The sequence below is a fragment of the Pseudomonas sp. MF09156 genome (assembly GCF_059862305.1).
The window spans coordinates 283,530-385,952 of record NZ_JCBCUR010000005.1; the positions used below are offsets into that span (position 1 = coordinate 283,530).

A 102,423-nucleotide genomic window follows, 5' to 3' on the forward strand; every position below is an offset into this window, starting at 1 on the left:
GCAAATGCAATATGCATGCTTGTGTAGGAACTGGCTTGCCTGCGATGGTATCGCCTCGGTCCCCCTGATACACCGCAGTGCCTGCATCGCAGGCAAGCCAGCTCCCACACAAGCCAGCGTGCCCCAGGGAGTTTGGCTTACAGCGCGATAGGTTTACGCCCGGCAAACGAGTGCGCCAGGGTGCCGCCGTCCACCAACTCCAGCTCACCACCCAACGGCACGCCGTGGGCGATGCGCGAGGTGATCAGGCCTTTGTTGGTCAGCAGTTGCGCGATGTAATGCGCCGTGGCTTCCCCTTCCACCGTAGGGTTGGTGGCCAGGATCACTTCGGTAAAGGTGCCCTGCTGTTCAATGCGCGCCACCAATTGCGGGATACCAATGGCTTCAGGCCCCAGGCCGTCAAGCGGCGACAGGTGGCCCTTGAGCACGAAGTAGCGCCCGCGGTAGCCGGTCTGCTCCACCGCATACACGTCCATCGGCCCTTCGACCACGCACAGCAGGGTGTCGTCGCGACGGGGGTCGGCGCATTGCGGGCACAGTTCTTCTTCGGTAAGGGTGCGGCACTGACGGCAATGGCCCACGCCTTCCATGGCCTGGCTCAAGGCCTGGGCCAGCCGCGAGCCACCGCTGCGGTCACGCTCCAGCAGTTGCAGCGCCATACGCTGGGCGGTTTTCTGGCCCACGCCCGGCAAGGTGCGCAGGGCGTCGATCAGTTGACGAATCAGAGGGCTGAAGCTCATGGGGCAAAGGTCCGACAAAACAACGAGACGCGGTTTATACCCGCGCCTCGGATAAGCGTCAAATACGCACGACCAACTTGCCGAAATTGCGCCCTTCCAACAGGCCGATAAAGGCCTCGGGCGCCTGCTCAAGGCCCTCGACCACGTCTTCGCGAAACTTGACCTTGCCGTCCCGCACCCACGGCGCCATGGCGCTGATGAATTCCGGGTGGCGGTCGCCATAGTCGTCGAACACGATAAAGCCCTGGATGCGCACGCGCTTGGTCAACAGGGTGCGTTGCAACGCTGGCAGCCGGTCAGGGCCGGTGGGGGCCTCATGGGCGTTGTAGCCGGCAATCAGGCCACACAGGGGGATCCGCGCCTTGGGATTGAGCAGGGGCAGTACGGCGTCGAAAACCTTGCCGCCGACGTTCTCGTAATAAATGTCCACCCCTTTGAAACAGGCCTGGGCCAGCTCATCGGCAAAATCTGCGCCTTTGTGATCGATGCAGGCGTCAAAACCCAACTCTTCCACCACGTAGCGGCATTTGTCTGCGCCGCCCGCGATGCCAACCACCCGCAGGCCCTTGAGCTTGGCCACCTGGCCAACCACCGAGCCCACTGCACCGGAGGCCGCCGCCACCACCAGGGTTTCCCCGGCCTTGGGTTGGCCGATATCCATCAGGCCCATGTAGGCCGTCATGCCGGGCATGCCCAGCACACCCAGGGCCATGGACGGGCTTGGCAAGCCGTTGGGCACCGGTATCAAATTGCGGCCGTCACTGATGCTATGGCTTTGCCAGCCGGTGGTGCCGACCACCAGGTCACCCACCTCGAACTTGGGGTTGCGCGACTGTTCGATGCGGCTGACAGCGCCGCCAGTCATCACCTCGCCGATTTCTACCGGGGCTGCGTAGGACGGCGCGTCACTCATACGTCCACGCATGTAGGGGTCCAGGGACAGGAACAGGGTCTTGAGCAGGACCTGGCCGTCTGCCAGGTCGGGCAGCGCCACGCGCTCCAGGCGGAAGTTTTCCGGCACGGGCGCACCCTGCGGGCGGGATACCAGGACGATGCGCTGGTTAAGGGTCATGGCTTGGGTCATCAGCGAGGCTCCTTTATATCGGTGATTGAATTCAGCGGTATAGGGTGCAGACAGCTGTTGCAGGGCTGACGTTCGATTGTGCCCGAGACAAACAAAAATGCCAGGCGCGATGCCTGGCATTTTCAGTCTTGCGCTGGCCGGTCAGAACGGCAGCTTCATGCCCGGCGGCAGTTGCATGCCCGCGGTCACGCCGGACATTTTGTCCTGGCTGTTGGCTTCGATCTTGCGCACGGCGTCGTTGACGGCCGCGGCGAACAGGGCTTCGAGCATTTCCAGGTCGTCTTCGCCAACGCCCGGCAATACGCTTGGGTCAATGCTCACGCGCTTGATGTCGTGACGACCGGTCATCACCACGCTGACCATATCGCCACCGGCTTTACCGGTGACTTCGGCGTTGGCCAGTTCTTCCTGCATCTTGGCCATCTTTTCCTGCATCTGCTGCGCCTGCTTCATCAGGCCGGCCATGCCACCTTTCATCATGGGAATCACCTCAAAAGTACGTGGATCAATACGGCGCCGAGCCTCGGGGCACGGCGCCTGCAATTATCAGCCCGCTGCAGCCTGGGCTTCGACAGGTTCAATAGTATCGTGTCGCACCACTGCGCCAAACTGCTCCATCATCTGCTGGATCAGCGGGTCGGCCTGGATCGACTCCTCGGCCTCGCGCTGGCGGTTGAGCCGGCGACGGGTGGCGGCCTGGGCCGGAGTTTCCTGCTCGGGCTTGATCAGCTCGATGGTCACCGTCAGGGTGCGTTCGTGGAACTGGTTCAGGGCATCGTTGAGCCGGCGCTGCTGGGTCGCGTTGAACAGGGCGCTGTGGGCCGGGTCCAGGTGCAACAGCCAGTGATCGCCATCGACAGCGATCAGCGTGCAGTTGGCGGCGATGCTGCCGGTCATGCCGGAAATCGGCAATTTCGGGAACAGCTCCAGCCATTGCAGGGCCAGGCCAGTGGCCGGCATGGCGGCAGGCTCCGCCTCGGGCTCGGGCGCAGGCTCGGCGGTGTGCTCGCTGGCCAGGTCGTCCAGGTAGCTGTAGGCCGAATCCATGTCCGGCTCGATGTAATCTTCGTCCAGCGGCGGTTCGTCATCCAGGTCGATGCCTGGGGTAGCGGCGTCCACTTCGGCAATAGTCGGCTCGGGCACGGGTGCCGAGACCCATTCCGGCGCGTCGGGTACCACGCTGTCGGGGGTTGGCGTCGGCATCGGCGTCAGTTCAGGCTGCTCGCCGGTGGTTTCGAGGACAGGCTCGACGGCAGGAGCCAGCTCGACCACGGCCTCTGCCAGCTCATTCCAGGGCAGATCGACTATCGGCGCGGGCTCGGGCTCGACCATCGGCTGCGGTGCCACTACAGGCGCCACAGGCTCCACCGCGACCATGGCTGGAGCAGCGGCCACAGGTTGCGGCGCGCTTACTGGCGCAACGACTGCCGCGCCAGCCACTGGTTTGGCGGAATCAACTGTGGCCTGGCTGATCCCCACTGGCTTTAGTGGCTGTCTCGGCGCGTCGGCGGTATCCGCGGGGCGAAACGCCAGCATGCGCAGCATGACCATTTCGAAACCGCCGCGCGGGTCTGGTGCCAACGGCAGGTCGCGGCGCCCGATCAGGCCCATCTGGTAGTAGAACTGCACATCTTCGGCCGGCAGCGCCTGGGCCAGTGCCAATACGCGGTCGCGGTCGCCGTGGCCGTTGTCGACCCCCTCAGGCAGGGCCTGGGCGATAGCGACGCGGTGCAGCACATTGAGAATTTCCGAGAGCACGCCATTCCAGTCCGGCCCCTGCTCCGACAGATGGCGCACGGCTTCGAGCAGCGCCTTGGCGTCGCCTTCGATCAGCGCATGCAGCACGTCGAACACTTGGCCGTGATCGAGGGTGCCGAGCATGGCGCGCACGTCGGCGGCCATTACCTTGCCTTCACCGAAGGCAATCGCCTGGTCGGTCAGGCTCATGGCATCGCGCATCGAGCCATCGGCGGCGCGGCCCAGCAGCCACAGCGCATCGTCTTCGAACGGCACGTTCTCCACACCCAATACGTGGGTCAAATGCTCGACCACCCGCTCAGGGGTCATGTTCTTCAGGGAGAACTGCAGGCACCGCGACAAAATCGTTGCAGGAAGTTTCTGCGGATCGGTGGTGGCCAGGATGAACTTAACGTAGGGCGGCGGCTCCTCCAGGGTCTTCAACAGGGCGTTGAAGGAGTGGCTGGAGAGCATGTGCACTTCGTCGATCAGGTAGACCTTGAAGCGCCCGCGGCTGGGGGCGTACTGCACGTTGTCCAGCAGTTCGCGGGTGTCCTCGACCTTGGTGCGGCTCGCGGCGTCGATTTCGATCAGGTCGACAAAGCGCCCTTCGTCGATCTCCCGGCACACCGAGCAGGTGCCGCAGGGCGTCGAGGTGATGCCGGTCTCACAGTTCAGGCACTTGGCAATGATCCGCGCAATGGTGGTCTTGCCCACCCCGCGCGTGCCGGTGAACAGGTAGGCGTGGTGCAGCCGTTGGCTGTCCAAGGCATTGATCAGAGCCTTGAGCACATGGGTCTGGCCGACCATTTCGCGGAACGAGCGCGGACGCCATTTACGTGCAAGAACCTGATAACTCATCGAAAACCGTCGCAACTGGGAAGCGGAAGCCGGTAATGCTAGCGGAGCAGGGGGGAAATTGCATCCGGCACGCTCGCCTAATCTGACTAAGCTGGTAGTGGCACGCCCTGCAAAGGGCTGATCCCGGAGAGTTTATGCGCGTAGTCCTGGGCGCTTTATGGATGATCACCACACTGAGCCTGGCGGCGCCCGCCCCGTTGCGCTTCGCCATTTCCGACAGCTGGGCCATGCCCATGGTGCAGATCGAGGGGGCCCAGCCGACCCAGGGCATTTTGTATGACTTGATGCTCAGCCTGGCAACCCAGGTCGGCCACCCGGCGCAGTTCCAGGTACTGGCCCGGGCCCGTATCGCTCCAGCCATGGAGCACGGCGAGATTGATGTGCGCTGCTACGTCGCACAAGCGTGGCTGAATAATCTGTCCGGGGACTACATATGGAGCATTCCGTTATGGGTGCAGCGCAATGTCCTGGCCAGCGCCCATGTGCCGCCGCTGTCGGTGAATGTGGCGCAGCTGGCGGCACAGAATATCGGCACGGTGCTCAACTACAGCTACCCGACCCTCGAACCGCTGTTTGCCAAGGGCCAGCTCAAGCGCGACGACGCCCGCAGCGAAGAGCAAGTGCTGCAAAAGCTGGTGGCGGGACGCTTCAAGTACGCGGTCACCAACGAATGGACCCTGGAACGCTTCAATCAGCAGTTACCGGCAGGTCGCAAGCTGCACGTGGTGGCCGTGATTGAAGAGCAGAGCCTGGGCTGCTACGTGCGCAACGACCCAGCCCTACCCGTGCAGCGGATTTTGCGCACACTGCTGCGTATGAAAATGTCCGGGGAGATTGACGCAATCATCCTGCTCTATACCGGCGACGCTGGGCGCCTGCCTCAATCCCCGCCAGCGCCATAGTTGAGCAGATCAAACCCCGCCGCCCAGGCCGGCACCTCGGCTGCCGGCATCGGTTGGGCGAAGTAATAGCCCTGCGCCACTTCACAGCCCATGCGCAGCAGCAACTGGCCATGCTCGAGGGTTTCCAGGCCCTCGGCGATCACTTCGCGACCAAATGCCCGGGCCAGGCCGATCACCGCCTGGGTCAGCGCGAGGTCATCCTTGTCATGCAGGATGTCGCGCACAAACGACTTGTCGATCTTGATGGTCTGGGTGGGCAGGCGCTTGAGGTAGCTGAGGGACGAATAGCCCGTGCCGAAATCGTCCAGGGAAAACCGCACTCCCAGCGCCTGGCATGCCGCCAGGTGCTCGGTGACGCGCTGGATATGATCGATGGCTACCGATTCGGCGATCTCCAGGTCGAGCATGTGCGGCGCAACGTCAGGATGCTGGGCCAGCAGCTGTTGCAAGCGCTCGACAAAATCCGCGCGCTGGAAGTGTCGCGCCGCGATATTCACGCTGACCGGCCAGCAGTGCCCGGCATCTTGCCACTGGCGTATCTGCGCCAGCACCTGGTCCATCACCCACTCGCCGACATCGACGATCAGGTCGGTCTGCTCGATCAACGACAGGAAATCCTTGGGCGACACCAGCCCGCGAATCGGGTGCTGCCAGCGCAGCAATGCCTCAAAACCCACGACCTGGCCGTGGCGCAGGTTGATCTTGGGATGGAAGTGCAGGCACAACTCCCCCGCTGCCAGGGCCTGGCGAATCTGCTGCACGGTCTGGTGGGTGGCCTTGACCTCCTGCTCCAGGGACACATCAAACAGCTGGTAGCGGTTACGGCCACTTTGCTTGGCCACGTACATCGCCTGGTCGGCATGGCGCAGCAGGGTGTCGGCATCCTCGTCATCCAACGGGAACAGCGTGACGCCAATGCTGGCAAACACGTTGATCTGCGCGCCGAGGATCGAGTACGGCTCGGAAATGGCCGTGAGGATGCGCCGCAAAGCGCGGTTCAACTCCTCGGCATCGCGCACGTAGCGCAGGATCAGCACAAACTCGTCACCGGCAAGCCTTGCGACCACATCTTCGCCACGGATGATGTCGCGCAGGCGGCTGGCGACCTCCACCAGCAACAGGTCGCCAGAGGCATGGCCGTAGCCGTCGTTGACCGCCTTGAAGCCGTCCAGGTCGAGCATGCACACCGCCAGGGGGATGTGCTCGCTGCGGGAAAACTCCAAGGATTGCACGAGCAGTTCAGACAGATAGGCACGGTTGGGCAGCCCGGTCAGCACATCATGGCCGACCCGCCATTGCAGGGTCTGCAACAACTGGCGCTTTTCGCTGACATCAAAACGAATCGACACGTACTTCTGCACCTTGCCGGTCCGCTCATCGACCAGCGGCACCATGGTGCTGTCGACCCAGTACAGCGAGCCGTCCTTGGCACGGTTACAGATTTCCCCGCGCCAGACCTTACCCTCGGTGATGGTGCGCCACATCCCCTGGAAAAACCCGGCAGGATGCAACCCGGAACTGAGGATCCGGTGGTTGCGCCCCAGCAACTCGTCGCGGCTGTAGCCGGACATGCCGCAGAATTGGTCGTTTACATAGGTGATGCGGCCGGTGAGGTCTGTCTCGGAGAAAATGGCGGCGGCATCCACGGCCCTGCGGTATTTCTCATCCATGAATGAGGCTCTAGGTGGCTAGCGGTTGAACCGCTCGACCAGGGCACGCAACCCGGAAGAGATGCTTTCAAGTTCCCGGCCCCGGGTGACTGCAGCGTTGGCATTGCCCGCTGTCTTTTGTACCGTGGCCGCGACGTTATTGATCTGTTGTGAAACATCCTCTGCGACGTGGGATTGTTCCTGCGAGGCAGCAGCCATTTGCTGACTCATGCCGGTAATGCGCTCTACTGCCTGGCGAATACCTAGCAATGCCTGTTGCGCCTGCAATACCTGCTGCACGCCCTGCTCGGCCTCATGGATACCGGTGCTGGCAATTTCCACTGCTTCATCGGCGCCCGCGCGTAGATTCTGGATGATGCCCTGGATCTGCTCGGTCGACTCCCGGGTCTTGCCCGCCAGCGCCCGCACTTCATCGGCCACCACCGCAAAACCACGGCCCTGTTCACCAGCCCGCGCCGCCTCGATGGCAGCATTCAGGGCCAGCAGGTTGGTCTGGTCGGCAATCGCCTGGATCATGCTCGCCGCCACGCGGATTTCCTGGGTCTGGCCGGCCAGGTGGCCCACCGCCTGGTTGATCTGGGTAACGGTGGCCGCCAGCAGTTGGATCGCGTCGCGTGTGGTTCCGACCACCTGGCTGCCATGCCCGGCCAGGTCGTTGGCGGTACGGGCTTCGCTGGCGGTCTGCTGTACATGTGTCGCCACTTCGGCGATGGAGGCGGCCATTTCGGTCATGGCCGCGGCGGTCATATCGGTTTCGGCGCGCTGTTCCAGCAGTGCCGACTCGGTATTGCCCGACAACACGCTGGAATCGGTAGCCGCCTCGGCCATCTGTGTGGCCAGGTCGCTGAGCCGCGTGAGGGCGGTTTTCAAGCGCGCCTCTTCGCTGATCAGGATCATCTCCAATTGCGCGGCCGGACCTAGCGCATCGCTGTAGGTCATGGCGCTGATCGGGTCGGAAAAGGTGTTGGGAGTGTGCTCGACAATCTGCTTGAGCTGCTGCCCCAGACGCAGGTGCGCCCAGGCGCCCAGACCGAGAAACAGCAGCGCAGTCGTTGCCTGAGCCCAGCCGCTGGGCAGCCATTGCACCGCGCCGCCAGCCGCCACCGCCGCCAGGGCGGGCACGGCCAGGGCATTGCCGAACTGGCCCAGGCGTTGCAGCGGCGAAACCGCCGAACGCCCGGCACGCAAGCGCGCGTAGAGCGCTTCGGCACGCCGCACCTGTTCGCGCGTCGGCTTGACCCGCACCGACTCATAGCCCACCAACCGGCCGTCTTCGAGGATGGGGGTCACATAGGCGCTGACCCAATAAAAGTTGCCATTTTTGCAGCGATTCTTGACCACGCCCATCCAGCTCTGGCCGGCCTTGAGGTAGCGCCACATCAGTTCGAAGACCGCCGGCGGCATATCCGGGTGGCGTACCAGGTTGTGGGTACTGCCGATCAGCTCGGCTTGGGTGAAGCCGCTCATGGCAGCAAACTCGGCGTTGCAGTAGGTAATGTGGCTATTGATGTCCGTCGCGGAAATGAGCCGTTGCTGCTCCCCGAAAGTCTGTTCAACTGTGGTGACCGGCAAATTGACGCGCACTTTAAAGCTCCATGGACAGCATTCGATCTACCGGCCCGGGATCGGGTAGATCCGGCAGGTAGAGGGGTATTTCCAGACGGGTAAACCGTCAATCGGCTGGCTGGCGCCATTGGGCGGCCAAACCAGGTTTTGCCCAGCACCTGAGCTTCGGTTTAGCGAAGATCAACTAGGCTTTAATTCGAGCGTCTGGTGTGAAAGGCGGGGGCTGCGGGGGCGCGCAAGAGCGAGCCTGGCGCTGCGGCCAAGCAACTGTTTTGCAACTACCTTTATGAAAGAGAGGAGAAAGCAATGATTTCCCGTTTCATAAAGGTGCCCTGTGAAACGACACCGCCAAATACTTGTCCTAAACGCCGATTCTACGAATTACATCACATTTTGCAAGAAAAGGTGATGGTGCGTGCCGTTGTCTAATGCCAATATTTATCGTTAAGTTCTTGATTCTAAATGGGAATTGAGCGATGCAAATTTCAAGTTTGGGTCCAGCCATCAGACGTTATCGAAAGGTAGCGGGGCTTACTCAGGCTGAACTAGGTGAGAAAACCGGTTTTGACCCTAAAACCATCAGCCGCTTCGAAACCGGCACCTATACACCCAGCGTTGACGCTCTCTTCTTGTTTGCAGAGGCTCTGGGAGTGAAGCTGAAAGTCTTTTTTGCCGATCTGGGCGATGAGGACGAACAGCGCGCTTATCTGTTCGGTGTCATTCATAAAGCCACCCCGAAGGATCTGGGAAAGCTGATAGCGGCGGTAGACCAGGCCTTGTCCAAGCCTTAGAGCTCGTACGACATAAAAAAGAGCAGGTCGCTGATGCTGCCTGCTCTTTGCTCTTTGCCTACTGACATGATCCGACCGGACAGCGCCTCTCCTGGCAGGCGCTGGGCCACGCCTTTTGCCAATATGCTCGCGCAGCCCAAGCGGACTCGGCATCCTTTCGCGCAATTACTTCAAAATGCAAGGGACTACCATGAGCTACCTCCGCCTGCTGGCGGTGGCTGGCACATAGAACCTGCCTGCACGATCGGCATCTTCCTGCTGGCGGCGAAGAAGCTTCTTCAACCGCAATAAAGGCTGATAGCCAGACACGAAAACGCCGCGAAAAAACGCGGTGTACAGACGGCTTCGACCGCTGCGCAATAACGCACGGCAAAGTGATAATTTTTGATCAGAGGGAGAGTTGTTACGAAGGGAGCGTTATGGAGGCAACCCCACCAGCCACACCCCGGCACACAATGTTCCCGCTGTGGCTGCTGCCTTCCGGCTCTGACCAGGTTCACGGGTAATCGTTGCGGGGGGACCGATGGGGTCACCATAACGACGCTGGCCTCTCGGCAAGCCGCGCCATTGTACCGATCTCATCGGAAGTTACAACCGTTGGTGCAGGATTAAAAAGCCAAGGGGCTCAAGTACTTGCCATAGCCCTCAAGAACACCCTCTATGTGGTGTGCGAGCGGGCTTGCCCGCGATGGCGGTGGTCAGTACCTGTGCAAGCTGGCACTCCGTCATCGCCGGCAAGCCCGCTTCCACATTGGATCATTGGGCTTTCAACACCTCATCCGCCCGGCCGCCCTCCTCCTGGATCACCAGGTGGATGAAATGCAGCTTGGCAATCACCGCCGGTGGCAGCACGAAGGGATAGAAATCCGGTTGCCCCATGCTGCGGGACAGTTCGTTGAGCATGCCGGCCAGTTCGATCCAGGCGTTGACGAACGACAGGAACGCCGCCCCGCCAGGGTGTTGCGGATCGTAGAGCGTGGCGAGGGGAAACGGCTGGTAGTCCAGGTCCATCTCCCGCGCGCTCATGCCAAAGCCCAGGGCGGTATCGACCGCGTCCATCATGTGCAGGTAGTGGGCCCAGGTTTCCGCCCAGTCTTCCCAAGGGTGCATGGTGGCGTAGGCGCTGACGCAGGTTTGCTGCCAGTCCGGGCGCGGGCCGTTCTGGTAGTGCTGCTCGAGAGCATCGGCATAGCTGGCACGCTCATCACCAAACACCTGGCGGAACGGCTCGAGCCAGTGGCTGCCGGCGACCAGGCGATCCCAGTAATAGTGACCGACTTCATGCCGGAAATGACCGAGCAAGGTGCGGTACGGTTCACGCATCTGCACGCGAATTTTCTCACGGTGTTCGTCGTCAGCTTCCTTGATATCCAAGGTGATCAAGCCGTTGGCGTGGCCGGTGGTGGGGGCCTTGCCTTGCAGGTCGATACCGACGAAGTCAAAGGCCAGGCCATTGGCTTCATCGACGGACTTGGGGACCACCTGCAACCCCAGGCTGATCAGTTGCGCCACCAGCCGGCGCTTGGCGGTTTCGACTTTGCGCCAGCGCTCGGGGTTTTCTGCAATCGACAGGTCGGGGATGGTGCGATTAAGGCTACACGCCACGCACAGCGGTGCGGTGCTGTAGGCCGGGATCAGCCAGTTGCAGGCAGCAGGCGTGTCGAGGTTGGCGCAGCGGCGCGAGGCGCCCGCGTCAAGATTATCGTCCTGCAGCCAGGTATTGACGACCGGCCCAGGTTGCAGGGACGACAGCCGGCTTTGCTCGGGCAGATAGCCCAGCAGCGCCGAACAGGACAGGCATTGGCTGTTGCGAAAGAACAGGGATTGACCGCAACGGCACTGCCACACCTTGCTATTGCGCGAAGTCCCGGCCATGAACGGTGCGGCGATGCGCGAACTGAGCTGTTCGAAGAAGCGGTACATGGCGATCTCTCCAGGGGCGTGCCCAAGACTAGATCATTTACCACGCAAGATCGTTCCCACACTCTGCGTGGGAACGATCGTCATCATCAGATGGAGATGTTGTGGCGGGTCAGAAAGGCGACAAAAGCCTCTTCATCCATGACTTTCAACCCCAGCTCACTGGCCTTGGCCAACTTCGACCCGGCGCCTGGCCCCGCGACCACGCAATAGGTTTTCGCCGACACCGAACCGGCGACCTTGGCGCCCAGGCTTTCGAGTTTTTCCTTGGCCACGTCGCGGCTCATCAACTCCAGCGAGCCGGTCAGCACCCAGGTATGGCCCGCTTCGGGCAAGCCCTCGAGGACTTTCTTCTCGCTCTGCCAGTGCATGCCAAAGTCCTTGAGCTGCTGCTCGATGGCTTGCGCACGCCGGGCATTGTCCGGATTATCAAAAAACTCGCGCACGGCCTTGGCCTGTTTCTCTGGGAGTGCCTGGCGCATATCCAGCCAATCGGCCTGGATAACGCCCTCCAGGGAGCCGAACTTGTCCGCCAGCTTCTGCGCAGCCCCCGGCCCCACGGAAGGCACGTGCAGCTTGTCGAGAAAGCCGCCCAGGGTGGTGCTGGCCGCGAACTCGGCGCTCAGTTCGCCCTGGTCCTGCAATTGCAGGCCGCACTCATCCGGCGACAGTAACGCGCCAATCACCTGCTGGTTATGGCTGTCTTCAAAGAAGCTGTGGATCTCGTGCGCCACCTCCAGGCCAACATCCGGCAAGTACGTCAACACTTCCGGCAAGGCTTGCTGCACGCGCTCCAGGGACGCCAGGGAGCGCGCCAGCACCTTGGCGGTTTCCTCGCCGACATCGGGAATGCCCAGGGCGTAGATAAACCGTGCCAGGGTTGGGGTCTTGCTGTTTTCGATGGCCGCGATCAGCTTCTTGCTGGAAACATCAGCGAAGCCTTCCAGGTCGATGATCTGTTCGTACTTGAGCTTGTACAGGTCAGCCGGCGAACCGATGAGCTTTTCATCGACCAGTTGCTCGATGGTCTTGTCGCCCAGGCCGTCGATATCCATGGCCCGTCGCGAGACAAAATGGATAATCGCCTGCTTGAGCTGCGCACCACAGGCCAGCCGCCCGACACAGCGATACACCGCGCCTTCGCTGACGGTTTCCTTGCCCTTGCTGCGCTTGACCAACTGCGTGCGTTCCACATGGGAACCACACACCGGGCAGGTTTGCGGGATCTGTACGGCGCGGGCATTTTCCGGGCGGCGCTCGGCAACCACCGACACGACCTGTGGGATTACGTCACCGGCACGGCGGATGATCACGGTGTCGCCGATCATCAAGCCCAGGCGCGCCACTTCGTCCATGTTGTGCAACGTCGCATTGGACACAGTGACGCCCGCCACCTTGACTGGCTTCAAGCGTGCTACCGGGGTCACGGCGCCGGTGCGGCCGACCTGGAACTCAACGTCCAGCAATTCAGTGAGTTCTTCCAGTGCCGGAAACTTATGGGCGATGGCCCAGCGCGGCTCGCGGGCGCGAAAGCCTAGTTCACGCTGGTAGGCAATGCTGTTGACCTTGAACACCACCCCGTCGATTTCATAGGGCAGGCTGCTACGCCGCTCACCGATATCGCGGTAGTACTCCAGGCAATCCTCAATACCCTTGGCCAGCTTCAACTCGTGGCTGATGGGCATGCCCCATTTCTGCAACTGCTGCAGGTTGCCGATATGAGTGTCGCTGATATCCGTGGTCACGCCGTAGCAGCAAAACTCCAGGGGGCGACTGGCAGTGATCTTCGAATCGAGTTGGCGCAGGCTGCCGGCGGCGGCGTTGCGCGGGTTGGCGAAGGTCTTGCCGCCGACTTCCAGTTGCGTGGCGTTCAAACGCTCGAAACCGGCCTTGGACATGAACACTTCGCCACGCACTTCCAGGGTCGCCGGCCAGCCCGTGCCATGCAGTTTCAGCGGGATATTGCGCACGGTGCGCACATTGACGCTGATGTCTTCGCCCGTGGTGCCGTCGCCACGGGTCGCGCCGCGTACCAACTCGCCATCCTGGTACAGCAGGCTGACCGCCAGGCCATCGAGCTTGGGTTCGCAGCTGTATTCCACCGCCGCGCCACCGCCAAACAGATCGCCCACCGGCAGGTCGAGGCCCTCGGTGACCCGACGATCAAATTCCAGCATGGTGGTTTCATCAAACGCGTTGCCCAGGCTGAGCATGGGGATCTCATGGCGCACCTGGGTAAACGCCGACAACGCCGCACTACCCACCCGTTGCGTTGGTGAATCACGGGTCACCAGGTCGGGGTGCTCGGACTCCAGGGCCTTGAGCTCATGGAACAACCGGTCGTACTCGGCGTCCGGGATGCTCGGCTCGTCGAGTACGTGATAACGGTAGTTGTGCTGATCCAGTTCAGCGCGCAGTTCGAGGATGCGGGTGTGGGCGGCGGTCATGGGTGTTCTCTCATAAAGCAAAAGAGCAGCCGAAGCTGCTCAATATGTTAGTGCGCTTAATTCTACTGACAACGCTGAAGACCAATCCTCAGCGTTTCTGTGTCAGGGCGCGACGCTCGAACTCGACGATGCGCTGACGGTAGTGTTCGATGGTCTGGGCGGTCAGTACGCTGCGCTGGTCGTCCTTGAGCTCACCGTTAAGTTCCTGGGACAGCTTGCGGGCGGCGGCCACCATGACGTCGAACGCCTGTTTCGGGTGGCGCGGGCCTGGCAGGCCGAGGAAGAAGCTCACCGCCGGGGTGCTGAACAGGTCGATATCGTCCAAATCGAAGGTGCCCGGCTTGACCGCGTTGGCCATGGAGAACAGCACTTCACCGTTGCCCGCCATGCTTTCGTGACGGTGGAAAATATCCATCTCGCCAAAACGCAGGCCGCTTTCCAGGATGTTCTGCAACAGCGCCGGGCCCTTGAAGCCGGCCGCGTCGCGGCAGATCACGCTGATCACCAGCACTTCTTCAGCCGCCGGCTGATCCTTGGAGGACTCACGCGGTGCGCTCTTGGCCGGGGTTTCATCCGGAAAATCACCGTCACGGCTACTGAAGCTCGGGCCTTCGTCGACGTCGAGGTTCAGGTCGCCCTGATGCGGCTCGGCCACGACAGCACTGCCACGCTTGCCGCGCTTGGACGACGGCTCGCGGGGCTCGCGCACCGGCGCGCTCATCGACGGCAGGTCGTGTTCGTCCAGTTGCGGTTCTTTATGGGTATCCAGGACACGGGGAGGCCCCAGCAGCTCGGCGGCGCCATCGTCGTCGGGCAGATTGGACAGGTTTCGGTCCAGGCGGAATTTCAGCTTGCCCTTGCCGCCGCGCATACGGCGCCAGCCATCAAAAAGAATACCGGCTATTACAATAATGCCGATGACGATCAGCCACTCGCGCAGACCGATTTCCATGTAATCCCTTGCCTCTATAAAAAATGCTGAAAAATAAGGGGTTTAGCACCGTGCAAACCGCTTTAAAACGTGGCGCCAACTCTATGTTCTGACTGACGTTTTGCCCACGCATACGAAAAATTGACATTAAACTAGCACGACCAAAGATAACTTTACACAGTTGGCGCAAAATGTGTCGGCTAACGCAGGAATCAGGCTACAAATCATAAGCTTCAAGCCGACACTCTTGCCCCTTGAAGCTAGCAACTTGCCGCTAACTTTCCACCATCGCCATCGCCTCTTCCACATCCACCGCCACCAGTCGCGAACAGCCCGGTTCATGCATGGTCACCCCCATCAATTGATCAGCCATTTCCATGGCGATCTTGTTGTGGGTGATATAGATGAACTGCACCGTCTGGGACATCTCTTTAACCAGGCGGGCATACCGTCCAACGTTAGCGTCATCCAGCGGCGCGTCAACTTCGTCGAGCATGCAGAACGGCGCCGGGTTCAACTTGAAGATGGCAAACACCAGGGCCAATGCGGTCAGGGCCTTCTCGCCGCCGGACAACAAATGGATGGTGCTGTTCTTCTTGCCCGGAGGCCGCGCCATGATCGTTACCCCTGTATCGAGTAGATCTTCGCCCGTCAGTTCCAAGTAAGCGCTGCCACCACCGAAAACTTTTGGGAATAAGGCCTGTAAACCGCTATTAATCTGATCAAAGGTATCTTTGAAGCGGTTTCGGGTCTCTTTGTCGATCTTGCGAATGACGTTTTCCAAAGTGTCGAGGGCTTCCACCAGATCGGCGTCCTGGGCATCCAGATAACGTTTGCGCTCGGACTGCTGCTGATATTCGTCGATGGCCGCGAGGTTGATCGCCCCGAGTCGTTGAATACGTGCGCCAATGCGCTCAAGTTCTTCCTCGGCGTCCTTCTCGTTGGCCTGGGCGGTCAGGGTATTGAGTACGCCGTGCAGGTCGTAGCCATCTTCCAGCAACTGGTCTTGCAGGGTTTTGCGGCGCACCGTGAGGGCTTGCCACTCCATACGCTGCTGTTCGAGCTGGCCGCGGATCAATTGCGATTGCTGCTCGGCCTGGGTCCGGCGCTTTTCTGCGTCGCGCAGTTCGCGGTCGGCGTCTTCCAGGGCGATTTGTGCGGTCTTGAGTTCTTCGTCGACGCTCATGCGTTTATCGAGCAACTCTTCGAGCTTCAAGCGCAGCTCTTCCAGCGGCGCCTCGCCCTCCTCCAGGTTGAGGCTCAGTTGCTCGCGCTTTTCCGTCAGGCGTTCGGACTGCATCTCCAGGCGCTCCAGGGCCTGGCGCGTGGAATCGTGCTGGGCGCGCAAGGAGCCCAGGCGCACGGCCAACTGGTGGGCGTGATCCTTGTGCTGGCGCGCTTCCTGGCGTACCCGGTCGAGGCGCTCGCGCAGGCTGTCACGCTGGGCCAGCAACAGTTCGCGCTGCTCGGTATCGAGGGCCATGCTGTCGAGGGCCTCCTGCAATTGCAGGCGTGCCTCACCGACTTGTTCGTGTTCGAGGGCGCGCTGTTCGCCCATTTCGGCCACTTCTTCGTCGAGCCGGGTGCGGCGCAGGGTCAGCTGTTCGGCCTTGGCCTTGCTGGCCGAGAGTTGGGCTTTCAATTCGCCCTGCTGGCGCGCTTCGTCCTGCAACAGGCGGCGCAAGTGTTCGCGGCCGGTCTCTTGCTGGCGCTGAGTGGCGCGCAGGGTTTGCAGTTGGGTTTCCAGGGACTCAAGGGTGGCTTCGCGCTCTTCACGCTCGGCACTCAGGTTAACGATTTCCTGGCCACGGGCCAATACGCCACTTTCGGCTTCACTGGCGCGGCGCACCCGCAAAAAGTGCCGGCCTACCCAGTAGCCGTCGCGGCTGATCAGGCTTTCGCCAGAGATCAATTGGCCACGCAGCGCCAGGGCCTGTTCCAGCGAGTCCACCGGTTTGACCTGGCCCAGCCACGGCGCCAGATCAATCTGCGCCTCGACTTTATCCAACAGGCTGCCGGGCACGCGGGTGCCATCGGCTGCCGGGCTGAGCAGGCGCAAGTCACCTTGTGTGAAGCCCGCCAGGTCAAAGCCGCCAAAATCGTCCACCAGCACCGCTTGCAGGTCCGCACCGAGCACGGTTTCCACAGCCAATTCCCAACCAGCTTCAACCTTCAAGCCTTCGGCCAGGCGCGGGCGCTCGGCCAGGTGCTGGTCGCGCAGCCATTCGGCGGTGCCGATGCCTGGGTCCAATGCGGCCTGCTGCAAGGCTTCAAGGGAGGCCAGGCGCCCGTTAAGGCGCTGTAAATCGCCCTGGGCCTGCTGCTGCGCCTGGGTCGCCTGCTGCAGCTCCTGACGCAATTGCTCCAGGCGTTCCACTTGTTGTTCTTCGCTGGCCTCCAGCTCTTCCAGGGTCATTTCGCTTTCGGCCAACTGCTCGCTCAGCGCCATGATCGCCGCGTCTTCCGGAGCGGAGGCGAGCAACGCGCGCTCCTCCAGGACCCGGCGCTGACGCTCGGCCAGGCGTTCCATACTGGTTTCCAGTTGCTGGATGCGCGACTGCTGCACCTCAGCCTGGCGCCGTGGCTCGGCGGAGCGCAGGTTGAACGCGTCCCACTGCTCCTGCCAGCCGTGCATGGTGGTTTCCGATTCTTCCAGGGCGGCGGCGGCTTCTTCGGCGGCGGCGCTGGTGATTTCCTGCTCGGGGGTGAGCATGTCCAGCTCTTCGCCGAGGGTCAGCAGCAAGGTGCGGTCGTGGCCCAGGTGGGACTCGGTTTCCAGCCGCGCCCGCTCCGCTTCCTTGAGGTCATCCTGCAACTGGCGCAGGCGCTGCTGGCCGTGCTGGATGCTCTGCTCGACCCGCGCAATGTCGCCGCCCACCGAATAGAAGCGGCCCTGCACCAGATTGAAGCGCTCGGACAGATCATGGTGACCGTCACGCAGGCGCTCGATGCTGGCGTCGGCATTGCGCTGCTCGGCCACCAGGGCTTCGAAGCTGATTTCCTGGGTGCCGATGATCGCTTCGCGCTGGCCCACCTGGTCATTCAAGGCCTGCCAGCGCAGGGCTGAGAGTTGTGCCTTGAGCTGGCGCTCTTCGCCTTTGTATTCCTGGTATTTCTCGGCGGCCTGGGCCTGGCGGTGCAGGCGCTCCAACTGGCGCTCCAGCTCTTCACGCAGGTCGGTCAGGCGCGCCAGGTTTTCGTGGGTGCGGCGGATGCGGTTCTCGGTCTCGCGCCGGCGCTCCTTGTACTTGGAGATGCCGGCCGCTTCCTCGATAAAGTTGCGCAAGTCCTCGGGCTTGGCTTCGATCAGCTTGGAGATCATGCCCTGCTCGATGATCGAGTAGCTGCGCGGGCCCAGGCCGGTGCCGAGGAAGATGTCGGTGATGTCGCGGCGCCGGCACTTGGTGCCATTGAGGAAGTAACTGTTCTGGCTGTCGCGCGTCACTTTGCGGCGGATGGAAATTTCTGCGTAGGCCGCGTATTCGCCCACCAGGGTGCCGTCGGAGTTGTCGAACACCAGTTCGATGCTGGCCTGGCTCACCGGCTTGCGGCTGGTGGAGCCATTGAAGATGACGTCGGTCATCGACTCGCCACGCAGGTTTTTTGCCGAGCTCTCGCCCATCACCCAGCGCACGGCGTCGATAATGTTCGACTTGCCGCAACCATTGGGCCCGACCACTGCCGCCATGTTACTGGGGAAGTTCACCGTAGTCGGGTCGACGAAGGATTTGAACCCCGCCAGTTTGATGCACTTGAGCCGCACGCTTAGGCGTCCGCCAGGGCTGCGATAACCAGGGTGCAACTGCGCTGGCCATAGGCCGACAACACTTGGCGAATCTGCGGCAAGTCACGGGCCAGTACGGCAGCGAGCAGTTGCTCGAACAGCGCCAGGTACTCGCTCATGGACGCCTTGCGTTGATCCAGGGCCAGGTAATAGGCGCGATTCATCGCCGGCTGCAGGTTCTCGACGGTTTCCTGCAGGTACGGATTGTTGGCAAAGGGATACGCGGCGCGCATGACATTGAAGCATTCCTCGACAAAGGCGCGGATGTCCTGGCGTTCGAAATTGCTCACCAGTCGTTGCTGGATCTGCACGAACGGCGCCATGTCGACCTGGGTCTGCCAGCCTTCGGCAACCGCGTTGCCCAGCAGGATGTACAGCTCGCTCATCAGCGTGCACAGGCTCTGCACCTTGTGTGCGGTGAGCTCGGTGACGTGGGCGCCACGGCGCGGCAGGATGGCGATCAGGTGCCGCCGCTCGAGGATCAGCAAGGCTTCGCGCACGGAGCCACGGCTGACATTGAGTGCCAGCGTGACTTTCTGTTCCTGGATCCGCTCCCCAGGCTTGAGATCGCCGCGAATGATGCGTTCGGCGAGGTGGTGAGCGATTTGCTCGGCGAGACTATCCGGCGCCTTGAACGTCATGTTTTCCCTTCAAAATCGTCTATCGGTACAAGGGCGGCAGTGTAGCGCAATCACTGGGCCAGCAACGCCGAATTTGGCATGAAATAAGCAGACGATAAAGCCCAGGCGCCCCTGAAAACGGCGGTTACAGGGATCTGAACCATAATCAAAGGTGTTGCAATCGCATTTTCTTGACCTTCTGGTCAGAAAATCGTTGACCGAAAAGTCAGACATGACTAGATTCGGCGCAAAGCGGTTAACAACAATAATGAGTCTGCGAGGCCTTCCGTGATCCAGTTTTTACTAAACCAGGAGCTCCGTAGCGAGCACGCCCTGGACCCGAACCTGACTGTGCTCAACTACCTGCGTGAGCACCTGGGCAAATCCGGAACCAAGGAAGGCTGCGCCAGCGGCGACTGTGGTGCCTGCACCGTGGTGGTCGGCGAGTTGCATACCGACGAGCAAGGTGCCGAGCAGATTCGCTATCGCAGCCTCAATTCGTGCCTGACGTTTGTCTCGTCCCTGCACGGCAAGCAACTGATCAGCGTGGAAGACCTCAAGCACCAGGGCCAACTGCACAGCGTGCAACAGGCGATGGTCGAGTGCCATGGCTCGCAGTGCGGTTTCTGCACGCCGGGCTTTGTGATGTCACTGTTCGCCCTGCAAAAAAACAGCGACGCCCCGGACAGCGCCAAGGCCCACGAAGCCCTGGCCGGCAACCTGTGCCGCTGCACCGGCTACCGGCCGATCCTGGCCGCCGCCGAACAGGCCTGTTGCAACAAGCCCCAGGACCAGTTCGATAGTCGCCAGGCGCAGACCATCGCCCGCCTCAAGGCCATCGCCCCGACGCAAACCGGCGAACTGAACAGCGGCGACAAACGCTGCCTGGTGCCCCTGACCGTCGCCGACCTGGCCGACCTCTACGACGCCTACCCACAGGCCCGGCTGCTGGCCGGCGGCACCGACCTGGCGCTGGAAGTGACCCAGTTCCACCGCACGCTGCCAGTGATGATCTATGTGGGCAACATCGAGGCCATGAAGCGCATCGAGACCTTTGACGACCGCCTGGAAATCGGCGCCGCCACCGCCCTCTCCGACTGCTACAGCGCGCTGCACCATGAATACCCGGACTTCGGCGACCTGCTGCACCGCTTCGCCTCCCTGCAAATCCGCAACCAGGGCACCCTCGGCGGCAATATCGGCAACGCCTCGCCCATCGGTGATTCGCCGCCGCTGCTGATCGCCCTCGGCGCGCAGATCGTGCTGTGCAAGGGCAGCGTGCGCCGCACCCTGGCCCTGGAAGACTACTTTATCGACTACCGCGTCACTGCCCGCCAGGACAGCGAGTTCATCGAAAAAATCATCGTACCCAAGGGCCACGCGCTATTTCGTGCCTACAAGGTTTCCAAGCGCCTGGACGATGACATCTCGGCGGTGTGCGCGGCGTTCAACCTGAAAATCGACAACGGGGTGATCAGCGATGCCCGCGTGGCCTTCGGCGGCATGGCCGCCACGCCCAAACGCGCGCAACACTGCGAGACGGTGCTGATCGGCGCCACCTGGAACAGTGCCACCGTGGAGAAAGCCTGCGCGGCCCTGGCCGAGGATTTCACCCCGCTGTCGGACTTTCGCGCGAGCAAGGAATACCGCCTGCTCAGCGCCCAGAACCTGCTGCGCAAATACTTCATCGAACTGCAAACGCCGCACATCGAGACTCGGGTGACCGCTTATGTCTAACCATCACGCCGTGGTAAAAACCCAAGCCGAAATGGCCGCGCTATTTGCCCAGGACCTGACGTCCGGGGTCGGGCGCAGCGTCAAGCATGACAGCGCCGCCAAGCACGTGTCGGGCGAAGCGCAGTACATCGATGACCGCCTGGAATTCCCCAACCAGTTGCACCTGTATGCGCGCATGTCCGACCGCGCCCATGCCCGGATCCTCAGCATCGACACCGCGCCCTGCTACGCCTTCGAGGGGGTGCGCATCGTCATCACCCACGAAGACGTACCGGGCCTCAAAGACATCGGCCCGCTGATGCCCGGCGACCCGTTGCTGGCCATCGACACCGTGCAGTTCGTCGGCCAGGTGGTGCTGGCCGTCGCCGCCCGCGACCTGGAGACCGCACGCAAGGCCGCCATGGCGGCGGTGATCGAATACGAAGACCTGGAGCCGGTGCTGGATGTGGTCGAGGCCTTTCGCAACAAACATTTCGTGCTGGACAGCCACACCCACCAGCGCGGGGATTCGGCGGGCGCCCTGGCGAGCGCGAAACACCGTATCCAGGGGACCCTGCATATCGGCGGCCAGGAACACTTCTATCTGGAGACCCAGATTTCCTCGGTGATGCCCACCGAAGACGGCGGCATGATCGTTTACTGCTCCACCCAGAACCCCACCGAAGTGCAGAAACTGGTGGCCGAAGTGCTGGACGTGTCGATGAACAAAATCGTCGTGGATATGCGCCGCATGGGCGGTGGTTTTGGTGGCAAGGAAACCCAGGCGGCCAGCCCGGCATGCCTGTGTGCAGTGGTCGCGCGCCTGACCGGCCAGCCGACCAAAATGCGCCTGCCACGGGTCGAAGACATGCTGATGACCGGCAAGCGCCACCCGTTCTATATCGAATACGACGTGGGCTTTGACGACAACGGCCGCCTGCACGGGATCAATCTGGACCTGGCGGGTAACTGCGGCTGTTCGCCAGACCTGTCTAACTCGATTGTCGACCGCGCGATGTTCCACTCCGACAACTCCTATTACCTGGGCGACGCCACCGTCAACGGCCATCGCTGCAAGACCAACACCGCCTCCAACACCGCCTACCGTGGCTTCGGCGGCCCGCAAGGCATGGTCGCCATCGAGGAAGTGATGGACGCCATCGCCCGCCACCTGGCGCTGGACCCGCTGGCGGTGCGCAAGGCCAATTACTATGGCAAGACCGAGCGCAACATCACCCACTACTACCAGACTGTCGAGCACAACATGCTCGAAGAGATGACCGCCGAGCTTGAGGCCAGCAGCCAATACGCCGAGCGCCGCGAAGCGATCCGCCTGTACAACGCCCACAGCCCGATCCTGAAAAAAGGCCTGGCGCTGACCCCGGTCAAGTTCGGTATTTCGTTTACCGCCAGCTTCCTCAACCAGGCCGGCGCCTTGATCCATATCTACACCGACGGCAGCATCCACTTGAACCACGGCGGCACCGAGATGGGCCAGGGCTTGAACATCAAAGTCGCACAAGTGGTGGCCGAGATTTTCCAGGTGGAAATCGACCGGGTGCAGATCACCGCGACCAACACCGACAAAGTGCCCAACACCTCGCCGACCGCCGCCTCCAGTGGTGCCGACCTCAACGGCAAGGCCGCGCAGAATGCCGCCGAGACCATCAAGCAGCGCCTGGTGGAATTTGCCGCGCGCAAATACGACGTCAGCGAGGCCGATGTTGAGTTCCACAACGGCCATGTGCGGGTGCGTGAGCTGATCCTGACGTTCGAGGAGCTGATCCAGCAGGCGTATTTCGCCCAGGTGTCGCTGTCCAGTACCGGGTTCTACAAAACCCCGAAAATCTTCTACGACCGCAGCCAGGCACGGGGTCGGCCGTTCTACTACTTCGCCTTCGGCGCGGCCTGCTGCGAAGTGATCGTCGACACCCTGACCGGCGAGTACAAGATGCTGCGCACCGACATCCTCCACGATGTGGGCGCCTCGCTGAACCCGGCCATCGATATCGGCCAGGTGGAAGGTGGCTTTATCCAGGGCATGGGCTGGCTGACCATGGAAGAGCTGGTGTGGAACAACAAGGGCAAATTGATGACCAATGGCCCGGCCAGCTACAAGATCCCGGCGGTAGCAGACATGCCCCTGGATTTGCGGGTCAAGCTGGTAGAAAACCGCAAGAACCCGGAAGACACGGTGTTCCACTCCAAGGCCGTGGGTGAGCCGCCATTCATGCTCGGGATTGCCTCGTGGTGCGCGATCAAGGATGCGGTGGCGAGCCTGGGTGACTATCGCCATCAACCCAAGATCGATGCACCGGCGACCCCGGAGCGGGTGTTGTGGGGGTGTGAGCAGATGCGCCAGTTGCAGGTGGCGACGGTGGTTGAGGCAGAGACCGAGATGGCTTCGCTCTAGACCCAGGTGCTGCCATCGCAGGCAAGCCCGCTCCCACATCTGGATTGCATTCCCCTGTGGGAACGGGCTTGCCCGCGAAGACGGCCGAACTGACAACAGAAATGTTGAGGTAGACATGAACAACTGGATCAGCGCCCTCGCCGACCTGCAACACCAGGGTGAACCCTGCGTGCTGGTGACCATCATCGAAGAACTCGGCTCCACGCCGCGCAACGCCGGTTCCAAGATGGTGATCAGTGCCGCCCGGACCTTCGACACCATCGGCGGCGGCCACCTGGAATACAAAGCGATGCAGATCGCCCGCGAGATGCTCGCCAGCGGTCAGCACAACACCCATCTGGAGCGCTTCAGCCTGGGGGCCAGCCTCGGCCAGTGCTGCGGTGGCGTGACTGTGCTGCTGTTTGAGCCCATGGGCCAGGTGCAGGCGCAGATTGCCGTATTCGGCGCCGGCCATGTCGGCCGCGCGCTGGTGCCACTGCTGGCCAGCCTGCCGTGCCGGGTGCGCTGGATCGACTCGCGGGAACAGGAATTCCCGGAGCATATCCCCCAGGGCGTGCGTAAAATCGTCAGCGAAGAGCCGGTCGATGAAATTGCCGACCTGCCGGCGGGCAGTTACTGCATCGTCATGACCCACAATCACGCGCTGGACCTGGAACTCACCGCCGCCCTGCTCAAGCGCAATGACTTTGCCTACTTCGGCCTGATCGGCTCGCAGACCAAACGCGTCAAGTTTGAACACCGCCTGCGTGAACGCGGCTTCGAGGCCGCGCAGTTACAACGCATGCGCTGCCCCATGGGCCTCACCGAGGTGAAGGGCAAATTGCCGGTGGAAATCGCCATTTCCATCGCCGGCGAGATCATCGCCACCTATAACGCCAACTTCGGCCAGCACACCGCGAGTGCCGAACCCATTGCCAAACTGCTGCCGGCCTCGCGCCGCAGCCAAGCTATCAATTGAGACGACCATGCCTTTGACTCGCAAAGCCTACCGCGCCGCCATCCTGCACAGCCTCGCCGACCCTGCCGTGGTTGGGATCGACGCCTCCTACGAGTATTTCGAAGACGGCCTGCTGGTGATCGACAACGGCCAGATCAGCGCCCTGGGGCATGCCAGCGACTTGCTGCCGACGCTGGCGGCCGATATCGAAATCACCCATTACCAGGACGCGCTGATCACCCCCGGCCTGATCGACACCCATATCCACCTGCCGCAAACCGGCATGGTCGGGGCCTACGGCGAACAACTGCTGGATTGGCTCAACACCTATACCTTCCCTTGCGAAAGCCAGTTCGCCGACAAGGCCCACGCCGAAGAAGTGGCGGATATCTTTATCAAGGAACTGCTGCGCAACGGCACCACCACCGCCCTGGTGTTCGGCAGCGTGCACCCGCAATCGGTCAACTCATTCTTTGAAGCCGCCGAGAAACTCGACCTGCGCATGATCGCCGGCAAGGTGATGATGGACCGCAATGCGCCGGACTACCTGACCGACACCGCCGAGTCCGGCTACCAGGAGAGCAAGGCGCTGATCGAGCGCTGGCACGGCAAGGGCCGTTTGCACTACGCCGTGACCCCGCGCTTCGCGCCTACCAGCACACCGGAACAGTTGACCCTCGCCGGGCAATTGCTGGGGGAATACCCGGACCTGTACATGCAGACGCACATCAGTGAAAACCTGCAGGAAGTGCAATGGGTCAAGGAGCTGTTCCCGGAGCGCAATGGCTACCTGGACGTGTACGACCACTACAAGCTGCTGGGGGAACGTTCGGTATTTGCCCATGGCGTGCACCTGTGCGACGACGAATGCGCGCGACTGGCGCAAGCGGGTTCAGCAGTGGCGTTCTGCCCGACGTCGAACTTTTTCCTCGGCAGCGGCCTGTTCAACCTGCCGATGGCCGAGAAGCATCAGCTCAATGTGGGCCTGGGCACGGACGTGGGGGGTGGCACCAGTTTCTCGCTGCTGCAGACCCTGAACGAGGCCTACAAGGTCATGCAATTGCAGGGCGCGCGGTTGAGTCCGTTCAAATCGCTGTACCTGGCGACCCTGGGCGGTGCCAAAGCGCTGCGCCTGGAAGACAAGATCGGCACCTTGCAGCCGGGCACCGATGCCGATTTCCTGGTCCTGGACTACAACGCCACGCCACTGCTCAGCTATCGCCTGAAGCAGGCCAAGAACATTGCCGAGACGTTGTTTGTATTGATGACACTGGGGGATGATCGGGCGGTGATGCAGACGTATGCGGCGGGCAATCTGGTACACCAACGCTGACCCAAAGAACACCACAAAACCCTGTAGGAGCTGACTTGCCAGCGATAGCATCACCGCGGTGAACAGATACACCGCGGTGCCTGCATCGCTGGCAAGCCAGCGCCTACACAGTTTGATCGGGTTTACAGCTTGATCGAGGAGCGGCCCGGCTTCTTGGTCTGCAGCAAATGCGAGAACACCGCATGCAAATCATCCGACGCGCTTTCCTCATCGAGGTTGAGCTTGCTGTCGATATGATCCATGTGATGCATCATCAGGTTCACCGCCAGCCCCACGTCCCGGGCTTCGATGGCATCGATCAACTGGGTGTGCTCGTCGTAGGAACAGTGTGAGCGGTTGCCACTTTCATACTGGGCGATGATCAGCGAAGTCTGGGACACCAGGCTGCGTTGGAAGCTGATCAGCGGGGCGTTTTTTGCCGCCTCGGCCAGCTTGAGGTGGAACTCGCCAGAGAGCCGGATACCCGCGCCACGATCGCCACGGGAGAAGCTGTCGCGCTCGTCATTGACCATCTGCCGCAACTCGGCCAACTCTTCGGTGGAGGCATGCTGCACCGCCAGTTCGGTGATAGCCCGCTCGACCAGGCGCCGGGCGAGGAATACCTGGCGGGCTTCCTCGACACTTGGGCTGGCCACGACCGCACCCCGATTGGGGCGCAACAACACCACGCCTTCATGGGCCAGGCGCGACAAGGCGCGGCGGATGATGGTGCGGCTGACGCCAAAGATCTCGCCCAGTGCTTCTTCACTCAATTTGGTACCGGGCGCCAGGCGTTGTTCGAGGATGGCCTCGAAGATATGCGCGTAGACGATATCGTCCTGGGTTCCACTGCGACCGGCCTTACCGGCTCGCGGCTGTTTCTTGAGGGGCTGCAACTGTTCGTTCATGGGCACTCGGGTCGGGAGAACGGCGGCGAATTGACGTTGACTGTAATAAGGGTATAGCGGGTCGCTGGCAAGTATCGCGTAAAAACAGCGCACATTGTACACAACCCGTTGCGCCAACACACTGTACGGCTGTTTGCGCGGCCGGCTGTATTGCAACAGTCAGTTACGTTTGAGTTTAGGCTTGATTCCACGATTTCCCAGGTACAAGGAACACCGCCCCATGACCGACGCGACCCAGGCGCCCCTGCGCCCACTGGCCGACACTTCGCCCTCGGCCATTGTCGCCGGCTTCATCGCCATGATGACCGGCTACACCAGTTCGCTGGTGCTGATGTTCCAGGCCGGCCAGGCTGCCGGCCTGACCACCGGGCAAATCTCCTCGTGGATCTGGGCGATCTCCATCGGCATGGCGGTGTGCAGCATCGGCCTGTCCCTGCGCTACCGCACGCCCATCACCATTGCCTGGTCGACCCCCGGTGCGGCGCTGCTGATTACCAGCCTGGGCGGGGTCAGCTATGGCGAGGCCATTGGCGCCTACATCACCTGCGCGGTGCTGGTGACGATCTGCGGCCTCACCGGCAGCTTTGAGAAACTGGTGAGGAAGATTCCCGCCTCGCTGGCCGCCGCGCTGCTGGCCGGGATTCTGTTCAAGATCGGCAGCGAGATTTTCGTCGCCGCGCAGCACCGCACCGCCCTGGTACTGGGCATGTTCTTTACCTACCTGATCATCAAGCGCCTGTCGCCCCGGTATGCGGTGCTGGCGGCGCTGCTGATCGGCACCGCCTTGTCCGGGCTGATGGGGCTCCTGGATTTCAGCGGGTTCAGCCTGGAAGTGGCGACGCCGGTGTGGACCACGCCGCACTTCTCCCTGGCGGCGACCATCAGCATCGGTATTCCGCTGTTCGTGGTGGCGATGACTTCGCAGAACATGCCGGGGGTCGCGGTGTTGCGCGCCGATGGCTACGATGTACCGGCCTCGCCACTGATCACCGCCACCGGCCTGGCCTCGCTGGTGCTGGCACCGTTCGGCTCCCACGGCATCAACCTGGCAGCCATCAGTGCGGCCATCTGCACCGGGCCTCACGCCCATGAAGATCGCAACAAGCGCTACACCGCCGCGGTGTGGTGCGGGATTTTCTACGGTATCGCCGGGGTATTTGGCGCAACCTTGGCGGCCTTGTTCGCCGCATTGCCCAAGGAGCTGGTGCTGTCGATCGCGGCATTGGCGTTGTTTGGCTCGATCATCAATGGCCTGAGCATCGCCATGAATGAGCCCAAGGAGCGGGAAGCCGCGCTGATTACCTTTATGGTCACGGCGTCGGGGCTGACGCTGTTTTCCATCGGTTCGGCATTCTGGGGGATTGTGGCGGGGGTGTTGACGCTGGTGATTCTGAACTGGCGCAAAGCCTGACTTTAATACCCTGAAACGAAAAAGCGACCCGGGAGGGTCGCTTTTTCATGACATCAGACAGCCGGGTTGATCGGCTTTTCTGGGTGCCAGGCGTCCAGCAGTTCGCTGACTTCAACGCGGGTCAGCTCTGGGCGAGCCTTGAGCCACGCTTCGACAGCTGCACGCTGCTCAGGGGTAACCGAACCACGGGTGGCTTTGCAGACCAGACCGAAGTCGTCGCCGCCCACGTAGTCCAGACCATTGCCATCCATCGCTTCGGTCAGGAAGGCGTCGAGGAAAGCGTCAACCGCTTTGTCGTCCAAACCTTCTTTGAAATCCAGGTTCAGTTCGAAACCCAGCTCTTGAAATTCATCAACGCACAGTTTTTTGCGCAGACGCCGGGAACGGTTAGTCGCCATTGGAACAATCCTCTTAAGTATTAACGGCCGGCACTCTACCAGTTTAAGGCGCTGATTGCCCGGCAATCCAAGACGGGTGGCACGATAGCGCGAAAAAAAACCGTGATTTGCAGCTATCGTTGAGGCACAAGTAGCTCCACCTTGGGGCATAATGCCGACACTTTCATGACCACTGGGGGATTTTCTTACATAGCCCCCGCTATATTCACCCTCCTATGCAGTAGGGTCTTACTTCTTATGATCAAATCCTTGCGTCCATTGTTACTCGCCAGTTTCCTTTTGCCCCTGGCCCTCTCTGTCACCGCCGCCCCGATCAATACCACCTTGCCACCTAAAGTCCAGGAAGCCCTGCAGAAAGCCAAGCTGCAGAACAATGCACTGTCCCTGGTGATGATTCCGCTCAATGGCCCCGGCACTGCCACGGTGTTCAACGCTGACGTCTCGGTCAACCCGGCGTCGACCATGAAGCTGGTCACCACCTACGCTGCCCTGGAAATGCTCGGCCCCAATCATCAATGGAAAACCGAGTTCTACACCGACGGCACCCTCAGCGGCGGCGTCCTGCGGGGCAACCTGTACCTCAAGGGCGGCGGCGACCCCAAGCTGAACATGGAAAAACTCTGGCTGCTGATGCGCGACCTGCGTGCCAATGGCGTACAGCAAGTCACCGGTGACCTGGTGCTGGACCGTGGCTTCTTTATCCAGCCGCAATTGCCGGAATTCAACGACGACGGCAACGATGCCAACAAACCGTTCCTGGTCAAGCCGGACGCCCTGCTGGTCAACCTCAAGGCCCTGCGTTTCGTGACCCGCAACGATTCAGGACGGGTGTTGGTGTCGGTGGAACCACCGATTGCCAGCATCCAGATCGACAATCAGGTCAAGGCCACCAACGCCAAGCAGTGCACCGGTGACGTGCGCTACAACCCGGTCACAGCCGCCGATGGCAGTGTCACCGTGACCGTCAGCGGCCAGTTGGGCGATGGCTGCAGCTCGCAGACATATCTGTCGCTGCTCGACCATGCCACCTACACCGCTGGTGCCGTGCGCGCGATCTGGAAAGAACTCGGCGGCACGATCCAGGGCCGCGACGTGCTGGCCCCAGTGCCGAAAACCGCCAAGGTCCTGGCCCGGGCGTTCTCCCCGGACCTGGCCGAGATCATCCGCGACATCAATAAATACAGTAACAACACCATGGCCCAGCAACTGTTCCTCAGCCTCGGCGCGCAATACCGCAACGATGCCGATGGCGACGATGCCAAGGCTGCGCAGCGTGTGGTGCGCCAGTGGCTGGCGAAAAAAGGCATCACCGCGCCGCACCTGGTGATGGAAAACGGCTCCGGCCTGTCCCGTGCCGAACGGGTCAGTGCCCGGGAAATGGCAACCATGTTGCAGGCTGCCTGGAGAAGCCCGTACGCGGCAGAGTTCATCAGCTCGATGCCGATTGCCGGCAGTGACGGCACCATGCGCAAGCGCCTGAAGACCACGGCCCTGCGTGGCGAAGCCCACGTCAAGACCGGCACCCTGAACACCGTGCGCGCCATTGCCGGCTTCAGCCGTGATAACAATGGCAATACTTGGGCGGTGGTGGCGATTCTCAACGATCCGAAGCCTTGGGGTGCTTCATCGGTGCTCGACCAAGTGCTGCTAGACCTGTATCGCCAGCCGAAGCTGGCAGCAGCGGCACCAGGTCTATAGATGGGGACTCAATGTGGGAGCGGGCTTGTGTGGGAGCGGGCTTGCCCGCGATAGCTGTGGGTCAGTCAGCACATTTGGCACCTGATACACCGCCATCGCGGGCAAGCCCGCTCCCACACAAGCCTGCTCCCACATTCGGTATACGGTACTCAGGCAGGCAAGCGCTGCGCCTCGACCCGATCCCGGCCCGCCTGCTTGGCCGCATACACCGCCGAATCCGCACGCAGCAACAAGCTATCCACGCCCTCATCGACCCGCCAACTGGCCACGCCGAAACTGGCCGTTACCGTGCCGACGCCGTCCATTGGTGTACTGCGCAGCACTTCCCACAACTCAACGGCCAGGCTGTAGGCCTGAACGCCATCGGTGTTCGGACACAACACCATGAACTCCTCACCGCCCAGGCGACAGAACACATCGCTGCGGCGCACACGCAGGCGGATACGCCGGCACAGCTCCTGCAGCACGCCATCCCCCGCCGCGTGCCCATGCTGGTCATTGATACGTTTGAAGTGATCGATATCCAGCATGATCACTGCCAGTGCTCCCGACGTGCGCCGCACCCGGCTCATCTCGGCCTTCAGCCGGTCCTGGAAATAGCGACGATTATGGATACCCGTCAACGAGTCGGTGATGGACAACGCCCGCAACTCTTCCTCTACCCGCTTGAGATCGGAGATATCCGACACATAGCCATGCCATAGCGTACCGCCGCCAGGTAACTCTTCCGGCGTCGCCTCGCCGCGAATCCAACGCAGGCCCCGACCTGGCAGTTGCACCCGGTACTCTTCACGCCAGTGGCTCAATTGCAGCGCTGACAGGCGGATGGAGGCGCGGATGCGCTCGGCGTCCTGAGGATGAATTCGCTCGAAGACTTGCTTGGCATCCTGTTGCAGCAACCCCGGATCGATTTCGTAGATATCGCGAATACCGTCGCTGGCGTAGATAAACCGCCAATTGTCGTTAGGCTCCAGGGTGAACTGGAAGATCCCGCCCGGCACATGGGCGCTGAGTTTTTTCAGCAACCGATCCCTCGCCGCCAGGGCCTCATAGGCGCGTTTCTGTTCGGTGACATCCAGGCAGATCGCCAGGTGCCCGACCCACAAACCATGTTCATCAAGCAAGGCTGTGGCCAGCATATTCACGGTCAACTGGCTGCCGTCCTGGCGCACCAGCGTCCACTCCCGGGCCTCATGCAGGCTGTCGGCGCCCTCCACCAGCATCGCCTGGCCGGGCATGATCCGCTTGCCGAGAGCATGGCTCAGTTGCATGGCACGGGTTTCCAGCTCCACCGCCAGGTGCAGGCTTTCGAGGGTCATGTGGCCCAGCACCTGGTCAGCCGGATAACCCAGCATTTGCTCGGCGCCGGCATTGAAGGTGCTGATCACGCCCCGCAAATCGGTGGCAATGATCGCCACCTGGGTCGCGGCGTTGAGCACACTGCGCAACTGGCCGTGGGCACCGCGCAACTCGTACTCGCGCTGGTGCAATTGCCCGGTGCGTTGCTGCACCAGCCGCACCGCCCGTTGACGCTGGCTGACCAGCACATAGAGCAAGGCACTGAGTAACAGGCTGAGCAAACAGCCCATGGTCAGGATACTGGCGACGGAGGAATGATTGGCCTGGGCGAATACCTGGCTGGGGCGCAGGCTCAGGGCGTAGACATGATCCCCAAGGGTCAGCCGGCGGATCGCTTCCAGGCCACTATCGCCCAGGGCATTGTCCGACGCATACAACACCCGCTGCTGGGTATCGGAAGTATCCACAATCTGCATCACCAGGTTGTCCCGCGCAGGTTTGGGCAGACCGTCGGCGACCAATTGGCGCATGCTGATCACCGCCATGACGAAACCGTAGGGTTCGTTGTAGGGCATTTGCGCGGTGGGCGCTCGAGTGACGGGCGCCACCAGCAACACCCCCATGGCATACGCCGGCTCGACGCCCACCAGCGACATCGGTTGGGACACGGCGATGGTGCCGGAGCGGTACGCCCGCTCGACCGTCGATCGGCGCAGTGGCTGCGCCAGCAAGTCAAACCCCAAGGGTGAGCCGAGCAGGCTTTGGGTCTGGCTGTACAACACCGGCACATATTCGTCGCGCTCGCCCGCCGTCACCAAAGTCCCGGCTTCGTTCAGCTCGCGAATGGAGAACGACATGCCACGCTGGAGTGACACTTGCTGTTCAAAAGCCTGGCGCTGATCGCGAAATATCCGTGGCGCCCAGGCGTAGGCACGCGCGCGCAACAGCAGCGGCTGGGCGAACCCATCGAACTCTTCGCGGGAAACATCATGGGAGTTGACGAAAAAACGCCGCAGGCTGCCCAGGCGCTGTTCCTGGTCTTCAAAACGCTCTTCCAGGCGGCTATAGCGTTCGTTGACCAACAACTGAAAACGCTGGCGGACCTCCTGGTGATGCAGGTCGGCCGTGGCCAGCGCCAGTACGCCGGTAAGCGCCACACCCACCAGCAAGACCACCAAAGCCACCAGCCAAGCCGACGCCTGTTCGCTGATAAATCCCAGTATTTTCGGGCGGACGGCTTGCAACGGCATAGGCAAAACTCGCAACACCAGCGTGCAGGGGCGCCACTTTGGCTAAGAGAATAGTTATAGCCATCGAGCCCACTTTTGACCAGCGCAAAAAAGCCGCGAGCCCGGAAAAATCCAGGCTCGCGGCTTCAAGGTCGATCAGCGTGCGGTGATTTTCCAGGCGCGGTGGATTTTCGGGTTACGGGCGAAATCCGGATCGATGGTTTTGTCGCTGATTTCCTCGACGGCATAGCGCTCGCCCAGGTTGTCTTCCAACTGGAACTTGCGGAAGTTGTTGGAGAAATACAGCACCCCGCCCGGCGCCAGGCGGGCCATGGCCAGGTCCAGCAACTGCACGTGGTCACGCTGGACGTCAAACACGCCCTCCATGCGCTTGGAGTTGGAGAAGGTCGGCGGATCGATGAAGATCAGGTCGAACTCATCACGACTGGCTTCCAGCCACGCCATCACATCACCCTGCTCCAGGCGGTTCTTGTCGGAGAAGCCATTGAGGGACAGGTTGCGACGTGCCCAGTCCAGGTAGGTTTTCGACAAATCGACGCTGGTGGTGCTGCGCGCACCGCCTTTGGCCGCGTGCACACTGGCAGTGGCGGTGTAGCAATACAGATTGAGGAAGCGCTTGCCGGCGGCTTCTTTCTGGATGCGCATGCGCATCGGGCGGTGGTCGAGGAACAGACCGGTGTCCAGGTAATCGGTCAGGTTGACCAGCAACTTCACCCCTCCTTCGCTGACTTCCGTGAACTTGCCCTGGGCACTCTGGCGCTCGTACTGCTTGGTGCCGCTCTGGCGCTCGCGGCGCTTGACCACCACACGGCTCTTGTCGATGTTCAGCGCCTGGGGAATTGCGGCCAGGGCATCGAACATGCGCGCCGAGGCTTTTTCCGGGTCGATGGATTTGGGTGCCACGTATTCCTGGACGTGCACCCAGTCGTGGTACAGATCGATAGCCATGGAGTATTCCGGCATATCGGCGTCGTACACACGGTAGCAATCCACACCCTCGCGCTTGGCCCACTTGCCTAGCAACTTGAGGTTCTTTTGCAGGCGGTTGGCAAACATCTGCCCGCCTTCGCTCAAGCGCGCCTGCTCGACCACCGGAGCCGGTGCCGGCGCGGGTTTGATCGGGTTACCGTTCTTATTGTACTGGCGCTCTTGCGGCTCGGTCGGGGCCTGGTCGTAAGCGGCTTGCTCACGTTCGGCCTGGCGCTGTTCCGGGGTGCGGCGCTCGCCGGTGACGAACTGGTCCGGGTTGACCTTGATCAGCAGCAGCTTGCACGGCAAGGCGCCGTTCCAGAACGAGTACTGCTTGTGGCTGCGGATACCCATGCGCTTGCCCAGGTCCGGGGCGCCGGTGAACACCGCCGCTTCCCAGCCCATGCACGCCTGGCGCAGACGCTCGCCAAGGTTCTGGTAGAGGTACAACAGGCTGGCTTCATCACCCAGGCGCTCGCCGTACGGCGGGTTGCAGATGACCAGGCCTTTCTGGTTCTGGTCCGGGCGCGGTTCGAAGGTGCCGACTTCACCCTGGTAGATCTTGATCCAGTGGCTCAGGCCGGCGCGCTCGATGTTGTTGCGCGCGGGCTGGATCAGACGCGGATCGGCTTCGTAGCCACGGATCCACAGTGGTGGCTTGTTCATGCCGATAGCCGCACGCTCGCTGGCCTCGGTGTGCAGTTTTTTCCACAAGGCCGGCACGTGGCCGAGCCAGGCGGTGAAGCCCCACTGTTCGCGATTGAGGTTGGGGGCCATGTCGGCGGCGATCATCGCGCCTTCGACCAGGAAAGTGCCGACGCCGCACATCGGGTCAGTCAACGCGCCGTTTTCAGCGGCAATGCGCGGCCAGCCCGCACGAATCAGAATTGCCGCCGCGAGGTTTTCCTTCAACGGTGCCGCACCCTGCTGCAAGCGGTAACCGCGCTGGTGCAGGCTATGGCCGGACAGGTCAAGGGAGAGGATCGCTTCGCCACGGTCCAGGCGCAGGTGAATGCGCAGGTCGGGGTTGATCTTGTCGATGGACGGACGTTCGCCGGTCGGGGTACGCAGCTTGTCGACAATCGCATCCTTGACCTTCAGCGCGCCGAAGTGAGTGTTGTCGATACCCGAGCCATGGCCGCTGAATTCCACCGCGAGGGTGCCATCAGGGACCATATGGTCTTGCCATTCGATATCCAGCACGCCGTGGTACAGGTCTTCGGCATCCTTCATCGGGAAGCGCTTGAGCACCAGCAACACACGGTTGGCCAGGCGCGACCAGAGGCACAGGCGGTAGGCGGTTTCCATGTCGGCCATGCCGCGCACGGCCGAGGTGTGCTCGCGCGCATCTTCAAGGCCAAGCCCGACGGCTTCCTCGATCAGCAGGCCTTCGAGGCCCTTGGGGCAAGTGAGGAAGAGTTCGTAACGGTCCGACATGGGCATTCCAGGCTTTTCAGCAATAAGTGAACGGGCGACGCATCGCGCGTTCGGTTTTCAATCAAGCGCTTTTCTTGAAGAGCGCTCGCGTGGCACGAATGTGTGCCGTTCCACCCCGGTCTCCTGGCCTATTGGCCTTGATTGCCGGGGCAGAGAGATAATTTGTGCAACAAAATGAAATATTCTGACCCTTCGTCGAATAATAACCGACTGCAAGCGGCGGGTATTCTCACTAAAGGATTAAACCCATCCTCTATACAGGGCACATCATAGCTGGCTTTGCCCTGTAAATGGGGCGAAAAGCCATCCCAGCTTATGGCTATAGCATCGTTATCGTTACGTGCTTATGACAAAACGATCATTGAATCCATGTGACCTATTGGTTAGAACTCAACACAGGTTAGCGCCGCAACGACGCTGACACAGAGGCTCGCCACGCCGGCAGCGAGCCACACCAACGGCAGAAAAACTCTGCCCGGCCTCGGATGAGGTCGAAGGATATCAAGACAGTCAACAAGTGAGGGAAACACCCTATGAGAAGACTTAAGCGTGATCCGTTGGAAAGAGCATTTTTACGCGGATATCAGTATGGCGTTCATGGCAAATCCCGTGAGCTTTGCCCCTTTACTCTACCGTCGGTACGCCAAGCCTGGATTAACGGCTGGCGCGAAGGACGCGGCGACAATTGGGACGGTATGACCGGCACTGCGGGGATCCACAGACTCAACGAACTTCACGCCGTCGGCTAATCAGGGCACTTAATTCCGACAACCACCTTGAAGAATGTAACGACTTAACCACGCACGCCCCATCCGGGCGGCGGGCTTCGGCCCAGGGGCTCCTTCTAGGAGCCCTTTTTTATGGGCCGGCTCCTACAGGGGCTCAGGATTTGGGGAGCGCCGCGATAGCGTCGACCGATTGGCGAATCAGCGCTGGCCCCTTGTAGATAAACCCGGAATACAACTGCACCAGGCTGGCCCCTGCGGCGATTTTCTCGGCAGCGTGCTTGCCTTCGGTGATCCCGCCCACGGCGATGATCGGCAAACGGCCGGCCAGTTCGGCCGCCAGCACCTTGACGATATGGGTGCTCTGGTCACGCACTGGCGCACCGGAAAGGCCACCGGCTTCGTCACCGTAGGCCAGGCCTTCAACGCCGACACGGCTGAGGGTGGTGTTGGTCGCAATCACCGCGTCCATCCCCGAATCCACCAGAGCCTGGGCCACCAGCACGGTTTCTTCGTCGCTCATGTCCGGGGCGATCTTGATTGCCAACGGCACGCGCTTGCCGTGGCGTACCGCCAGGTCTTCCTGGCGCTGGCGCAGGGCTTCGAGCAGTTGCTTGAGGGAATCGCCAAACTGCAGGCTGCGCAGGCCCGGGGTGTTGGGCGAACTGACGTTGACTGTCACATAGCTGGCGTGGGCGTAGACCTTGTCCAGGCAAGTCAGGTAGTCATCCACCGCACGCTCCACCGGGGTATCGAAGTTCTTGCCGATATTGATCCCGAGGATGCCCTTGTACTTGGCGGCCTGTACCCGGGACAACAGGTGGTCAACCCCCAGGTTGTTGAAGCCCATGCGGTTGATGATCGCCTCGGCTTCCGGCAGGCGGAAAATGCGCGGCTTGGGATTGCCCGGCTGCGGGCGCGGTGTGACGGTGCCGATCTCGACAAAACCGAACCCCAACTGCGCGAAGCCATCGATGGCCGCGCCATTCTTGTCCAGGCCAGCCGCCAGGCCCACCGGGTTGGGAAAATCGAGCCCCATCACCGACACCGGCATCTTCGCCGGCGCCTTGCACACCAGGCCATTGAGCCCCAGGCGGCCACCCGCGCCGATCAGGTCCAGGGACAGATCGTGGGAAGTTTCCGGGGAGAGTTTGAACAACAGCTGGCGGGCCAGGGTATACATGGGCGGGCTTGACTCGGATGGCGGCAAAAGGTGGCGGCGATTATAGCCGGGGTGGCGGGTCCGTGCGAGGCATGGCACACCGCCGGTCGATCATCCATTGCGATGGGCCATCAACTCTTCATAGCGGCTCCAGATCTTCTGCGCGTAGCGCAAGCGCAACGCGTCACGCTCGGCCCCCGCCCCAGGCCCGACGTTATAGGCGCCCACGGCAGTCCAGTTGTAGCCAAACTGCTTGATGAAGCCGGCCAGGATCGAGGCCCCCACCTCGACCGACAGACAGGGCTCATCCAACAGGCGCTGCTCGGTAATGCCCTGCTTGAGCAGGCGAGGCAGATGGATGCTGTTGATTTGCATCAGGCCAATATCATAGGTGCCGTTGTTATTGCTGTAGTTCATGGCCTCGGCGCGGTAGCCGGACTCCACAGCGGCAATCGCCTGCAACAGTTCCGGCTCGATATCGTATTGACGAGCGGCCTCGGCCCAGCAGTAAGCCCGGGCTTCGCCTGCCCCGCCCAGGCAAAGCAACAACAGTCCCAGCCGGCAGGCGCGTTTCATGCCCGCTCGCCATACCATCCACAGGCAGGGCACGCACGGGGCGCTTTGCCCGCCGCCTGCGCCGGGCCAGGCGGCTCGATCACCCGCACCCGGCCATTGAAGCGATAACCGCGGCCATACACGGTCGCGATCAACGCCCGGTCGCCCTCCAACTGCTTGCGCAGCGCGTAGATGCAACGGGTCAGGGATTCTTCGGCGATATCGGTATGGGGCCAGACCTGCTCCAGCAGGTGGTCCTTGCTGACCAGCACGCCGGGCGTGGCCAGCAACAGGCGCAACACGTGACATTCCTTGGGTGGTAACTGAATGTCGCGACCTTCAGTGGTCAACCTGCCATCCGCCTGCAACCTCCAATGACCAAAGGCGAGGGACGCCGCCATCAAGCCCTCAACTGCAACAACCATTCAAACCTCTGTACCTGTCTGCGGACATTCACGGCGCCCTGATTTTCCATAGCGCACCGTCTGGGAGATAGGGCGACTATAGAAACCCGCGGCCAGTTTCACGTTAGGAAAAAGCCCGCTGCTTCGAAGTTTTCCGGGAGTGTTGCGTAGGAACTTTCGAAGTCTGTACAAACCCCGCTACGGCTCGGCGATCCGCGCAAATGCACGCCGCACACGCTCGTATTGCTCGGCACTCAAGGGCGTTGAAGTGACGGAATGCGCGGGTGTGTCCAGCTCAGCCACCAGTTTTTTGATCAGCCTCAACTGCTGCTCACTGCCTTTGACCAGCAGGCTGTTGGTCTCTGGGTAGGCGATTACCACCGCGCCGGTGCCGGCCTTGCGCCCCAGCGTGGCGAGCTGTTTCTCGAGCAGCGTGGCGACACCCGGCACGGTGATGGTCTGCGAGCCCATGTCATACCGACGGTCCGAGACGTCGGCATTCTGCACCTGGACTACGCCCACTTCAGGCGGGGCCTCGCGTCGCGCCGGGCGCGGACGATCCATCAACTGGGCCAGGCGCAGGACGTGGTCGACGTAATTGGCGGGCCCCGACACATAAAACAATCGGGCGCCGGCCTTGCGCAGGGGGTAACGCGCCTCTTCGAGCCCCGCGCGGCGCATGACCTGGCGCAATCGGTCGACGGTCATGTAGCGCAGGGTCACCCCGGAACTCTTGGCCTCGCTGGCGTCGTAGAGATGCAGCACCTGGCCGTCGCTGTACCAGATCAGATCGTGCTGCAACGCCACGCTCTCCAGGACCGCTTGTGCATGGGCAAAATCAAAATGCCCGGTAATGCGCTTGCCCGCCGCCAGTTTGCTGACCACGATGGGCTGGCCCAGGGGCACCGCAAGCCGTCTGAAGAAGCCTTGTAGGCTTTCGTCCCACATCAGATAGGACTCGCCCATGGCCGGTAAGGCATTGAGCATCAACAGACCGCCCAGCAGCCAGCGCTGTAAAAAGCCACGACAGGTCGTTGCGTTAGATCGATCAAGGAGCACGCCGGGTTTCCTGGACGGTGTTGCGTGAAAGAGCGCCATAGTGAAAGCCCACCCGGGTGCAATCTTGATGAAAACCTGATCAACCACCACTCGCCCGGGCGCCGTGGCATGTGCCTTGCTTTGCCCTACCCAGCGCAGCCCGCGCCAACGCCGGAACGGGCTCACAGACAAAGGCGTCGTTACCTGCCGCGGCTTGCATGCCGCCTGGCATGACGACGCCTTTTTTCATACAGAAGGTAGGTGTAGATGAGTGATCAGCTCGGCAACAGCCAGGCCAACAACCCTCTGGCCTGGGTCAACGGCAGCGATGCCCCGGAAAAGAGCAGCCTCGACCTGGGCTTCATGGCCTTGAGCGATTGCGCCTCGCTGGTGGTCACGGCGACCCAGGGGTTTGCCCAGCCCTACGGCCTGACGCTAAACCTCAGGCGCCAGTCATCCTGGGCCGGCCTGCGGGACAAGCTGGTCAGCGGCGAACTCGACGCCGCCCACAGCCTGTACGGCCTGATCTATGCGGTGCACCTGGGCATCGGCGGCGTTGCGCCGACCGACATGGCGGTGCTGATGGGCCTGAACCAGAACGGCCAGGGCATCAACCTGTCCCAGGGCCTGCAACAACAGGGCGTGACCAGTCCTGAGGCACTGGCGCGCAAGGTGCACCAAAGCCGGACAAAACTGACCTTCGCCCAGACGTTTCCTGCCGGCACCCACGCCATGTGGTTGTATTACTGGCTGGCTAGCCAGGGCATTCATCCATTGCGGGATGTGGACAGTGTGGTAGTGCCGCCGCCGCAGATGGTCGCGCACCTGCAAGCCGGGCGGATCGACGGCCTGTGTGTCGGCGAACCCTGGTGCGCCAGCGCGGCGCAACAGCACCAGGGTTTTACCCTCGCCACCAGCCAGGCGATCTGGCCGGACCACCCGGAGAAAGTCCTGGGCTGCACCCAGGCGTTTGTCGAGCAGTACCCCAACACCGCCCGGGTGCTGGTGATGGCGGTCCTGGAAGCCAGCCGCTTTATCGACGACAGCATCGAAAACCGACGTTCCACCGCGCAACTGCTGAGCGCCCGGGAATACCTGGACGCCCCGCTCGACTGCATCGAGCCACGGCTGCTGGGCGCCTATGCCGACGGCCTGGGCAACCACTGGCAGGACGCGCACGCGCTGCGCTTCCATGGCGAGGGCGAGGTCAACCTGCCGTACCTGTCCGATGGCATGTGGTTCATGACCCAGTTCCGCCGCTGGGGCCTTTTGCGGGAAGACCCCGATTACCTCGCCGTGGCCCGCCAGGTGCAACAACTGGATCTCTATCGCCAGGCCGCAAGCGCCGTGGGCGTGGCGGCCATGGACACGCAGATGCGCAGCAGCCAATTGATCGACGGCAAGGTCTGGGACGGATCGGACCCGGCCGGTTATGCCCGCAGTTTCCGCCTGCATGCCCTGGCCGACGATGTCGTCCGCCAGGCATTGCGCTGATGGGAGGCCACCCATGTTGCGAATCCTGCTGATCAATGACACCCCGCGCAAAGTCGGGCGCCTCAAGAGCGCGCTGACCGAGGCCGGCTTTGAGGTAATCGACGAGTCCGGCCTGACCATCGACCTGCCGGCGCGCGTCGAAACGGTGCGCCCGGACGTGATTCTGATCGATACCGAATCACCCGGGCGCGATGTGATGGAGCAAGTGGTGCTGGTCAGCCGCGACCAGCCGCGGCCCATCGTGATGTTTACCGACGAACATGATCCCGGGGTAATGCGCCAGGCGATCAAGTCCGGGGTCAGCGCCTACATCGTCGAAGGCATCCAGGCCCAGCGCCTGCAACCGATCCTTGATGTCGCCATGGCGCGCTTCGAGAGCGACCAGGCCTTGCGCGCGCAACTACTGGCCCGCGACCAGCAACTGGCGGAACGCAAGCGCATCGAGCTGGCCAAGGGCTTGCTGATGAAAATGAAGGACTGCAATGAGGAACAGGCCTACACCCTGATGCGCCGCCAGGCCATGAGCCGCCAGCAGAAGTTGATCCAGGTGGCGGAGCAGATTATTGCCATGAGTGAATTGCTAGGCTGAGCCACACAACCGCAATCGCCCAAGGTGGGAACGGGCCTGCCCGCGAGGGCAATGTCACGGTTGGCGCAAGACTTGCTAACTAAACACCACAGGTAGCCAACGGCGGTTGCCCCTCCACGACAAAGACGTCGCACATCCGGTTTGCCCAGGCGAACCCGGTGGCGGCGTTTTTTCGTTTGGATGGGGCGGCCTTCGCTGGCCGTTCCATCACCAGGCCTTCTACAAGATCCCCAATCTGAGGTGCGTGATGAAATCAAGCTTCTGGAAATCCGGGCACACCCCGACCTTGTTTGCCGCGTTCCTGTATTTCGACCTGAGTTTCATGGTCTGGTACCTATTGGGCCCGCTGGCGGTGCAGATCGCCGCCGACCTGCAACTGACCACCCAGCAACGCGGGCTGATGGTCGCCACGCCGATCCTGGCAGGGGCGATCCTGCGCTTCTTGATGGGCATGCTCGCGGACAAGCTGTCGCCCAAGACTGCCGGCCTGATCGGCCAGGTGATCGTGATTGTGGCGCTGTTCTGTGCCTGGAAACTGGGGATCCACAGTTATGAACAGGCGTTGCTGCTAGGGCTGTTCCTCGGCATGGCCGGGGCCTCGTTTGCCGTCGCCCTGCCGCTGGCCTCCCAGTGGTACCCCGCCGAACACCAGGGCAAGGCCATGGGCATCGCCGGGGCCGGCAACTCCGGCACGGTGTTCGCCGCGCTACTGGCACCGCTGATCGCCGCCGCATTTGGCTGGACCAACGTGTTCGGCTTTGCCCTGATCCCGCTGATCCTGACTTTGATCGTGTTCGCCTGGCTGGCGCGCAATGCGCCTGAGCGACCCAAAGCCAAATCCATGGCCGACTATTTCAAGGCCCTGGGCGACCGCGACAGTTGGTGGTTCATGTTCTTCTACAGCGTGACCTTCGGTGGTTTCATCGGCCTGGCCAGCGCCCTGCCCGGCTACTTCAACGACCAATACGGCCTGAGCCCGGTCACCGCTGGTTACTACACCGCCGCATGCGTGTTCGGCGGCAGCCTGATGCGGCCCCTGGGCGGCGCCCTGGCTGACCGTTTCGGCGGGATCCGCACCCTGCTGGGCATGTACGGCGTGGCGGCCGTGTGCATCGCCGCAGTGGGCTTCAACCTACCGAGTTCCTACGCGGCACTGGCACTTTTCGTGTGCACCATGCTCGGCCTGGGCGCCGGTAACGGTGCGGTATTCCAACTGGTGCCCCAGCGCTTTCGCCGCGAGATTGGCGTGATGACCGGGCTGATCGGCATGGCCGGCGGTATCGGCGGTTTCGCCCTGGCAGCGGGCATGGGCGCGATCAAGCAAAGCACCGGCAGCTACCAGTTGGCACTGTGGCTATTTGCCAGCCTGGGCGTGCTGGCGTGGTTCGGCCTGTATGGCGTGAAGCGCCGCTGGAGGACCACCTGGGGTTCGGCGGCCGTCACCGCCGCGCGGGTCTGATGAGCCTGCAATTGAGCGTGGCCCAGGCCAGCGCCATCGGGCCACGCGCGGAAAACCAGGACGCCCTGCGCCTGGTCACGCCGGCTCCGGAACTGGCCGCCAGCAAAGGCTATCTGTGTGCTATCGCCGATGGCGTCAGCCAATGCGCCGACGGCGGCCTGGCCGCGCGCTCGACCTTGCAGGCCCTGGCCCTGGATTACTACGCCACGCCACAGACCTGGGGCGTGGCCCAGGCCCTGGAGCGGCTGTTGCTGGCACAGAATCGCTGGCTGCAGGCCAATGGCGGCGGCCAACCGTTGCTGACCACCCTTAGCGCCCTGGTGTTTCGCGGCCAGCGCTTTACCCTGGCCCATGTTGGTGATTGCCGGGTGTATCGCTGGTTTGACGGTGAGTTGCAGCGCATCACTCAAGAGCATGTCTGGGAGCAACCCGGCATGCAGCATGTGCTCAAGCGCGCCCTGGGCCTGGACCAGCATCTGGTGGTGGATTTTCTCGACGGTGAACTGCGCCAGGGCGAATGTTTCCTGCTGCTCAGCGATGGTGTGTGGGCGACCCTCGCCGACCACAGCATCCGCGCGATCCTGCGCGAACAGGCCGACCTGGACGTGGCGGTCAATACGCTGGTCAACGCCGCGCACCTGGCAGGTAGCCAGGACAACGCCAGTGCCCTGCTGGTGCGCATCGACCGGCTCGGCGCCGCGACCCTGGGTGATGCGCTGGTGCAGTTGCAACAGTGGCCATTGCCGCCACTGTTGAAGGCCGGGCAATCCTTCGAAGGCTGGCAGGTGGAATGCCTGCGGGCACACAGTCGCCAGTCGTTGCTGTACCGGGTGCGCGATGCCCAGCAGCAACCCTGGCTGCTCAAGACCCTGCCCCCTGACCACGATGATGACCACGATGCCGCCCAGGCCCTGCTCGCGGAGGAATGGTTTCTGCGCAGGGTGGCCGGGCGGGCATTTCCTGAAGTCCATCCGGGCGGCGGGCGTCAGCATTTGTACTACGTGATGCGTGAATACAGCGGGCAAACCCTGGCGCAGCTGTTCCAGCGGCAAGGCCCGTTGCCACTGGCGCAGTGGCAATCCATTGCCGAACGCTTGCTGCGGGCAGTGGGCATGCTGCATCGCCGGCAAATCCTGCACCGCGACATCAAGCCGGAAAACCTGCTGCTGGGCGACGACGGCGAACTGCGGGTGCTGGATTTTGGCCTGGCCTATTGCCCTGGGTTGTCCGAAGACCGCGCTCACCTGTTGCCGGGCACGCCCAGCTTTATCGCGCCCGAAGCCTTCAGCGGCGAACGTCCGACCCCGCAGCAGGATTTGTACAGCGCCGGTGTGAGCCTGTATTACCTGCTCACCGGGCATTATCCCTACGGTGAGATCGAAGCTTTCCAGCGGCCCCGGTTCAACACGCCGGTCAACGCCAGCCGCTACCGGCCGGACCTGCCCGATTGGTTGCAGCAAAGCCTGGAACGCTCGGTTGCCGCGCAAGCAGATCAGCGTTACGAAACCGCCGAGCAATGGCTGCTGGTACTGGAACAGGCCGACCGCCGCGAACTGAGCCTGCGCCCGCGGCCGCTGCTGGAACGCGAACCGCTGAAGGTCTGGCAAACCCTGGCGTTGGTGTCGCTGCTGATCAATCTGCTGTTGCTGTATCTGTTATCCCTGTAGGAGCCAGCTTGCCGGCGCAAAACCCACAATCACCGTATTCATCCAGGTACCTCGCGTTATCGTTAACGTCCTTCGCCGGCAAGCCGGCTCCTACAGGAGGTCGACGCGCCAGTTGTGGGCATCGCGCCTTTAAATGGTGCGAAACAGCCTTGTGGCAGCCGCCAGAACCTCAGTAAATCCGGCTTTTCACGACTTGGCACAACCGCTGCATTAGCTCCTGCAACACCCCCACATACAGCCCACCCTTCAACGACGAAGGTGGGGCTCTCCCGAGAGAACGGGACCAGGACAAAGGCGTCCTCGCTAGGCAACTAGCGGGACGCCTTTTTTGTTTGCGCGTGATTTGTCGAGCCACTGCGGAGAACGACATGAAGAAACTCAAACTGGTGATGATCGGCAACGGCATGGCCGGGGTTCGCACCCTTGAAGAACTGCTGAAACTGAGCACCGAGCTGTACGACATCACGGTGTTTGGTGCCGAGCCCCACACCAACTACAACCGCATCCTGCTCTCGCCGGTGCTGGCCGGCGAGCAGACGTTCGAAGAGATCGTGCTCAACGACCTGGACTGGTACCTGCAAAACAACATCAAGCTGCTGCTCAACCGCAAGGTGGTGCAGATCGACCGGGTCAAGCGCAAAGTCATCGCCGAAGACGGCACCGAGGCCGAGTACGATCGCCTGCTGATCGCCACCGGTTCGACCCCGTTTATCCTGCCGATCCCCGGCAACACCTTGCAGGGCGTGATTGGCTACCGCGACATCGCCGATACCCAGGCCATGATCGACACCGCCAAAACCCACAAGCACGCAGTGGTCATCGGCGGCGGCCTGCTGGGCCTGGAAGCCGCCAATGGCCTGATGCTGCGCGGCATGCACGTGACCGTGGTGCATATCGGCGAATGGCTGCTGGAGCGCCAGCTGGACAAGACCAGCGGCCAGTTGCTGCAAACCGAACTGGAAAGCCGGGGCCTGGTGTTTCGCCTGTGCGAACAGACCCAGGCCCTGCATGACGCCGGCAATGGCCGCGTGGGCTCGGTGCAGTTCAAAAATGGCGAAGTGATTCCGGCCGACCTGGTGGTGATGGCCGCCGGTATCCGCCCCAACACCGAACTGGCGGAACGGTCCGGCATCCCGTGCAACCGTGGGATCCTGGTCAACGACACGCTGCAAACCTACGACCCGCGCATCTATGCCATCGGCGAGTGCGCCAGCCATCGTGGGATTGCCTACGGCCTGGTGGCACCGCTGTTCGAACAGGCCAAGGTGTGTGCCAACCATCTGGCGCAGTTGGGCTTCGCCACCTACAAAGGCTCGGTGACCTCGACCAAGCTCAAAGTCACCGGCATCGACCTGTTTTCTGCTGGCGACTTCATGGGCGGCGAAGGCACCGAGACAATCACCCTTTCCGACCCCATTGGCGGCGTCTATAAGAAGCTGGTGATCAAGGACGACATACTGGTCGGCGCCTGCCTGTACGGCGATACCGCCGACGGCGGTTGGTATTTCCGGCAGATCCGTGAGAACCATGGCATTGGCGAGATCCGCGATCACCTGATGTTCGGCGAAAACGCCTTGGGCGATGTAGGCCACCAAGGCCAGGACAAAGCCATGAGCATGGCCGACAGCGCCGAAGTCTGCGGCTGTAACGGGGTGTGCAAGGGCACCATCGTCAAGGCGATCCAGGAACAGGGCCTGTTCAGCGTCGATGAGGTAAAAAAACACACCAAGGCCGCCAGTTCCTGCGGCTCCTGCGCCGGGCTGGTGGAGCAGATCCTGATCAATACCGTGGGCGGCGCCGCCGACGTCAAGCCCAAAAGCGAAAAAGCCATCTGCGGTTGCAGCGACCTCAACCACGGGCAAATCCGCCAGGCCATCCGCGACCAGCACCTGCTGACCATCGCCGACACCATGGGCTACCTCAACTGGCGCACGCCCAACGGCTGCGCCACCTGCCGCCCGGCCTTGAACTACTACCTGATCTCCACCTGGCCAGGCGAAGCCAAGGACGACCCGCAATCGCGCCTGATCAACGAACGGGCCCACGCCAATATTCAGAAAGACGGCACCTACTCGGTAGTCCCACGGATGTGGGGCGGTGTGACCAATCCTGCCGAGCTGCGGCGGATTGCCGATGTGGCCGACAAGTACAACGTGCCAATGGTCAAGGTCACTGGCGGCCAGCGCATCGACTTGCTGGGCATCAAGAAACAGGACCTGCCCGGGGTCTGGAAAGACCTCGATATGCCGTCCGGGCATGCCTACGGCAAATCCATCCGCACCGTGAAGACCTGTGTCGGCAGCGAGTTCTGCCGTTTCGGCACGCAGAACTCCACGCAACTGGGCATTGAGCTTGAGCATGACCTGTTCAATATGTGGTCGCCCCACAAGGTCAAGCTGGCGGTCTCCGGGTGCCCGCGCAACTGCTCGGAAGCCGGGATCAAGGACGTGGGAATAATCGGCGTCGACTCGGGGTGGGAGATGTATATCGGTGGCAATGGCGGGATCAAGACCGAGGTCGCGGAATTTTTCGTCAAGCTCAAGACCGCCGAGGAAGTGCGTGAGTACAACGGCGCTTTCCTACAACTGTACCGCGAAGAAGCCTTCTACCTGGAGCGCACCGTGCATTACCTGCAACGGGTCGGCATGGACCACATCAGGAAGGCCGTGCTGGAAGACCCGGCGCGGCGCCAGGCCCTCAATGAGCGCCTGAAATTTTCCCTGTCGTTTGAACAGGACCCGTGGAAAGAGCGCCTGGAGCAGCCATTGCTGAAAAAGGAATTCGACACCATCGCCGTCAAACAGTTGGAGGTAGTGCTATGAACTGGCTGGATATCTGCGCCCTCGAAGAAATCAACGCCCTGGGCTCGCGCATCATCAGCGGCCCGAAAGGGGAAATCGCGATTTTTCGTACCAGTGACGATGAAGTGTTCGCCCTCGACGACCGCTGCCCGCACAAGGGCGGGCCGCTGTCCCAGGGGCTGATCTATGGCAAACGCGTGGCCTGCCCGCTGCACAACTGGCAGATCGACCTGGCATCCGGCGAAGCCCAGGCCCCGGATATCGGCTGCGCCCACCATCACCACGCCCGGGTGGAAAACGGCCGGGTGATGCTGGCCCTGCGGGACGCCGGTTGATGAACCGCCAGGTCACCGCATCGACCTGCTGCTACTGCGGGGTCGGCTGCGGCGTGCTGATCGAACATGATGGCACGCAGATCCTCGGGGTCAGCGGCGATCCGGCGCACCCGGCCAACTTCGGCAAACTGTGCAGCAAGGGGTCCACCCTGCACCTGACCGGCGACCGGTCGGCTCGGGCGCTGTACCCGGAACTGCGCCTGGGCAAGGGCCTGGCCCGCAGCCGCACCGACTGGGACACGGCCCTGGAACACGCGGCCAATGTGTTCGCCGATACCATCACCGAGCATGGCCCCGACAGCGTGGCGTTCTATATCTCCGGGCAACTGTTGACCGAGGACTACTACAGCTTCAACAAACTCGCGCGAGCCCTGGTGGGCACCAACAATATCGACAGCAATTCCAGGCTGTGCATGTCCTCGGCGGTGGTCGGCTACAAGCGCAGCCTGGGTGCCGATGCGCCACCGTGCAGCTATGAGGATCTGGAGGCCAGCGATTGCGTGATGATCGTCGGCAGTAACATGGCCTACGCCCACCCGGTACTGTTTCGCCGGCTGGAAGAAGCCAAGGCGCGCCGACCGGACATGAAGGTGCTGGTCATCGATCCCCGACGCACCGACACCTGCGACCTGGCGGATATGCACTTGACGATCCTGCCGGGGACTGATGTAGCGTTGTTCCATGGGATTTTGCATCTGTTGCTGTGGGAAGAATGGATCGACCGCGACTTTATCCAGGCCCATACCGAGGGTTTGGTCGAGCTGAAACGGCTGGTGCATGACTACACGCCGCAGATGGTCACGCAATTGTGCGGGATCAGCGTCGAACAACTGCGCCAGTGTGCAGAGTGGGTCGGCACCTCGCCGAGTTTCCTGTCTTTGTGGTGCATGGGGTTGAACCAGTCCACTGCCGGCAGCGCGAAAAACAGTGCATTGATCAACCTGCACCTGGCCACCGGCACCCTTGGCCGCCCAGGTTGCGGGCCCTTTTCCCTGACCGGCCAACCGAATGCCATGGGCGGGCGGGAAACCGGCAGCCTGTCGAACCTGCTACCGGGCCATCGCGACGCCGGCAACGCCGAGCACCGCGCCCAAGTCGCCGCTTATTGGGGGGTTGAGCAACTGCCATCCAGCACCGGCTTGACCGCCATCGAACTGTTCGAGCAGGTGCAGGCCGGCAAGATCAAGGCATTGTGGATCGCCTGTACCAACCCGGCGCAATCAATGCCGGACCAGAACAGCGTGCGTCTGGCCTTGGCCGCGTGCCCGTTCGTGGTATTGCAAGAGGCCTTTCGCACTACCGAAACCGCGGCCTTTGCCGACCTGTTGCTGCCGGCAGCCAGTTGGGGCGAGAAGGACGGCACGGTGACCAATTCCGAGCGGCGCATTTCCCACGTCCGCCAGGCCATCACCCCACCGGGCGAAGCGCGACCGGACTGGGCAATCACCGTGGATTTCGCCCAGCGCCTGGAACGCCGCTTGCGCCCGCAGAAAACCGGCCTGTTCACCTTCGAAAACCCCGCGCAGGTGTTTGATGAATACAAACAGCTGACTCGTGGCCAAGACCTGGACCTGTCAGGCCTCAGCCACGCGCTGCTCGACCGGATCGGCCCGCAGCAATGGCCGTTTCCCGCAGAGGCCCAGGCCGGCACGGCACGCTTGTACACCGACGGTATCTTCCCAACCGCCAATGGGCGGGCGCGGTTTGTCGCCGACCCTTATCGCGCCGCCAAGGAGCAGCGTGATGCGCGCTTTCCCCTGACCCTGATCACCGGCCGCCTGCGTGACCAATGGCACGGCATGAGCCGTACCGGCACGGCGGCGCAACTTTTCGGGCACGTCAGCGAAGCGTTGCTCAGCCTGCATCCGGACGAATTGCGTCGGCATCGTTTCAAGGAAGGCGACCTGGTCAACCTCAAGAGCCGTCGTGGCAATGTGATCGTGGCGGTGAGCAGTGATGACAGCGTGCGCCCCGGCCAGGCGTTCCTGCCGATGCATTGGGGCGATCGCTTCCTCAAGGGCGGCGTCAACGCCCTGACCCAGCCGGCGTTCGATCCACTGTCGAAACAACCGGAACTCAAGCACTGCGGCGTGCGCCTGGAAGCCGTGCAATTGCCCTGGCACTTGTTCGCGCTGATCGAGGGCGATGTGCAGCAACACTTCGAAGCCTTGCGCCCCCTGTGCGAGGGTTTTGCCTATGTCAGCCTGAGCCTGGCCGGGCGCGAACGGCCTGCCCTGCTGGTACGCGCGGCACATAGCGAGGCGCCGGACCTGCAACTGCTCAAGGCCATCGACCAACTGCTGGGCCTGAATGACGGCCCGGTCATGGCCTATGACGACCCGCGGCGCTCCATCGGCAAACGGGTAAAAATCGAGAAAGGCCGGATTACCGCGATCCGCCTGGCCGGCGAAACCCTAGCCCGCCACTGGCTGCAAAGCCTGTGGCTGGAAGGCCGGGCCGACGAGCAATTGCGCCGTTGGCTGCTGGCACCGCTGAGTGCGCCGCCCGGTGGTGAAATGACCAGCAACAGAACCCTCTGCAACTGCAAGAACGTCAGTGAAAGCGCGATATGCGCCGGCATCGGCCGTGGTTTGGATCTGGATGGGCTGAAACAAGCGTTGGGCTGCGGTACGCAATGTGGCTCCTGCGTGCCCGAAATCAAACGGCTATTGGCGAGCACCTCGCAGCCAATCGCTATCAGTGTGTGAGGGCAATACCTATGAACGCAAAAGTCTGGCTGGTGGGCGCAGGCCCAGGTGATCCGGAGTTGTTGACCCTCAAGGCGGTACGGGCCCTGCACGAGGCCGATGTGGTACTGATTGATGACTTGGTCAACCCTGCGGTACTTGAGCATTGCCCCGGTACGCGGGTGATAACCGTCGGCAAGCGCGGGGGATGTCGTTCTACGCCCCAGGATTTCATTCACCGCTTGATGCTGCGTTATGCACGCCAGGGCAAATGTGTGGTGCGCCTGAAAGGCGGCGATCCGTGCATTTTTGGGCGCGGCGGCGAAGAGGCGAGTTGGCTGAGGGATCGAGGCGTGAGCGTGGAGTTGGTCAATGGCATCACGGCGGGGCTGGCGGGTGCCACAAACTGCGATATACCGCTGACGTTGCGGGGAATCAGTCGCGGCGTAACGCTTGTCACCGCCCATACCCAGGACGACAGCCGCCTCAATTGGCGGGCATTGGCCGAGGGTGGCACGACACTGGTGGTGTACATGGGTGTGGCGAAGCTTTCAGAGATTGCCCGGCAATTGCTCGAAGGGGGCATGGCCCCTGATATGCCGGTGGCGATGATCGAGAACGCCTCGCTGCCCCAGCAGCGTGAGTGCCGCAGCTCCCTGGCGCACATGCAGGAGGATGCCAAGGCGTTTGCCTTGAAGAGCCCGGCGATCCTGGTGATCGGAGCTGTGGCGGGCAACGTGGTAGAGGTCGCCTTGCAGGCCAGCGCCTGAGGCAAATGGCAGGCGAAAAAAAGCCCGGCCTAAGCCGGGCTTTTTTCTACCACTCAGTAATTACTGAGCTTGAGCCTCAACCGACGCTTCTACACGACGGTTAACAGCACGACCAGCTTCAGTTGCGTTGTCAGCAACTGGGCGGGATTCGCCGTAACCTACCGCGGTGATGCGGTTGGCTTCAACGCCATCATTGGCCAGGACTTTCTTAACAGCGTCAGCACGACGCTGGGACAGCTTCTGGTTGTAGGCGTCTGGACCGACGGAGTCAGTGTGACCAGCAACTTCTACGTTGGTAGCTGGGTACTGCTTCATGAAGTCGGCCAGGTTTTTCACGTCGCCGTAGCTGTTAGGCTTAACAACGGCCTTGTCGAAGTCGAACTTCACGTCCAGCTCAACACGAACAACCTGAGCAACCGGAGCTTCTGGCTCTGGAACTGGCTCTGGAGCTGGTGCTGGGGTAGGAGCTGGAGCAACTGCGCCAGCGTTACCGCCGAAGTTTACGCCCAGGCCAACCAGTGCGGAGTAGTCCCACTTGCCGTTGTCCAGACCGTAGTCAGCTTCAACACCGGCACGAGCGTACAGGTTGTTGGTGAAGTAGTACTTAACGCCGGTACCAACGGTAGCGAAAGTAGTCTGATCGCGACCAGTGTGGCCATCAGCACGTACGTTGCCACGGCTCTGGTGACCGAAACCACCTTCTACGTATGGACGCAGGGAGTCGACGCCAGCTTGACCGAAGTGGTACTGAGCAACGAGGCTGCCGGTATCACCTTTGATCTTCTGGTTGCCAGTACCGTCAGTCGAACGGGTGTGGTTGGTCTTGTCGTAGGACAGGTTCAAGGACAGGTCGTCGGTCAGGAAGTAACCGATGCGAGCGCCAGGATTGAAGCCGTCTTCGATGTGCTTGACGCTATCGTTGTACTGCTTCTTGTAGAACAGCTCGCCTTCAACTGCGCCTTGGCCTTGTGCCAGAACGCCGAAAGAAGTAGCGGCAATAAGAGAACCAATGGCCAAGCCCAAGGTGTTTTTCAGTTTCATCCGTTAAATCCCCATCTGGTGATTGTAAAGCAGTCCCACATACCGGGGGACAACTCGGCGACAAGTCTAACAGAACTTGCCTACACGTAAGAGATATTTGCACCGAACTAAGTTTCAGTACTGTCCGCAAATTTCTCACGCAATTTATCAAGAGCACGTTTGTAACGCATTTTTGTAGCACTCAAACCCATATGCATAATGTCAGCAATTTCCTGAAATTCCAGTTCTGCGACAAATCGTAGCACCAGAATTTCGCGGTCAATTGGATTCACATGCACCAACCAGCGATCAAGCCCGCCCTTCTCCTCGGGTGCCGGCGTCTTTTCTTCAGACGCCTCCTCAAGGGGGTCCAGGCTCAATGCGTCCATCAAGCGACGCTTTCGCCGTTCCTTACGATACTGCGTGATGCACTCGTTGTACGTGATGCTGTAGAGCCAGGTTTTGAACTTCGATTTACCCTCGAAGTTCTTCAGGCCATACAACACCTTGAGCATCACTTCCTGACAGACATCATCCGCATCACGATCGTTCCCTAAATATCTTGAACAAACGTTGAACAGAGTGCGTTGATACCTGCGCATCAATTCTTCGTACGCGCGTGTTACGTGAAACAGCTCCGTGTGCGAGCGCGCGACCAACTCCTCATCAGAGAGCTCACGGGGGTCATAGCGCGTGGACAGCGTTTGGGCTTTATTCAAAACAAGTCGTGCCGACAGTCAGGTCAATGTCCGCCACAGCCTGGATACCCAGGTTTGCGGCGGCGTACATTAGCAGGGTTTACCGGGTTAGCGGCTATTGACCTGCTGTTCCAGCAGAACCCGATTGGACAGCGACACTAGTTCGCCATCATCGGTCAGCACCGTGGTTTTCACCGTACCGATCTCTTCAATCTGCCCTTCGACCTCGCCAACACGCACGTGTTGCCCAACCTGATACAACTCACGCACATAGATTCCCGCAAGAATCTGACCGGCAATTCCCCGGCTTCCCAACCCCATGGCCAGTGCAACGGCCAGACCAACGGTAATCAAAACGATCACGATCACATGGTTGAGCAGGTCAGTCTTGACCTCCAACTGGCTGATCGCCACCGAAATACTGATGATGATTACCAGCCCCTGGGCGATTCGCCCCAGGCCGCTGGCATAGTCCAGGCCCACTCCTTCGGCAGCGCCGCGTACCAGCCCATTGGCCAGTTGCGCCAGCAAAACCCCCACCAGCAACACCAACGCGCCGCCGAATACCTTCGGCAAATACAGCGCCAGCATGTCGAGCGTAGCTGAAACTCGCTCAAGTCCAAGTGATTGCGCCGCAGAAACCAGAAAAATCAGCAAAACAAACCAATAGACGATCTTGCCGATCAGTGTCGAGATCGGCACTTGCAGCCCGGCACGCCCCAGCAGCTTGGTCAATCCGGTGCCGGCCATCAGGCGATCGAGGCCCAGCTTGGCGAGCAATTTTGAGAGCAGGGTGTCGAGCAACTTGGCCACGACAAAACCCAGCAGCACCAACACCAGCGCACCAAACAGGTTGGGAATGAAATTCGCCACCTTGGTCCACAACGCAGTCATTGCAGTGACCAGACTCTGCGTCCAGAGATCAAGTTCCATATTCAATCAGCCTTATCAGCAGTGCGAGCAATAGGTTTACGACGAGAAACAGGTGATACGTGGGCCGAACCATTGTTCAGGGCCATCATCAATGCCGGCACCCAGCGGCCGAGCAGACCAAACAGATCGCCCGCACCTACCTGGCGGTTGGCAGTTTTCAGTACGCGGCCCAGGCAAGCGTCGTCGTCACGGTTGGACGGCGAAGCATTAAGCATGTCACGCAGAGACTGTTCAAACGGATCGTGCATAGGGACCTCTCGCAAGTGAGTTAAAAGACGAGGGCAAAATTCGTCGGGTCACATGACCTCTCCCGCCGTTCAGGTCACGTTCAGGTCAAACCCAGCGTAAACGTCGAAACAACCACCACTGCCCAAGGGCCACCGAGACCATCAACAGGCACGCTAGCGCGAAACCATATGGGCTCTCGGAGAACGGAATTCCGCCCACGTTGATCCCCAGCAACCCTGTCAGAAAACTCATCGGCAAAAAGATCCCGGTGATGATCCCGAAGCGGTACATGGTGCGGTTCATGCGCACGCTCAAACGCCGATCCTCGGCCTCCAGCACCAGCCCCACGCGCTCCCGGCTCAGTTCCAGCTCTTCCAGGTAACGGGTCAGGCTGTTATTCAATTCATTCCAATAGTCAGCATCGTCATCGGCAAACCATGGCAGTTTTATGCGTGTCAGTTGCGCGAAAATATCGCGCTGCGGCGCCAAAAAACGCTTGAGCGCGGCGGCACGCCGACGGATCTGCAGGACACTGCCATGCTCCGGGGTATACCGTTCGTCGGTATCGAGTTTTTCTTCTTCGATATCGACGATTTCAGACAGGTCACTGACCAGATCCTGCACTTTATGGGTCAGGTACTGCGCCATGTAGAGGATCAGCTCGGAAGCAGTCCTGGGGCCTTTACCATCCGCCAACTGCACCAGCAACTCGTCGGTGGCGCGCAATGGCCGCAGACGCAGGGAGATGACCCGGTCAGCCGAAGCAAAGATACGCACCGACACCATATCTTCCGGCTCGGCTCCTGGGTTGAGGTTGATCCCGCGCAGAAACAGCAGCAATTCGTCGTCCGGCAACGGCAGCAGACGCGGGCGGGTGTTCTCCTCCAGCAGCAGGTCACAGGCAAACTCGCTCAGGCCACTGGATTTGCGCAACCAGGTCTGGGTCTGGGGATGACTGCGATCCCAATGCAGCCACAGGCTTTCCTGAGGCTGCAGTTGCAGCTCGTCAAGCTCAGTCCGGGCAATTGAACGCGCACCGCCTTTACCGTCCAGCACCAGGGCATGCACCAGCCCCCACTGCGCGTTTTCTTCCTCGAACATCCTCACCCCTGTCGGCTGCTGCGGTTATTCAGGCATTTTCAAAGGGCTTGGCGAAACAATCACGCCATTATTATCGGCATAGACATATTCGCCTGGACGCAATGTCACGCCGGCAAAGGTCACGGCCCCGCCCACGTCACCCACACCCTGACGATGACTCTTTTTAGGGTGGCTGGCCAGGGCCTGCACGCCCAGGTCGGTCTGCGCCAGTACGTCAACGTCACGCACACAACCGTAGATCACCAAGCCCTCCCAACCATTCTTTGCGGCTCGATCAGCGATCATGTCGCCCAGCAAGGCGCAACGCAGCGAACCACCACCATCGACCACCAGCACTTTGCCAGTGCCGTCCAGCTCGGCCTGTTCCTTGACCCGGGAGTTGTCCTCAAAACACTTGACGGTCACGATCTGCCCACCGAAGGAGTCCCGGCCCCCAAAGTTGGCGAACATCGGCTCCAGCACCTGCACCAGGTCCGGGTAGGCGTCACACAGGTCGGGGGTAACGTAATGGTTCATCGAGAAACTCCTGTCGGTGAAAGAAGGTGTCGAACATCCACAGCCACATCAAGAAAACGCATCGCAACGGGCATTCTTTAAGACCTGCCGCTGCAAGGGCGACAATGATCAGACCCACCAGACTGTAACGCAATAGCCACTACGCGACTGAATATGACCAAAATAGCTCGGTGCGTCATATCTTAGCCGTAAGCCACTTCAAGCGAAACGCCCTCTTTAGAGCCTTTTCTCAGACAGTCGCAGGCACCGGCGCCTGTGCATCCACCGGAGGTGTCAGGGGATCTTTCAGCCAGCGCTGCACCAGTGGCCATACTTCGGCCTGCGCCGCTTTGCTGACCAGCATCTCGACATGCCCGAAATCACCGCTGAACCCATGCTTGCGCCCCAGGCACAGATACTGGCGATGCTCGCTGCCCACCTGCTCAAACAGCTTGCGGCAGGCCCAGTCCGGGTCCTGATGATCGCCAGCGGCACTCACGGCCAGTAGCGGCACATCGACCTCGGCCAGGCCTTTCCACCAGTCGCGCTCGGCATCGCCGAAACGCCCGAACAAGCCGTGCCAGCGCATGCTTTCCAGGGCCAGACCGATAGGCTCGTCTTCCGGACCACGCTTGAGGCGCGAGCCGGAGAGCTGGGCAAAGCGCTTGAGGATCAAGCGTCCACCCCACTCCACCGGCGGAATCTTCAACGGCCAGTAAGTGCGGCTGACCTGGCAGCCAAACAACGCCACCGACGCCACCGCCGGCGCGCCCAGATAGTGGCCGCCCAAGGCTGCCGCCAGAGTCGTGCCACCCAACGAATGGCCGATCCAGTGCGGGATCTGCGCACTTTGCTCACGCACAAAGGCGGCAATGGCTGGCAAATCGTAACGAGCATAGTCGGCGACACGATTCTTGGCGTAGTCCTGGTTGCGCCGGGAAAGCCCGTGGCCGCGCATTTCCGGGATCCATACATCAAAGCCCTGGCGCGCCAGGTACGCCCCCAGGCCGATACCTTTGGGCGAATACCAGAAGCGCCGGTTGGAAAAGCTGCCATGCACCAGCACCACCGGTATGCCACGGCTTTGCGCGACATCGGCCAGGCCCAGGCGTGTCACCGCCAGCTCTACGGTGCTGTCGGGGCTGTTGCCAGGCTTGAGGCGATAGACATCTTCACTCAGGTCGCCACGACGCTCAGCGCTGATCAAGGCGACGGGAAACAGGTTGCTGCTGCTTTGCATAATGTTCTTGCACAAAAAAGGGCGGCGTCCGGTAGGAGTTCCGCCCTGTACAGAATGAGAAATGCCGGCCAGCCGCACTGGCTGGCCGGCAAATGGCAATTACGCCGAGGCTTGACCTTCAGCCAGGAAGAACCAGGTTTCCAGCACGGAATCGGGGTTCAGCGAGACGCTTTCGATGCCCTGTTCCATCAGCCATTTGGCCAGGTCCGGGTGATCGGAAGGGCCTTGGCCGCAGATGCCGATGTACTTGCCGGCCTTGTTACAGGCCTGGATGGCGTTGGCCAGCAGCTTCTTGACCGCAGGGTTACGCTCGTCAAACAGGTGCGCGATGATCCCGGAGTCACGGTCCAGGCCCAGGGTCAACTGGGTCAGGTCGTTGGACCCGATGGAGAATCCATCGAAGAACTCCAGGAACTCTTCGGCGAGGATGGCGTTGGACGGCAGCTCGCACATCATGATCACGCGCAGGTCGTTTTCGCCGCGGGTCAGACCGTTCTCGGCCAGCAGGTCAACGACCTGGCTCGCCTCGCCCAGGGTACGCACGAAGGGCACCATGATCTCGACGTTGGTCAGGCCCATCTCGTTGCGCACACGCTTGAGGGCGCGGCACTCAAGCTCAAAGCAGTCACGGAATGCTTCGCTGATGTAACGCGAGGCGCCACGGAAGCCCAGCATCGGGTTTTCTTCTTCCGGTTCGTAGAGCTTGCCGCCGATCAGGTTCGCGTATTCGTTGGACTTGAAGTCGGACAGGCGCACGATGACTTTCTTCGGCCAGAAGGCCGCCGCCAGGGTGCTGATGCCTTCCACCAACTTCTCGACGTAGAAGCCCACCGGGTCGTTGTAGCCGGCGATGCGCTTGTCGACGCTGTCCTTGATTTCCACCGGCAGGCCGTCGTAGTTCAACAGGGCCTTGGGGTGCACGCCGATCATGCGGTTGATGATGAACTCCAGGCGGGCCAGGCCCACACCGGCGTTCGGCAACTGCGCAAAGTCGAAGGCGCGGTCGGGGTTGCCGACGTTCATCATGATCTTGAACGGCAGGTCCGGCATGGCGTCGATGGAGTTTTGCTTGATATCGAAGCCCAGCTCACCTTCAAAGATGAAGCCGGTATCGCCTTCGGCGCAGGACACGGTGACGCCCTGGCCATCCTTGAGCAGTTGGGTGGCGTTGCCACAACCCACCACTGCCGGGATCCCCAGCTCACGGGCGATGATCGCCGCGTGGCAGGTACGCCCGCCACGGTTGGTGACGATGGCGCTCGCGCGCTTCATCACGGGTTCCCAGTCCGGGTCGGTCATGTCGGAAACCAGCACGTCACCTGGCTGGACCTTGTCCATCTCGGACACGTCCTTGATGATCCGCACCTTGCCCGCACCGATGCGCTGGCCGATGGCACGGCCCTCTACCAGCACGGTGCCGGTTTCTTTCAACAGGTAGCGTTCCATGACATTGGCCGAGGTGCGGCTCTTCACGGTTTCCGGACGGGCCTGGACGATGTACAGCTTGCCGTCGTCGCCGTCCTTGGCCCATTCGATGTCCATCGGGCACTTGTAGTGCTTCTCGATGATCATCGCCTGCTTGGCCAATTCGCTGACTTCGGCATCGCTGAGGCAAAAGCGCGCACGCTCAGCCTTGTCGACATCAACGGTTTTCACCGAGCGACCGGCCTTGGCCTCGTCGCCGTAGATCATCTTGATGGCCTTGCTGCCCAGGTTGCGGCGCAGGATCGCCGGGCGACCGGCCTCAAGGGTGTGCTTGTGCACGTAGAACTCGTCCGGGTTGACCGCGCCTTGTACGACGGTTTCGCCCAGGCCGTAGGCGCCGGTGATGAACACCACGTCACGGAAGCCCGATTCGGTATCCAGGGTGAACATCACGCCGGCAGTACCGGTTTCCGAACGCACCATGCGCTGTACGCCGGCAGACAACGCTACCAACTTGTGGTCGAAACCCTGGTGTACACGGTAGGAAATGGCGCGGTCGTTGAACAGCGAGGCAAATACTTCCTTGGCTGCCCGGATAACGTTTTCCACGCCACGGATATTCAGGAAGGTTTCCTGTTGGCCGGCGAACGAGGCGTCGGGCAAGTCTTCGGCGGTGGCCGAGGAGCGCACGGCGACGGCCATGTCCGGGTTGCCGGCCGACAAGGTGGCGAAGGCTGTGCGGATTTCGGCGTTGAGCTTCTCGGGGAACTCGGCTTCCATGATCCACTGGCGGATCTGTGCGCCGGTCTTGGCCAGGGCGTTGACGTCATCGACGTCCAGCGCGTCCAGGGCAGCGTGGATCTGATCGTTGAGGCCGCTCAGTTCGAGGAAATCGCGGTATGCCTGGGCCGTGGTGGCGAAACCACCGGGCACCGAGACACCAGCGCCCGCAAGATTACTGATCATCTCGCCGAGGGATGCGTTCTTGCCCCCCACATGCTCTACATCATGGACGCCGAGCTTATCGAGGGAAACTACGTACTCTACCAAGGTGATCTCTCCACTAACTGTGTTGGAAAAGCTCAGGGCGCCGGCGGCTCAGTAGGAGCATTTACCGGCGTTTGTGGCCTGGACCTGGAAAATAAGTGAGAATGCGGCCCACTGTGGGACGGCAAAATCGCGCCTATCATATCCAAGATTCGTCATCAGCTTAAGGCCCAAGGCTCAAATGAAACGATCTGCTTTCTTTATCTCCGATGGCACCGGCATTACCGCCGAAACCCTGGGTCAGAGCCTGCTGGCGCAGTTCGAAAGCATTACCTTTGCCAAATTTACCCGGCCTTATATCGATAACGTGGATAAAGCGCGGGCCATGGTACAACAAATCAATCTGGCCGCCGAAAAAGACGGTGTGCGCCCGATCATTTTCGACACCATCGTCAATCAGGACATCCGTGAGATCCTCGCGACCTCCAATGGTTTCATGATCGACATCTTCTCGACCTTCCTCGCGCCCCTGGAACAGGAGTTGAGCGAACACTCCTCGTACTCCGTGGGCAAGTCCCATTCCATTGGCCATAACTCCAACTACATGGAGCGGATTGAGGCGGTGAACTTCGCCCTGGACAACGACGATGGCGCCCGCACCCATTACTACGACAAGGCCGACCTGATCCTGGTCGGCGTGTCGCGCTGCGGCAAGACCCCGACCTGCCTGTATATGGCCATGCAATTCGGCATCCGCGCGGCCAACTACCCGCTGACCGAGGACGACATGGAGCGCCTGCAACTGCCGGCGGTGCTGCGCACCCATCAGCACAAGCTGTTCGGCCTGACCATCGACCCGGACCGCCTGACAGCGATCCGTAATGAACGCAAGCCCAACAGCCGCTATTCGAGCTATGCCCAGTGCGAGTTCGAGGTGCGGGAAGTGGAAAATCTATTCCGTCGGGAGAACATTGCGCACATCAATTCCACGCATTTTTCGGTGGAAGAGATTTCGGCGAAGATCCTTGTGGAAAAGGGCGTCGAGCGGCGCTTCAAGTAATTTGCATTGCTTGAGCCAGCTCCCACATTTGATCGGGTTCACACGTCAAATGCGGGAGCTGCGGTGCGACTTGCCTGCGATCAACGATAACCCAGCCTCACAGATGAAACCGGTCCCCACCCTGCCCCAGCGCCGTGGCCAGCGCATCAAACCCTGCCCTTAGCAGCTGATCATCCCCAGACGTATTGCAGATACTCGCCCGAATAAACTGCGGCACGGCCGTCTGCCCCACGGCGAAGGCCTCGGCCGTCGCGATCAGGTAATTGTTCTGCTTGAGCTCAGCCTCGATTTCCGACGCACGCCATGGCTCCGGGACTTCAATCCAGAAGTGCGGGCTATTGGGGTGCGTCCGGTATTCCAGGCCGCTCAGCAGGTCCTCGACCAACGCCTTGCGCCGGCTGATTTCGTGGATCTGCTGACGCAACAGATGCGCTGCCGTGCCGTTTTCAATCCACTGCGTGGCCAGTTCCAGGGTCACAGGGGTGGCCATCCAACAGGTTGAGCGCAGCGCTGCGGAAATACGGCTGACCAACGCCGGCGGCGCATGCACATACCCCACGCGCAAGCCCGCCGATACCGCCTTGCTCAGGCTGCTGATCAGAATCGTGCGCTCCGGGGCAAAATGACTCAGGGGCGGCGGGCGGTCCTCCACCAACACACCATGGGCCTCGTCCTCCAGGATCAGCAGGTTGTGCTCACGGCAGACCCTGGCCAGCGCCTCGCGGCGGGCAACCGACAAGACCGCTGTCGTCGGATTCTGGATGGTCGGCGTGCAGTACAGGGCAGAAACCCGGTGATTACGACACACCTCCTCCAGGGCCGTCGGCAGCACACCCTCCTCGTCCATTTCCAGGCCGATCAGGCGGATGCCAAGCATCCGTGCGGCAGTGATCAGACCGGGATAGGTCAACTGCTCGGTGACGACCGTATCGCCCGCGCGCACCAACGCCATCAACGCGCACAACAAACCATGCTGGCCGCCGTTGACACAGATGACCTGCTCGGGAATCGGATGAAAATCACGCTGCACCAACCATTGCGCACCCGCCGCGCGGTAGCGGGGCAAGCCGGCGTCCGGGGTGTAGGCACTGATGTCCTGCAGGAACTTGGCATTGGTGGCCAGGGTTTCAAAGCTCTGGGCCAGGAACGTGGTCTCCTGCCCCGGGATGTGCATATTGCGGCTCATATCGAAGTACTGGCGCGGTTCCTCGCTGACGTTGCGAAAGCCTTCGTCGCGCTGGCGCTCCATCCCACGCTTGCGCACGAATGTGCCGTCGCCCACCCGCGCCACCACCAGGCCCAGGCGTTCCAGTTCGCCGTAGGCGCGGCTGATCGTACCGATGGTCACCCCCAGGTTGTCGGAAAGCACCCGATGAGGCGGCAGTTTGCGCCCTGGTTCGATCAAGCCCTCGAGGATGCCCCGCTCCATCACATCAGACAGGCGTTTGTACTTCACGCCCTGCCCACTGGACAGTCCCTCTCGCATAATTGACACCATGTCAATATTTGTTTTGACAGCCATCATTCGCCCTAATAGTGTGCTTTTACGGGTTCAATCACCGGGTGAAACCTCTAATTACAAGTCCAATATAGAGTTCAATTCCGGCTCAGGGAAGCAATAAACGATGCCAATGTCCGCTGTTCTCGAAAATTCCGAAAAAACCAAATCCCCCAAACAATGGCTGGCTGGCCTGATCACCAGTGTGATGTTCCTGATTGTCTGCCTGAGCTGGGGCACCACCTGGCTGGGGATCAAGATCGCCGTGGAAAGCGTGCCGCCCCTGACGTCGGCGGGCCTGCGCTTTTTGATCGCCTTCCCGCTATTCCTGTGTTTTGCCTTCCTGCGTCGCGAGCCGATCCTGTTTCCACGGGAAAGCCGCTGGTTCTTTGTGTTCGTGACCCTTTGCTATTTCAGCGTGCCCTACTACCTGCTCAACTATGGCGAGATGCACGTCTCGTCCGGCCTCACCGCCCTGCTGTTCAGTTGCATGCCGGTGTTCATCCTGATCTTCTCCGCGCTGTTCCTGCGCGAGCGCATCTACTTTTCCCAGGTCGTGGGGATCGGCATCGGTTTCGCCAGCCTGTACATGATCATCAAGAGCCAGGGGCTGCACCTTGACCATGCCGAGTTCTTTGGCGTCCTGGCCATTCTGAGCGCCGCGATCATGCATGCCTTGTGCTATGTCATTACCAAGCAAAAAGGCAGCGCCATCAGTGTGATCACCTACAACACCCTACCCATCGGGATTGCCGGGCTGATGCTGTTCGTCGCCGGGCTGTGGTTTGAATCACCGACCTTCGAGGCCATTACCCTGCGTTCCTGGAGCGCCCTGTTCTACCTGGGCCTGGTGGCCTCAGTTGGTGGGTTTATCGTGTACTTCATGCTGCTCAAGCGCCTGAGCCCGATCATCCTGTCGTTCGTCTTCATTATTTTCCCGGTGTTCGCCGTGATCATCGGCGCCTGGTACGAAGGCCTGGAACTGTCCCGGGACCTGATGCTGTATTCGGCGATCCTGCTGGCAGGCTTTGCCATCACCAAGTTGCCGATCGAAAAGCTGCTGGCAAAACCCAATTGACCCTTTCCCCACCACGCGAGAGAAACATGGACGTCCTCCGCCAAACCGCCCTGGCACAGATCTACGCCCACGCCAGCAGCACCTACCCCGAAGAGTGCTGCGGCTTTGTCTTCGCCGACGGCAGTGTGTACCTGGGCAGCAATATCCAGAACGAGTTACACCGCAAGAACCCCGAGGCCTACCCCCGCAGCGCGGCCAACGGCTACACCTTCTCGGTGACCGACACGCTGCTGATGAACAAGGCCTTTCGCACGGATAACCCGGTGGTGGTGATCTACCACTCCCACCCGGATGTCGGTGCCTATTTCAGCGACGAGGATCAGGACAAGGCCCTCTACATGGGGGAACCGATCTACCCCGTCAGCTACCTGGTGGTGGATGTTCGCCAGGGCAAGGCCCTTGGGTCGAAGCTGTTTGCCTGGGATGGCACGCACTTCGCCCTCACCCCCTTCAACGACCTGCAAACGGAGTTGTACATGAACGCTGTCTCTTTCCCCGACATCCTGGCCCGTGTGGCCAAGTTGCCAGAATCGACCCTCGAGGGTGCCGGATCGACATTGCGCGAAGTCATTGAAGGCCTCTGTGCCCGCTACCCGCAGCTACGGGCACACCTGTTCCACGAAAACAACGGTCGACTCAAGGAACATTTCCTGTTCACGGCTGGGGAAGAACTGATCGATCCCGACGAGCCGCTGCCCGAGAAGGCCAGGATCGAAGTGCTGCTCGCCACCTCCGGCGGCATGGACATCGAGTCCCTGAGCAACGAGGAAGTGCAGCGCTATGTGCGCCATATCACCCTGCCCGGCGTCGGCCGCGAAGGGCAACTGAACCTGAAGAAAGCCAAGGTGCTGATCATCGGTACCGGTGGCCTGGGCTCGCCCATCAGCCTGTACCTGGCCGCAGCCGGCGTCGGCACCCTGGGGCTGGTGGACTTCGATGTGGTGGAAAGCAGCAACCTGCAACGCCAGGTCGTGCACGGCAACAGCACCCTGGGCCTGCCCAAGGTCGAATCCGCCAAGCGCCGGCTGCAGGACCTCAACGCGCATATCCGGATCAACACCTACGACACCGCGCTGAATGCCGACAACGCCCTGGAACTGGTCGGCGCCTACGACCTGGTGATCGACGGTACTGACAACTTCGAGACCCGCTACCAGGTCAATGATGCCTGCGTACAGTTGGGCAAGCCGTTGGTGTACGGCGCGATCTACCGCTTCGACGGCCAGATCAGCGTGTTCAACTATCAAGGCGGGCCCTGCTACCGCTGCCTGTACCCCCACGCGCCACCCGCGGAACTGGCGCCCAATTGCAGCGCCGGTGGGGTGATCGGTGTATTGCCCGGTGTGGTCGGGATGATCCAGGCCACCGAGGCGATCAAGCTGTTGATCGGCCTCGGCGAATCCTTGTCCGGCCGGTTGATGCGCTTTGATGCCCTGGCCATGAAATTCAGTGAACTGCGTTTCAAGCGCCGCGCCGACTGCCCGTGCTGTTCCGACTTGCGTGAAGAACACCAACCCGCCGCCGCCGTGTGTGCCGATACCCTCCGCAGCACCCAGGGCCTGGCAGAAGAGCACTACATCAAGCCCCAGGTGCTCAAGCAACTGCTGGAGCAGCGCCGCAGCGCCGATATCCTGCTGGATGTACGCGACGCCAGCGAGCTGGAGGTCTGCCAACTGCCCGGTGTGGTGCACATCCCCCTGGCCCAGCTCGACGAGCAACTCGATACCCTCAGCCGTGACAACACCCATTACCTGATCTGCTATGCCGGCAGCCGCGCCGAGCAAGCCGCCAGTACGTTGCTGGCCGCAGGCTTTGCCAACACCCGGGTGCTGCAAGGCGGCATGAAACACTGGGTACGCGACGTCGAACCCGACATGCCGTTGTACTGACCACAGGCCTTGGGGTACTTATCCGATGCTGCATAACTCCATACTCGACGCCATTGGCCAAACGCCTATCGTGCGCCTGGAACAATTCTCCGAAGACCTCGGTATCGAGGTCTTCGCCAAGCTTGAATCCCTGAACCCGGGCGGTAGCCACAAGGCACGGATTGCCCTGGGAATGATCCTCGACGCCGAGCGCCGGGGCATCCTGATTCGCGATTCGGGGCAAACCATCATCGAACCCAGCGGTGGCAACACGGGCATCGGCCTGGTGATGGCCGGCAACGTGCTGGGCTACAAAGTGGTGCTGGTGATTCCCGACAACTACAGCCCCGAAAAGCAAAAGCTGCTGCGCCTGTATGGCGCCAAGGTGGTGCTGTCCGATAGCCGCCTGGGCAACAACTCCCATGGCGAAAAGTGCATGGAGTTGCAGCTGGAAAACCCCAGCTTCGTCATGCTCAACCAACAGCGCAACGGCGCCAACCCCCAGACCCACCGCGACACCACCGCCCCGGAAATCATCCGTGCCTTTGGCGAGCGCCAGGTCGACTATTTCGTCAGCGGGATAGGCACCGGGGGCCACATCACCGGGATCGGTGAAACCCTCAAGGCCACCTGGCCGCAGATCCGCGTGATGGGCGTGGAGCCCGAGGAGTGCGACCTGCTCAGTGATAGCCATGCGCCGCATCATATCCAGGGCCTGTCCATCGGCCTGATCCCGAGCATTCTCAACCTGAACGTGCTGGACGGCATGCTCAAGGTCTCGCGCCTCGATTGCCTGGAAATGATGAAACGCATCATGCGTACCGATGCCATCAGCCTGGGGCTGTCGTCGGCCGCCAATATGGTGGCCATCGCCAAGCTCGCACCGGAACTGCCCACCGACACCGTCGTCCTGACCATGGTGTACGACAGCGCCGACAGTTATCTGCCCTGCTTCGAATAACGACAATTACGGGGGTGCCTTCCATGGGAGGCTTTATCGACATGCAACAGCTGCACGATGAGCTGCTGACCCACCTCATCAAGACCCTGTCGCCGGCGCAGATGGCACAGTTGCAGCCACACCTGGCGGCGTTGATCCAGCCCGCCGCGCAGGAGGTGGCCGAGGACTTGATCGCCTATGCCTGGCGCGATCCGGCGTCCAGGGGCCGCGGCGAACTGATCCTGGAGTCTTACGCCTCATTCAAGGCCGTGCTGTATTACCGGCTGGCGCATCGGGTATGGAATCTACCCGACCAGGCCCACGGCCAGTTCTGTGCGATCGCGCTGACGTTGAGCAACCAGGGCAAGATCCTGTCCGGCGCCGAAATCCACCCCGCCGCCCGCATTGGCCGGCGCTTCGTTCTGGATCATGGCTTTGGCACGGTGGTCGGCGAGACCTGCGAGATCGGCAATGACTGCTACATCCTGTGTGGCGTGACCCTGGGCGCCCGGGGCATCGCCAACAACCCGGACGGCAAGCGTCACCCACGCCTGGGCAACAACGTGGAAGTCGGCGCGGGCGCGAGGGTGCTCGGGTATGTGCTGATTGGCGACAACGTGTTTATCAGCCCCTCCTGTGTCATCACCCAGGACGTGCCCGCGGGCACCAAGGTCAAGGTGGTCAACCAGATCCAGTTGCAGAAAAACGACGAAGCTGACGCCAGCAATTACCTCGGGGCATTTGCCCTCGACGAGCGCCTGCACGTGGTCGGCGAAGTCAACATCAGCCACCGGGTCACGGTGCTGGATGCCGACTTCCACCCACTGTCAGGCCTGGTGCTGGAACCCACGGTCAAGGAGCGTCATCACCTGCAGTTTCGCCTGCGCACGCTGCAGGCCCCCACCTACCCCCCGCGCCTGCCGCTGAACCTGAAGGTGTGCGGACCGAGGTTCGAGGTCACCCTGCTCTCCCCACCCGGGCTGAGCGCAATGGTGCGGCGCCTGCTGCAAACCAGCCCACTGATCGTTGGAGGATGAACATGTCCGTACACACCATGGAAACCTTGGCGCTGTTCGACAGCGCGCCTTACCAGAACGCCTTCAGCGCCCGGGTAATCGCCGTCAGCGAACAGGGCGTGGCCCTCGAACACACGCTGTTCTACCCCACCGGCGGTGGGCAACCCGGCGATACCGGTTACTTCACCCTGCCGGACGGCAGCCGGGTCAATGTGGCCGGCACCGTACGCGACCCGGTCCTGCGCTCGATCATCTGGCACCAAGTGGAACACTGCCCCGAGTCATTGCGTGCGGGGGTACAGGTAGATGCCGGCCTGGACTGGGAGCGTCGCTACCAACACATGAAAATGCACACCTGCCTGCATCTGTTGTGCTCGATCATCGACGCACCGGTAACCGGTTGCAGCATCAGCGCCGATAAGGGCCGCCTGGACTTCGACCTGCCGGAAATGACCCTCGACAAGGAAAGCATCACCCGCGACCTCAATGCCTTGATCGAGCAGGCCCATGGGGTCAAGTCGCTGTCGATGCCGGCCTCCGAATACTCCACCCTGCTGCAAATCACCCGCACCCAGGCCGTCGCGCCTCCGGTGATCCAGGGCGCGGTACGGGTGATAGAAATTGCCGACATCGATATCCAGCCGTGTGGCGGCACCCATGTGGTCAACACCGAGGAAATCGGTCGGGTGTTCTGCGAAAAAATCGAGAAGAAGAGCAAGCACAACCGACGGGTGATCCTGCGGTTCGAGTGAATCGGCAAGCAGCCAACAGGGAGGCCCAGCCTCCCCTTATCGACGCGTTTGCCCTTACTTCGACTGGGCTTTGACCTGGGCACTCAATTGCGCTATTTGCTGTTGCAGTTGGGAAATCACCTGGGTGAACTCAGTCATCATTTGATCGATGCGAGCGCGCAATTGCTCGTTCTCGCGCATAAGATCATCAACACTGCGGGCCGACGGCGCCGTGGCTTCATCGGCCTGGGCCGATGGGGTGGCGTCCTTGGCACGGGGCGCTTGCTCAGCCGGCGCAGAGTCCGCCGCGGTATTGCTGTCAGCCTTCGGGCCTGCGCTAGGAGCCTGATTTGCGGAAGTACCGGCCCCCGTTATTTTCTGGCTCAACGCTTGGATCTGCTCTTGCAGCCTGGTAACCACCGTCGTGAACTGGGTTTGCAACCGCTCGACCGTTTCACGCAGTTGGTCGTTTTCAGCAGTCAACTGCTCAAGATTACCCGGCGCTTCGGGGCCTGAAGCCGGCGTACTTTCTGCGCGGGCCGATGCTGCAGGCGCTGTTCCGTCCTGCTGCACCGCTGTGTTGTCCTGCCGAGCCGCTGGTTTTTCACCCGCGCCCTGATTGGATGGAGCGTCCTCTTTCTGCGGTTTTTGCATCGTGTTGACTTGCTGAGCCAGCTCAGCCACTTGCTGCTGCAGCGCGGTGATTATCGGCGAGAACTTGGCCACCAACTGGTTAAGCTGGTCGCGCAGCTGATTGTTTTGCTGGGAAAGCTGTGCGAGCTGGGCCGGGGCGGTATTGGTCGCAGATGACGGTGAGTTGACCAAGCCCTTGTGGGTCGCAAACTGCCCGCGCTGCTGTGCAGTCATAGGCTTTCGAGGGGATGCTGAATCTGCTGGAGTCTGGCCGGGAGTCTGGGTTTTGGCACTGTTTTCTGGCTGCGCGGATGCAGGCTTGGAGGGCATTTCATAGCCGTGGTAGGGCGCGTACTGCTGCTGGTTTACGCTAGTCATGGCGAACCTCTCATTTAATTCACAGGTATTGCTTGCCAGACGACCCGGTACAAAAGGTCATCTGGCTACCTGATTGGCAATTATCTGAAGACGGTTCCGAAGATGTAGGACATACGATTGGCAAAGTGTGTCGACTGCAAATCCTGCCACCTCGCAGCGGCTTTTATTACATCACCCACAGATCCACAAACTGATTCACCGGCGTCCCTTCCAGCCTTGCCTGGTCCTTGCACAGTGCAAAAATCTCAGCGCTGCGCTGCGCAGTGAAACGTGTCGCCAGGTTGGCCTTGAACTTGTCTTCCAGCAACGGAATGCCATCCGCCCGGCGCCGACGATGGCCAATCGGGTATTCCACCGCGACCTGTTCGGTGCTCGAACCATCGGTGAAAAACACCTGCACGGCGTTGGCAATGGAACGCTTGTCAGCTTCCAGGTATTCGCGGCTGTAACGCGGGTCTTCGACGATGACCATTTTTTTGCGTAACTCATCGATGATCGGGTGCGCGGCATGGAATTCATCTTCGTACTGCTCGGCCACCAGGTTGCCAAACGCCAGGGGCACGGCGGTCATGTATTGCAGGCAGTGGTCGCGGTCGGCCGCATTAGCCAGTTGGCCGACCTTGGAAATGATGCGAATGGCCGACTCGTGGGTGGTGATCACGATGCGCTCGATTTCATGCAAGCGCTGCTTGACCTGCGGGTGCAAGGTGACGGCGGCTTCACAGGCGGTCTGGGCGTGGAATTCGGCGGGAAAGCTGATCTTGAACAGCACGTTTTCCATCACATAAGTGCCATAGGGCTGGGGCAGGCTGAACGCGCGCTTGTCCTCAGGCTTGAGGGCCAGGTCCTTGTTGGTGTGGCTGAACAGCACGTCATAAAAACCCCATTGCGGCGCGCTCAACACACCCGGGATGCCCATCTCGCCGCGCAGGGCGATATCCGCCAGGCGCACGCCACGGCTCGACGCATCCCCCGCCGCCCACGACTTGCGCGACCCGGCATTCGGCGCGTGACGGTAAGTGCGCAGCGCCTGCCCATCGACAAACGCCTGGGACAACGCCGCCAGCAGTTGCTCACGATTGGCACCCATCAACTTGGCGCAGACCGCCGTAGAGGCGACTTTGACCAGCAGCACATGGTCGAGGCCGACGCGATTGAAGGAGTTTTCCAGGGCAATCACGCCCTGGATTTCGTGGGCCATGATCATCGCTTCCAGCACCGCGCGCACGGTCAGCGGCGCCTCGCCATGGGCCACGCGTTTTTGTGACAGGTGATCGGCAACGGCCAGGATGCCGCCGAGGTTATCCGAAGGATGGCCCCATTCGGCGGCGAGCCAGGTGTCGTTGTAATCGAGCCAACGCACGATGCAGCCGATGTCCCACGCGGCCTTGACCGGGTCCAGGCGATAGGACGTACCCGGCACCCGGGCACCGAACGGCACCACTGTGCCTTCGACAATCGGTCCCAAATGCTTGGTGCACTCAGGGAAGCGCAGGGCCAGCAGGCCGCAGCCGAGGGTGTCCATCAGGCAGTTGCGGGCGGTGTCCAGGGCGTCCCGGGAGTCGATGCGGTAGTTGAGGACGTAATCGGCGATGTCCTGCAAAACCTGGTCATAGTCGGGGCGGTTGTTCTGGTCGACGTTGGCGCTCATGGCAGTACTCCAAAATAGGTGGGTGTGTTCCTTCCTCAGGCTCAGGGTTGGTCGTTTGTGGCAGGTCTCTCGCCTGCTCTAATACAAAAATCGAGAAGCCACCGCTAGCCCCCTGTGGGAGCGGGCTTGTGTGGGAGCGGGCTTGCTCGCGAAGACGTCGGCCCAGCAAACATTGACATTGACTGACCCACTGCTTTCGCGGGCAAGCCCGCTCCCACACAAGCCCGCTCCCACATTGGGGCCGGCTTTAGAATGCGTCGCCGGGCACGCGCACGTAGCCTTCCATCAAGACCCGCGCACTGCGGCTCATGATGGCCTTCTTCACCACCCATTCGCCGTTGACCTGGCTGGCCTCTGCGCCCACGCGCAAGGTGCCGGACGGATGCCCGAAGCGCACGGCATTGCGTTCCACACCGCCCGCCGCGAGATTGACCAGTGTCCCGGAAATCGCCGCCGCCGTGCCAATCGCCACCGCCGCCGTGCCCATCATCGCGTGGTGCAGCTTGCCCATGGACAGCGCCCGCACCAGCAGGTCCACATCACCGGCCTTGATCGCCTTGCCACTGGAAGCCAGGTAATCCGCAGGCTTGGCCACGAACGCCAGCTTCGGTGTGTGCTGGCGCTGGGCCGCTTCGTCCAAGTGCTTGATCAGGCCCATGCGCAACGCCCCATGGGCCCGCACTGTCTCGAACATGGCCAGGGCTTTCGGATCGCTGTTGATCGCGCCTTGCAGCTCGGTGCCGGTGTAGCCGAGGTCTTGCGCGTTGATAAAAATCGTCGGGATCCCCGCGTTGATCAGCGTCGCCTTGAAGGTACCGACACCCGGCACTTGCAGGTCGTCGATCAGGTTGCCGGTGGGGAACATCGAACCGCCGCCGCCCTCTTCTTCGGCTGCCGGGTCGAGGAATTCCAGTTGCACTTCGGCCGCCGGGAAGGTCACACCATCCAGCTCGAAGTCGCCGGTTTCCTGCACCGCGCCGTCGGTGATCGGCACATGGGCGATGATGGTCTTGCCGATATTCGCCTGCCAAACCCGCACCACGGCCACGCCGTTAGAGGGGATACGCGCAGCGTCCACCAGGCCAGCACTGATGGCGAATGCACCCACCGCTGCCGACAGGTTGCCGCAGTTGCCGCTCCAGTCGACAAAAGGCTTGTCGATGGACACCTGGCCAAACAGGTAGTCCACGTCATGCTCTGCGCGGGTGCTCTTGGCGAGGATCACGGTTTTGCTGGTGCTCGACGTGGCACCGCCCATGCCGTCGATCTGCTTGTCATAGGGGTCGGGGCTGCCGATCACCCGCAGCAGCAGGGCATCGCGCGCCGCCCCCGGGACCTGGGCCGATTCGGGCAAGTCCTTGAGGTTGAAAAACACGCCCTTGCTGGTGCCGCCACGCATGTAGGTGGCGGCGATCTTGATTTGCGCTACGTGTGTCATGGTTATCCTCTTCAGGCGGTCGCCGCCGATTCCAGGAAGTCCTGGGCAAAACGCTGCAACACGCCGCCCGCCTCGTAGATCGACACTTCTTCGGCGGTGTCCAGGCGGCAGGTCACTGGCACTTCGACACGTTCGCCATTCTTGCGGTTGATCACCAGGGTCAACTGCGCACGCGGGGTGCGCTCGCCGATTACGTCATAGGTTTCGCTGCCATCGATCTGCAGAGTCTTGCGGTCGGTGCCCGGCAAAAATTCCAGGGGCAGCACGCCCATGCCCACCAGGTTGGTGCGGTGGATGCGTTCGAAGCCTTCGGCGGCAATCGCTTCCACACCCGCCAGGCGCACGCCCTTGGCCGCCCAGTCGCGGGACGAACCCTGGCCGTAGTCGGCGCCGGCAATGATGATCAGCGGCTGCTTGCGCTCCATGTAGGTTTCGATGGCTTCCCACATCCGCGTGACCTGGCCTTCGGGTTCGATGCGCGCCAGGGAACCCTGCTTGACCTTGCCGTTTTCCTGGACCATTTCGTTGAACAGCTTGGGGTTGGCAAAGGTCGCGCGCTGGGCGGTCAAGTGGTCGCCACGGTGTGTTGCATAGGAGTTGAAGTCGACTTCCGGCAGGCCCATTTTCGCCAGGTATTCGCCGGCGGCACTGTCGAGCATGATCGCGTTGGACGGCGACAGATGGTCAGTGGTGATGTTGTCCGGCAGCACCGCCAGCGGGCGCATGCCCTTGAGCGGACGCGCACCGGCCAGGGCGCCTTCCCAGTACGGCGGACGACGGATGTAGGTGCTTTGCGGGCGCCAGTCGTACAGCGGGGTGACTTTCGGGCCGGTGTCTTCATGGATCGCGAACATCGGGATGTAGACCTGGCGGAACTGCTCAGGCTTGACCGATGCCTTGACCACCGCGTCGATTTCTTCGTCGCTCGGCCAGATGTCCTGCAGGCGGATTTCCTTGCCGCTCGCGTCCAGGCCCAGTACGTCTTTTTCGATATCGAAACGGATAGTGCCGGCAATCGCGTAGGCCACCACCAGCGGTGGCGACGCCAGGAACGCTTGCTTGGCGTACGGGTGGATGCGCCCGTCGAAGTTGCGGTTACCCGAGAGCACGGCGGTGGCGTACAGGTCGCGGTCGATGATTTCTTGCTGGATCACCGGGTCGAGTGCACCGGACATGCCGTTGCAGGTGGTGCAGGCGAAGGCAACGACGCCAAAACCCAACTGCTCCAACTCGCTGGTCAGCCCGGCTTCGTCGAGGTACATGGCCACGGTTTTCGAACCAGGGGCCAGGGATGACTTGACCCACGGCTTGCGAGCCAGCCCCAGCTTGTTGGCATTGCGCGCCAGCAGGCCGGCGGCGATCACGTTGCGCGGGTTGCTGGTGTTGGTGCAACTGGTGATGGCAGCGATGATCACCGCGCCGTCGGGCATTTGCCCCGGCACGTCATCCCATTGCCCGGAAATGCCCTTGGCCGCCAGGTCGCTGGTAGCCACACGTGCATGCGGGTTGCTCGGGCCGGCCATATTGCGCACGACGCTGGACAGGTCAAAGCTCAGGCCACGCTCGTATTGCGCACCCTTGAGGTCATCGGCCCACAGGCCGGTGTGCCGTGCGTACTGCTCGACCAGGGCGACTTGTTCGTCTTCGCGACCGGTGAGCTTGAGGTAGGCGATGGTCTGCGCGTCGATGTAGAACATCGCCGCCGTGGCGCCGTATTCCGGGGCCATGTTGGAGATGGTGGCGCGGTCGCCCAGGGTCAGGGCCGAAGCGCCTTCACCGAAGAACTCCAGCCAGGCACCGACGACTTTCTGCTGGCGCAGGAACTCGGTCAGCGCCAGCACCATGTCGGTGGCGGTGATGCCCGGTTGCAGCTTGCCCGTCAGCTCGACGCCAACGCTTTCCGGCAGGCGCATCCACGACGCGCGGCCAAGCATCACACTTTCGGCTTCCAGGCCGCCGACGCCAATGGCGATCACGCCCAGGGCGTCGACGTGGGGGGTGTGGCTGTCGGTGCCGACGCAAGTATCCGGGAAGGCCACGCCGTCACGCACCTGGATCACCGGGGACATTTTCTCCAGGTTGATCTGGTGCATGATGCCGTTGCCCGGCGGGATCACATCGACGTTCTTGAAGGCCTTTTTGGTCCACTCGATAAAGTGGAAACGGTCTTCGTTGCGGCGGTCTTCGATGGCGCGATTTTTCTCGAAGGCCTGTGGGTCAGAACCACCGGCCTCGACCGCCAGGGAGTGGTCGACGATCAGTTGGGTCGGCACCACCGGGTTGACCTGGGCCGGGTCCCCCCCTTGCAGGGCGATGGCATCACGCAGGCCGGCGAGGTCCACCAGGGCGGTCTGGCCGAGGATGTCATGGCATACCACACGGGCCGGGAACCAGGGGAAGTCGAGGTCGCGCTTGCGTTCGATCAACTGGCTCAGGGACGCGTTGAGCGTCGCCGGGTCGCAGCGGCGCACCAGGTTTTCGGCGAGCACGCGGGAGGTGTAGGGCAGCGTGGCGTAGGCACCGGGGGTGATGGCCTCGACAGCCGCACGGGCGTCGAAGTAATCCAGGCGGCTGCCGGGGAGCGGTTTGCGAAATTCAGTGTTCATCGTCAGGACTCGGTCACGGTAGTTACAGAAGGAAGACCTGTACCGACCCAGAATTGGAATGAGGTCAAAATGTGGGAGCGGGCTTGCTCGCGAATGTGGTGTGTCATTCAACACATTCAGTGACTGTTACCCCGCATTTGCGAGCAAGCCCGCTCCCACACTTCTGATTCGGTTACCAATTCGGGATTGTCGGTCTCCTCATTCAGCGACGTTCGATTGGCACGAACTTGCGCTGCTCGACGCCGATGTACTCGGCGCTTGGACGGATGATGCGGTTGTTGGCACGCTGCTCGAACACATGCGCCGCCCAGCCGGTGAGGCGCGAGCAGACGAAGATAGGCGTGAACAGCTTGGTCGGGATGCCCATGAAGTGGTACGCCGAGGCATGGTAGAAGTCGGCGTTGGGGAACAGTTTTTTCTGTTCCCACATGGTCTTGTCGATGGCTTCGGAGACCGGGAACAGCACCTTGTCGCCCACTTCATCAGCGAGTTTTTTCGACCAGCCCTTGATCACTTCATTACGCGGGTCGTTGTCTTTATAGATCGCGTGGCCAAAGCCCATGATCTTGTCCTTGCGCTCCAGCATGCCGAGGGTTCCTTTCACGGCGTCTTCGGCCGAGGAGAAACGCTCGATCATTTCCATCGCCGCTTCGTTGGCGCCGCCATGCAGCGGGCCGCGCAGCGAGCCGATGGCGGCGGTGACGCAGGAATACAAGTCGGACAGGGTCGAGGCACACACACGAGCGGTGAAAGTCGAGGCGTTGAATTCGTGCTCGGCGTACAGGATCAGCGACACGTTCATGACTTTTTCGTGCAGCGGGCTCGGCTTCTCGCCGTGCAGCAGGTGCAGGAAATGCCCACCGATGCTCGGCTCGTCGGTCACGCAGTCGATGCGCTTGCCGTCATGGCTGAAGCGGTACCAGTAGCACATGATCGCCGGGAACGCGGCCAGCAGGCGGTCGGTGACATCGCGCTGCACGCTGAAGTCTTGTTCCGGCTCGATGTTGCCGAGGAACGAGCAACCGGTGCGCATCACGTCCATCGGGTGGGCGTCGGCGGGGATGCGCTCCAGTACTTCCTTGAGCGCCTGGGGCAGGTCACGCAGCTTGCTCAGCTTGGCGCTGTAGGCCGCCAGCTCGGCCTGGCTCGGCAATTCGCCGTACAACAGCAGGTAGGCGACTTCTTCAAACTGCGCGTCGGCGGCCAGTTCACGCACGTCGTAGCCGCGATAGGTCAGGCCGGCACCGGCCTGGCCCACGGTGGACAGTGCCGTCTGCCCGGCCACCTGGCCACGCAGGCCGGCGCCACTGAGTACTTTTGCTTCAGCCATGGTTCTTCTCCAATTTTGTAGTTATCTGGGAGGCGCTGCGCTTATTTTTTGGCGGCGAACAGCGCGTCGAGCTTCTGCTCGAAGGTGTGGTAGTCAATGCGATCGTAAAGCTCCATGCGGGTTTGCATGGTGTCGATCACGTTCTGTTGGGTGCCGTCGCGACGGATCGCGGTGTAGACGTTCTCGGCGGCCTTGTTCATGGCGCGGAATGCCGACAACGGGTACAGCACGATGGAAACATCGGCAGATTTCAACTGTTCGGTGGTGTACAGCGGCGTCGCGCCGAATTCCGTGATGTTGGCCAGGATCGGCGCCTTCACACGGGAGGCGAACAGCTTGTACATCTCCAGCTCGGTGATGGCCTCGGGGAAGACCATGTCGGCGCCGGCCTCGATGCACGCGGCAGCGCGTTCCAGGGCAGACTCCAGGCCTTCCACGGCCAGGGCGTCGGTGCGCGCCATGATCACGAAGCTGTCATCGGTGCGGGCATCCACGGCAGCCTTGATGCGGTCGACCATTTCCTGCTGCGAGACGATTTCCTTATTCGGGCGATGGCCGCAGCGCTTGGCGCCCACCTGGTCTTCGATATGGATCGCGGCAGCGCCGAACTTGATCATCGACTTGACGGTACGCGCCACGTTGAACGCCGAGGAACCGAAACCGGTGTCTACGTCCACCAGCAGCGGCAGGTCGCATACGTCGGTGATCCGGCGCACGTCGGTCAGCACGTCATCCAGGCCGGTGATGCCCAGGTCCGGCACACCCAGGGAGCCCGCGGCGACACCGCCACCAGACAGGTAAATGGCCTTGAAACCGGCGCGCTTGGCCAGCAAGGCGTGGTTGGCGTTGATCGCGCCGACCACTTGCAGCGGGTGTTCGCTGGCTACCGCATCACGGAAACGCTGGCCTGGGGTGCTGTTTTTATCGGAACTCATGACTCACCTCTCGAGGGGGCGCCGTCGGGGAAGTGACGGGCGATATTGCGTTTGGAAGCGCCGATATGACGGCGCATCAACAACTCGGCCAGTTCACCGTCGCGATCGGCAATCGCGTCAAGAATGCGGTGATGCTCGGCAAATGCCTGGCGTGGACGATTGGGGGTGGCGGAGAACTGGATGCGGTACATGCGCACCAACTGATACAGCTCGCCGCACAGCATCTGGGTCAAGGTGCGGTTACGCGCGCCCTGGATGATCCGGTAGTGAAAGTCGAAGTCGCCTTCCTGCTGGTAATAGCCAACACCGGCCTGGAACGCAGCATCGCGCTCGTGGGTGTGCAGGACCTGGCGCAGCTCCTCGATTTCTGCGTCGGTCATGCGCTCGGCGGCCAGGCGGCAGGCCATGCCTTCGAGGGATTCGCGGATTTCGTAGAGTTCCACCAGTTCCGCCTGGCTCAGGGACACCACCCGCGCGCCGACATGGGGCACGCGCACCAGCAGGCGCTGGCCTTCCAGGCGGTGGATCGCCTCGCGCAACGGGCCACGGCTGATGCCGTAGGTGCGCGCCAGCTCAGGCTCAGAGATCTTGCTGCCGGGGGCTATCTCGCCCTTGACGATGGCGGCCTGGATACGACGGAAGACGTTCTCGGACATCGTCTGGGAATCGTCCTGCCCTGCCACCGGAATTTCCAGCTGATCCAGCATGATTGTCGACACCTTTAAAAGCAATTCCGCAAAAACTAGCCAATCAGCCCCTGATAGTCAAAGAATAAATGCACATTGTCGACAATCGTCTAATAACCCGCTCTGCACGCGGCAAGGCATGGCCGGCTGCCAGCGCTGGCGCCAGAAAACCTTCATGTTAGAATGCCCGCCGCATTTGCCTGACATCTCCGGATGAAAAGGCGCACGAGGGAGCTTGCGCAGCAATGCCAGTCGCCTTGAATCAAACATCGCACTGCACCGCCTCAGGATCTATGAGACTCAAGCCCTTCCCCCTATTGTTCTGCCTACTGATGTTTCCGGGCCTTGGCATCGCTGCCGAGAAGACGGTTTACGGCCTCAATGAATACGCCAAGCTGGCGGGCATTGACCTGGAAGTCGCCGCCAAGCTCGACACCGGCGCCAAGACTGCGTCCTTGAGTGCCCGGGATATCAAGCGCTTCAAGCGCAATGGTGAGTCCTGGGTCCGCTTCTACCTGGCCATCGACACCGCCCATTCGCACCCCATCGAGCGCCCCCTGGCCCGCGTCAGCAAGATCAAGCGCCGCGCCGGCGACTACGACCCCGATGAGGACAAGAACTACACCGCCCGTCCGGTGATTGCCCTGGACATCTGCATGGGCACCGCTTTACGCAGCATCGAAGTGAACTTGACTGACCGCAGCGCCTTCCAATATCCGCTGCTGATCGGCTCCGAAGCCTTGAAACGCTTTGATGCGCTGGTCGACCCCAGTCTTAAATACGCAGCGGGCAAACCTGCCTGCGCCACCGACGCTCATACCGCCGAGTAATTCCAATGCGCTCTCTTACTATGCACCTGAAGATTCTGATCGCCGTCCTGGTGGTACTGGGCATTTCGGTCACGGCCTATCAGATCTTCGTCCTCGGCATCCCGGTGACCGAAGACGCCACTGACGACCTGTGGAACATCGACGCCAAGGTCGAGTTCGTCGCCAATGCCAAGGACCCGGTCAAGGTCCAGATGTTCGTGCCGCCCCTGAGCCGCGACTTCGTCAGCCTCAATGAGAGCTTCATCTCCAATAACTATGGGGTGAGCGTCAACCGCATCGACGGCAACCGCAAGGTCACCTGGTCGGCCCGGCGCGCCAAGGGCAACCAGACCCTCTACTACCGCCTGGTGCTGACCAAGCGCTACAGCGGCGAGAAGGTCAAGGTCAAGGGCCCGACCTTCCGCGACAGCATTGCCGTGGAAGGCCCGGAAAAAATCGCCGCCGAGGCCCTGCTGGCACCGATCCGCCAGCACTCGGCCGATGTCGAGACGTTTATCAGCGAAGCCATCAAGCGCACCAACAACCTTAACGACGATAACGTCAAGCTGCTGCTGGCGGGCGATCCGTCGACGCCCCACAAGGCCAAGATCGTCGAGTTACTGCTGTCCATCGCCCACGTGCCGGTAGAAAAAGTCCATACCATCCGCCTGGTGGCCGACCAACCGCAAACCCCGGAGCTGTGGCTGCGCAGCTTCAATGGCAACGACTGGCTGTACTTCAACCCGGAAACCGGCGAACAGGGCCTGCCCTCGGACCGCCTGCTGTGGTGGACCGGCGATGAAAACCTGATCACCGTCGATGGCGGCAAGAAAGCCGCCGTGACCTTCAGCCTGAACAACAGCGAGATGAACGCGATCCGCCTGGCCAAGCTGACGGACGAGAACACCGACGCCAACTTCCTCGAATACTCGCTCTACGGCCTGCCGCTGCAAACCCAGCAGACCTTCATGATCATGGTGATGATCCCCATTGGCGTGCTGGTGATCCTGATCCTGCGCAACCTGATCGGCCTGCAAACCCTGGGGACATTCACCCCGGTGCTGATCGCCCTGGCATTTCGCGAGACGCAGCTGGGCTTTGGCATCGTGCTGTTTACCGTGATTACGGCGCTCGGGCTGTCGCTGCGCTCGTACCTGGAGCACTTGAAGTTGCAGATGCTGCCGAGGCTGTCGGTGGTGCTGACCTTCGTCGTGGTGCTGATTGCGGCCATCAGCCTGTTCAGCCACAAGCTGGGCCTGGAACGCGGCCTGTCGGTGGCGCTGTTCCCGATGGTGATCCTGACCATGACCATCGAACGCCTGTCCATCACCTGGGAAGAGCGCGGTGGCGGCCATGCGATGAAAGTCGCGATTGGCACCCTGTTCGCCGCGTCCCTGGCCCACATCATCATGAGCGTGCCGGAGCTGATCTACTTCGTGTTCACCTTCCCGGCGATCCTGTTGATCCTGGTGGGCTTCATGCTGGCCATGGGTCGCTACCGTGGCTACCGCCTGACCGAGCTGGTGCGTTTCAAGGCCTTCCTCAAGGCTGATTCGTAATGTTCGGGTTCTGGAAGACCTGGAAGGCCCTGGAGGCGCGGGGCATCATGGGCATCAACCGGCGTAATGCCGACTACGTGCTCAAGTACAACAAGCGCAGCCTGTATCCGATTGTCGATGACAAGATCATCACCAAGGAGCGGGCGATTGCGGCCGGGATCCATGTGCCAGAGATGTACGGGATCATTTCCACCGAGAAAGAAATCGACAAACTCGACGAAATCATTGGTGGCCGTAGCGATTTCGTGATCAAGCCGGCCCAGGGCGCCGGCGGCGACGGCATCCTGGTGATCGCCGACCGCTTTGAAGGGCGCTATCGCACTGTGTCCGGCAAGATCATCAGCCATGAGGAAATCGAGCACCAGATCTCCAGCATCCTCACCGGCCTGTATTCCCTGGGCGGCCACCGTGACCGCGCACTCATCGAGTACCGCGTGGTACCCGACCAGATCTTCAAGAGCATCAGCTACGAAGGCGTGCCGGATATCCGCATCATCGTGTTGATGGGCTACCCGGTGATGGCCATGCTGCGCTTGCCGACCCGCCAGTCCGGCGGCAAGGCCAACCTGCACCAGGGCGCGATTGGTGTCGGTGTGGACCTGGCCACCGGCCTGACCCTGCGCGGCACCTGGCTGAACAACATCATCACCAAGCACCCCGACACCACCAACGCGGTGGACGGTGTGCAACTGCCCAACTGGGACGGTTTCATGAAACTCGCCGCCGGCTGCTACGAGTTGTGCGGGCTGGGTTACATCGGCGTGGACATGGTGCTGGACCAGGAAAAAGGCCCGCTGATCCTGGAACTCAATGCCCGGCCGGGGCTGAATATCCAGATCGCCAACGATTGCGGCCTGACCTTGCGCACCCATGCGGTAGAAGCTCGCCTTGAAGAGCTGAAGGCGGCGGGCGTGACGGAAACGGCTGAAGAACGCGTGCGGTTTGCCCAGGAAATGTTTGGGCATATTCCACCGGTAGAAGGCTGAATAACCCACCCGGCCGCGCCCCTCAACCAACAATCCCCGACATCCCCTCTAGGAGCAAATCCTACAGGGGACTACAATCCCCTCCCCCGCGCCCATGGCTGATACACCCCCGCATGTCGACCTGCTCCGTACACCCGCTGCCCTACCACGCCAACCCCGCCGAGTATTTTGCGGCGATCCGCCATGCGCCTGGCGCCGTGCTGCTGGACAGTGGCCGGCCGGCAGCCGAGCGTGGTCGTTATGACCTGCTCAGCGCCTGGCCGGAAGCAACGTTGGCGGTGTGGCCGGATGAAAGCGGTAGCGATTTCCTGGAGCGCCTGAGGGAAAACCTGACGCTGCTGGGTGACGCCTGCCTGCCCGCGCCTTATGAACTACCGTTTGCCGGCGGCTTGATCGGCTACCTGAGCTACGACTTTGGCCGCCACCTGGAACAACTCCCGCAGCAGGCAATCGATGACATCGGCCTGCCCGACGCACGTTTTGGCCTCTACTCCTGGGCGTTGATCAGTGACCACCAGGCACGCACCAGCCAATTGGTGTTCCACCCGAAACTGCCGCAAAGCGAACGACAAAGGCTGCTGGACCTGTTCCGCCACCCTGCCGCCCACACCCCGGCCAGCTTCAAGCTGCACAGCCGAATGACCCCAGACCTGAGCGCCGCCGCCTATGAACAGGCCCTGGCGCGGATCCAGGACTATATCCAGGCGGGTGACTGTTACCAGGTCAACTTTGCCCAACGCTTTCGCGCGGCGTGCAACGGCGATCCCTGGGTCGCCTATTGCGCCTTGCGGGCCGCCTGCCCGACGCCGTTCTCGGGCTTCCAGAGCCTGCCGGATGACGGCGCGGTCGTAAGCCTGTCACCGGAACGCTTCGTGCGGATCAGCCAGCGCCAGGTGGAAACCCGCCCGATCAAGGGCACCCGCCCCCGAGGGCGAACACCCAACGAGGATGCAGCCAACGCCGCCGAACTCCTGGCCAGCCCCAAGGATCGGGCAGAGAACCTGATGATCGTCGATCTGTTGCGCAATGACCTGGGGCGCACCTGCCGCACCGGCTCGGTCAAGGTGCCGGAGCTGTTCAGCCTGGAAAGCTACCCGAATGTGCATCACCTGGTAAGCAGCGTCACGGGCGAGTTGGCTGACGACAAAGACGCCCTGGACCTGATCGCCGGCAGCTTCCCCGGCGGCTCGATTACCGGCGCACCGAAGATCCGTGCAATGCAGATCATCGACGAACTGGAACCGACCCGGCGCGGGCTGTACTGCGGCTCGCTGCTATACCTTGACGTACGCGGCGAGATGGACAGTTCCATCGCCATCCGCAGCCTGCTGGTCAAGGACGGCCAGGTCTGTTGCTGGGGTGGCGGCGGGATCGTCGCCGATTCCCAGTGGCAAGAGGAGTACCAGGAATCGATGACCAAGGTGCGGGTGTTGCTGGAGACGCTGGAAGGGCTGTAAGCGCATATCCCAGGGAAAGAACCTGAATTGACCGCCGTGGACCGTGCTGGAGCGCAACGATAGCGTCTGATCACATGGCGCAACTGCTTGTTACCCTGATCGTTTTTGTCGCTTGCGCCGTTGAAGCACAGCCCTTTTTCGAGGGCCTCATCGTGAGCAAGCCCACCTTCGACTGCGTTCCCAAAGGATAAACACGGTCGAAGGTGGGCTTGCTGGCGACGAGGCATCCAGCCCCGCTAAATCACTTACAGGCTCAACGAACGATTCGAAGCCTTGATGAACTCCCGCTTCAAGTCCTCAAAGGTATGCACCGCGGGAAATTGCGGGAACTCGCGGATCACGTTTTCCGGTGCATGGAACAGAATCCCACGGTCCGCTTCACCGAGCATGGTGGTGTCGTTGTAGGAATCGCCCGCAGCGATGACCCGGTAGTACAGGGTCTTGAAGGCCAGCACCGACTGGCGCTTGGGGTCTTTCTGGCGCAGTTGATAGCTCACTACCCGGTCATTTTCATCGGTAATCAGGCGGTGGCAAAGCAGGGTCGGGAAGCCCAGTTGACGCATCAACGGTTGGGAAAACTCATAGAAGGTGTCCGACAGGATCACCACCTGGAAGCGCTCGCGCAGCCAATCGACGAACTCGATCGCACCTTCCAGCGGCTTGAGGGTGGCGATCACTTCCTGGATATCCGACAGCTTCAAGCCGTGCTCGTCGAGAATCCGCAGGCGCTGCTTCATCAGCACGTCGTAGTCGGGAATGTCCCGGGTGGTGGCCCGCAAGGATTCAATACCGGTTTTTTCAGCGAAGGCGATCCAGATTTCCGGAACCAGCACCCCTTCCAGGTCGAGACAGGCAATTTCCACAAGACACTCCCATTTGGATTTTTTTTCAGTTGAGCGAGCAAAAGGACTGCCGAACTCTAGCGATTCGCGCTGGCCGCCGCAACGCAGGGCGGATTTTGTTAACATCCCACTCCTATAGAGCGCTCAGCGCCACTGACCTGTAGGAACCGTCCTGATGAACCAAGCCTTCGACGTCGCTGAACTCGCCGCGACCTATGCCAACAAGTCCGCCCAGGACATCCTCAAGCTGGCGTTCAGCCAGTTCGGCGATGAGCTGTGGATTTCCTTCAGCGGTGCCGAGGACGTGGTGCTGGTGGATATGGCCTGGAAACTCAACAAGAACGTCAAGGTCTTCAGCCTCGACACGGGCCGCCTGCACCCGGAGACCTACCGGTTCATCGAGCAGGTGCGCGACTTCTACAAGATCGATATCGAATTGATCTCGCCAGACCAGAGCAAGCTGGAACCCTTCGTCAAGGAAAAGGGCCTGTTCAGCTTCTACAAGGACGGCCATGGCGAATGCTGCGGCGTACGCAAGATCGAACCGCTGCGCCGCAAGCTCAGCGGCGTACGCGCCTGGGCCACCGGCCAGCGCCGCGACCAGAGCCCCGGCACTCGCAGCCAGGTGGCGGCCCTGGAAGTCGATAGCGCGTTCTCCACGCCCGAGCGCACTCTCTACAAGTTCAACCCCCTGGCACAAATGACCAGCGAAGAAATCTGGGGTTATATCCGCATGCTCGAATTGCCGTACAACAGCCTGCACGAACGCGGTTTCATCAGCATCGGCTGCGAACCCTGCACCCGCCCGGTGCTACCGAACCAGCACGAGCGCGAAGGCCGCTGGTGGTGGGAAGAGGCAACCCAGAAGGAATGTGGGCTGCACGCGGGAAATATCATCAGCAAGGCCTGAAGCCTGGCCTGCCAAGAATGTCGCAACAAGCTCGTGTGGGAGCTGGCTTGCCCGTGATCGCATCACCTCGGTGTAATTGAGTACCGGGATGATGCGATCGCAGGCAAGCCAGCTCCCACATTTGTTTCCATCGACCATGAAACCTGTACACACAAACGTTACAACCAGTGCCATTTTTGTGTGCACTTTAATGATTACGCACCGAAAAGTTACACCCTGTTTTTGTCTACTTCCTACATATTCCATTCCCACAATCTTGCAAAAAAATAAATACCTGTTCAAACGGTCAATTTATAATTGTTGAAATTCAGCTAATTATTAATAACCCCTGCAAAAACGAAATTAGCCGAACTTTTTATAGATGAAAACCTGGCACACAAGTGGCTAAGGGAGTTGAAGTCTTTGTATACAACTTCAACAACAACCTTCATACACTTTGTGTCTGCACGCTAGCCGCGCCTTACCCACGCGCTCGCTGCAGATGCCAGGAGCCTGCCGGAATGCGTACAACTCTTCCCAACACTCTCGCACTGGATCTGCCCTCCTCCACAGCAATACCCACGGCCCCCAACCTCGGGCCACTGGTACTCAGCCCGCGCCTGCACAACAAGGACCTGGCACCCACCAAGGCCGAAGGCCGGCGCTGGGGTGGCTATAGCATTTTTGCCCTGTGGACCAACGATGTGCACAACATCGCCAACTACTCCTTCGCCATCGGCTTGTACGCCCTGGGCCTCGGTGCCTGGCAGATTTTGTTGTCGCTGGGGATCGGCGCGGCGCTGGTGTATTTCTTTATGAACTTGTCGGGTTACATGGGCCAGAAAACCGGCGTGCCATTCCCGGTGATCAGCCGGATCAGTTTTGGCATCTATGGCGCGCAAATACCTGCGCTGATCCGGGCCGTGATCGCGATCGCCTGGTTCGGGATTCAAACCTACCTCGCATCAGTGGTGTTCCGCGTGCTGTTGGTGGCGATTCATCCAGGGTTCGCCGACTACGACCACAACTCGATACTCGGCCTCTCAACCCTGGGCTGGGCCTGTTTTGTGATGATCTGGTTCGTGCAACTGGTGATCCTGGCCTACGGCATGGAAATGGTCCGGCGCTACGAGGGCTTTGCCGGCCCGGTGATCCTGCTGACCGTTGCGGCGCTGGCCGGCTGGATGTATTTCCAGGCAAGCGGCACTATCGCCTGGTCGATCCGCGAGCCCCTGAGCGGTGGCGAGATGTGGCGCAATATCTTTGCCGGCGGCGCCTTGTGGCTGGCGATCTACGGCACCCTGATCCTCAACTTCTGCGACTTCGCCCGCTCATCGCCCTGCCGCAGGACCATCAAGGTCGGCAACTTCTGGGGCCTGCCGGTGAACATCCTGGTGTTCGCGATCATCACCATCCTGTTGTGCGGCGGGCAGTTCCAACTCAATAGCCAGGTGATCGAAAGCCCCACCCAGATCATCGCGGCCATTCCCAACACCTTCTTCCTGGTGCTGGGCTGCCTGGCATTCCTGATCGTCACCGTGGCGGTGAACATCATGGCCAACTTCGTTGCCCCAGCCTTTGTATTGAGCAACCTGGCGCCCAAGTATCTGAATTTCCGGCGTGCGGGGCTGATCAGCGCGTTCCTCGCGGTGCTGATCCTGCCGTGGAATCTCTACAACAGCCCGCTGGTGATTGTGTACTTCCTCTCCGGCCTGGGTGCGCTGCTGGGCCCGCTGTATGGCGTGATCATGGTGGATTACTGGCTGATCCGTAAGGGCCGGATCGACGTGCCGCAGCTGTACAGCGAGGACCCCAACGGGACGTATTACTACAGCCGCGGGGTGAACATGCGGGCGGTCGCCGCGTTTGTCCCGGCTGCGGTGATTGCCATTGTGCTGGCGCTGTTGCCGGGTTTTGCCAGTGTCTCGCCGTTCTCCTGGCTGTTTGGCGCGGGGATTGCCGGGGTGCTGTATCGCCTGATCGCCAAGCGCCAGCCGTTCTATGCCGATATCAGCGGCGAGAGCATCGCTGTCGACAACGTCAGTCATTGATCAGGGAGCATTCCATGCGCATTCTCGTCGTCAACGTCAACACCACCGAATCCATCACCCAAGCCATCGCCCAACAGGCGCGCAGCGTTGCGGCAGCGGGCACCGAAATTGTCGGCCTGACCCCGTTTTTCGGCGCCGAGTCGGTGGAAGGCAATTTTGAAAGCTACCTGGCAGCCATCGCGGTGATGGACCGGGTGATGGCCTACGACCAGCCATTCGATGCGGTCATCCAGGCCGGCTATGGCGAACATGGCCGCGAAGGCCTGCAGGAACTGTTGAACGTGCCGGTGGTGGATATCACCGATGCCGCCGCCAGCACCGCGATGTTCCTTGGCCATGCTTACTCGGTGGTCACCACGCTGGACCGCACAGTGCCGCTGATCGAAGACCGGCTCAAGCTTTCCGGGCTGTTTGAGCGCTGTGCCTCGGTGCGCGCCAGCGGTATGGCGGTGCTGGAACTGGAGGAACACCCACTGCGGGCCATGGAGGCCATCGTGCGCCAGGCCGAGCTGGCCATCAGCGAAGACAAGGCCGAGGTGATCTGCCTGGGTTGCGGCGGCATGGCCGGGCTCGATGAGCAGATCCGCCAGCGCACCGGCGTGCCGGTGGTCGATGGCGTGACTGCAGCGGTAACCCTGGCCGAATCCTTGGTGAGGCTGGGGTTGTCGACGTCGAAGGTGCGCACCTATGGAACACCCCGGCCAAAGACCATCATCGGCTGGCCTGGCAGGTTCGCACGCTGAATCGCCGATCTCGATCAGTTCAAGACGTCATTGAGCACTTCATAAATGATCCCGGTGGCAATCGTCACCAGGATCAGGTCGGTGCCAGCCTGTTGCCATTCGTAGCCGTCGTAATGGGGCAGGCGCCCCAACAGGCGTCCATCGAGTTTCTTGGCGATTCCCGGTGGCAGGGGTTTGCCACGGGCCAGGTTTTTCTGGATGCCTGGCGGCAGGGACGAACCACCGCGCCAGTAGTCGCGGCTGTCACCAAGGATTACCCGCACACCCCCGATATCAATTTGCGGGCCGCTGTAATGGGCGCCTGCACCCTTCTTGCCACCACCCTGGACCTGATTACCCTGGCCGCCACCCTTATTGCCATGGGCACTGCCTTTGTCCTTGCCGTTGCCATTGCCATTGCCATTGCCGGGATCGGCCAGCAGCGCCGGGGAGCCTGCAATCAACGCCAGGCTGGTAAATACGAGTAAAGCGCGTGATATGGACATGATCGGTCTCGACAGTCGCAAGCCCCATTGGCCCGTATCAGCTTAGAACACTAGCGGGCAGCGAGTTCAGCAGTGAGTGCTATACCGCGCTGAACCGCTGCGCCAACTGCTGCTGGGCAAACTGCTCGAGGATGAAGTCGACGAACACTCGGGTCTTGCCCGGCAGCAGTTTGTGCTCGGCGTAGTACAGGGAGATGTTGCCGTCATCGACGTACCAGTCGGGCAGCACCCGCACCACGGCGCCACTGTCGAGGAACGGCACAGCCATCGGCATGCTGACCAGGGCAATCCCCAGGCCTTGGGTGCAGGCGCAGCACGCGGCTTCGGAGTCGCCCATGGTCATGCGTGGCTTGAGCATCAGGGGCCGCTGTTCGCGGGCGCGGTTGGTCAGTTGCCAAGTGCGCACGCGGCCGGTTTGCGGCGAGCGAATCAGGATGCCATTGCACAAGCCCAGGTCTTCGGGAACACGCACGGGCAGGCGCTTGGCCAGGTAATCGGGCGAGGCCACCAGAATCCGGTGGGCCGGGGTCAACTTGCGCGCGACCACGCCCTGGGGTAGCTCGAACCCGCCGCCGATGGCGGCGTCGAAGCCCTGGCCGATCAGGTCGACCTGGCGATTATCAAAATGCCAATCAGGGCTGATATCGGGAAAGCGCCGCAAAAACTCCGCCAGCAACGGCACCACATAACGGTTGCCAAATACCGTCCCCATACTCACCTTGAGCGTGCCCACCGGCCGGCCTTCGGCGCTGGCCAGGTTGGCCACGGCATTCTGGATGGTGGTAAGGCTGGCGCTGACCTGCTCCAGAAACAGCTTGCCGGCTTCGGTCAATGTAAGCCGCCGGGTGCTGCGCTGGAACAGCCGCACCCCCAGGCGCGCTTCAAGCTTGGCCACGCTTTTGCCGACGGCCGCCGGCGTCAGGCTCAGGTGCCGCGCCGCTTCGGCAAAGCTGCCGCCTTCGGCGCTGCGCACGAAGCATTCGATACTGCCGAAGCTCTCCATACCACCTCACTCTAAACTTTTGGTTTACACAGACTATAGCAATCACGGTCTACCGAGGGATGCCCGCGAGGTCGATACTCGGCAACAACACAAGGCATTCGCGCCTTGCCTAATTGGAGATCGACATGACCACGCAAAACCTCAGCGGCAAAGTTGCCTTGATCCAGGGCGGTTCCCGCGGTATCGGCGCCGCCATCGTCAAGCGCCTGGCCGCGCAAGGTGCAGCCGTTGCCTTTACTTACGTCAGCTCTGCCGCCAAGGCCCAGGCCCTGCAGGACAGTGTGATCAGCGATGGCGGCGAGGCCCTGGCGATTCACGCCGACAGCGCCGATGCCGTGGCCATTCGCAATGCGGTCAACGCCACGGTCGAAGCGTTCGGGCGCCTGGACATCCTGGTGAACAACGCCGGGGTGCTGGCGGTCGGCCCGCTGGAAGAGTTCAAACTGGAAGACTTTGACCAGACCCTGGCCATCAACGTGCGCAGCGTGTTTATCGCCACCCAGGAAGCGGCGCGGCACATGGGCGAAGGGGGTCGCATCATTAATATCGGCAGCACCAACGCCGAGCGCATGCCCTTCGCCGGCGGCGGCCCGTATGCCATGAGCAAGGCCGCGCTGGTGGGCTTGACCAAAGGCCTGGCGCGCGACCTGGGGCCACGGGGAATTACCATCAACAACGTGCAGCCGGGCCCGGTGGACACCGATATGAACCCGGCCAACAGTGAGTTTGCCGAGAGCCTGATTGGCTTTATGGCGGTGGGCCGTTATGGGCAGGTGGCAGAGATCGCCAGCTTTGTTGCCTACCTGGCAGGGCCGGAGGCGGGCTATATCACCGGGGCCAGCTTGACTATTGATGGTGGCTTTAGCGCCTGATTGCAGTGTGCTATCGGGCGCCATCGCCGGCCGCCGGCGCCTACGCAGGCGCCGATAGGTTTCAGCGCATCGGTGGCAGGCCGTAGGCCGCCAGGTCGAAGTCCGCGAGTTTGCGGATGATCTGGTCGGCATGAGCGTACTTGCTGTCGGCCATGGCCTCATCAGGCACGGCGATGGCCGTCATGTTCGCAGCCTTGGCTGCAGTCACGCCAAACGGTGAGTCTTCAAACACCAGGCAATCCTCGGGCGCAACGCCCAGGCGGCGGGCAGCGGTGAGGAAGATGTCTGGTGCTGGCTTGGCTGCGCCGACTTCCGGGTCGTCTGCGGTGACGATGGTGCCGAACAGGCCAAACCACTCCCGGTGCAGCGTGGTCTTGTGGCCAAACGAATTGCGCGACGAACTGGTGCCCACGGCTATGGGGATATTGTGCGCACTTAAATGCCGCACCAACGCCTCGGCGCCCGGCATGCCCAGCGCCTTGGGAAAACGCTCGCTCATCAACGGCTCACGGATGCGCAGGAACTCCTCGGGAGTGATCGGCAAGTCCAGCGCCTTGACCACATACTCGGCCAGGTCCTGGGCGCCACGGCCGATGATGTGCTGCTTGATGCCCCAGTCGTAGGTACGACCATAGCGTTCGGCAATGATCTGCGTGACTTGGGTATAGATGCCTTCAGTGTCCAGCAACAACCCGTCCATATCGAAAATCACGGCCTTGATCGGGCCGACAGCAGTACGCGATGCGCTCATCACAAAAGATCCGTGGCAAAGGACTAAAAGGATTCAGCACAATAACGGCCCTGCCAGCCTGCAAGCAACCCATTATCCCTTAGACTGGCGCCCTAACCGTTCAAGCGAACCCGATATGCTTTTGCGCATTGCCGCCGACAGCCTGGTGCTGTTTCACCTGTGTTTTATCCTGTTTGTGCTGTTCGGTGGCCTGCTCGCCCTGCGCTGGCGCCGAGTCATCTGGCTGCACCTGCCCGCCGCCGCCTGGGGCATGGCCGTCGAGTTCTTCCACCTGCCCTGCCCCCTGACCCGCTGGGAAAACCTGCTGCGCCACCTCGCCGGGCAAGAAGGTTATGGCGCGGGTTTTATCGAGCACTACATCATTGCCCTGATCTATCCGGCAGGGCTGACACCCCAGATCCAACTGGGCCTGGGCGCCCTGGTCCTGCTGATCAATATTGCGGTGTATACGCGCCTGGCCAGGCGCTCGTAGCCTGGCTTCGTTGCATGCATGGGTATCCCGATCACTACTGCTCGCTATATAGTAAAAGATATAGCGATTAGCCAATAAAAATCGAGGATACCCCGTTGAACGCACCTTCGAAGGAAGCCGTGGGCGCCTCCTACAGCATCGACTCCATGCGCCACGCCCAAGCCATGACCTGGCGCGCCATCGAGCAATTGTCCCAGCAGATCCGCCCCGGCATACTCGAATCCCAAGCCCGGGAACTGGGCAAGCAGGTGCTTGCCGATCTGGACATGCAACGCATCTGGCACCCGCTGCTGGTGCGATTTGGCGCCAACACCCTCAAGACCTTCAAGCAACGCTCCGACGGCGACCCGGTACTAGCCGAGAACGACATCTTCTTTATCGACATGGGCGCAGTGTGGCAGGGCCATGAAGGCGACGCCGGCGCCACCTTCACCACCGGCAGCGACCCACAAATGGCCGCCTGTGCCAGCGCAGCCAAAGCGCTGTTCGAGCGGGTGCAGTTGCGCTGGAAAACCGAAAAAGTCGTCGGCCTTGAGCTCTATCGCTATGCCCAAGAACAGGCCCGGGACATGGGCTGGGAACTGAACCTAAGCATCAAGGGGCACCGCGTCAGCGACTTCCCCCATGCCATCCACCGTGGCGGCGACCTGGGGGATTTCGAACATTACCCCAATGAAGGGCTGTGGATCCTGGAGATTCAGATTGCCCACCCGAGCAAGGCTTATGGGGCGTTTTATGAGGATTTGCTGGCCTAGCCTGTTTAACGAGCCAGAAATTCAACAATCAGGGAAGTGACCTGCTGCTGGATCACCTCACGCGGGCGGGCACCTTCGCCATCGCGGCAGATCATGCCGTCGCCTGGCGAGCTTTTTTCAATCAGCGCCTCCCCGCCCGGCTTGCACACGGCCATAAAACTGAAGTGAGTGGCGTCGCTGATTTCGACATAGCGCGTCGATGCCGGGGGCAGGCGCTTGGCCAAGTCAGCAGACTCCAACTCAGCGGGAAGCTCTGTTGAGGGCACGCCCGCAGCAATCACCAACGTCGGCACCGGCAACGCCGCCAGGCTTTGATCGGTAAACCCACGCGACAGGCCCAGGTCCAGCGAAACAATGGCAGTGACCCGCTTGTCACTCAAATCCTCTGCCAACGGCGCCTGCGCGGGGTTCAACTGCTGGTAGACCGCGCAAGGGGCCAACTGCCGGTGAACCTTGCAGTCCTGGGCAAAACGCTCGGGGTCGAAACGGGCACCGGCGACTTCCAGCGCCGTCCAACCACCCAGCGAATGACCCACCACTGCAATTCGACCGGGCAGCACCTCGCCAAACTGGTTTGGCTGCGCCAGCACCGCGTCGATAGCGCGGCGGATATCCACCGGCCGCTGCCATAACTGCGCGGCGGCACGAGCGCTGCGGTCCTTACTGGTAGTGCCAGGATGATTGACCGCCGCCACGATAAAACCCCGCTGGGCCAACGCACTGGCCAACCACTCCTGATTGCCCCAACTGCCGCCGAAACCGTGGGAAAGCACCACCAACGGATGCTCACCCACCGCCGCAGGCGCATCACGCACGGCCAGGGCACTGAAAAACACCGGGTTGTCGTCGATCACCTTTGGCGTGGCGGTAATGGAGCTGGGATACCAGACCACCATCTCCAGCGGGCGCTCGTTGTTGGGGTCTGGCAAGGTGGAGGCTTGGAAGCCGACAGGGTTACTGGCAAAAACGGTGGAAGTAACGCAGGTAAGGAGCAGAGCGATTAGGGCTGCTTTCAATGGGAATCTTCCTTGATGGAATGCAATGCACGGCAGACACTGCGCGTGTGGCCACATTATTCCCATATCACTGATTTTCATGCAGCAAAAACCACAAACCCCCGGCTTTCTCTAGGAAAACCGGGGCGATTCAAACGGCTTCGTCCGTACATTCACAGCATTCGCGGGCGATGGCGAGAGCAAAGTGCAACAGTCAATAGTTCCCTTAAAACTGGAAATCGACTGCGAGTCTGATGTTTTGTCCAGCGATGCATGGACGGCTTGATGCCGGAAATGGAAATGTCTACGAGCCCTGTTCGGTAATCGCTATAACGGTCTGAGTTCAAAGCACCCTGCGCAAACGAATACTACGTGTGGGTTGAACTTTTGGTGGGTCGATCGTGCGCATAAGGCTTCTTATCGCCCGCTCATCAGGTGTTCGCGTGAGTTTACTAATTACTTTTGATCCCGGCGCCGGGACTGTCACCAGGTTGTCAACTGGGAGGCCGTCATAAACTAACGTATGACGAACAGCCGGACAGTTCATAAAAAAATCATCCAGGCTAAACGTTACATCTACTCCCAAAGCACTGTTTATCACCAAAAGGTCAAAGGGCTCGACGGCGTTTTCAACCATTGCCAACAATTCCGCAAATGTTTCCACGGGTGCGATTCGGTGATACCCCTGCTGATTCAGCATTTTCTCAATACTCAACCGTTGTGCAGGTTGATCGTCAACAACCAAAATTCGTAAATAGGGGGTCGGCATTCTTGATCCTTGTAAATTGCGAAAGCACGCAGTAACTGCATGCAGACAGCGATGCAGGCCTACAAACTGATGCCAACGTGTTATCGGGGTGTGAGCGAGCGCAACCTTCGCTCCTCGGGATTTGGATAACGCGATTGAAGCCAACTTTCCAGGCCGTGCTTCGTCATCGGTTTGGCAAAAAAGTAGCCCTGACCATGCACGCAGCCAAGATCCACTAATTGGTGGTGTTGTTCCTGGGTTTCGATACCCTCAGCCACCACCGTCATACCTAAGGACTCTCCTAACGCGATGGTGCTGCTGATGACAGCCCGGGAACGAGGCCCATCACCCAGTGACTGAACAAACTCACCGTCCAGCTTGATCTCGTTGAAAGGCCACTGACACAAACGTTGCAATGACGAAAAACCACTGCCGAAATCATCAATGGATAGCCGGCATCCCATCATGCGCAGCCGCACGAGATTTTCCATGCAGGTAGCTGAAGCTTCCACAAGGCCTGTTTCGGTCAGTTCGAAAGTGACGCCGGCTCCAGGCAACCTGAAACTCGCCAGGGTTGCTTTAATCCTTGTGACCAAAGCCGCATTGGAAAGCTGTGAAGGTTGCAGATTGAATGCAATGTTCAAAGGGGTTCCGTGCATCAAAAAATGCCGCTGCAACTGCAACCCTTGATCAAACTGGGCGAAAAACAACTCATCCATCAAGTTGCAACGCTCAAGAGTCGGCATAAAAACGACCGGTGAAACAACGCCACCGGTTGGGTGGTTCCAGCGCGTCAGAGCCTCGACACCTGATACCTCATTGCTCAACAGATTGATTTTGGGCTGAAAGTAAGTCTCCATCTGCGCGCATTCCATTGCACGGCGGACCTGCGCTTCATCAGCTACCAAATCGATGTTAGGGGAATCCGATGGGGTAGCCGGCTGATTCAAGTAGTTTTTCAGCAACCTGCTCAACGTATCAAACTGCAGAGGCTGCCCCAGCTCCCCCAACATTCTCAATCCTAATAAAGGGATCAGTTTTGTGGCGGCTCTGCGCACGTCCTCCGCAAGCGAACTGTTGACAATGACCGACTTGACTAAACCGTTCTGTGCCGAGCACCGTAAAAAATCGAGGCTATCGAGGCCGTGCATACGTAGATCGCATAACACAACATCTACGGGCCCGACGCTTTGCAGGGTGTGTAGCGCATCCAGCGCCGAGAGAGCACTGAACACCGACTCACAGCCCAATTGCCGCAACATATTGACGGAGATTGCTCGTTGAAAAAAATTGTCGTTCAAGACCAGAACACGTAATGGTAGTACTTGCATGAATAGCTCTCCGGAATACGGTAAAACTTTAATTTTCTATACTCCTTAACTTTCGAGTGCTTTTCCCTTCCTCTAAACATGACGTACTACACGCGGGTCAAACACGTATCTTGGTGCTTTAGTACGATCTAGTTGGATTCCTTATTATCGCTATCCTTCACCGTGCAAACGCCTAGAAATCTCCCGCCACAACGTAGGAAATTTCTCACAGAAAGAAATACGGAATGACCGCTCGCGTCCGAACGTCACGAGGAAATTTCCTACAATTCAGAAGGAACGAGACTACACACACCTTCATTCCCCCCAGACAAACTATTGCCAATTCGATCTGCACCATACAACCACTACGCAACGTTAGTGCTCGTCGAAGTTGGTTTCTACTCTGCAGAGATTCACTGGTCTTGCAAGGTAAAAACCTAATACGTACCTTAACCAAGCAATGGAATTTTTATGATCAAGCACGCTTTCTCCCTGGTAGCACTGACCGCCGCACTGACCTCTGCAAATGTAATGGCTGCCGACAACGCCGCCGGTGGTGTTATTTCCTTCAGTGGCGCAATTACCGACACTACTTGCACTATTAACGGCGGTAAAAGTGCAGACTTCACCGTTGCCCTGTCGCCTATCTCTGTTAACGACGCCGGCACCACTGTTGGCCCGCTGACCAAAAACAAAAAATCGTTCTCGCTGACCTTCTCGGGTTGCACCCCAGCAGCAGGAACTGCTGGCACTCCATTGAAAATGTATTTCTCGTCCGCAGATAACATTTCCACAGACGGTAAGTTCTTGCTGAACAACACAGTCAACGAAAGTGATGCTGCTGTTGCCAAAAACGTCGGCTTCTCGTTGGCGAAACCAGGTTCCACCACACCGATCCAATTGAACGTGCCGTTCAACACGCTCATCAGCGGAGCCGGTACAACACCTGAAACACTAGTACTTGATGCGTACTACTACAAAACCAACACCGCCGCCGCCAAAGTTGGTGCCCTTAGCTCCAACCTGACCTACACCATTTCCTACTTGTAATACAACCCGTGTGCCAGGCCCATCCCATGGGCCTGGTTCAGGAAAACATCATGATAAAGCAACTAGTTTTAGCAGGGTTACTACTTGGCTCGGTGTCTGCGCAGGCCAACATTATCATCAATGGCACTCGGGTGGTTTATCCAGAAGCAAACAAAGATGTGATAGTTCAACTCATCAATAATGGGAGTGACTCATCCTTGGTACAAGCCTGGATAGATGATGGCGACATCAACTCCACGCCGGAAACAGCGAATGTTCCGTTTCTGCTATCTCCGCCGGTTGTCAAAGTATCCGGCGATAGCGGTCAACAGCTCCGAATTACAAAAATCGGCGCCCCACTGGTTGCGGATCGGGAGTCTGTTTTCTTTTTAAACGTGCTGGACATCCCGCCAACTCCAGAAAATTTGCAGGGTGCAAACACACTGCAACTGGCGATCAAGTCTCGCATAAAAATGTTCTATCGCCCGAGCGGACTAAAAGAGAAAGCCAGCAGCAGCGTCGAAAAAATCGAACTGCAAGCGGTCGCGAAAGGTTTTAACGTGATCAATAAAAGCGCGTACTTTTTCACACTCGCCAACATTGACCAGCACGATAAAAAACACCTGCTCGTTGACTCAGTCATGGTCGCTCCTTTTTCCTCCGCATTCGTCGAGAGCAAAGAGTCCGTCAGTAAAAATACACCCTACACCATGATGTATATTGATGATTTGGGTGCCTACAAAACTAAAGCTGTAGTATCGCACTAAGGTGAAGCCCCAGAATGAAACAGCATAAACCCCTTATTAAAGCTCTCACGATGTCCTCGCTGTTTCTACTGGACAAAGCCTATGCAGAAACCTTTGATACTTCGCTTATGGCCGGTAAATCTCGCGAATCCGATCTTTCACGCTTCTATGCAAACTCCGAGATACCTGCGGGCAAACAAGATGTTGATATTTATGTCAATAACACTTGGAAAGGTCGCTATTCATTAGTGTTTGGCGGCGTAAAAGACGACATCAAGATCAGCTACGAAGATAGCGCACTTCTTGGGATCAACATGGGTGGCTTGCCCGCTGCGCAGCCAGGCGCGGACAGTCTACAAGTCAGCCAATTGGTTCAAGGCGGTTCTTTTATTTTAGATATTAGCACCCTGAGCCTGAAGCTGACTGTGCCCCAGTCTTATGTGAATCGTTCGGAAGCTGGTTATGTCGACCCGAAATTCTGGGATCATGGCGTGCCTGCATTTTTATTTGGCTACAATGCAATGCATTACAGCATACAATCGAAAAAAGGCGGCTCATCCAGCGACGAACTGTACTCTGGTTTGGATTTCGGTATCAACTTTGCTGGTTGGCAGTTCCGGGAAAATAGCTCGTTAAGAAAAAGCTCCTCGGAAAATTTAAAGTACCAAAAAAATACACGCTATCTTCAGAAGAACATTGCCTCCATCACCTCCAACTTCAAGCTCGGTGATTTTTACTCGGAAGGTGATCTCTTTGACTCGATTAGAGTTCGAGGTGTGGCGTTGACGTCCGACATCAATATGCTGCCTAACTCCAAACAGGGTTTTTCACCCATTGTGCGTGGCGTCGCACAAACCAATGCCCTGGTAAAAGTCATCCAGAACGGCAGCGTGGTTTATCAGGAGAGCGTACCGCCAGGCGCCTTTACCTTCGACAATATCCAGCCCACCGGCTCTGCTGGCGACCTGACGGTGGTGGTCCACGAGGCCGACGGTCGCGAGCAGTCGTTCAGCGTACCGTTTTCCGCCGTGCCTAATATGCTCAAGGAAGGGATCAGTAAGTACAGCCTGGTGGCCGGTAACGTAAACCAGACCAATACCGACTATAACCCTGGTTTTGTGCAGGGTACGTTCCAGTATGGGCTTAACAATCTGTTAACCGGATATACCGGCACAACCCTCAGCAATGATTACCGCGCCTACCTTGTCGGCAGCGGCTTGAACCTGCCGATCGGTGCAGTCTCTGTTGACGTGACCCAATCCAATACTCAGTTAAAAAACCAAAGCAAAAGCGGGCAAAGTGTACGGGTGTCCTACAGTAAGTTCCTGGATGTAACGGATACCAACTTTACCCTGGCGGCGTATCGATATTCTACCGAAGGCTACTACAGCTTCAGCGATGCCATTTATTCCCAAGAGGGATACCGTGAACTCGAAAGACAAATCAACGACTATCGAAACAGACTTGACGAAGATGATGCTCCGATCCTCGACTTGAATACTTGGGATGCTCTGCGAAGCGCACGCCCACGCAACACCTTCAATTTAAGTCTGAACCAGCGTTTGAAAGATAACTGGGGCACCGTGTTTTTTTCCGGAACACAACGCGACTACTGGACAAACAATACTAAAAGCCGTGAGTACCAATTTGGCTACACAAACGCTGTGGGGCAGGTTAATTACAGTATCTCTGCCAACCGCGTCAGAAACTCCAACCGTGACGAAGAGACGCGATTCTATCTCTCAATGACCATGCCCTTTGATATCGCCGGCAACAGGGTGTATCTCAACAGTGGTGCATCACTGGTGGACTCGCGCTACCAGCAAAGTAACGTTAGCGTGAGTGGCAATGCACTGGAATCAAACCGCCTGAGTTACACCGTAGCTGCCAGCAATCAAAACGGAGGGGATAACACCGCCAGCGTCAATACCTCCTACCGTAGCAATGTCACAACAGTAGGTGCCTCTTACGGTGAGTCGTCCGATTATCGGCAAACCGGCCTAGGTGCGCGAGGCAGTGTCGTGATGATTCCTGGGCATATATTGGCCTCCAATGAAATCGGCAGCACCATGATGGTAGTCGAGGCCCCCAAGGCCGAGGGCCTGATCGTCAATGGAGACCAAAGTATTGTGACCAATAAAGATGGCTTGGCGCTGATTCCGTACGCAACACCTTATCGGTTGAACTCAGTTACGTTGTCCGACAGCGGTAACAGTTCCGGCGCAGAGATCGTCGGAAACATTGCCAATGCAGTGCCCTTCGCCGGCACAGTCAACCATGTAAAATTTGAGACTGACCAACGCCAGTCTTACATCGTGCAGGCACGCAAGGCAGATGGTGGCCCTCTACCGTTTGGCGCGGAGGTATTAGATAAATCAGGCGAGTCTATCGGTTTCATCGGCCAGGCCAGCGTTCTGTATGTAAAGTCCAATGAAAAGCCAGAGTACCTTGAGGTTCGACTTAACAACGGCAGTTGCATTATTCACCGGCCTGACTTGGCCGAAACCACATCAAAAAATATCTGCCATTAATTCGAGACAATAAATTATCATGAACAGATTTTTTCTTATTTTTTTAGTAGCTGGACTATTCAGTAGCAATGGCTATGCACGTTGCTACGGTGAAACACCCACCCAATACGGAAACCCAATACTGATCGACATTTCAAATGAGTTGAGCGCAAAAAACCCTGTATTTGAGAAGACGTTTTATACCCAGTTTCCGGCAGCGTCTGTCAATTGCAATGGAAACTCAAAAATCGAAGCTTATTCCCCAATTGGCAATAAAAAATTACGCTTGGGATTTGATAAAGGGGCACGCTGGGTAGAAATGAGCATCGTTGGATCGTTCCCAGAGCAATCCATTCCGGCAGGTACTCACTCATCTGGAGAATTTAACACGCCTGTGACTCTGCGTTTTACTTTGGTGCCCCGGGGTGGTGGCGATCAGGTTGTAGCCGAAGAAGGCCAAGATACATTAAATATTAATGACGTAGCTATTGCGAGAGATACAACTAGCGGCGGTATGGGGTTTTTTGAATGGCTCGGGAAATTCCTCCGTTATGTAGGGAGTTTTTTCACCTATTGGCCAAAAGACTTCCAGGATATGTTTGCCCAGAACATAATAGTAAAATACACCCCAAGGATGACAACTTGCACCTTCAACAATGCAGGATTGATGGTAAATCTTCCTAAAATAGGCGTTGCGCAGCTGACAAAAATCCCTCAACCGGGTTATACGCCATTTACATTGAATTTCAGCTGTAACAACCTGCTGGCTAACGGCAGCACCGACCGCGCAATCGACATGTTTTTATCCAGCAATAACCTGCTTCCATCCGACAATAGCGTATTGATGGACAGCACGCCTGGCTCGGCGAAAGGCGTCGGTATAAAGGTAGCCAAACGCGACACTCCCAACGCACCGGTTGTCTTTTCCACCTCCACCTTAAACCGGGGAAGTGCCACCTCCATTTTCAGTGCCGCAGCAGGTGCTGTGGTTAATAGCAATTTCTCGGTTGGCATGGGCGCCTACTACTTCCCTTACAACCCCGCTCAACTTACCAGCGGTGAAGTCAGGGCAACTGCTACGCTGAACATCGTTTATCAGTGATCATCACCCCAGATCGATAAACGATTGACGATCAACAATGCCAACGACCCATTGATACAGCGGGGTCGTTGGCCATTCCCCAAGCTTCCGCTCCTGCGTAAACGCATCTGGTTCCCCTGACGCCTGGCTAGCCAGTACACTCCTCCAGACGCTGCGCCAATGCCTCCATTGCCTCGTGCAGAGCATCCACCGATTGGGTCAAACGCACGGCATCATGCCCGTTGCAGTCAGCTTGCAGTTGCTCGCAGCACTGGATCAGTCGATGCGCCTTGATGATACGTGCTCCCCCCTTGACTCGATGGCTCAGGTCAGACAGCCCGGTCAAGTCGTGATCACTGTAGAGCTTGAGCAGCCGTAACAAATCCTCTTCATTGCTACTGGCCAGATCCTTCAACAAGCTGTTAACCAGCGTGCGGTCACCATGAGCCAGTTGTTCGAGGCTGCTGAGGTCAATGTCGTCGGAGAGTGGTACTGACGCATCAGTGTCCCCTGCTTCCTCGAACACCGACTCCACGCCGGACAAGCGCGCAGTCAGGTCCTTCATACTGATGGGTTTGAATAGACAATCATCCATGCCCGCCTCCAGGCAACGATCCTTTTCCTCCGGTTGCGCGTTGGCGGTGAAACCCAGGATCAAGCAAGGCGCCGCGCCCGAATCAGCCTCCTCGGCGCGGATCGCCCTGGCCAGTTCGTAGCCTGTCATCACCGGCATGTTGCAGTCGGTAATCACCACATCGAAATGACCATTGCGCCAGGCACGCAAGCCGTGGGCTCCGTCGGATTCATCGGCAACCGTATGCCCCAGGTAACTCAACTGCTGCGACAACAGCAGGCGGTTGGCCGGATAATCATCAACCACCAGCACTTTTAACGGCTGGCTGAATTCGGGTAATACGGGTTCCGGCCGGATGAGCGGCAATGGCGCAAGAACCGCCAGCTCCAGTAACACCTCGGCCTCCGTGCCTTGCCCCATCACGCTACTCAAGTTCAACTCACCCTGCATCATCGAACACAGTTTACGGCTGATCGCCAGCCCCAAGCCTGAGCCTCCAGCCCCCGCATGACTGGCCTGGCTGAACGGTACAAACAGCCGCTGCTGATCGTCCTGGGAAATCCCAATGCCGGTATCGCGCACCAGCACACGAACACCCATGCTTTCGTCTGCGGCCGCACGCGTGACCTCTACACAGACCTGCACTTGCCCGACGTCCGTGAACTTGATGGCGTTACCCAGCAGGTTGGAAAGCACCTGTTTGAACCGTAGCGGGTCGATCAAGACCTCCTGGTTGGCGTCTTCATCGAATGACAGCGCAAGATTCAGTTGCTTCTGCCGGGCCAATCCCTCGAACATCCGTACCACCGACACCACCAGGTCTTTGAGTGCCGCCCGTTGCGGTGACAGCGTCAAGCGCTCGGACTCGATGCGCACCACGTCCAGAATGTCGCCGATCAGTTCCAAAAGCCCACGCGCGGCGCCCGACGCCACTTCGATGGCAAAACGGTCAAGAATGCCTTGGTCTGCCTTTTTCATGGCCAACTCCAGCATCCCCACCACTGCGTTCATCGGTGTGCGGATCTCATGACTCATGGTGGCCAGAAAGGTGGTTTTCGCCCGATTGGCCTTCTCAGCATCCTGCTTGGCGTCTTTGAGCTCCACCAGCAAACGCTCACGCTCACTGATATCGATCCAACCCGCAATGATGCCTTTGACCTCACCCGCGTTATTGCGAAACGGGAGAATCCAGTGATAAGCGGTAATCGTCTGCCCATTAAAAAACACAATCTCACGGTCGGTCAGCAGCTCCTGGCCGCCGTCCATCACCTCCAGATAGAGCTGCTCATAGGCCGCAACCTGGGCAGAATCGTCGTCCAGCGTTTGCGTTTCAGATAGGCGTTTACCAATAACTGTTTCAAGGGTGCTGCCAATCTCCTCCAGATAACGGCGATTGCACAATAACAAGCGTGTCTGGCGATCGCGTACGTAGATGGGATGAGGTAACCCATCAATAAGTACGCGCATGAACTCCATTTGTTCTTTCAATGCCTGTTCGGCCACGTCGCGCTTCTGGATCAGGCGTCGCAAATAGAGAATCCAGGCGAATGCCACCAGCAACAAGATCACAGCAATAGCAGAACCGCGGATGATTTCCGATTGATTGGCGTGCGTGCGCTTGTTATCCACCGCCACTTCACCGCGCCAGCGATTGGTCAGTTCGTCCAACTCCTTCGGGGAGATGCTGAGCATCACCTTGTCCAGGACCGAGTACAGTTCTAGCGATCCTCGATCGGTGGCAAGTGCCATCTGCGCGGGTGGAGCCCCCACGGCACCACTTACACGCAAACTGGATGGATACTGGGTAGCAATCAGATAGCGGGCATTGACCAGGGTCGTGACAGCGCCATCTGCTTTACCCTGTGCGACCATCGACAACGCTTCACCCGCCTCTCGCGCTTCAACCAAAACAATGCCCGGGTACTGCAGTTCAATGTAATTCCGGACGCCGCTGTCGTGCCTGATTGCCAAGCGTTTACCGGCCAGATCTTCCAAACGGCCAAATGCCCCATCGCCCTTACGAATACTCAATACATAAGGGTTGGTCAAATAGGACCGGGTAAAACGCAGGTCGCTGTTATCCGTATTCTGGTGAAACGCGGCAATGAAATCCACTTTGCCCTTCTTGACCAACGCCACCAGGCCATCCATCGAATCTGCACGTACCACCTCGAAGGTAAGGCCGGTACGCCGACGAATCATCGCCAACAAATCAGCGCTGATACCGCGAAAACTCCCCTGCTGATCGAAAAACGCCAGTGGAGGACTGCTCTCCAATACCCCTACCCTCAACTGCGGATGGTCTGCGAGCCAGCGCCTCTCCTTGGCGCTCAGGTCAACCGGGCCTTGGTCGCGTACGGTGATCGTATCTGCCCCCCAGCGTCGCAAGATGGTCATGCTTTCTTCGGCAGGAATCGCCGCCAACGCCCGATTGATGATTTCAAGAAGCTGACGGTCTTCAACCCGTAATGCAAAACCAATGCTGCTCACCTCCAGGCTCGCGAAGTCTGACAGGTGAACGTCGTGCAGGAAATTTCGGTTGATCAGATAATTGGAAGTAACCGCCCCTCCCAAGTACACATCAGCCTGGTCGAAAACCACAGCACTGATGGCGTCCAGATCGGTCGGGTAGATCTGCAGTTTAGCCAACGGGTAGTACGCCATGACCTCGGAAGGGGGTAAGCCATTCGCAGACATAGCCAAACGCTGCCCGCCAAGATCCTTAGGCAACTCCACGCCGGCATCACGCCGGCTAACCAACACCGGCTGATCATCGAAGTAAGACCTTGAAACTACAAGCTCGGGATCGGCCTCGTCGACATGCGTGGCGATCCCGAGCAGGTCAAACTCACCTCTTTTAAGTGCCTCTATCGCGTGTGCACGGTCGGGATAGCGTTGAACCTGGATGTCGATGTTCAACAGATCCGAAATCAGCTCCACATAGTCAGCCGTCACCCCTTCGTAATCGTAGGTACTTGCACTCAAGCCCAAAGGCGCCGAGTCGGTGATGGCAACCCCGACTCGCACGTTTTTTTTATCGCGCAACAAACGGTTGTCGGCGTCCGACAACTTCAGGTTCAACCCGGTGAGATGGGAGCGTCCCAATAACCTCAACGGCTCGATATCGTCGTGAAAATGCACCGCCTGAACAAGAGGGCTGATACAGAGGGCGGTTGCAGGAGCTGAGTGCAACACGGTCATTGAATTGAAGCTGGAGCATCATGCCGCATAGCCATGGCCTTCTGCATCACCTCGCCCATAACTTCGATTGGGCATTTGAAGTCGAAGCGCTTA

At 60.3% G+C, this 102,423-nt stretch carries 80 protein-coding genes, 1 other RNA gene and 1 pseudogene; 37 read left to right on the plus strand and 45 right to left on the minus strand.

What is annotated here, in order from left to right; genetic code table 11:
* Nucleotides 1–137: 137 nt before the first annotated feature.
* The 4 genes from recR to dnaX form a co-directional block, all read right to left on the minus strand.
* Nucleotides 138–740: a recombination mediator RecR gene (gene recR / locus AC19YY_RS15235; protein ID WP_172313180.1), complete on the minus strand. Its 603-nt coding sequence runs from the start codon at nucleotides 738–740 to the stop codon at nucleotides 138–140.
* A gap of 58 nt (nucleotides 741–798) precedes the next feature.
* The gene (gene curA, locus AC19YY_RS15240; protein ID WP_500604444.1) at nucleotides 799–1,824 is read right to left on the minus strand and encodes an NADPH-dependent curcumin/dihydrocurcumin reductase; all 1,026 of its coding nucleotides are present in this window, start codon (nucleotides 1,822–1,824) and stop codon (nucleotides 799–801) included.
* A gap of 141 nt (nucleotides 1,825–1,965) precedes the next feature.
* Complete coding sequence (locus AC19YY_RS15245) at nucleotides 1,966–2,304, minus strand: YbaB/EbfC family nucleoid-associated protein (protein ID WP_003193199.1); 339 nt, start codon at nucleotides 2,302–2,304, stop codon at nucleotides 1,966–1,968.
* Between the two features lie 66 nt (nucleotides 2,305–2,370).
* Nucleotides 2,371–4,422: a DNA polymerase III subunit gamma/tau gene (dnaX, locus tag AC19YY_RS15250; RefSeq protein WP_500604445.1), complete on the minus strand. Its 2,052-nt coding sequence runs from the start codon at nucleotides 4,420–4,422 to the stop codon at nucleotides 2,371–2,373.
* A gap of 134 nt (nucleotides 4,423–4,556) precedes the next feature.
* Here dnaX and AC19YY_RS15255 point away from each other — a divergent pair, with 134 nt between their 5' ends.
* On the plus strand, nucleotides 4,557–5,324 hold the full coding sequence (locus AC19YY_RS15255; RefSeq protein ID WP_170043324.1) for a substrate-binding periplasmic protein: 768 nt from the start codon (nucleotides 4,557–4,559) through the stop codon (nucleotides 5,322–5,324).
* Here AC19YY_RS15255 and AC19YY_RS15260 read toward each other — a convergent pair.
* The 3 genes and pseudogenes from AC19YY_RS15260 to AC19YY_RS15270 all read right to left on the minus strand — a co-directional run.
* Complete coding sequence (locus tag AC19YY_RS15260) at nucleotides 5,303–6,994, minus strand: putative bifunctional diguanylate cyclase/phosphodiesterase (protein WP_170043323.1); 1,692 nt, start codon at nucleotides 6,992–6,994, stop codon at nucleotides 5,303–5,305. The genes AC19YY_RS15255 and AC19YY_RS15260 overlap by 22 nt on opposite strands.
* Nucleotides 6,995–7,012: 18 nt before the next feature.
* On the minus strand, nucleotides 7,013–7,933 hold the full coding sequence (locus AC19YY_RS15265) for a methyl-accepting chemotaxis protein (RefSeq protein WP_407073418.1): 921 nt from the start codon (nucleotides 7,931–7,933) through the stop codon (nucleotides 7,013–7,015).
* 363 nt (nucleotides 7,934–8,296) lie between these two features.
* Nucleotides 8,297–8,578: pseudogene (locus AC19YY_RS15270) on the minus strand (PAS domain-containing protein); the annotation flags it as partial.
* 458 nt (nucleotides 8,579–9,036) lie between these two features.
* Here AC19YY_RS15270 and AC19YY_RS15275 point away from each other — a divergent pair.
* Nucleotides 9,037–9,351: a helix-turn-helix domain-containing protein gene (locus AC19YY_RS15275; RefSeq protein ID WP_032863355.1), complete on the plus strand. Its 315-nt coding sequence runs from the start codon at nucleotides 9,037–9,039 to the stop codon at nucleotides 9,349–9,351.
* A gap of 429 nt (nucleotides 9,352–9,780) precedes the next feature.
* Here AC19YY_RS15275 and ffs read toward each other — a convergent pair.
* The 6 genes from ffs to AC19YY_RS15305 all read right to left on the minus strand — a co-directional run bounded on the left by ffs (nucleotide 9,781) and on the right by AC19YY_RS15305 (nucleotide 19,074).
* Nucleotides 9,781–9,877: signal recognition particle sRNA small type (gene ffs / locus AC19YY_RS15280), an RNA gene on the minus strand.
* A gap of 230 nt (nucleotides 9,878–10,107) precedes the next feature.
* Nucleotides 10,108–11,274, minus strand: coding sequence for a zinc-binding metallopeptidase family protein (locus tag AC19YY_RS15285; protein ID WP_500604446.1), 1,167 nt, complete (start codon nucleotides 11,272–11,274; stop codon nucleotides 10,108–10,110).
* Between the two features lie 86 nt (nucleotides 11,275–11,360).
* Entirely contained in the window at nucleotides 11,361–13,718 is a 2,358-nt protein-coding gene (ligA, locus tag AC19YY_RS15290) for an NAD-dependent DNA ligase LigA (protein WP_500604447.1), read from the minus strand.
* A gap of 88 nt (nucleotides 13,719–13,806) precedes the next feature.
* On the minus strand, nucleotides 13,807–14,670 hold the full coding sequence (gene zipA / locus AC19YY_RS15295) for a cell division protein ZipA (protein WP_169954221.1): 864 nt from the start codon (nucleotides 14,668–14,670) through the stop codon (nucleotides 13,807–13,809).
* A 253-nt stretch (nucleotides 14,671–14,923) separates the two neighbouring features.
* Nucleotides 14,924–18,412: a chromosome segregation protein SMC gene (gene smc, locus AC19YY_RS15300; RefSeq protein WP_500604448.1), complete on the minus strand. Its 3,489-nt coding sequence runs from the start codon at nucleotides 18,410–18,412 to the stop codon at nucleotides 14,924–14,926.
* Between the two features lie 2 nt (nucleotides 18,413–18,414).
* A complete protein-coding gene (locus AC19YY_RS15305; RefSeq protein WP_170043318.1) occupies nucleotides 18,415–19,074 on the minus strand; it encodes a GntR family transcriptional regulator in 660 nt (219 codons plus the stop codon).
* Between the two features lie 267 nt (nucleotides 19,075–19,341).
* On the opposite strand from AC19YY_RS15305, the gene xdhA reads away from it, so the two are divergent.
* The 4 genes from xdhA to guaD all read left to right on the plus strand — a co-directional run bounded on the left by xdhA (nucleotide 19,342) and on the right by guaD (nucleotide 25,452).
* Nucleotides 19,342–20,790: a xanthine dehydrogenase small subunit gene (gene xdhA / locus AC19YY_RS15310; protein ID WP_172313195.1), complete on the plus strand. Its 1,449-nt coding sequence runs from the start codon at nucleotides 19,342–19,344 to the stop codon at nucleotides 20,788–20,790.
* Complete coding sequence (gene xdhB / locus AC19YY_RS15315) at nucleotides 20,783–23,182, plus strand: xanthine dehydrogenase molybdopterin binding subunit (RefSeq protein WP_500604449.1); 2,400 nt, start codon at nucleotides 20,783–20,785, stop codon at nucleotides 23,180–23,182. The genes xdhA and xdhB overlap by 8 nt, the downstream gene beginning before the upstream one ends.
* A 115-nt stretch (nucleotides 23,183–23,297) precedes the next feature.
* Complete coding sequence (gene xdhC / locus AC19YY_RS15320) at nucleotides 23,298–24,140, plus strand: xanthine dehydrogenase accessory protein XdhC (RefSeq protein ID WP_169954226.1); 843 nt, start codon at nucleotides 23,298–23,300, stop codon at nucleotides 24,138–24,140.
* 7 nt (nucleotides 24,141–24,147) lie between these two features.
* On the plus strand, nucleotides 24,148–25,452 hold the full coding sequence (gene guaD / locus AC19YY_RS15325) for a guanine deaminase (RefSeq protein ID WP_500604450.1): 1,305 nt from the start codon (nucleotides 24,148–24,150) through the stop codon (nucleotides 25,450–25,452).
* 122 nt (nucleotides 25,453–25,574) lie between these two features.
* On the opposite strand, the gene AC19YY_RS15330 is transcribed toward guaD, so the two are convergent.
* Nucleotides 25,575–26,339, minus strand: coding sequence for a GntR family transcriptional regulator (locus AC19YY_RS15330; protein ID WP_057439513.1), 765 nt, complete (start codon nucleotides 26,337–26,339; stop codon nucleotides 25,575–25,577).
* A gap of 220 nt (nucleotides 26,340–26,559) precedes the next feature.
* Between AC19YY_RS15330 and AC19YY_RS15335 the strand changes: the two genes are divergently transcribed.
* A complete protein-coding gene (locus AC19YY_RS15335; RefSeq protein ID WP_169954228.1) occupies nucleotides 26,560–27,750 on the plus strand; it encodes a benzoate/H(+) symporter BenE family transporter in 1,191 nt (396 codons plus the stop codon).
* A gap of 53 nt (nucleotides 27,751–27,803) precedes the next feature.
* On the opposite strand, the gene AC19YY_RS15340 is transcribed toward AC19YY_RS15335, so the two are convergent.
* Nucleotides 27,804–28,148 carry a YggL family protein gene (locus tag AC19YY_RS15340; protein ID WP_492634295.1) on the minus strand — a complete coding sequence of 115 codons (345 nt, stop codon included), beginning with the start codon at nucleotides 28,146–28,148 and terminating at the stop codon, nucleotides 27,804–27,806.
* A gap of 237 nt (nucleotides 28,149–28,385) precedes the next feature.
* Here AC19YY_RS15340 and dacB point away from each other — a divergent pair, with 237 nt between their 5' ends.
* Entirely contained in the window at nucleotides 28,386–29,846 is a 1,461-nt protein-coding gene (gene dacB / locus AC19YY_RS15345) for a D-alanyl-D-alanine carboxypeptidase/D-alanyl-D-alanine endopeptidase (RefSeq protein ID WP_029298225.1), read from the plus strand.
* 149 nt (nucleotides 29,847–29,995) lie between these two features.
* On the opposite strand, the gene AC19YY_RS15350 is transcribed toward dacB, so the two are convergent.
* On the minus strand, nucleotides 29,996–32,395 hold the full coding sequence (locus AC19YY_RS15350) for a sensor domain-containing diguanylate cyclase (RefSeq protein ID WP_169954230.1): 2,400 nt from the start codon (nucleotides 32,393–32,395) through the stop codon (nucleotides 29,996–29,998).
* Nucleotides 32,396–32,530: 135 nt separating this feature from the next.
* Nucleotides 32,531–34,801, minus strand: coding sequence for a bifunctional 23S rRNA (guanine(2069)-N(7))-methyltransferase RlmK/23S rRNA (guanine(2445)-N(2))-methyltransferase RlmL (gene rlmKL / locus AC19YY_RS15355; protein WP_057439518.1), 2,271 nt, complete (start codon nucleotides 34,799–34,801; stop codon nucleotides 32,531–32,533).
* Between the two features lie 533 nt (nucleotides 34,802–35,334).
* Here rlmKL and rmf point away from each other — a divergent pair.
* The gene (gene rmf / locus AC19YY_RS15360; RefSeq protein WP_002553055.1) at nucleotides 35,335–35,550 is read left to right on the plus strand and encodes a ribosome modulation factor; all 216 of its coding nucleotides are present in this window, start codon (nucleotides 35,335–35,337) and stop codon (nucleotides 35,548–35,550) included.
* A gap of 133 nt (nucleotides 35,551–35,683) precedes the next feature.
* On the opposite strand, the gene AC19YY_RS15365 is transcribed toward rmf, so the two are convergent.
* The 4 genes from AC19YY_RS15365 to AC19YY_RS15380 all read right to left on the minus strand — a co-directional run bounded on the left by AC19YY_RS15365 (nucleotide 35,684) and on the right by AC19YY_RS15380 (nucleotide 38,706).
* Nucleotides 35,684–36,709 carry a quinone-dependent dihydroorotate dehydrogenase gene (locus AC19YY_RS15365; RefSeq protein WP_169954231.1) on the minus strand — a complete coding sequence of 342 codons (1,026 nt, stop codon included), beginning with the start codon at nucleotides 36,707–36,709 and terminating at the stop codon, nucleotides 35,684–35,686.
* A gap of 90 nt (nucleotides 36,710–36,799) precedes the next feature.
* Nucleotides 36,800–37,264 carry a transglycosylase SLT domain-containing protein gene (locus AC19YY_RS15370; RefSeq protein WP_169954232.1) on the minus strand — a complete coding sequence of 155 codons (465 nt, stop codon included), beginning with the start codon at nucleotides 37,262–37,264 and terminating at the stop codon, nucleotides 36,800–36,802.
* Entirely contained in the window at nucleotides 37,261–37,668 is a 408-nt protein-coding gene (locus AC19YY_RS15375) for a winged helix-turn-helix domain-containing protein (protein ID WP_169954233.1), read from the minus strand. The genes AC19YY_RS15370 and AC19YY_RS15375 overlap by 4 nt, the downstream gene beginning before the upstream one ends.
* 177 nt (nucleotides 37,669–37,845) lie before the next feature.
* Nucleotides 37,846–38,706: a secretin N-terminal domain-containing protein gene (locus tag AC19YY_RS15380; RefSeq protein ID WP_346343192.1), complete on the minus strand. Its 861-nt coding sequence runs from the start codon at nucleotides 38,704–38,706 to the stop codon at nucleotides 37,846–37,848.
* A 246-nt stretch (nucleotides 38,707–38,952) separates the two neighbouring features.
* On the opposite strand from AC19YY_RS15380, the gene AC19YY_RS15385 reads away from it, so the two are divergent.
* From AC19YY_RS15385 to cobA, 8 genes are all read left to right on the plus strand, one after another.
* Nucleotides 38,953–40,179, plus strand: coding sequence for a CmpA/NrtA family ABC transporter substrate-binding protein (locus AC19YY_RS15385; RefSeq protein WP_500604451.1), 1,227 nt, complete (start codon nucleotides 38,953–38,955; stop codon nucleotides 40,177–40,179).
* A gap of 13 nt (nucleotides 40,180–40,192) precedes the next feature.
* Nucleotides 40,193–40,768 (plus strand): ANTAR domain-containing response regulator, encoded by a 576-nt coding sequence (locus AC19YY_RS15390; protein WP_038442299.1) that lies wholly within the window; start codon nucleotides 40,193–40,195, stop codon nucleotides 40,766–40,768.
* 247 nt (nucleotides 40,769–41,015) lie between these two features.
* Nucleotides 41,016–42,227, plus strand: a complete 1,212-nt coding sequence (locus AC19YY_RS15395) for a nitrate/nitrite transporter (RefSeq protein ID WP_169954236.1) — start codon at nucleotides 41,016–41,018, stop codon at nucleotides 42,225–42,227.
* A complete protein-coding gene (locus AC19YY_RS15400; protein WP_169954284.1) occupies nucleotides 42,227–43,894 on the plus strand; it encodes a bifunctional protein-serine/threonine kinase/phosphatase in 1,668 nt (555 codons plus the stop codon). Before AC19YY_RS15395 ends, AC19YY_RS15400 begins: the two co-directional genes overlap by 1 nt.
* A 368-nt stretch (nucleotides 43,895–44,262) precedes the next feature.
* Nucleotides 44,263–46,716, plus strand: coding sequence for a nitrite reductase large subunit NirB (gene nirB, locus AC19YY_RS15405; protein ID WP_500604452.1), 2,454 nt, complete (start codon nucleotides 44,263–44,265; stop codon nucleotides 46,714–46,716).
* Complete coding sequence (nirD, locus tag AC19YY_RS15410; RefSeq protein WP_169954238.1) at nucleotides 46,713–47,030, plus strand: nitrite reductase small subunit NirD; 318 nt, start codon at nucleotides 46,713–46,715, stop codon at nucleotides 47,028–47,030. The genes nirB and nirD overlap by 4 nt, the downstream gene beginning before the upstream one ends.
* Complete coding sequence (locus AC19YY_RS15415) at nucleotides 47,030–49,738, plus strand: nitrate reductase (RefSeq protein ID WP_500604453.1); 2,709 nt, start codon at nucleotides 47,030–47,032, stop codon at nucleotides 49,736–49,738. The genes nirD and AC19YY_RS15415 overlap by 1 nt, the downstream gene beginning before the upstream one ends.
* 11 nt (nucleotides 49,739–49,749) lie before the next feature.
* A complete protein-coding gene (gene cobA, locus AC19YY_RS15420; protein ID WP_500604454.1) occupies nucleotides 49,750–50,487 on the plus strand; it encodes a uroporphyrinogen-III C-methyltransferase in 738 nt (245 codons plus the stop codon).
* 60 nt (nucleotides 50,488–50,547) lie between these two features.
* Here cobA and AC19YY_RS15425 read toward each other — a convergent pair whose 3' ends face one another.
* The 8 genes from AC19YY_RS15425 to ppsA form a co-directional block, all read right to left on the minus strand.
* Nucleotides 50,548–51,528 (minus strand): OmpA family protein, encoded by a 981-nt coding sequence (locus AC19YY_RS15425; protein WP_169954241.1) that lies wholly within the window; start codon nucleotides 51,526–51,528, stop codon nucleotides 50,548–50,550.
* A 107-nt stretch (nucleotides 51,529–51,635) separates the two neighbouring features.
* Nucleotides 51,636–52,226, minus strand: a complete 591-nt coding sequence (gene sigX / locus AC19YY_RS15430; protein WP_038442311.1) for an RNA polymerase sigma factor SigX — start codon at nucleotides 52,224–52,226, stop codon at nucleotides 51,636–51,638.
* An 87-nt stretch (nucleotides 52,227–52,313) separates the two neighbouring features.
* Nucleotides 52,314–53,138 (minus strand): mechanosensitive ion channel family protein, encoded by an 825-nt coding sequence (locus tag AC19YY_RS15435; protein WP_169954242.1) that lies wholly within the window; start codon nucleotides 53,136–53,138, stop codon nucleotides 52,314–52,316.
* 2 nt (nucleotides 53,139–53,140) lie between these two features.
* Entirely contained in the window at nucleotides 53,141–53,386 is a 246-nt protein-coding gene (locus tag AC19YY_RS15440; RefSeq protein WP_038442312.1) for a hypothetical protein, read from the minus strand.
* 85 nt (nucleotides 53,387–53,471) lie between these two features.
* Complete coding sequence (gene cmaX / locus AC19YY_RS15445) at nucleotides 53,472–54,467, minus strand: divalent cation transporter CmaX (protein WP_169954243.1); 996 nt, start codon at nucleotides 54,465–54,467, stop codon at nucleotides 53,472–53,474.
* Nucleotides 54,468–54,491: 24 nt separating this feature from the next.
* A complete protein-coding gene (gene rraA, locus AC19YY_RS15450) occupies nucleotides 54,492–54,983 on the minus strand; it encodes a ribonuclease E activity regulator RraA (protein ID WP_170057727.1) in 492 nt (163 codons plus the stop codon).
* A 229-nt stretch (nucleotides 54,984–55,212) separates the two neighbouring features.
* Nucleotides 55,213–56,202 carry an alpha/beta fold hydrolase gene (locus tag AC19YY_RS15455; protein WP_500604455.1) on the minus strand — a complete coding sequence of 330 codons (990 nt, stop codon included), beginning with the start codon at nucleotides 56,200–56,202 and terminating at the stop codon, nucleotides 55,213–55,215.
* Nucleotides 56,203–56,301: 99 nt separating this feature from the next.
* On the minus strand, nucleotides 56,302–58,677 hold the full coding sequence (gene ppsA / locus AC19YY_RS15460; RefSeq protein WP_170043305.1) for a phosphoenolpyruvate synthase: 2,376 nt from the start codon (nucleotides 58,675–58,677) through the stop codon (nucleotides 56,302–56,304).
* Between the two features lie 178 nt (nucleotides 58,678–58,855).
* Between ppsA and ppsR the strand changes: the two genes are divergently transcribed.
* Nucleotides 58,856–59,674: a posphoenolpyruvate synthetase regulatory kinase/phosphorylase PpsR gene (ppsR, locus tag AC19YY_RS15465; RefSeq protein WP_076961191.1), complete on the plus strand. Its 819-nt coding sequence runs from the start codon at nucleotides 58,856–58,858 to the stop codon at nucleotides 59,672–59,674.
* Nucleotides 59,675–59,771: 97 nt separating this feature from the next.
* Here the strand turns inward: ppsR and AC19YY_RS15470 are convergent, their stop codons facing one another.
* Complete coding sequence (locus tag AC19YY_RS15470) at nucleotides 59,772–61,196, minus strand: aminotransferase-like domain-containing protein (RefSeq protein ID WP_170043304.1); 1,425 nt, start codon at nucleotides 61,194–61,196, stop codon at nucleotides 59,772–59,774.
* A gap of 160 nt (nucleotides 61,197–61,356) precedes the next feature.
* Here AC19YY_RS15470 and AC19YY_RS15475 point away from each other — a divergent pair, with 160 nt between their 5' ends.
* The 5 genes from AC19YY_RS15475 to AC19YY_RS15495 are packed head-to-tail and all read left to right on the plus strand — an operon-like array spanning nucleotide 61,357 to nucleotide 66,826.
* Nucleotides 61,357–62,250 carry a DMT family transporter gene (locus AC19YY_RS15475; protein ID WP_170043384.1) on the plus strand — a complete coding sequence of 298 codons (894 nt, stop codon included), beginning with the start codon at nucleotides 61,357–61,359 and terminating at the stop codon, nucleotides 62,248–62,250.
* A 26-nt stretch (nucleotides 62,251–62,276) separates the two neighbouring features.
* Complete coding sequence (gene moeB / locus AC19YY_RS15480) at nucleotides 62,277–64,139, plus strand: molybdopterin-synthase adenylyltransferase MoeB (RefSeq protein WP_500604456.1); 1,863 nt, start codon at nucleotides 62,277–62,279, stop codon at nucleotides 64,137–64,139.
* A gap of 25 nt (nucleotides 64,140–64,164) precedes the next feature.
* Nucleotides 64,165–65,079: a PLP-dependent cysteine synthase family protein gene (locus AC19YY_RS15485; RefSeq protein ID WP_172313222.1), complete on the plus strand. Its 915-nt coding sequence runs from the start codon at nucleotides 64,165–64,167 to the stop codon at nucleotides 65,077–65,079.
* A gap of 23 nt (nucleotides 65,080–65,102) precedes the next feature.
* Nucleotides 65,103–66,095, plus strand: a complete 993-nt coding sequence (locus AC19YY_RS15490) for a serine O-acetyltransferase (protein ID WP_169954249.1) — start codon at nucleotides 65,103–65,105, stop codon at nucleotides 66,093–66,095.
* 2 nt (nucleotides 66,096–66,097) lie between these two features.
* Complete coding sequence (locus AC19YY_RS15495; protein WP_500604457.1) at nucleotides 66,098–66,826, plus strand: alanyl-tRNA editing protein; 729 nt, start codon at nucleotides 66,098–66,100, stop codon at nucleotides 66,824–66,826.
* Nucleotides 66,827–66,880: 54 nt separating this feature from the next.
* On the opposite strand, the gene AC19YY_RS15500 is transcribed toward AC19YY_RS15495, so the two are convergent.
* The 7 genes from AC19YY_RS15500 to AC19YY_RS15530 all read right to left on the minus strand — a co-directional run bounded on the left by AC19YY_RS15500 (nucleotide 66,881) and on the right by AC19YY_RS15530 (nucleotide 76,483).
* Nucleotides 66,881–67,816 carry a hypothetical protein gene (locus AC19YY_RS15500; RefSeq protein WP_500604458.1) on the minus strand — a complete coding sequence of 312 codons (936 nt, stop codon included), beginning with the start codon at nucleotides 67,814–67,816 and terminating at the stop codon, nucleotides 66,881–66,883.
* A gap of 166 nt (nucleotides 67,817–67,982) precedes the next feature.
* On the minus strand, nucleotides 67,983–69,467 hold the full coding sequence (prpD, locus tag AC19YY_RS15505) for a 2-methylcitrate dehydratase (protein WP_500604459.1): 1,485 nt from the start codon (nucleotides 69,465–69,467) through the stop codon (nucleotides 67,983–67,985).
* Nucleotides 69,468–69,714: 247 nt separating this feature from the next.
* Complete coding sequence (gene prpF / locus AC19YY_RS15510; RefSeq protein ID WP_169954253.1) at nucleotides 69,715–70,905, minus strand: 2-methylaconitate cis-trans isomerase PrpF; 1,191 nt, start codon at nucleotides 70,903–70,905, stop codon at nucleotides 69,715–69,717.
* 11 nt (nucleotides 70,906–70,916) lie between these two features.
* Complete coding sequence (gene acnD, locus AC19YY_RS15515; protein ID WP_500604460.1) at nucleotides 70,917–73,511, minus strand: Fe/S-dependent 2-methylisocitrate dehydratase AcnD; 2,595 nt, start codon at nucleotides 73,509–73,511, stop codon at nucleotides 70,917–70,919.
* Nucleotides 73,512–73,713: 202 nt separating this feature from the next.
* Nucleotides 73,714–74,841 (minus strand): bifunctional 2-methylcitrate synthase/citrate synthase, encoded by a 1,128-nt coding sequence (gene prpC, locus AC19YY_RS15520; RefSeq protein WP_500604461.1) that lies wholly within the window; start codon nucleotides 74,839–74,841, stop codon nucleotides 73,714–73,716.
* A 41-nt stretch (nucleotides 74,842–74,882) separates the two neighbouring features.
* Entirely contained in the window at nucleotides 74,883–75,776 is an 894-nt protein-coding gene (prpB, locus tag AC19YY_RS15525; RefSeq protein ID WP_169954256.1) for a methylisocitrate lyase, read from the minus strand.
* On the minus strand, nucleotides 75,773–76,483 hold the full coding sequence (locus tag AC19YY_RS15530; protein ID WP_169954257.1) for a GntR family transcriptional regulator: 711 nt from the start codon (nucleotides 76,481–76,483) through the stop codon (nucleotides 75,773–75,775). The genes prpB and AC19YY_RS15530 overlap by 4 nt, the downstream gene beginning before the upstream one ends.
* Before the next feature lie 272 nt (nucleotides 76,484–76,755).
* Here AC19YY_RS15530 and rloA point away from each other — a divergent pair, with 272 nt between their 5' ends.
* From rloA to pabB, 4 genes are all read left to right on the plus strand, one after another.
* Complete coding sequence (gene rloA / locus AC19YY_RS15535) at nucleotides 76,756–77,292, plus strand: retropepsin-like aspartic peptidase RloA (RefSeq protein ID WP_038442340.1); 537 nt, start codon at nucleotides 76,756–76,758, stop codon at nucleotides 77,290–77,292.
* 5 nt (nucleotides 77,293–77,297) lie between these two features.
* A complete protein-coding gene (gene rloB, locus AC19YY_RS15540; RefSeq protein ID WP_169954258.1) occupies nucleotides 77,298–78,830 on the plus strand; it encodes an osmotic stress tolerance membrane protein RloB in 1,533 nt (510 codons plus the stop codon).
* On the plus strand, nucleotides 78,830–79,816 hold the full coding sequence (locus AC19YY_RS15545) for an alpha-L-glutamate ligase-like protein (protein WP_170057719.1): 987 nt from the start codon (nucleotides 78,830–78,832) through the stop codon (nucleotides 79,814–79,816). Before rloB ends, AC19YY_RS15545 begins: the two co-directional genes overlap by 1 nt.
* 113 nt (nucleotides 79,817–79,929) lie before the next feature.
* Nucleotides 79,930–81,273 carry an aminodeoxychorismate synthase component I gene (gene pabB, locus AC19YY_RS15550; protein ID WP_500604462.1) on the plus strand — a complete coding sequence of 448 codons (1,344 nt, stop codon included), beginning with the start codon at nucleotides 79,930–79,932 and terminating at the stop codon, nucleotides 81,271–81,273.
* A gap of 245 nt (nucleotides 81,274–81,518) precedes the next feature.
* On the opposite strand, the gene thrH is transcribed toward pabB, so the two are convergent.
* The gene (gene thrH, locus AC19YY_RS15555) at nucleotides 81,519–82,136 is read right to left on the minus strand and encodes a bifunctional phosphoserine phosphatase/homoserine phosphotransferase ThrH (protein WP_029298307.1); all 618 of its coding nucleotides are present in this window, start codon (nucleotides 82,134–82,136) and stop codon (nucleotides 81,519–81,521) included.
* 154 nt (nucleotides 82,137–82,290) lie between these two features.
* Here thrH and AC19YY_RS15560 point away from each other — a divergent pair, with 154 nt between their 5' ends.
* The 3 genes from AC19YY_RS15560 (at nucleotide 82,291) to AC19YY_RS15570 (ending at nucleotide 85,798) form a co-directional block, all read left to right on the plus strand.
* The gene (locus AC19YY_RS15560; protein ID WP_169954261.1) at nucleotides 82,291–83,025 is read left to right on the plus strand and encodes a phosphoadenylyl-sulfate reductase; all 735 of its coding nucleotides are present in this window, start codon (nucleotides 82,291–82,293) and stop codon (nucleotides 83,023–83,025) included.
* A gap of 500 nt (nucleotides 83,026–83,525) precedes the next feature.
* On the plus strand, nucleotides 83,526–85,055 hold the full coding sequence (locus tag AC19YY_RS15565) for an NCS1 family nucleobase:cation symporter-1 (RefSeq protein ID WP_500604463.1): 1,530 nt from the start codon (nucleotides 83,526–83,528) through the stop codon (nucleotides 85,053–85,055).
* Between the two features lie 14 nt (nucleotides 85,056–85,069).
* Nucleotides 85,070–85,798 carry an aspartate/glutamate racemase family protein gene (locus AC19YY_RS15570; RefSeq protein WP_170043295.1) on the plus strand — a complete coding sequence of 243 codons (729 nt, stop codon included), beginning with the start codon at nucleotides 85,070–85,072 and terminating at the stop codon, nucleotides 85,796–85,798.
* A 14-nt stretch (nucleotides 85,799–85,812) separates the two neighbouring features.
* Here the strand turns inward: AC19YY_RS15570 and AC19YY_RS15575 are convergent, their stop codons facing one another.
* Nucleotides 85,813–86,286, minus strand: a complete 474-nt coding sequence (locus tag AC19YY_RS15575) for an anti-virulence regulator CigR family protein (protein ID WP_500604471.1) — start codon at nucleotides 86,284–86,286, stop codon at nucleotides 85,813–85,815.
* A 76-nt stretch (nucleotides 86,287–86,362) separates the two neighbouring features.
* The gene (locus tag AC19YY_RS15580) at nucleotides 86,363–87,286 is read right to left on the minus strand and encodes a LysR family transcriptional regulator (protein WP_492634284.1); all 924 of its coding nucleotides are present in this window, start codon (nucleotides 87,284–87,286) and stop codon (nucleotides 86,363–86,365) included.
* A gap of 125 nt (nucleotides 87,287–87,411) precedes the next feature.
* On the opposite strand from AC19YY_RS15580, the gene AC19YY_RS15585 reads away from it, so the two are divergent.
* The gene (locus AC19YY_RS15585) at nucleotides 87,412–88,158 is read left to right on the plus strand and encodes a 3-oxoacyl-ACP reductase family protein (RefSeq protein ID WP_500604464.1); all 747 of its coding nucleotides are present in this window, start codon (nucleotides 87,412–87,414) and stop codon (nucleotides 88,156–88,158) included.
* Between the two features lie 61 nt (nucleotides 88,159–88,219).
* On the opposite strand, the gene AC19YY_RS15590 is transcribed toward AC19YY_RS15585, so the two are convergent.
* Nucleotides 88,220–88,909, minus strand: a complete 690-nt coding sequence (locus tag AC19YY_RS15590) for an HAD-IA family hydrolase (protein WP_170043292.1) — start codon at nucleotides 88,907–88,909, stop codon at nucleotides 88,220–88,222.
* A 115-nt stretch (nucleotides 88,910–89,024) separates the two neighbouring features.
* On the opposite strand from AC19YY_RS15590, the gene AC19YY_RS15595 reads away from it, so the two are divergent.
* Nucleotides 89,025–89,381, plus strand: coding sequence for a DUF2784 domain-containing protein (locus AC19YY_RS15595; RefSeq protein ID WP_169954268.1), 357 nt, complete (start codon nucleotides 89,025–89,027; stop codon nucleotides 89,379–89,381).
* 95 nt (nucleotides 89,382–89,476) lie between these two features.
* Complete coding sequence (locus AC19YY_RS15600; protein WP_500604465.1) at nucleotides 89,477–90,136, plus strand: M24 family metallopeptidase; 660 nt, start codon at nucleotides 89,477–89,479, stop codon at nucleotides 90,134–90,136.
* Between the two features lie 5 nt (nucleotides 90,137–90,141).
* On the opposite strand, the gene AC19YY_RS15605 is transcribed toward AC19YY_RS15600, so the two are convergent.
* From AC19YY_RS15605 to AC19YY_RS15615, 3 genes are all read right to left on the minus strand, one after another.
* Nucleotides 90,142–91,152 carry an alpha/beta hydrolase family protein gene (locus tag AC19YY_RS15605; RefSeq protein WP_500604466.1) on the minus strand — a complete coding sequence of 337 codons (1,011 nt, stop codon included), beginning with the start codon at nucleotides 91,150–91,152 and terminating at the stop codon, nucleotides 90,142–90,144.
* Between the two features lie 322 nt (nucleotides 91,153–91,474).
* Nucleotides 91,475–91,900, minus strand: a complete 426-nt coding sequence (locus AC19YY_RS15610; RefSeq protein ID WP_169954270.1) for a response regulator — start codon at nucleotides 91,898–91,900, stop codon at nucleotides 91,475–91,477.
* Nucleotides 91,901–91,980: 80 nt separating this feature from the next.
* Complete coding sequence (locus AC19YY_RS15615) at nucleotides 91,981–93,210, minus strand: EAL domain-containing response regulator (RefSeq protein WP_432755200.1); 1,230 nt, start codon at nucleotides 93,208–93,210, stop codon at nucleotides 91,981–91,983.
* A 450-nt stretch (nucleotides 93,211–93,660) separates the two neighbouring features.
* On the opposite strand from AC19YY_RS15615, the gene AC19YY_RS15620 reads away from it, so the two are divergent.
* From AC19YY_RS15620 to AC19YY_RS15635, 4 genes are read left to right on the plus strand one after another with little or no spacing between them, the layout of a single operon-like run.
* Nucleotides 93,661–94,239 (plus strand): fimbrial protein, encoded by a 579-nt coding sequence (locus tag AC19YY_RS15620; protein WP_169954272.1) that lies wholly within the window; start codon nucleotides 93,661–93,663, stop codon nucleotides 94,237–94,239.
* A gap of 26 nt (nucleotides 94,240–94,265) precedes the next feature.
* Complete coding sequence (locus AC19YY_RS15625; RefSeq protein ID WP_262380928.1) at nucleotides 94,266–94,985, plus strand: fimbrial biogenesis chaperone; 720 nt, start codon at nucleotides 94,266–94,268, stop codon at nucleotides 94,983–94,985.
* Nucleotides 94,986–94,999: 14 nt separating this feature from the next.
* The gene (locus tag AC19YY_RS15630) at nucleotides 95,000–97,495 is read left to right on the plus strand and encodes a fimbria/pilus outer membrane usher protein (protein WP_432755199.1); all 2,496 of its coding nucleotides are present in this window, start codon (nucleotides 95,000–95,002) and stop codon (nucleotides 97,493–97,495) included.
* A gap of 19 nt (nucleotides 97,496–97,514) precedes the next feature.
* Nucleotides 97,515–98,576, plus strand: coding sequence for a fimbrial protein (locus AC19YY_RS15635; RefSeq protein ID WP_169954274.1), 1,062 nt, complete (start codon nucleotides 97,515–97,517; stop codon nucleotides 98,574–98,576).
* A 127-nt stretch (nucleotides 98,577–98,703) separates the two neighbouring features.
* Here the strand turns inward: AC19YY_RS15635 and AC19YY_RS15640 are convergent, their stop codons facing one another.
* On the minus strand, nucleotides 98,704–102,330 hold the full coding sequence (locus tag AC19YY_RS15640; protein WP_500604467.1) for a transporter substrate-binding domain-containing protein: 3,627 nt from the start codon (nucleotides 102,328–102,330) through the stop codon (nucleotides 98,704–98,706).
* Between the last annotated feature and the right edge of the window lie 93 nt (nucleotides 102,331–102,423).

Coding starts and splice junctions, on each gene's coding strand:
- recR (WP_172313180.1), bottom strand. CDS start 740: ATGAGCTTCAGCCCTCTGATTCGTCAACTGATCGACGCCCTGCGCACC.
- curA (WP_500604444.1), bottom strand. CDS start 1,824: ATGACCCAAGCCATGACCCTTAACCAGCGCATCGTCCTGGTATCCCGC.
- AC19YY_RS15245 (WP_003193199.1), bottom strand. CDS start 2,304: ATGATGAAAGGTGGCATGGCCGGCCTGATGAAGCAGGCGCAGCAGATG.
- dnaX (WP_500604445.1), bottom strand. CDS start 4,422: ATGAGTTATCAGGTTCTTGCACGTAAATGGCGTCCGCGCTCGTTCCGC.
- AC19YY_RS15255 (WP_170043324.1), top strand. CDS start 4,557: ATGCGCGTAGTCCTGGGCGCTTTATGGATGATCACCACACTGAGCCTG.
- AC19YY_RS15260 (WP_170043323.1), bottom strand. CDS start 6,994: ATGGATGAGAAATACCGCAGGGCCGTGGATGCCGCCGCCATTTTCTCC.
- AC19YY_RS15265 (WP_407073418.1), bottom strand. CDS start 7,933: ATGACCTACAGCGATGCGCTAGGTCCGGCCGCGCAATTGGAGATGATC.
- AC19YY_RS15275 (WP_032863355.1), top strand. CDS start 9,037: ATGCAAATTTCAAGTTTGGGTCCAGCCATCAGACGTTATCGAAAGGTA.
- AC19YY_RS15285 (WP_500604446.1), bottom strand. CDS start 11,274: ATGTACCGCTTCTTCGAACAGCTCAGTTCGCGCATCGCCGCACCGTTC.
- ligA (WP_500604447.1), bottom strand. CDS start 13,718: ATGACCGCCGCCCACACCCGCATCCTCGAACTGCGCGCTGAACTGGAT.
- zipA (WP_169954221.1), bottom strand. CDS start 14,670: ATGGAAATCGGTCTGCGCGAGTGGCTGATCGTCATCGGCATTATTGTA.
- AC19YY_RS15305 (WP_170043318.1), bottom strand. CDS start 19,074: ATGACGTTCAAGGCGCCGGATAGTCTCGCCGAGCAAATCGCTCACCAC.
- xdhB (WP_500604449.1), top strand. CDS start 20,783: ATGTCTAACCATCACGCCGTGGTAAAAACCCAAGCCGAAATGGCCGCG.
- xdhC (WP_169954226.1), top strand. CDS start 23,298: ATGAACAACTGGATCAGCGCCCTCGCCGACCTGCAACACCAGGGTGAA.
- guaD (WP_500604450.1), top strand. CDS start 24,148: ATGCCTTTGACTCGCAAAGCCTACCGCGCCGCCATCCTGCACAGCCTC.
- AC19YY_RS15330 (WP_057439513.1), bottom strand. CDS start 26,339: ATGAACGAACAGTTGCAGCCCCTCAAGAAACAGCCGCGAGCCGGTAAG.
- AC19YY_RS15335 (WP_169954228.1), top strand. CDS start 26,560: ATGACCGACGCGACCCAGGCGCCCCTGCGCCCACTGGCCGACACTTCG.
- AC19YY_RS15340 (WP_492634295.1), bottom strand. CDS start 28,148: ATGGCGACTAACCGTTCCCGGCGTCTGCGCAAAAAACTGTGCGTTGAT.
- dacB (WP_029298225.1), top strand. CDS start 28,386: ATGATCAAATCCTTGCGTCCATTGTTACTCGCCAGTTTCCTTTTGCCC.
- AC19YY_RS15350 (WP_169954230.1), bottom strand. CDS start 32,395: ATGCCGTTGCAAGCCGTCCGCCCGAAAATACTGGGATTTATCAGCGAA.
- rlmKL (WP_057439518.1), bottom strand. CDS start 34,801: ATGTCGGACCGTTACGAACTCTTCCTCACTTGCCCCAAGGGCCTCGAA.
- rmf (WP_002553055.1), top strand. CDS start 35,335: ATGAGAAGACTTAAGCGTGATCCGTTGGAAAGAGCATTTTTACGCGGA.
- AC19YY_RS15365 (WP_169954231.1), bottom strand. CDS start 36,709: ATGTATACCCTGGCCCGCCAGCTGTTGTTCAAACTCTCCCCGGAAACT.
- AC19YY_RS15370 (WP_169954232.1), bottom strand. CDS start 37,264: ATGAAACGCGCCTGCCGGCTGGGACTGTTGTTGCTTTGCCTGGGCGGG.
- AC19YY_RS15375 (WP_169954233.1), bottom strand. CDS start 37,668: ATGGTTGTTGCAGTTGAGGGCTTGATGGCGGCGTCCCTCGCCTTTGGT.
- AC19YY_RS15385 (WP_500604451.1), top strand. CDS start 38,953: ATGAGTGATCAGCTCGGCAACAGCCAGGCCAACAACCCTCTGGCCTGG.
- AC19YY_RS15390 (WP_038442299.1), top strand. CDS start 40,193: ATGTTGCGAATCCTGCTGATCAATGACACCCCGCGCAAAGTCGGGCGC.
- AC19YY_RS15395 (WP_169954236.1), top strand. CDS start 41,016: ATGAAATCAAGCTTCTGGAAATCCGGGCACACCCCGACCTTGTTTGCC.
- AC19YY_RS15400 (WP_169954284.1), top strand. CDS start 42,227: ATGAGCCTGCAATTGAGCGTGGCCCAGGCCAGCGCCATCGGGCCACGC.
- nirB (WP_500604452.1), top strand. CDS start 44,263: ATGAAGAAACTCAAACTGGTGATGATCGGCAACGGCATGGCCGGGGTT.
- nirD (WP_169954238.1), top strand. CDS start 46,713: ATGAACTGGCTGGATATCTGCGCCCTCGAAGAAATCAACGCCCTGGGC.
- AC19YY_RS15415 (WP_500604453.1), top strand. CDS start 47,030: ATGAACCGCCAGGTCACCGCATCGACCTGCTGCTACTGCGGGGTCGGC.
- cobA (WP_500604454.1), top strand. CDS start 49,750: ATGAACGCAAAAGTCTGGCTGGTGGGCGCAGGCCCAGGTGATCCGGAG.
- AC19YY_RS15425 (WP_169954241.1), bottom strand. CDS start 51,528: ATGAAACTGAAAAACACCTTGGGCTTGGCCATTGGTTCTCTTATTGCC.
- AC19YY_RS15435 (WP_169954242.1), bottom strand. CDS start 53,138: ATGGAACTTGATCTCTGGACGCAGAGTCTGGTCACTGCAATGACTGCG.
- AC19YY_RS15440 (WP_038442312.1), bottom strand. CDS start 53,386: ATGCACGATCCGTTTGAACAGTCTCTGCGTGACATGCTTAATGCTTCG.
- cmaX (WP_169954243.1), bottom strand. CDS start 54,467: ATGTTCGAGGAAGAAAACGCGCAGTGGGGGCTGGTGCATGCCCTGGTG.
- rraA (WP_170057727.1), bottom strand. CDS start 54,983: ATGAACCATTACGTTACCCCCGACCTGTGTGACGCCTACCCGGACCTG.
- AC19YY_RS15455 (WP_500604455.1), bottom strand. CDS start 56,202: ATGCAAAGCAGCAGCAACCTGTTTCCCGTCGCCTTGATCAGCGCTGAG.
- ppsR (WP_076961191.1), top strand. CDS start 58,856: ATGAAACGATCTGCTTTCTTTATCTCCGATGGCACCGGCATTACCGCC.
- AC19YY_RS15470 (WP_170043304.1), bottom strand. CDS start 61,196: ATGGCTGTCAAAACAAATATTGACATGGTGTCAATTATGCGAGAGGGA.
- moeB (WP_500604456.1), top strand. CDS start 62,277: ATGGACGTCCTCCGCCAAACCGCCCTGGCACAGATCTACGCCCACGCC.
- AC19YY_RS15485 (WP_172313222.1), top strand. CDS start 64,165: ATGCTGCATAACTCCATACTCGACGCCATTGGCCAAACGCCTATCGTG.
- AC19YY_RS15490 (WP_169954249.1), top strand. CDS start 65,103: ATGGGAGGCTTTATCGACATGCAACAGCTGCACGATGAGCTGCTGACC.
- AC19YY_RS15495 (WP_500604457.1), top strand. CDS start 66,098: ATGTCCGTACACACCATGGAAACCTTGGCGCTGTTCGACAGCGCGCCT.
- AC19YY_RS15500 (WP_500604458.1), bottom strand. CDS start 67,816: ATGACTAGCGTAAACCAGCAGCAGTACGCGCCCTACCACGGCTATGAA.
- prpD (WP_500604459.1), bottom strand. CDS start 69,467: ATGAGCGCCAACGTCGACCAGAACAACCGCCCCGACTATGACCAGGTT.
- prpF (WP_169954253.1), bottom strand. CDS start 70,905: ATGACACACGTAGCGCAAATCAAGATCGCCGCCACCTACATGCGTGGC.
- acnD (WP_500604460.1), bottom strand. CDS start 73,511: ATGAACACTGAATTTCGCAAACCGCTCCCCGGCAGCCGCCTGGATTAC.
- prpC (WP_500604461.1), bottom strand. CDS start 74,841: ATGGCTGAAGCAAAAGTACTCAGTGGCGCCGGCCTGCGTGGCCAGGTG.
- prpB (WP_169954256.1), bottom strand. CDS start 75,776: ATGAGTTCCGATAAAAACAGCACCCCAGGCCAGCGTTTCCGTGATGCG.
- AC19YY_RS15530 (WP_169954257.1), bottom strand. CDS start 76,483: ATGCTGGATCAGCTGGAAATTCCGGTGGCAGGGCAGGACGATTCCCAG.
- rloA (WP_038442340.1), top strand. CDS start 76,756: ATGAGACTCAAGCCCTTCCCCCTATTGTTCTGCCTACTGATGTTTCCG.
- rloB (WP_169954258.1), top strand. CDS start 77,298: ATGCGCTCTCTTACTATGCACCTGAAGATTCTGATCGCCGTCCTGGTG.
- AC19YY_RS15545 (WP_170057719.1), top strand. CDS start 78,830: ATGTTCGGGTTCTGGAAGACCTGGAAGGCCCTGGAGGCGCGGGGCATC.
- pabB (WP_500604462.1), top strand. CDS start 79,930: ATGTCGACCTGCTCCGTACACCCGCTGCCCTACCACGCCAACCCCGCC.
- AC19YY_RS15560 (WP_169954261.1), top strand. CDS start 82,291: ATGAACCAAGCCTTCGACGTCGCTGAACTCGCCGCGACCTATGCCAAC.
- AC19YY_RS15565 (WP_500604463.1), top strand. CDS start 83,526: ATGCGTACAACTCTTCCCAACACTCTCGCACTGGATCTGCCCTCCTCC.
- AC19YY_RS15570 (WP_170043295.1), top strand. CDS start 85,070: ATGCGCATTCTCGTCGTCAACGTCAACACCACCGAATCCATCACCCAA.
- AC19YY_RS15580 (WP_492634284.1), bottom strand. CDS start 87,286: ATGGAGAGCTTCGGCAGTATCGAATGCTTCGTGCGCAGCGCCGAAGGC.
- AC19YY_RS15585 (WP_500604464.1), top strand. CDS start 87,412: ATGACCACGCAAAACCTCAGCGGCAAAGTTGCCTTGATCCAGGGCGGT.
- AC19YY_RS15590 (WP_170043292.1), bottom strand. CDS start 88,909: ATGAGCGCATCGCGTACTGCTGTCGGCCCGATCAAGGCCGTGATTTTC.
- AC19YY_RS15595 (WP_169954268.1), top strand. CDS start 89,025: ATGCTTTTGCGCATTGCCGCCGACAGCCTGGTGCTGTTTCACCTGTGT.
- AC19YY_RS15610 (WP_169954270.1), bottom strand. CDS start 91,900: ATGCCGACCCCCTATTTACGAATTTTGGTTGTTGACGATCAACCTGCA.
- AC19YY_RS15615 (WP_432755200.1), bottom strand. CDS start 93,210: ATGCAAGTACTACCATTACGTGTTCTGGTCTTGAACGACAATTTTTTT.
- AC19YY_RS15620 (WP_169954272.1), top strand. CDS start 93,661: ATGATCAAGCACGCTTTCTCCCTGGTAGCACTGACCGCCGCACTGACC.
- AC19YY_RS15625 (WP_262380928.1), top strand. CDS start 94,266: ATGGGCCTGGTTCAGGAAAACATCATGATAAAGCAACTAGTTTTAGCA.
- AC19YY_RS15630 (WP_432755199.1), top strand. CDS start 95,000: ATGAAACAGCATAAACCCCTTATTAAAGCTCTCACGATGTCCTCGCTG.
- AC19YY_RS15635 (WP_169954274.1), top strand. CDS start 97,515: ATGAACAGATTTTTTCTTATTTTTTTAGTAGCTGGACTATTCAGTAGC.
- AC19YY_RS15640 (WP_500604467.1), bottom strand. CDS start 102,330: ATGACCGTGTTGCACTCAGCTCCTGCAACCGCCCTCTGTATCAGCCCT.